This window comes from Pectobacterium carotovorum (assembly GCF_033898505.1).
In the GTDB taxonomy this organism is placed as follows: Bacteria; Pseudomonadota; Gammaproteobacteria; order Enterobacterales; family Enterobacteriaceae; genus Pectobacterium; species Pectobacterium carotovorum_J.
Map to the genome: position 1 here is coordinate 1960093 of NZ_JAXAFK010000001.1, position 115343 is coordinate 2075435.

Annotated in this window: 105 protein-coding genes, 2 tRNA genes, 1 other RNA gene and 1 riboswitch (1 of these 109 running past the window's edge); of the genes, 38 read left to right on the top strand and 70 right to left on the bottom strand. The window is 53.3% G+C overall.

Translation table 11 applies throughout. The features are described from left to right. The 9 genes from R9X49_RS08645 to pgpB all read right to left on the bottom strand — a co-directional run. Positions 1–354 carry the 5' end (the start) of a sugar phosphate isomerase/epimerase family protein gene (locus R9X49_RS08645; RefSeq protein ID WP_319847990.1) on the bottom strand. It extends 645 nt beyond the left edge of the window, so only the first 354 of its 999 coding nucleotides appear in the window; it begins with the start codon at positions 352–354; the stop codon falls past the left edge of the window. Positions 355–455: 101 nt separating this feature from the next. Continuing rightward, positions 456–1955: an FGGY-family carbohydrate kinase gene (locus tag R9X49_RS08650; RefSeq protein WP_319848617.1), complete on the bottom strand. Its 1500-nt coding sequence runs from the start codon at positions 1953–1955 to the stop codon at positions 456–458. 2 nt (positions 1956–1957) lie between these two features. Next, positions 1958–2902: a transketolase family protein gene (locus R9X49_RS08655; protein WP_319847991.1), complete on the bottom strand. Its 945-nt coding sequence runs from the start codon at positions 2900–2902 to the stop codon at positions 1958–1960. Next, positions 2895–3725, bottom strand: a complete 831-nt coding sequence (locus tag R9X49_RS08660; RefSeq protein WP_319847992.1) for a transketolase — start codon at positions 3723–3725, stop codon at positions 2895–2897. Before R9X49_RS08660 ends, R9X49_RS08655 begins: the two co-directional genes overlap by 8 nt. A 196-nt stretch (positions 3726–3921) precedes the next feature. Then, entirely contained in the window at positions 3922–5019 is a 1098-nt protein-coding gene (locus tag R9X49_RS08665) for an ABC transporter permease (RefSeq protein WP_039481026.1), read from the bottom strand. A gap of 1 nt (position 5020) precedes the next feature. Then, complete coding sequence (locus R9X49_RS08670) at positions 5021–6574, bottom strand: sugar ABC transporter ATP-binding protein (protein ID WP_319848618.1); 1554 nt, start codon at positions 6572–6574, stop codon at positions 5021–5023. Next, positions 6574–7206 (bottom strand): DUF2291 domain-containing protein, encoded by a 633-nt coding sequence (locus R9X49_RS08675; RefSeq protein WP_319847993.1) that lies wholly within the window; start codon positions 7204–7206, stop codon positions 6574–6576. The genes R9X49_RS08670 and R9X49_RS08675 overlap by 1 nt, the downstream gene beginning before the upstream one ends. A 44-nt stretch (positions 7207–7250) precedes the next feature. After that, positions 7251–8192 (bottom strand): D-ribose ABC transporter substrate-binding protein, encoded by a 942-nt coding sequence (locus R9X49_RS08680; protein ID WP_319847994.1) that lies wholly within the window; start codon positions 8190–8192, stop codon positions 7251–7253. A gap of 316 nt (positions 8193–8508) precedes the next feature. Then, positions 8509–9285 (bottom strand): phosphatidylglycerophosphatase B, encoded by a 777-nt coding sequence (gene pgpB, locus R9X49_RS08685; RefSeq protein ID WP_319847995.1) that lies wholly within the window; start codon positions 9283–9285, stop codon positions 8509–8511. A 291-nt stretch (positions 9286–9576) separates the two neighbouring features. On the opposite strand from pgpB, the gene ribA reads away from it, so the two are divergent. Beyond that, on the top strand, positions 9577–10170 hold the full coding sequence (gene ribA / locus R9X49_RS08690; protein WP_010276651.1) for a GTP cyclohydrolase II: 594 nt from the start codon (positions 9577–9579) through the stop codon (positions 10168–10170). Positions 10171–10241: 71 nt separating this feature from the next. Here the strand turns inward: ribA and R9X49_RS08695 are convergent, their stop codons facing one another. Beyond that, positions 10242–11873 carry an ABC transporter substrate-binding protein gene (locus R9X49_RS08695; RefSeq protein ID WP_319847996.1) on the bottom strand — a complete coding sequence of 544 codons (1632 nt, stop codon included), beginning with the start codon at positions 11871–11873 and terminating at the stop codon, positions 10242–10244. Positions 11874–12167: 294 nt separating this feature from the next. On the opposite strand from R9X49_RS08695, the gene R9X49_RS08700 reads away from it, so the two are divergent. Both R9X49_RS08700 and R9X49_RS23160 read left to right on the top strand, forming a co-directional pair. Then, entirely contained in the window at positions 12168–12698 is a 531-nt protein-coding gene (locus tag R9X49_RS08700) for a type IV secretion protein Rhs (RefSeq protein ID WP_319847997.1), read from the top strand. A 2-nt stretch (positions 12699–12700) separates the two neighbouring features. Next, positions 12701–13132 carry a putative T6SS immunity periplasmic lipoprotein gene (locus tag R9X49_RS23160; protein WP_413775879.1) on the top strand — a complete coding sequence of 144 codons (432 nt, stop codon included), beginning with the start codon at positions 12701–12703 and terminating at the stop codon, positions 13130–13132. 72 nt (positions 13133–13204) lie between these two features. Here R9X49_RS23160 and acnA read toward each other — a convergent pair whose 3' ends face one another. Further along, a complete protein-coding gene (gene acnA, locus R9X49_RS08705; RefSeq protein WP_319847998.1) occupies positions 13205–15877 on the bottom strand; it encodes an aconitate hydratase AcnA in 2673 nt (890 codons plus the stop codon). 318 nt (positions 15878–16195) lie between these two features. Then, positions 16196–17500 carry a dicarboxylate/amino acid:cation symporter gene (locus R9X49_RS08710; RefSeq protein ID WP_319847999.1) on the bottom strand — a complete coding sequence of 435 codons (1305 nt, stop codon included), beginning with the start codon at positions 17498–17500 and terminating at the stop codon, positions 16196–16198. 852 nt (positions 17501–18352) lie between these two features. On the opposite strand from R9X49_RS08710, the gene gstA reads away from it, so the two are divergent. Beyond that, entirely contained in the window at positions 18353–18961 is a 609-nt protein-coding gene (gstA, locus tag R9X49_RS08715) for a glutathione transferase GstA (RefSeq protein WP_319848000.1), read from the top strand. 46 nt (positions 18962–19007) lie between these two features. Here the strand turns inward: gstA and pdxY are convergent, their stop codons facing one another. The 6 genes from pdxY to anmK form a co-directional block, all read right to left on the bottom strand. Continuing rightward, positions 19008–19868, bottom strand: a complete 861-nt coding sequence (gene pdxY / locus R9X49_RS08720) for a pyridoxal kinase PdxY (protein ID WP_319848001.1) — start codon at positions 19866–19868, stop codon at positions 19008–19010. 84 nt (positions 19869–19952) lie between these two features. Continuing rightward, positions 19953–21230 carry a tyrosine--tRNA ligase gene (gene tyrS / locus R9X49_RS08725; protein ID WP_015840590.1) on the bottom strand — a complete coding sequence of 426 codons (1278 nt, stop codon included), beginning with the start codon at positions 21228–21230 and terminating at the stop codon, positions 19953–19955. Beyond that, positions 21220–21411 (bottom strand): hypothetical protein, encoded by a 192-nt coding sequence (locus R9X49_RS08730; RefSeq protein WP_319848002.1) that lies wholly within the window; start codon positions 21409–21411, stop codon positions 21220–21222. The genes tyrS and R9X49_RS08730 overlap by 11 nt, the downstream gene beginning before the upstream one ends. Positions 21412–21464: 53 nt before the next feature. Further along, positions 21465–22145, bottom strand: a complete 681-nt coding sequence (gene pdxH, locus R9X49_RS08735) for a pyridoxamine 5'-phosphate oxidase (protein WP_319848003.1) — start codon at positions 22143–22145, stop codon at positions 21465–21467. A gap of 106 nt (positions 22146–22251) precedes the next feature. After that, the gene (locus R9X49_RS08740) at positions 22252–22569 is read right to left on the bottom strand and encodes an MliC family protein (protein WP_319848004.1); all 318 of its coding nucleotides are present in this window, start codon (positions 22567–22569) and stop codon (positions 22252–22254) included. A gap of 97 nt (positions 22570–22666) precedes the next feature. Further along, on the bottom strand, positions 22667–23779 hold the full coding sequence (anmK, locus tag R9X49_RS08745) for an anhydro-N-acetylmuramic acid kinase (RefSeq protein ID WP_319848005.1): 1113 nt from the start codon (positions 23777–23779) through the stop codon (positions 22667–22669). Between the two features lie 348 nt (positions 23780–24127). Here anmK and R9X49_RS08750 point away from each other — a divergent pair, with 348 nt between their 5' ends. Then, positions 24128–24595 (top strand): glycine zipper 2TM domain-containing protein, encoded by a 468-nt coding sequence (locus tag R9X49_RS08750; RefSeq protein ID WP_319848006.1) that lies wholly within the window; start codon positions 24128–24130, stop codon positions 24593–24595. 131 nt (positions 24596–24726) lie between these two features. Here the strand turns inward: R9X49_RS08750 and slyA are convergent, their stop codons facing one another. Both slyA and R9X49_RS08760 read right to left on the bottom strand, forming a co-directional pair. Then, on the bottom strand, positions 24727–25164 hold the full coding sequence (gene slyA, locus R9X49_RS08755) for a transcriptional regulator SlyA (RefSeq protein WP_039299223.1): 438 nt from the start codon (positions 25162–25164) through the stop codon (positions 24727–24729). A 227-nt stretch (positions 25165–25391) separates the two neighbouring features. Further along, positions 25392–25631: a DUF1289 domain-containing protein gene (locus R9X49_RS08760; protein ID WP_319848007.1), complete on the bottom strand. Its 240-nt coding sequence runs from the start codon at positions 25629–25631 to the stop codon at positions 25392–25394. A 288-nt stretch (positions 25632–25919) separates the two neighbouring features. On the opposite strand from R9X49_RS08760, the gene gloA reads away from it, so the two are divergent. Both gloA and rnt read left to right on the top strand, forming a co-directional pair. Beyond that, positions 25920–26327 carry a lactoylglutathione lyase gene (gene gloA / locus R9X49_RS08765; RefSeq protein WP_039299220.1) on the top strand — a complete coding sequence of 136 codons (408 nt, stop codon included), beginning with the start codon at positions 25920–25922 and terminating at the stop codon, positions 26325–26327. Between the two features lie 145 nt (positions 26328–26472). Then, positions 26473–27144, top strand: coding sequence for a ribonuclease T (gene rnt / locus R9X49_RS08770; RefSeq protein WP_319848008.1), 672 nt, complete (start codon positions 26473–26475; stop codon positions 27142–27144). 111 nt (positions 27145–27255) lie between these two features. Here the strand turns inward: rnt and R9X49_RS08775 are convergent, their stop codons facing one another. Next, positions 27256–27606, bottom strand: coding sequence for a Grx4 family monothiol glutaredoxin (locus tag R9X49_RS08775; protein ID WP_319848009.1), 351 nt, complete (start codon positions 27604–27606; stop codon positions 27256–27258). Between the two features lie 342 nt (positions 27607–27948). Between R9X49_RS08775 and R9X49_RS08780 the strand changes: the two genes are divergently transcribed. Continuing rightward, complete coding sequence (locus tag R9X49_RS08780; RefSeq protein WP_319848010.1) at positions 27949–28800, top strand: C40 family peptidase; 852 nt, start codon at positions 27949–27951, stop codon at positions 28798–28800. A gap of 97 nt (positions 28801–28897) precedes the next feature. On the opposite strand, the gene R9X49_RS08785 is transcribed toward R9X49_RS08780, so the two are convergent. Next, on the bottom strand, positions 28898–28987 hold the full coding sequence (locus R9X49_RS08785) for a YnhF family membrane protein (RefSeq protein WP_014915740.1): 90 nt from the start codon (positions 28985–28987) through the stop codon (positions 28898–28900). Positions 28988–29390: 403 nt separating this feature from the next. On the opposite strand from R9X49_RS08785, the gene purR reads away from it, so the two are divergent. Both purR and cfa read left to right on the top strand, forming a co-directional pair. Then, entirely contained in the window at positions 29391–30416 is a 1026-nt protein-coding gene (purR, locus tag R9X49_RS08790) for an HTH-type transcriptional repressor PurR (RefSeq protein ID WP_225084921.1), read from the top strand. Between the two features lie 325 nt (positions 30417–30741). Continuing rightward, entirely contained in the window at positions 30742–31893 is a 1152-nt protein-coding gene (gene cfa / locus R9X49_RS08795) for a cyclopropane fatty acyl phospholipid synthase (RefSeq protein ID WP_319848619.1), read from the top strand. A gap of 61 nt (positions 31894–31954) precedes the next feature. On the opposite strand, the gene R9X49_RS08800 is transcribed toward cfa, so the two are convergent. Continuing rightward, positions 31955–32590 carry a riboflavin synthase subunit alpha gene (locus tag R9X49_RS08800; RefSeq protein ID WP_319848011.1) on the bottom strand — a complete coding sequence of 212 codons (636 nt, stop codon included), beginning with the start codon at positions 32588–32590 and terminating at the stop codon, positions 31955–31957. 242 nt (positions 32591–32832) lie between these two features. Between R9X49_RS08800 and R9X49_RS08805 the strand changes: the two genes are divergently transcribed. Beyond that, positions 32833–34206 (top strand): MATE family efflux transporter, encoded by a 1374-nt coding sequence (locus tag R9X49_RS08805; protein ID WP_319848012.1) that lies wholly within the window; start codon positions 32833–32835, stop codon positions 34204–34206. A 160-nt stretch (positions 34207–34366) separates the two neighbouring features. Further along, positions 34367–34443: transfer RNA gene (locus tag R9X49_RS08810), tRNA-Val, on the top strand. A 619-nt stretch (positions 34444–35062) separates the two neighbouring features. On the opposite strand, the gene uca is transcribed toward R9X49_RS08810, so the two are convergent. The 8 genes from uca to R9X49_RS08850 form a co-directional block, all read right to left on the bottom strand. Continuing rightward, positions 35063–38665: an urea carboxylase gene (gene uca / locus R9X49_RS08815; protein ID WP_319848013.1), complete on the bottom strand. Its 3603-nt coding sequence runs from the start codon at positions 38663–38665 to the stop codon at positions 35063–35065. 141 nt (positions 38666–38806) lie between these two features. Further along, positions 38807–38947 carry a hypothetical protein gene (locus R9X49_RS08820; RefSeq protein WP_319848014.1) on the bottom strand — a complete coding sequence of 47 codons (141 nt, stop codon included), beginning with the start codon at positions 38945–38947 and terminating at the stop codon, positions 38807–38809. After that, positions 38938–39573, bottom strand: coding sequence for an urea amidolyase associated protein UAAP2 (locus R9X49_RS08825; protein WP_319848015.1), 636 nt, complete (start codon positions 39571–39573; stop codon positions 38938–38940). Before R9X49_RS08825 ends, R9X49_RS08820 begins: the two co-directional genes overlap by 10 nt. Positions 39574–39584: 11 nt before the next feature. Next, complete coding sequence (locus R9X49_RS08830) at positions 39585–40331, bottom strand: urea amidolyase associated protein UAAP1 (RefSeq protein ID WP_319848621.1); 747 nt, start codon at positions 40329–40331, stop codon at positions 39585–39587. A gap of 13 nt (positions 40332–40344) precedes the next feature. Next, complete coding sequence (locus R9X49_RS08835) at positions 40345–41136, bottom strand: ABC transporter ATP-binding protein (RefSeq protein ID WP_319848016.1); 792 nt, start codon at positions 41134–41136, stop codon at positions 40345–40347. Continuing rightward, complete coding sequence (locus R9X49_RS08840; RefSeq protein ID WP_319848017.1) at positions 41133–41948, bottom strand: ABC transporter permease; 816 nt, start codon at positions 41946–41948, stop codon at positions 41133–41135. The genes R9X49_RS08835 and R9X49_RS08840 overlap by 4 nt, the downstream gene beginning before the upstream one ends. A 22-nt stretch (positions 41949–41970) precedes the next feature. Further along, the gene (locus R9X49_RS08845; protein WP_319848018.1) at positions 41971–43029 is read right to left on the bottom strand and encodes a putative urea ABC transporter substrate-binding protein; all 1059 of its coding nucleotides are present in this window, start codon (positions 43027–43029) and stop codon (positions 41971–41973) included. 59 nt (positions 43030–43088) lie between these two features. Next, positions 43089–43190: riboswitch (guanidine-I (ykkC/yxkD leader) on the bottom strand. 192 nt (positions 43191–43382) lie between these two features. Then, a complete protein-coding gene (locus tag R9X49_RS08850; RefSeq protein ID WP_319848019.1) occupies positions 43383–43796 on the bottom strand; it encodes a MarR family transcriptional regulator in 414 nt (137 codons plus the stop codon). An 81-nt stretch (positions 43797–43877) separates the two neighbouring features. On the opposite strand from R9X49_RS08850, the gene R9X49_RS08855 reads away from it, so the two are divergent. Then, complete coding sequence (locus R9X49_RS08855; protein ID WP_319848020.1) at positions 43878–44153, top strand: DUF3861 domain-containing protein; 276 nt, start codon at positions 43878–43880, stop codon at positions 44151–44153. Between the two features lie 80 nt (positions 44154–44233). Here R9X49_RS08855 and katG read toward each other — a convergent pair whose 3' ends face one another. Next, the gene (katG, locus tag R9X49_RS08860; protein ID WP_319848022.1) at positions 44234–46408 is read right to left on the bottom strand and encodes a catalase/peroxidase HPI; all 2175 of its coding nucleotides are present in this window, start codon (positions 46406–46408) and stop codon (positions 44234–44236) included. 441 nt (positions 46409–46849) lie between these two features. After that, complete coding sequence (locus R9X49_RS08865) at positions 46850–47980, bottom strand: metallophosphoesterase (RefSeq protein ID WP_319848023.1); 1131 nt, start codon at positions 47978–47980, stop codon at positions 46850–46852. Positions 47981–48193: 213 nt separating this feature from the next. On the opposite strand from R9X49_RS08865, the gene R9X49_RS08870 reads away from it, so the two are divergent. Next, complete coding sequence (locus tag R9X49_RS08870; RefSeq protein WP_319848024.1) at positions 48194–48967, top strand: DeoR/GlpR family DNA-binding transcription regulator; 774 nt, start codon at positions 48194–48196, stop codon at positions 48965–48967. A 47-nt stretch (positions 48968–49014) separates the two neighbouring features. Here the strand turns inward: R9X49_RS08870 and R9X49_RS08875 are convergent, their stop codons facing one another. Then, on the bottom strand, positions 49015–49806 hold the full coding sequence (locus R9X49_RS08875) for an HAD-IIB family hydrolase (RefSeq protein WP_319848025.1): 792 nt from the start codon (positions 49804–49806) through the stop codon (positions 49015–49017). A 143-nt stretch (positions 49807–49949) separates the two neighbouring features. On the opposite strand from R9X49_RS08875, the gene R9X49_RS08880 reads away from it, so the two are divergent. Further along, positions 49950–50126, top strand: a complete 177-nt coding sequence (locus tag R9X49_RS08880) for a hypothetical protein (RefSeq protein WP_319848026.1) — start codon at positions 49950–49952, stop codon at positions 50124–50126. A gap of 185 nt (positions 50127–50311) precedes the next feature. Here the strand turns inward: R9X49_RS08880 and R9X49_RS08885 are convergent, their stop codons facing one another. Further along, positions 50312–50626, bottom strand: coding sequence for a multidrug efflux SMR transporter (locus tag R9X49_RS08885; protein WP_319848027.1), 315 nt, complete (start codon positions 50624–50626; stop codon positions 50312–50314). 479 nt (positions 50627–51105) lie between these two features. Here R9X49_RS08885 and R9X49_RS08890 point away from each other — a divergent pair, with 479 nt between their 5' ends. Together R9X49_RS08890 and R9X49_RS08895 are read left to right on the top strand one after the other, a co-directional pair. Next, on the top strand, positions 51106–52401 hold the full coding sequence (locus R9X49_RS08890) for a cation:dicarboxylate symporter family transporter (RefSeq protein WP_319848028.1): 1296 nt from the start codon (positions 51106–51108) through the stop codon (positions 52399–52401). Positions 52402–52646: 245 nt separating this feature from the next. Further along, positions 52647–52723 (top strand) — tRNA-Val (locus R9X49_RS08895). A 208-nt stretch (positions 52724–52931) separates the two neighbouring features. On the opposite strand, the gene R9X49_RS08900 is transcribed toward R9X49_RS08895, so the two are convergent. After that, positions 52932–54152 (bottom strand): anaerobic sulfatase maturase, encoded by a 1221-nt coding sequence (locus R9X49_RS08900; RefSeq protein WP_319848029.1) that lies wholly within the window; start codon positions 54150–54152, stop codon positions 52932–52934. Positions 54153–54341: 189 nt separating this feature from the next. Between R9X49_RS08900 and R9X49_RS08905 the strand changes: the two genes are divergently transcribed. The 6 genes from R9X49_RS08905 to R9X49_RS08930 all read left to right on the top strand — a co-directional run bounded on the left by R9X49_RS08905 (position 54342) and on the right by R9X49_RS08930 (position 60232). Then, a complete protein-coding gene (locus tag R9X49_RS08905) occupies positions 54342–55883 on the top strand; it encodes a PTS transporter subunit EIIC (RefSeq protein WP_319848030.1) in 1542 nt (513 codons plus the stop codon). A gap of 20 nt (positions 55884–55903) precedes the next feature. Beyond that, entirely contained in the window at positions 55904–57664 is a 1761-nt protein-coding gene (locus R9X49_RS08910; RefSeq protein WP_319848031.1) for a sulfatase, read from the top strand. A gap of 11 nt (positions 57665–57675) precedes the next feature. Next, a complete protein-coding gene (locus R9X49_RS08915; protein ID WP_319848032.1) occupies positions 57676–58542 on the top strand; it encodes a hypothetical protein in 867 nt (288 codons plus the stop codon). 107 nt (positions 58543–58649) lie between these two features. After that, positions 58650–59528, top strand: coding sequence for a MurR/RpiR family transcriptional regulator (locus tag R9X49_RS08920; protein ID WP_319848033.1), 879 nt, complete (start codon positions 58650–58652; stop codon positions 59526–59528). Positions 59529–59542: 14 nt separating this feature from the next. Then, positions 59543–59908 carry a YidH family protein gene (locus tag R9X49_RS08925; RefSeq protein WP_319848034.1) on the top strand — a complete coding sequence of 122 codons (366 nt, stop codon included), beginning with the start codon at positions 59543–59545 and terminating at the stop codon, positions 59906–59908. 3 nt (positions 59909–59911) lie between these two features. Then, complete coding sequence (locus R9X49_RS08930; RefSeq protein ID WP_319848035.1) at positions 59912–60232, top strand: DUF202 domain-containing protein; 321 nt, start codon at positions 59912–59914, stop codon at positions 60230–60232. A gap of 105 nt (positions 60233–60337) precedes the next feature. Here the strand turns inward: R9X49_RS08930 and narP are convergent, their stop codons facing one another. Both narP and narQ read right to left on the bottom strand, forming a co-directional pair. Beyond that, entirely contained in the window at positions 60338–60970 is a 633-nt protein-coding gene (gene narP / locus R9X49_RS08935) for a nitrate/nitrite response regulator protein NarP (protein WP_319848037.1), read from the bottom strand. 92 nt (positions 60971–61062) lie between these two features. Continuing rightward, positions 61063–62781 carry a nitrate/nitrite two-component system sensor histidine kinase NarQ gene (gene narQ, locus R9X49_RS08940; RefSeq protein ID WP_319848622.1) on the bottom strand — a complete coding sequence of 573 codons (1719 nt, stop codon included), beginning with the start codon at positions 62779–62781 and terminating at the stop codon, positions 61063–61065. A 352-nt stretch (positions 62782–63133) separates the two neighbouring features. On the opposite strand from narQ, the gene napF reads away from it, so the two are divergent. Genes napF through napC form a run of 7 tightly spaced genes read left to right on the top strand, consistent with a single transcriptional unit; the run spans position 63134 to position 69048 of the window. Further along, positions 63134–63670, top strand: a complete 537-nt coding sequence (napF, locus tag R9X49_RS08945) for a ferredoxin-type protein NapF (RefSeq protein WP_319848038.1) — start codon at positions 63134–63136, stop codon at positions 63668–63670. Next, on the top strand, positions 63667–63972 hold the full coding sequence (gene napD, locus R9X49_RS08950; protein WP_319848039.1) for a chaperone NapD: 306 nt from the start codon (positions 63667–63669) through the stop codon (positions 63970–63972). Before napF ends, napD begins: the two co-directional genes overlap by 4 nt. Beyond that, on the top strand, positions 63969–66455 hold the full coding sequence (gene napA / locus R9X49_RS08955) for a nitrate reductase catalytic subunit NapA (RefSeq protein WP_319848040.1): 2487 nt from the start codon (positions 63969–63971) through the stop codon (positions 66453–66455). Before napD ends, napA begins: the two co-directional genes overlap by 4 nt. 5 nt (positions 66456–66460) lie before the next feature. Then, a complete protein-coding gene (napG, locus tag R9X49_RS08960) occupies positions 66461–67153 on the top strand; it encodes a ferredoxin-type protein NapG (RefSeq protein WP_319848041.1) in 693 nt (230 codons plus the stop codon). After that, positions 67140–68003: a quinol dehydrogenase ferredoxin subunit NapH gene (gene napH / locus R9X49_RS08965; protein WP_319848042.1), complete on the top strand. Its 864-nt coding sequence runs from the start codon at positions 67140–67142 to the stop codon at positions 68001–68003. Before napG ends, napH begins: the two co-directional genes overlap by 14 nt. Continuing rightward, a complete protein-coding gene (gene napB, locus R9X49_RS08970; protein WP_010307737.1) occupies positions 68000–68437 on the top strand; it encodes a nitrate reductase cytochrome c-type subunit in 438 nt (145 codons plus the stop codon). Before napH ends, napB begins: the two co-directional genes overlap by 4 nt. An 8-nt stretch (positions 68438–68445) precedes the next feature. Continuing rightward, a complete protein-coding gene (gene napC, locus R9X49_RS08975) occupies positions 68446–69048 on the top strand; it encodes a cytochrome c-type protein NapC (protein WP_015840628.1) in 603 nt (200 codons plus the stop codon). Positions 69049–69790: 742 nt separating this feature from the next. On the opposite strand, the gene ccmI is transcribed toward napC, so the two are convergent. The 22 genes from ccmI to licT all read right to left on the bottom strand — a co-directional run bounded on the left by ccmI (position 69791) and on the right by licT (position 92817). Continuing rightward, a complete protein-coding gene (gene ccmI / locus R9X49_RS08980) occupies positions 69791–70660 on the bottom strand; it encodes a c-type cytochrome biogenesis protein CcmI (RefSeq protein WP_319848044.1) in 870 nt (289 codons plus the stop codon). Next, positions 70657–71115 (bottom strand): cytochrome c-type biogenesis protein, encoded by a 459-nt coding sequence (locus R9X49_RS08985; RefSeq protein ID WP_319848045.1) that lies wholly within the window; start codon positions 71113–71115, stop codon positions 70657–70659. The genes ccmI and R9X49_RS08985 overlap by 4 nt, the downstream gene beginning before the upstream one ends. Further along, positions 71112–71669, bottom strand: a complete 558-nt coding sequence (locus tag R9X49_RS08990) for a DsbE family thiol:disulfide interchange protein (RefSeq protein WP_040032209.1) — start codon at positions 71667–71669, stop codon at positions 71112–71114. Before R9X49_RS08990 ends, R9X49_RS08985 begins: the two co-directional genes overlap by 4 nt. Further along, entirely contained in the window at positions 71666–73621 is a 1956-nt protein-coding gene (locus R9X49_RS08995) for a heme lyase CcmF/NrfE family subunit (RefSeq protein WP_319848047.1), read from the bottom strand. Before R9X49_RS08995 ends, R9X49_RS08990 begins: the two co-directional genes overlap by 4 nt. Next, on the bottom strand, positions 73618–74100 hold the full coding sequence (gene ccmE / locus R9X49_RS09000) for a cytochrome c maturation protein CcmE (protein ID WP_319848049.1): 483 nt from the start codon (positions 74098–74100) through the stop codon (positions 73618–73620). The genes R9X49_RS08995 and ccmE overlap by 4 nt, the downstream gene beginning before the upstream one ends. After that, a complete protein-coding gene (gene ccmD / locus R9X49_RS09005; protein ID WP_319848050.1) occupies positions 74097–74318 on the bottom strand; it encodes a heme exporter protein CcmD in 222 nt (73 codons plus the stop codon). The genes ccmE and ccmD overlap by 4 nt, the downstream gene beginning before the upstream one ends. After that, on the bottom strand, positions 74315–75055 hold the full coding sequence (locus R9X49_RS09010) for a heme ABC transporter permease (protein WP_319848051.1): 741 nt from the start codon (positions 75053–75055) through the stop codon (positions 74315–74317). Before R9X49_RS09010 ends, ccmD begins: the two co-directional genes overlap by 4 nt. A gap of 66 nt (positions 75056–75121) precedes the next feature. Then, positions 75122–75778: a heme exporter protein CcmB gene (gene ccmB / locus R9X49_RS09015; protein WP_319848053.1), complete on the bottom strand. Its 657-nt coding sequence runs from the start codon at positions 75776–75778 to the stop codon at positions 75122–75124. Further along, positions 75766–76398 carry a cytochrome c biogenesis heme-transporting ATPase CcmA gene (gene ccmA, locus R9X49_RS09020; protein WP_319848054.1) on the bottom strand — a complete coding sequence of 211 codons (633 nt, stop codon included), beginning with the start codon at positions 76396–76398 and terminating at the stop codon, positions 75766–75768. Before ccmA ends, ccmB begins: the two co-directional genes overlap by 13 nt. Positions 76399–76590: 192 nt before the next feature. After that, positions 76591–77451, bottom strand: a complete 861-nt coding sequence (gene nrfG, locus R9X49_RS09025; protein WP_319848056.1) for a heme lyase NrfEFG subunit NrfG — start codon at positions 77449–77451, stop codon at positions 76591–76593. After that, positions 77448–77849, bottom strand: a complete 402-nt coding sequence (nrfF, locus tag R9X49_RS09030; protein ID WP_319848057.1) for a heme lyase NrfEFG subunit NrfF — start codon at positions 77847–77849, stop codon at positions 77448–77450. Before nrfF ends, nrfG begins: the two co-directional genes overlap by 4 nt. Further along, positions 77842–79716, bottom strand: a complete 1875-nt coding sequence (locus R9X49_RS09035) for a heme lyase CcmF/NrfE family subunit (protein WP_319848059.1) — start codon at positions 79714–79716, stop codon at positions 77842–77844. The genes nrfF and R9X49_RS09035 overlap by 8 nt, the downstream gene beginning before the upstream one ends. 21 nt (positions 79717–79737) lie before the next feature. After that, positions 79738–80700, bottom strand: a complete 963-nt coding sequence (gene nrfD, locus R9X49_RS09040) for a cytochrome c nitrite reductase subunit NrfD (RefSeq protein ID WP_319848060.1) — start codon at positions 80698–80700, stop codon at positions 79738–79740. Beyond that, on the bottom strand, positions 80697–81368 hold the full coding sequence (gene nrfC, locus R9X49_RS09045) for a cytochrome c nitrite reductase Fe-S protein (RefSeq protein WP_319848061.1): 672 nt from the start codon (positions 81366–81368) through the stop codon (positions 80697–80699). Before nrfC ends, nrfD begins: the two co-directional genes overlap by 4 nt. Continuing rightward, the gene (gene nrfB, locus R9X49_RS09050) at positions 81365–81934 is read right to left on the bottom strand and encodes a cytochrome c nitrite reductase pentaheme subunit (RefSeq protein WP_319848062.1); all 570 of its coding nucleotides are present in this window, start codon (positions 81932–81934) and stop codon (positions 81365–81367) included. The genes nrfC and nrfB overlap by 4 nt, the downstream gene beginning before the upstream one ends. Positions 81935–81977: 43 nt before the next feature. Further along, positions 81978–83354 carry an ammonia-forming nitrite reductase cytochrome c552 subunit gene (nrfA, locus tag R9X49_RS09055; RefSeq protein ID WP_319848623.1) on the bottom strand — a complete coding sequence of 459 codons (1377 nt, stop codon included), beginning with the start codon at positions 83352–83354 and terminating at the stop codon, positions 81978–81980. Positions 83355–83977: 623 nt separating this feature from the next. Continuing rightward, entirely contained in the window at positions 83978–84985 is a 1008-nt protein-coding gene (locus R9X49_RS09060) for a nucleoside hydrolase (protein ID WP_319848063.1), read from the bottom strand. Between the two features lie 112 nt (positions 84986–85097). Further along, positions 85098–86288 (bottom strand): alpha/beta hydrolase, encoded by a 1191-nt coding sequence (locus R9X49_RS09065; RefSeq protein WP_319848064.1) that lies wholly within the window; start codon positions 86286–86288, stop codon positions 85098–85100. An 86-nt stretch (positions 86289–86374) separates the two neighbouring features. Continuing rightward, positions 86375–88033 carry a carbohydrate porin gene (locus R9X49_RS09070; protein WP_319848065.1) on the bottom strand — a complete coding sequence of 553 codons (1659 nt, stop codon included), beginning with the start codon at positions 88031–88033 and terminating at the stop codon, positions 86375–86377. 276 nt (positions 88034–88309) lie between these two features. After that, positions 88310–89704, bottom strand: a complete 1395-nt coding sequence (locus R9X49_RS09075; RefSeq protein ID WP_319848066.1) for a 6-phospho-beta-glucosidase — start codon at positions 89702–89704, stop codon at positions 88310–88312. A gap of 35 nt (positions 89705–89739) precedes the next feature. Further along, complete coding sequence (gene bglF / locus R9X49_RS09080) at positions 89740–91641, bottom strand: PTS beta-glucoside transporter subunit IIABC (RefSeq protein ID WP_319848067.1); 1902 nt, start codon at positions 91639–91641, stop codon at positions 89740–89742. A gap of 312 nt (positions 91642–91953) precedes the next feature. Then, positions 91954–92817 carry a BglG family transcription antiterminator LicT gene (gene licT / locus R9X49_RS09085; protein ID WP_015840653.1) on the bottom strand — a complete coding sequence of 288 codons (864 nt, stop codon included), beginning with the start codon at positions 92815–92817 and terminating at the stop codon, positions 91954–91956. A 644-nt stretch (positions 92818–93461) separates the two neighbouring features. Between licT and pykF the strand changes: the two genes are divergently transcribed. Both pykF and R9X49_RS09095 read left to right on the top strand, forming a co-directional pair. Beyond that, positions 93462–94874 (top strand): pyruvate kinase PykF, encoded by a 1413-nt coding sequence (pykF, locus tag R9X49_RS09090; protein ID WP_015840654.1) that lies wholly within the window; start codon positions 93462–93464, stop codon positions 94872–94874. Positions 94875–95187: 313 nt separating this feature from the next. Further along, the gene (locus R9X49_RS09095) at positions 95188–95424 is read left to right on the top strand and encodes a major outer membrane lipoprotein (RefSeq protein WP_005970385.1); all 237 of its coding nucleotides are present in this window, start codon (positions 95188–95190) and stop codon (positions 95422–95424) included. A 179-nt stretch (positions 95425–95603) separates the two neighbouring features. On the opposite strand, the gene R9X49_RS09100 is transcribed toward R9X49_RS09095, so the two are convergent. From R9X49_RS09100 to sufA, 7 genes are all read right to left on the bottom strand, one after another. Further along, complete coding sequence (locus R9X49_RS09100) at positions 95604–96626, bottom strand: L,D-transpeptidase family protein (RefSeq protein ID WP_319848069.1); 1023 nt, start codon at positions 96624–96626, stop codon at positions 95604–95606. Positions 96627–97013: 387 nt separating this feature from the next. Beyond that, positions 97014–97430: a cysteine desulfuration protein SufE gene (gene sufE / locus R9X49_RS09105; protein WP_015840657.1), complete on the bottom strand. Its 417-nt coding sequence runs from the start codon at positions 97428–97430 to the stop codon at positions 97014–97016. 32 nt (positions 97431–97462) lie between these two features. Continuing rightward, the gene (gene sufS / locus R9X49_RS09110) at positions 97463–98686 is read right to left on the bottom strand and encodes a cysteine desulfurase SufS (protein ID WP_319848624.1); all 1224 of its coding nucleotides are present in this window, start codon (positions 98684–98686) and stop codon (positions 97463–97465) included. Continuing rightward, complete coding sequence (sufD, locus tag R9X49_RS09115; RefSeq protein WP_319848070.1) at positions 98686–100032, bottom strand: Fe-S cluster assembly protein SufD; 1347 nt, start codon at positions 100030–100032, stop codon at positions 98686–98688. Before sufD ends, sufS begins: the two co-directional genes overlap by 1 nt. Further along, positions 100007–100753, bottom strand: coding sequence for a Fe-S cluster assembly ATPase SufC (gene sufC / locus R9X49_RS09120; protein ID WP_319848071.1), 747 nt, complete (start codon positions 100751–100753; stop codon positions 100007–100009). The genes sufD and sufC overlap by 26 nt, the downstream gene beginning before the upstream one ends. A 97-nt stretch (positions 100754–100850) precedes the next feature. Further along, positions 100851–102350 (bottom strand): Fe-S cluster assembly protein SufB, encoded by a 1500-nt coding sequence (sufB, locus tag R9X49_RS09125; protein WP_319848072.1) that lies wholly within the window; start codon positions 102348–102350, stop codon positions 100851–100853. A 13-nt stretch (positions 102351–102363) separates the two neighbouring features. Next, positions 102364–102735 carry a Fe-S cluster assembly scaffold SufA gene (gene sufA, locus R9X49_RS09130; RefSeq protein ID WP_319848073.1) on the bottom strand — a complete coding sequence of 124 codons (372 nt, stop codon included), beginning with the start codon at positions 102733–102735 and terminating at the stop codon, positions 102364–102366. Positions 102736–103162: 427 nt separating this feature from the next. Here sufA and R9X49_RS09135 point away from each other — a divergent pair, with 427 nt between their 5' ends. Next, positions 103163–103564 carry a hypothetical protein gene (locus R9X49_RS09135; RefSeq protein ID WP_225084974.1) on the top strand — a complete coding sequence of 134 codons (402 nt, stop codon included), beginning with the start codon at positions 103163–103165 and terminating at the stop codon, positions 103562–103564. 115 nt (positions 103565–103679) lie between these two features. Here R9X49_RS09135 and menI read toward each other — a convergent pair whose 3' ends face one another. Both menI and R9X49_RS09145 read right to left on the bottom strand, forming a co-directional pair. Then, positions 103680–104096 (bottom strand): 1,4-dihydroxy-2-naphthoyl-CoA hydrolase, encoded by a 417-nt coding sequence (gene menI, locus R9X49_RS09140; RefSeq protein ID WP_319848074.1) that lies wholly within the window; start codon positions 104094–104096, stop codon positions 103680–103682. Continuing rightward, entirely contained in the window at positions 104096–107149 is a 3054-nt protein-coding gene (locus tag R9X49_RS09145; RefSeq protein WP_319848075.1) for an FAD-binding and (Fe-S)-binding domain-containing protein, read from the bottom strand. Before R9X49_RS09145 ends, menI begins: the two co-directional genes overlap by 1 nt. A gap of 296 nt (positions 107150–107445) precedes the next feature. Here R9X49_RS09145 and ydiK point away from each other — a divergent pair, with 296 nt between their 5' ends. The 3 genes from ydiK (at position 107446) to apbE (ending at position 110094) form a co-directional block, all read left to right on the top strand. After that, positions 107446–108555 (top strand): AI-2E family transporter YdiK, encoded by a 1110-nt coding sequence (gene ydiK, locus R9X49_RS09150; RefSeq protein WP_319848076.1) that lies wholly within the window; start codon positions 107446–107448, stop codon positions 108553–108555. Between the two features lie 289 nt (positions 108556–108844). Further along, positions 108845–108956, top strand: an RNA gene (rprA, locus tag R9X49_RS09155) — antisense sRNA RprA. Positions 108957–109047: 91 nt separating this feature from the next. Next, positions 109048–110094 (top strand): FAD:protein FMN transferase ApbE, encoded by a 1047-nt coding sequence (gene apbE / locus R9X49_RS09160; protein ID WP_319848077.1) that lies wholly within the window; start codon positions 109048–109050, stop codon positions 110092–110094. 431 nt (positions 110095–110525) lie between these two features. On the opposite strand, the gene ppsA is transcribed toward apbE, so the two are convergent. After that, complete coding sequence (ppsA, locus tag R9X49_RS09165) at positions 110526–112904, bottom strand: phosphoenolpyruvate synthase (protein WP_319848079.1); 2379 nt, start codon at positions 112902–112904, stop codon at positions 110526–110528. A 300-nt stretch (positions 112905–113204) separates the two neighbouring features. On the opposite strand from ppsA, the gene R9X49_RS09170 reads away from it, so the two are divergent. Continuing rightward, positions 113205–114026: a pyruvate, water dikinase regulatory protein gene (locus R9X49_RS09170; RefSeq protein ID WP_319848080.1), complete on the top strand. Its 822-nt coding sequence runs from the start codon at positions 113205–113207 to the stop codon at positions 114024–114026. A 261-nt stretch (positions 114027–114287) separates the two neighbouring features. Further along, positions 114288–115334, top strand: a complete 1047-nt coding sequence (locus R9X49_RS09175) for a 3-deoxy-7-phosphoheptulonate synthase (RefSeq protein ID WP_319848081.1) — start codon at positions 114288–114290, stop codon at positions 115332–115334. Positions 115335–115343 lie beyond the last annotated feature (9 nt).

Genomic DNA, 115343 nt, shown 5'->3' on the forward strand with positions numbered 1-115343 from the left:
GAGTTCACGCACAATGCCAGCAGATTCGTGCATTAATTCAAACGCCGCCGCTCGCGCCGCTGGGTCGGGATTAGTAAAGGCACCGCGCGACCACTTTTGCAGGTAAATTTCCGGCGTGATGCCAATCGCCTTCAGCCCTGCATCCTTCAGCGCATCCTTCACTTCGCTGAGCGTCACGCCCGGTGTGAAGGGATAAGGCAAATCGACATAGGAAAGCTCGCCGACGGCTTTCGCCGCTTTGATCTGATCGATCGTACTCAATGCCGGGCCGTAGCCGTCCACCGCGTAACGGTCAATATAGTTCGCAAAATGCCACAAGCCGGCGCCAAATTCAGGGTAGGTATACGTTGCCATAACAGTCACCTCGTTGATTTGTAATAGTGTTGAGCTGCTTATCTTTCGTATCGGATAGGTTCTTACTGCTAACATTTCTTACTGCTAAAAGTGTCTTACGGTTAAAAAGGGTTATGACTCGGCCGCAGACGCGCACGCGCCACCGCCGTTCGCCACTGTTGATAGCTCTCCAAAACGCCGTGATTGGTCGTCGACGGTTCGATGACTTCCACTTCTCTGGGCAGCGCGGCGATCTGTTCGTTGTGCTCCCACCACCCCAGCATTTTTCCGCCCAGATACGCCGCTCCCAGTGCAGACACTTCTGCGTTATGGTTGCGAATCAACGGGCGCTGCAAGAGGTCAGCCTGAAACTGCATCAGCCAGCGATTTTGCGTCGCGCCGCCGTCCACGCGCAATGCGGGTAATGCGGCCTGCGACGCCTGTTCCATCGCGAAAAAGACATCAGCAATCTGATACGCAATGGCTTCCAGCCCTGCACGGGCGATGATGGCAGGCGTGGTGGCATCGCATAAGCCGCACAGCAGACCGCGCGCTTGTACATCCCAATAGGGCGCGCCCAGCCCGGATAAGGCAGGAACAAAAAAGACGCCCTGAGTAGACTCGGCGCTGAGCGCCAGCTCGGTAAGTTGCGTAACAGAAGGGACGCCCAGCATCTGACCAATCCAGGCAAATCCCGAACCGGTGTGGGTAATGTTGCCTTCCAGTGCGTAGCGCAGTTCGCCATCGTGCCAGGCAATCGTGGTGCTAAGCCCCGCAGCGTGCTGATGCGGCGTATTGATGGTAGTCATCAGCGACGAACCGGTGCCGTAGGTCGCCTTGATTTCACCGCTTTGAGTGATGCCCTGCCCATACAGCGCCGCATGAGAATCGCCAATCAGCGCCACAATTGGTACGCCAGCGGCAAGTCCACTGATACCCGTCACGCCAGTGTGACCGTGTAACGCCGAGGACGGCGTAACGGCCGGCAGGCACACGCTGGGAATACCGAACAGCGCCAGCAGATCTTCATCCCAGCAGCCGCGGTGGATATTGAACAATTGCGTTCTCGCCGCGTTGGAATAGTCGGTGGAATATGCCCGTCCACAGCTAAACTGCCAGTTAAGCCAGCAATCCACCGTTCCGATGCACAGCTCCCCCTGCATCGCCCGGGCGACACCGTCCGGCAGTTCCGCCAACATGGCGTGCAGTTTGGCGGCGGGAAAAAGTGGATCGACCTGTAGCCCGGTGCGGGATTCGATCAGACGCGCCTCTGCACTGCACTGCAATGCCTGACAGAATTTCTCGGCGCGGCGATCCTGCCAACTGACCAGCGGCGTCAGCGGCTTTCCGGTTCGCCTGTCCCAAATCAGTACCGACTCACGCTGATTGCTGATCGCCACGCCCACCACCTGAGCCCGGTGTAATGACGACAGGCAGGCTTCTGCCGCCTGACAAACCGCACGCCAAATCGCCATCGCGTCCTGCTCGGCTCTGCCCGGCTGCGGGTGCGTCACCTGCAAAGCGACGGACGCTTTAGCCAGAATGTGCCCCCGCTCATCGACGGCAATCGCCTTGGCGTTCGTCGTCCCTTCATCGATTGCCAAAATAACTGGCGTAAACATCATCAGCCTCCCGGACAAAGACGCAGTGCTGCGTTGACAATGCCCGTCGCGTCCAGCCCGTGATGCGCACGCATCGCGCTCCGATCGGCGGCAATCGCGTATTGACCATCGGGAATCCCCAACCGCACAAGAGGAATTCCGCTGCCCGCTTCCGCCAGCACTTCCGCTACCAGACTGCCTGCACCGCCGTTGACGTTATGTTCTTCTACTGTGATGACTCGAGGAGTTTCACTTAGAATTTCAAGCAATTGCTGAGTATTGCATGGGCGGATAGAGGAAAGATTAACCACCGTAGCGGAAAGCCCTTTTTCTGCTAATAATTCAGCCGCCGTCACAATTTCATGCACGGTCGACCCTAGCCCGACCAGCGCAATATCGCAGCCTTTGCGCAGCACATCGATCTGCCCTGGCACAAAGCGATACTGCTCATCATGCAAGGCAGGCAGCGGTTTACCATCGAGGCGGATATAGACTGGCCCCTGATGTTCAAATGCATAATCGATAATCTGGCGGCACTCTTCCGGACTGGACGGCGCATAGATCTCAATATTGCCAAACCCTCTCAGTACCGCGATGTCGTCAATGCTGTGGTGCGTGCTGGCGAGCGGGCCATAGCTACAGCCGGCATTGAGTCCAAACAACTTAACGTTGCTGTTGTTGTAGCAGACGTCGACTTTGAGCTGCTCATTCGCACGGGAGATCAAGAACGGCGCCGCGTTACAGGTCACTGCAATCTTGCCGCCGATGGACAACCCCACCGCCGTCCCCACCATGCTTTGCTCTGCAATTCCCACGTTGACGATGCGGTCAGGGAAACGCTGTATGAAAGGCGAAATCTTCGCCGTTGAGCTTGAATCCGCCAACACCGGGACGACATCAATCCCCTGTTCGACGGCCTTGATGAACTGCTCGACCATGACGGTTGCCAGATGCTCTGCGTTACTCATCTTTTAATTCCTCCAACGCCAGTGCAATTTCCTCGCCTTTCGGCACCCGGTGGTGCCACTCAGCCCGCCCCTGAATAAACGACACGCCTGCGCCTTTTTCCGTATTTGCAATCACCACATTCGGCTTGCCGTTGCGCGGTAGGTTCTCCAGCGTTTCCACTACCGAGTGCATGTCATTCCCCGCACACTCCGTGACCTGTAAGCCAAAGGCCTGCCACTTCTCCGCCAGCGGATCGGTGTTCATGATGGAACGCGTCGGCCCGGCCAGTTGCAGCTTGTTCTTGTCGTTGATGATGATCAGGTTATCCAGTTGGTAATGCGCCGCCGCTAGCGCCGCTTCCCAATTGCTGCCTTCCGCCAGTTCACCATCGCCCGTCAGAACGAACACCCGACGCGGGCTGTTATCGCGCTTCGCCGCCAGTGCAATGCCGACAGCAACTGGCAACCCGTGCCCGAGCGCACCGGTGTTCAGTTCAATCCCCGGCGTCTTGTGCTTGACTGGATGCCCCGGCAAATGCGAATCAGGGTGCTGATAGGTCGCCAGCCACGATTCTGGGAAATAGCCTGCTTCCGCCAGACAGCAGTAATAGCCGCCGACCGCATGACCTTTTGACTGGATGTAAATATCCCGCTGCGGATCCTGAAGGCGATCCGGCGCACAGTTCAAAATGCGAAAATACAGCGCCGTCAGAATCTCGACCTGTGACAGGTCGGCCCCCGTATGCCCGCCAGCCGGGCTATTGGCATTCAGATGAATAATGCGGCGACGAATGGCGCGGGCTTTGTGCGTCAGCGCCTCCACCGACAAGGAGTACGGATTCATACCTCACCTCACTTGAATTTTTACTCAAAAACGAATATTTATTCATAACGAATCAAAAAAATTGCGTTCAAATCGGGCCTCGGTATACCTACCGATATCATTCCCACCGCGACTCAACGCCCCTTGCTGTTTACCATTAACGGCTATTTTATTTACACTTAACGGCTATTTACGCTTAACAGTATTGCCCCTTCACTTATGTCCCTTCCGCGGCGGCCTTCTGTGACACAATGGCGGCCTTGTGCTGCATACGGTTTTGCATCTGGTCGATAATGACCGCCACAATGATGACGATGCCTTTAATCACCATCTGCCAGAACTCACTTACGCCCATCATCACCAGCCCGTCGGCAAGAATCCCGATGACAAACGCGCCAATCAGCGTGCCCAGAATCGTACCGCGTCCGCCAGCCAGCGACGTTCCGCCGAGCACAACGGCAGCGATCGCATTCATTTCAAAGGCGGTGCCCGTTGCCGGATGGCTGGCGACCAGTTGAGAGGACACCACGATGCCCGCGATAGCCGCACAGAAGCCGGAAATGGTGTAAACCCAGACTTTGACCTGACGCACTTTGACGCCGGAAAGTTCAGCGGCCCGTTCGTTGTCACCAATCGCATAGACATGACGGCCAAACGGCAGGCGACGCGCCACGTAGGCAATCACCACGGCCAGCACCAGCATCAACCAGATAGCCAGCGGTAAGCCCAGGATCGTGGCGGAGCCAATCAGCTCAAAACCCGTGTTGCCCAACTGCGGGTTACCACCCAAGCCGGGGAACGTCTCTCCACCGGAAATCAGCATCGATGCCCCACGCACGATGTACATCGTTCCGAGCGTGCAGATAAAGGGCGCAACGTTATACCGCGTGATGATCCAACCGTTAATGGCACCGATGAGCGCACCTATCAGCAGCACAACGGGGACAATGACCCACACGCTGGGGAAAATCGCGACGCCGAACATCGGTAGCACAATTCCCTGGGTAATCATGTAGCCCGCCACCATGCCACACAGCCCTAACGTGGCACCGATTGACAGGTCAATCCCAGCGGTAATGATGACAAACGTGATCCCCAGTGCCAGAAACGCATTGATGGCAATGTGCTTCACCATAATGATCAGACTGCCCGTGGCCAAAAATCCGGGTACCGTGAAGGCAAAGAACCCGAGAATCAGGAACAGCGCGATAAACGTGCGCAGCCTGAGAATCAACAGCAGGATGCTCTCTCGTGAGCGTACAAACTTACCCGGTGAGAGCGCGCCTGACGCCGCCGGAAGGTGAGTCGTTTTCATGTCAGAACCCTTGTGCACTTGCCGAAACCAATGCCGACTCGCTGGCCGACTGACGCACAATATTCGCCGTCAGCTTGCCATTCGACATCACCAAAATACGGTCCGATACCGCCATAATTTCTTTCAGATCCGAGGTGGAAAACAGCACACCGATGCCCTGTTCAGACAGCCCGACCATCATTTCAAATACGTCGGCTTTGGCACCTACATCGATGCCCCGCGTCGGTTCGTCCAGCAGCAGTACCTTGGGGCTGGTCAGTAACGAGCGGCCAATCACCACTTTTTGCTGGTTGCCGCCGCTGAGCGCCTGAATTTCTACCTCGGGCGAAGAGACTTTGATCGCCAGTTGCCCAATCGTGCTGGCAACCACCTCCTGCTCCTGCTGCTGGAAGATCGCCATGCCGTATTTCAGCCGCCGCCACAGGCTGGCGATGGTGAGATTGGAGGCTACCGACGACAGCGGAAAGATACCGGTTTTCTTGCGATCTTCCGGCACCAGACTCATGCCCATACGAATGCGCTGCGCGGTAGAAAGCCGCGGGTTCACCGGTTTGCTATCGAGATAAATCTTGCCCAGATAATCATTCTGAATACCCAGCAGACACTCGAAGAGTTCCGTGCGACCCGCCCCCATCAGCCCATAAATGCCAACGATTTCCCCTTCACGCACCATCAGCGACACATCATTAACCACCTGATGCCCGGCATCATTGAGGCAGGTAAGGTGTTCCGCTTCCAACACGGGCGAGCCAAACGTTCTGCCCGGATGTAGGAAGCTAGTGACAGGGTCACCGCCGAGCATTTCCCGCACGATCCACGGTACGTCGATGTCGCTGACGGCCGCTTCCGCCTGAAAACACCCGTCGCGCAGGATGGTGATGTAGTCACCAATCGCCATCAGCTCTTCCAGCCGGTGTGAAATATAGATAATGGAAACATTCTGGCGGGTCAGTTCGCGGATCACGCGAAACAGAATCTCTACCTCAGTTTTGCTCAGCGCAGAGGTGGGTTCGTCCAGAATAAGAATGTCGGCCTGATCAGCCAGCGCCTTGGCGATTTCCACCAGTTGCTGCTGGCCGACTTTCAGGCTGGCAACCTCGGTACGTGGTGAAATATCCTGATCGAGACGCGCCATCAGCTCCGCTGCAATCCGCTCCTGCGCCAGATAGTCGATAGGCGCAACGCCCTTTTGCAGCTCCCGCCCCAGGAAGATGTTCTCCGCCACGCTCAGGTTCTCGGATAAGTTAAGTTCCTGATGCACCATGCCGATGCCTTTTGCCGCCGCATCACGCGTATCCGCGATGCGCACCGCTTCGCCATTCAGCAGAATCTGGCCGGACGTCGGCTGCTGCACACCGGCCAGAATCTTCATCAGCGTCGATTTACCCGCGCCGTTTTCCCCGATAATCACGTTAACCTTGCCGCGATAAACGTTGTAATCGACGTTATCCAGCGCCTTGGTACCGGGAAACAGCATGGTAATGCCACGGGTCGCCATGACGATATCGGGTCGGTTCACTGCATTTGATTGCAGAGAAGCGTCTGGTTTTTCCATCATTGCGCCCCTCCGCCGCTCGTTTCGGTCAGGTTTAGCGTCATCGGCACCGCTTCGCTGATGCCCTGTTTCGTTATCACCAGCGCCGCCAGTACGTTGACCGGTTTACCCTGCACACCCGCTTCCAGCGCCGGCAACGATGCGAGGGCTTTGTTATTCAGCGCACGGGCCAGTTGGGCAAACTGCACCTGATTTTTGAAATCCTCAAAGCGGATAAACCCAGCCGCATCGCGGATGGCATTGCCTTTGACGATCGGTCCGAGCTGAAGCGTGACGGCGTCACCTTGCACATCAAGCATCAATTTCCCTTCACGACTTTCCCGGTCAATCCCGCTGACCGTGCCCTGAAGCCGGGCGTAGACGGCTTTACGCGCTGAATCCTCCAGCGTTGCCTGCGTTTTCTTCACGTCATCCCAGGACAAAGCCTGCTGCTGCGCTGTTGGGAGCAGCGTTGGCTGCCATAGCGCTGTCGCGATGTTCTCTGGCGTCATGGTGCTATAGCCCGGCGTGGAGGCTGGATCGACCGGAATGATCGGTTTACCGTTTTCATCCAGATCGACCACCGTACAGGCCGACAGCAGCAAGGCACCGATCCCAACCCAGCAGGCACGGTATCGTTCATCGAACAGCATAACGACTCCTTTATCAGCAGGAGCTGACGCTCCTGTGGCCTTAATTACGGTTTCAACGCAAAGGTGTTGAGTTTGGTCGCGTTAGACTCATCGATCAGAATGCAGTCCATCAGCTGTTTTTCTTCGTGCTGTGCTTTGCCGTTCTTCAGGTAGTAATCCGCCTGTTCGACCGCCATCTGCGCCTGCTGCCAGCCGGGTTGCAGTACCGTAGCCTTGATATTGCCTTTATTGATGATGGAATCGCGCACATAGTCGCTGCCGTCAAAACCCACCACAATCACGTCGTGACGCCCCGCCGCCTTCAGCGCCGCTTCCGCTCCCAACGCCATGGTGTCGTTGCCGGAAATCACGCCGGTAATATCCGGATTTGCCTGCAAGATGGCTTCCATGCGGGTAAAGGCTTCCGTCTGGCTCCAGTTCGCGGTTTGTCTGGCGACGCGCTTCATGTCGCTATATTGATCGATCACATCGTGGTAGCCCTGCGAACGGACGTGCGCATTGGTGTCTGATTCGCGCCCAATCAGCTCGACGTACTTGCCTTTGTGCCCCATCAGCTCGACGAATTTCTCGGCACCGAGCTGCGCGCCCTGATAGTTATTGGAAACGATCTGCGCCACGGCCACGCCGGTTTCATTGATTTCACGATCGATCAGGAAAGCGGGAATACCAACAGCTTTCGCTTTCTTTAACGGGCCAATGGTGGCATCGGCTCCGGCATTATCCAGAATGATGGCCTTCGCCTTGCGGGCAATGGCGGTTTCAATCAGCTGATTTTGTTTGCTGACGTCATCGTCATGCGACGCCACCAGCGTGGTGTACCCCAGTTCGATGGCTTTGGTTCTGGCGCCTTCGGCTTCCGCTTTAAAGAACGGGTTGTCGTGTGAAGGGGTAATAATGGCAATCAACCCGTTATCTGCGGCAAACGCACCGGCAGAAAAGGAAAACATGATGGCCAGCAGGGAGGATTTCAGACGGTAAGGTTTCATTGTTATTCTCCTGTTTGAATATATATTCAATATTGAATTAACATTCAAGTGAAGTTTTACAACCAACCGAAAAATTGTCCAACAGCAAAAACAGGAATAGCGAAGCAGCTCACAAATTGTTTACATTTTGCGCGAGGCGATAGCGGCAAGAACCGGGAAAAAACAGAGGCGAGAGGAATTTTTGCCGTTGCATCAGCAACGGCAACCAGGCGACGAACAAGGAGACGCGACATAAAAAATGCGGATGACTTATGACATCCGCAGGGTACGCGCTACAGGGGAATATCTATGGGATATAGGAACAACAACTCAACGACTACGAGGATTTATTTTCGGCGGCATCCTCCTCCGCCTGTTCTTTAATTTCTTCATACTGGAGCGAGAGCGGACCACACCAGCGCTGCGCCAGCCAACTGGCGACCACCACCAGCAACCAGCTAATTAATGTCGCCACCACCAGGTCCTGCGGCCAATGCATGCCGAGCACCAGACGGCTACCCATAACGCCGCTGGCCCACAGCATCAGGATCACCACCGTTTTATAATGCCGACGCGCCCACAGCAACCCAACACCCAGCAGTGCCCAGGTTGCAGCAAACATGGTATGCCCAGAAGGGAAAGCAAAGCCGGTTTCAAACTGCCAGTGGCTGCGCAGCCATTGCGGAATCTGTGTTTGATCCTGCAACTGCGTTTTCACCAGTTCCGAACGTTCCTTGCGCGGCAGCGAATAGAAATAGCTGTCGTCCACCTGATGATTTTTCTCCAGCCAGACGACATAGGGCCGAGATTCCTGCACCCACTCTTTAATGACCGATTTAATGCCCTGCCCAATCAGTACCGTAATCGCCATAATGACTAACAGACCGAGGGCGGGCTTCAGACGAAAACGCAGGCACCAGAGAAACCAGATGCTCAGCACGATGCTGGTCAGAATGCCCCACGGCGACGTCACCGTTTCTGTAATCCAGAAAAGTACGCGTAACCAGAGCCCGTTATACTCCGGTTGCCACTGCCAACCGCTCATCCAGATAATCATTGGCATAATCAGTAATAGCGCAGCACCAATGGTTGTTCGTTTGGCAATTTCGTACATAATTTCTTCCCATAATTCAGTATGATGCTTTGCAACAAAACTTTCACAATTCTATCAGAAAATCCGACACGAACTGTCAGTATGGCGTAAAATAGCGCTCAGTTCTGTCAACGAACCTGAAACCAGATGACAGTCTGGTGACGTTGTAATTCAATTTTTGTGACGTTCTTAGACAGGCTTTTTTGCTGGTCAAGCGCGATGGGTCGCAGTAGGATTCGCCCCAGCACTCTTGTTTTTTGGAGGCAGTCTTTTGGGCACAGCTTTTTGGATACAGCATTTTTGGAGAAGAGTATGCAGCTAAAACGGGTGGCGGAAGCCAAGTTACCCACCCCGTGGGGCGATTTCCTGATGGTCGGTTTTGAAGAGATTGCCACAGGCCACGATCACCTTGCTCTGGTTTATGGTGATATTTCCGGTTCAGTTCCCGTACTTGCCCGCGTGCATTCCGAGTGTCTGACAGGGGATGCGTTATTTAGCCTGCGCTGTGACTGCGGTTTCCAGCTTGAAGCGGCACTGAGCCACATCGCCGAAGAAGGCCGCGGCGTGCTGTTATACCATCGTCAGGAAGGCCGTAACATTGGGCTGCTCAATAAGATCCGCGCCTATGCGTTGCAGGATTTGGGAGCCGATACGGTGGAAGCCAACCATCAGCTTGGATTCGCCGCCGACGAGCGTGATTTCACACTGTGTGCCGACATGTTCAAGCTGCTGGACGTTGATGAAGTTCGCCTGCTGACTAATAACCCGCAGAAAGTGAAAATACTCAACGAAGCAGGGATCAATATCGTTGAGCGCGTGCCATTAATCGTCGGGCGTAACCCGAAGAATGAGAACTATCTGGCGACCAAAGCCGCCAAAATGGGGCACCTGCTGGATATGAAATAACGATCCCGTTCGCGTCAGGATCGTTTCTTTCAATGCCTACAGCCGGTTTTTAACCGGCTGTTTTATTGGGATCAGTGCTTGAGGATGTACATGTCTTGCGTGTAATAATCACCACGCACATTGGGGGAAAAACCACCGATGTAGGTCTTAACCATCTGCGGCTGGACATAGTAGTAGATGGGTAACAAAGGGATATTGTTATCTAAAATATCCGAAGCTTGTTGATAAATAGCCTCTTTCTCCTGCTTACCCTTCGCCGTCAGCGCCTTTTTCAACAATGCATCATATTCCGTATTACTGAATTTACCGTTGTTGTTGCTGTCGTTGGTTTCCAGCGTATTCAGGAACGTACTGGCTTCATTGTAATCCCCCGTCCAGGACTGTCTGACCACCTCAAAGTTACCGGTACGTACGGTATCTAGCATCGTTTTCCATTCCTGATTTTGCAATGTCACTTCCGACCCAAGATTCTTCTTCCACATTGAACTCGCGGCGATCGCCACACGCAAATGCGATTCAGAGGTGTTGTATAGCAGGTTGAATTTCAGCGGATGTTTTTCATCAAATCCAGCTTCTTTCAACAGTTTTTTCGCTTCCTCGTTGCGCTGCTGCTGCGTCCAGTTTGCCCACTCTGGATCCTTACGCTGGAAGCCCCCTATATTTTTGGGAATCAAACTGTAAGCCGGCGTCTGCCCCATACCTAGCACATTGTTTGCGATGATATTTTTATCCAAACTGAGATCCAGTGCGCGGCGGACGCGGGGATCGTCAAAAGGTGCTTTTTGCGTATTGAAACGATAAAAATAGGTTCCGATCTGTGGCGATACCTTCACCTCTTGCGGATACTCTTTTTTCAGCGACGCAAATTGAACGGGCGACAAAATACCCGTGACATCAATCTCTCCGGATTTGTAACGGTTTAGCTCCGCCGCCTGCGAGCTGATAGGCAGGTACGTTACTTTGTTAATGACAGTATGCGCGTTATCCCAGTAATGGCTATTGCGCTTGCCGACGATACGTTCGTTAACGACCCATTCGCTCAGCGTATAGGGACCGCTGCTGACAAAATTGCCGACCTGCGTCCAGTTTTCCGGATGCTTTTCAATCACCGCTTTCGGTAATGGCACCAGTACATGGTAAGCCGACATTTCCAGGAAATACGACAGTGGGTGTTCCAGTGTCACTTCAACGGTATGACTATCCAGCGCCTTGATACCCAAGGAATCTGGCGTTTTCTTGCCCGCCAGAATATCCGCCGCGTTCTTCACATACATACTGGCAACGTAGGTGCCGTAAGGCGACAGCGTTTTAGGATCGCTAAGGCGTCGCCAACTGTAAACCACATCGTCCGCGGTAATCGGCGAACCATCAGACCATTTGGCATCAGGCCGCAGATGGAACGTCCACACCGTGTTATCTTTATTCTCCCAACGCTCTGCCAGTCGCGGTTCGATAGTGCCGTCATCACCCACACGTACCAGATTATCGAAGAAATCATTGATGATGTGGCCTTCCACATCGCTTTCCACCTTATGCGGATCCAACGATGCAGGTTCTGAACCGTTGCCTCGCACCAGCTCTTGTTTATCCGCCAGCACCGTCCCGGCAGGAACCTGGGCAGCAAAAGCCGACGTCATCGCCCCCGTACACAGTGTGAGAAACAGCAACGAGTGTTTGAAACGTTTTTTGATTAATTCATTCATATAACCTCCTGTTATATCCCCGTCATTCTTCAAGCGGTATTTCCGCGGTTCCGAGGCATGGCTGGGCAATAATTTTTACTTATTACCCATGTAGTTAGCGTCACTACCACCTAACCACAATTCACCTGAGGATTCGAGTCTTTCATGTGGGAAAACGTGCGCTGGTGCGTTAGGGTTACTATAGGCTCTCTAGCCGCAAGGAACGATCGCTACAGGGCTTGGATTAACGCTTCATTTTTAGCCGTTAATAGTCCAAGCTATAAACCGACCTAGCTATAACAAATAGAGATTGTTATGGATAATCAAAAAGAGGGAAGCTTACGCTTGCTTACGTCTGGTGAAATCAGGCTGGCTAAATCCATTTTTGGCGATTCAATCCACTACCACAAAGTTTGGATTCATCACGGCAGTTACCTTCCTTTCGACCTTCAAGATAAAAACACAGCCATGAGCCCAAATGGGGAACTGTACTTTCGTGCATGGTATAGCAACGATTTCTCCCTTACGAATATGTCCAACCAACACCTCTTTATTCATGAAATGAGCCATGTCTGGCAACGTGAGCGAGGTATGAATGTCATATTTAGAGGCTTAGTCAGTTGGGCTGTCAGCTATCGCTACAAGCTTGGTCGTCACGCATTAAGATGCTACCCAATGGAGCAGCAGGCACAGATCATCGCTGATTATTTCGTTTTAAAAACATACGGCTATCAAGCATGGAAAATGTTGAGAGCGCGAGGAGATGTCACCCTTGATGGTGATGTTTCTGAGGACGTAATACGGCAACACTATCAAAAAACCATGCAGTTCTTTCCCTGGAATTAACGATGACATTTACTGCAAAATTGCCTGCGTTTCTGCTTATAGCAACAAGTTTTCTTCTTGTCGGTTGTCCCGGTTCGGGCGATCGACTAGAGCCAGATGAACGTACATCAGTCAGACACGCGGGAAGCGATCTCTGTTTTTTAGTTAGCGATGCTCGGGATTACCAGCCTACTCTTATTGCCATCAGCATAAGAACCGCTCAACCGCAGGAATGGACGCTGTATGAAAATCCCAGCATCGTTGTTACACAAGGCGAACTGTGCATTCCTCCTTCTTTTTACCACTTTTCCGACGACAGGACATACGTTGTCAGATATATCCTACAATCGAAAAAAGACAGTGACTCACGAAGAAGCGTCGTATCCGCGATAACCTTTTCGCACGGCAGCGTCCGAAGCGTACCGCTCAGGAAGGATGAAGCCGCTTATTATTGATGTACTCGTTATACTTCGGGCTGATCCAATCCACCGAGAGCAGGTTTCTGCCCTCGGTGACCAGATATAAAATTACAGCATATTACGGATAACGTAGTGCAGGATGCCGTCGTTCTGGTAGTAGGTCAGTTCGTTACGGGTGTCGATGCGGCAGCGGGTGCTGATGGTCTGCGTGTTACCACTGGCATCCGTGATATTGATCTCAACCGTGGCCCCCGGCGTCAGCTGATTTAATCCCGTAATCGAAATCTGCTCGTCCCCGGTGAGCTTCAGCGTCTTCCGAGTCACACCGTCGGGAAACTCCAGCGGCAGAATCCCCATCCCAATCAGGTTAGAACGGTGAATACGCTCGAACGATTCGGCAATCACCACACGAACCCCCAGCAAACGCGGGCCTTTCGCGGCCCAGTCACGGCTGGAGCCGGAACCGTACTCTTTCCCGGCAAACAGCGCCAGCGGGACATTTTCGTCCTTATAGCGCATCGCCGCGTCATAAATCGTCATCTCATTCTGCGATGGGATATGGCGGGTATAGCCGCCCTCTTTACCCGGCACCATCTCATTACGAATACGGATATTGGCAAACGTCCCGCGCATCATCACTTCGTGGTTACCGCGCCGTGAACCGTAAGAGTTGAACTCCGCCGTTTCGACGCCACGCTCCAGCAAATATTTCCCTGCCGGGCTATCGCGCTTGATGTTGCCTGCTGGTGAGATATGGTCGGTGGTGACCGAATCACCCAGCATCGCCAGAATACGCGCGTTGTGGATATCCTGAACCGGTTCAGGTTCTTTCCCCATTTCCAGAAAGAAAGGCGTCTGGCGAATGTAGGTCGATTCTTCCGGCCATTGGTAGGTAGGATTGTTGTCGACCTCGATGTCTTGCCACTCCTGTGTGCCTTCAAACACCGCAGCATATTGCTTGTGGAACATGCCGGCGCTGACATTCAATACCGCATCCGCCACCGCGTTAGTCGACGGCCAGATATCTTTCAGATAGACGGCTTTCCCATCACGATCTTCCCCCAGCGGTTCTTGCGTCAGATCGACGTTCATATTCCCCGCCAGCGCGTACGCGACGACCAGCGGTGGTGATGCCAGCCAGTTCGTTTTCACCAGCGGATGGATGCGGCCTTCAAAATTACGGTTGCCTGACAGCACCGCACCAACCGTCAGGTCGCCGGCTTTTATCGCGGCTTCAATCGCATCCGGCAGCGGGCCAGAGTTACCGATACAGGTGGTACAACCGTAACCCACCAGATTGAACCCCAGCGCATCAAGGAACGGCGTCAATCCCGCTTTAGCATAGTAATCGGTTACGACCCGCGAGCCGGGTGCCAGCGAGGTTTTCACCCACGGCTTGGTTTTCAGACCGCGCTCCACGGCGTTTTTTGCCAGCAGCCCGGCCGTCATCAGCACGCTCGGGTTGGAGGTATTGGTACAAGAGGTGATCGCAGCAATCACGACAGCTCCCTGCTGTAAACGGTGCGTTTCGCCTTCCAACGTGAATTCTTCATAGTCAGAGCGGTTCTTCACCGTGCTGACATCCAGTTCCCGACTGGCTTTGAAAGCCTCCGGTACGCCCGCTAACGGCACGCGATCCTGCGGACGTTTTGGCCCTGCCAGACTGGTTTCCACCGTCGCCAAATCCAGCGCGAGCTGGCTGGTAAATACCGGTTCGTCCCCGGTATTACGCCACAGCCCTTGCTGCTTACTGTACGCTTCCACCAGCGTAATTTGTTCTTCCGCACGGTTGGTCAACCGCATGTAGTCCAGCGTGATTTGATCGATAGGGAAAAAGCCGCAGGTCGCACCATATTCCGGTGCCATGTTGGCGATGGTCGCGCGATCCGCCAATGGCAGCGAATCCAGTCCATCACCGTAAAATTCCACAAACTTACCGACTACGCCGTGTTTACGCAGCATCTGCGTGACCGTCAGGACCAGATCGGTTGCCGTAATCCCTTCGCGCATCTTGCCGCTTAGCTTGACGCCGACCACGTCAGGGATCAGCATTGAAACAGGCTGTCCCAGCATTGCCGCCTCGGCCTCTATCCCGCCGACGCCCCAGCCGAGCACACCTAAACCGTTAATCATCGTGGTGTGTGAATCAGTTCCCACCAGCGTATCGGGATAGGCAAACTGTTTGTCGCCCTGCTTTTCATGCCAGATGGCCTTAGCCAGATACTCCAGATTCACCTGATGGCAAATCCCGGTTCCCGGCGGCACGACGCTAAAGTGGCTAAACGCATTTTGTCCCCAGCGCAGAAATTCATAGCGTTCACGGTTACGCGCCATTTCCAGCTGTGTGTTATCCGTGAGCGCCTGACGATCGCCGAAGTGGTCAACCGTCACCGAGTGGTCAATAACCAAATCGACTGGTGACAGCGGGTTAACCTTATTCACATCGCCGCCCAGTCGCTTCACTGCCGCTCGCATCGCCGCCAAATCGACCACGGCGGGCACGCCGGTAAAATCCTGCATCAGTACGCGCGCGGGACGATAGGCAATTTCCCGGTCAACGTGGCCTGTATTCAGCCAGTCCACGACCGCCTGAAGATCGTCCTGCTCGACCGTGTCGCCGTCCTGATGGCGCAATAAATTCTCCAGCAGCACTTTGAGCGACTTCGGTAATTTATCGATGTTCCCAAGCGTTTTCGCAGCCTTCGGCAGGCTGTAGTAATGGTAAATCTGCTTCTGTACCGTCAGTGTATCCAGACAAGTGTCGCGAAGGTGTGATGACATGCTTCCTCCCAAATTAACTTGTTTTTCGGGCATATTCGTTATTCTGCATCGGGCGATCAATCAATAACCAGCCTGAGCTTGCGGTCTTATTTAAAGATAACACAAACAAAAAATAACGTTTTTGCAACAAGACGATATGAACGCAGCGATAGCCGCTAGCTATTGAAAAGAGGCAAGTCGGAATAAGCGTCAATGGGAACGTGAAGAGGATAGAAGACAGTGAGAACAGCGACCAGAGGATGGCTAAGACAAAGGCGAAGACAAAAGAGAAAAACGGCCCGAAGGCCGTCTGTCTCAATGTATTAACCCAAAGCGAATTTAGACATTCCCTGCTGCCATCACCGATGTTTCTTCGTCGGCATGCTCATGATCGGGTTCTTCCAGATCGTGGTTTCGCTCCAGCTTGGCCACAACTGCGGTCGCCATGCCGTTACCAATGACATTGGTTGCCGTACGACCCATATCCAGAAATTGATCGATACCAATAATCAGCAAAATGCCCGCTTCGGGTAAGCTGAACATCGGCAGTGTCGCTGCTACCACGACGACTGCAGCACGCGCTACGCCAGCCATACCTTTACTGGTGATCATCAGCGTCAGCAGAATCAGGGTCTGCTCCGTCAAACTTAAGTGGATGTTGTAAGCCTGCGCGATGAACAGAATAGCAAACGCCTGATATATCATGGAACCGACAAGGTTAAAGGAATACCCCAACGGGAGTACGAAGCTGGTGATTTTTTTAGGAACGCCAAATTCACTCAGCGCTTCCATTGTTTTCGGATAGGCCGCTTCGCTACTGGCCGTGGCAAACGCCAGCATACTGGGCTCGCGCAGCAGTTTGATCAGGCCCCAGGTTGCTTTCTTACCGAGGAACAGCGCCCCGGCACCGAACATGAGCCCCCATAGCAGCGCCAGCCCAAGGTAGAACTCGCCGATGACTTTGCCAAAGTCGAGGAGAAGCCCCAGACCTTCGGTCGTAATAGACGACGCCAGCGAGGAAAATACGGCCAAAGGCGCTAATCGCATGACATAGTCCGTCACCCGAAACATCACTTTCGCCAGTTCTTCTACCATCGTCTCCATGGTAACGGCATGCTTGTTTTGGCCTTTAACAAAAGCCAATGCAGAACCGAAGAACATTGAGAACACCAGAATCTGCAATATTTCATTATTCGCCATGGCTTCGACGATGCTGCGTGGAAATATATGGGCAATGAAGCTTTTCAGCGTAAATCCGCCGGTATTCACGCCGGTCTCTACCGCTATTGGCGTGCTTGGAACGGCGAGATTCATGCCAACGCCAGGTTCGAAGATATTTGCCAATAACATGCCAATAAAAAGGGAAACGACTGAAGAACAAATAAACCACACCATGGCCTTCAGCCCTATTCGGCCGACGGAAGAAGAATTCCCCATACTGGCAAGACCAGAGACCAATGTTGCGAATACCAATGGCGCAATAATCATTTTTATCAGGCGAAGAAAAACATCGGTTACTAAATTAAAGTAGGAAACGACTTCTTTGGTTTGCTGCTCAGTTAATACAGAATGACAAACCCCGCCGACAATAATTCCGAGAACAATAGCCAAGGCGATAAAAAACAATAAGCTGTTCTTTTTCATAGTAACCTCATGGTAATGAATAGAATCAGACAATACGCATTATTCGTAAGAATTCGCCGCTCGATGCATCCTCGTCATCGCCCTACGGTTTATCCCATTTTTTTGTCGTAATATTGTCTGTATCTTGATGCAGAATAATAGTTAACCGGGAATGTTATTGCTTTCCCATCAATAATAGAAACCGAGCAGCAACACGGAAGATATAACTGGAAACCTCATGGCTAACTCATTTTATTCCTTCTCCACAAATATCACTCAACATGACTACCCCTCTTTTGTTACATGAGATAAATAAAGGGGTAATCTAATCGATATGGCAATAAACTGCGTCCCTTCATACCCCCTCCTATTTTCATTTTTAAATATCCATGAGGCACTAGCCTTGGGGAAATAACTTAAATTGACGGTATCATGAAAAATACGAAATCTGTCACTAATGAAATTTTTCTTATCAACAGATTTAGTAATGATTAATTAACATCTATAAACTTTGCGTCGAAAAACGCCTCCTAGACCTATCCTTTCTCCGCGATCTTGCCGGCCCAAAAGTCGCCCTCACAATCCGTAATGCTGCGGTTTCTACCTCAGCTAAAAGCAGCATCAGTCACAGGCGATGTGGCTTTATCGATCGCCGCTGTTAAAACCCAGAAGATCGCCCTGGAATGACACATGAAAATTTGACGCTGAACCGTCAAAGTCGCCTAAATTTCATGCGATAGTCATACATAAGGAGTATTTTGCAAGAAGCCTCACACTCTCCCGTTACGTTTTGTTGTAAAAAAACGACATGTAGCTATTCAACAATCATCAGCGCATGTGTTGATGGAAAAATAATAATAGAAAGGGGTTTCCATGAAACTGTTTTATAAAGCTGAAAGCAGTTCTCTATTTACACACATCGTTTTGATCGAATCCAAACTGGAATTCAAGCTGGAGAAGGTCAATCTGCGCACGAAAAAGACAGAACGTGGAACCGACTATACGTTCATCAACCCGAAAGGGATGGTGCCAGCGTTAGAGCTGGATGATGGTTCTGTCCTGACAGAAGGTGTCGCTATCGCCGAGTACATTGCCGATCTGGTTCCACACTGTAACCTTATCGCCCCAACTGGCAGCATGGCGCGCTACCATACTCTTGAATGGCTGAATTACATTTCTGCTGAGCTGCACAAAACGTTTACGCCGCTCTTCCGTCCTGGTACGCCGGAAACGTATAAAGAGCTGCTGATGGAGTATTTGCAGGTCAAATTCCGTTATATCAATCTGGTGTTAAGTGAGCAGAACTATCTGGTGGCTAATCGCTTCAGTATCGCCGATGCGTATCTGTTTACCGTAATGCGCTGGGCACAGTCGCTAAAACTGGATATGTTCCGCTACCCTGCGCTGGCGGCCTACCTCGACCATATTGCCGAACGCCCTTCCGTCGCGACGGCGCTTAAGGTTGAAAGGTTGAAAGGTTGAAAAAATAACACGCAATAACGCCCCGACACGCGGGGCGTTATACGTTTTACGACAGGCGAATCGCTTGGAAATGATGACGCGGATTGGCAATTCCATCCTGAGCGGCCACCAGTTGCAGCTCATATTCATTCATCTCTTTCGTCACCAGCATGACTTCATAGACAGCCGCCGTGGTATGTTCCAGCGCTTTATCCAACGCTACGCCCTTCAGCAAGTTCACCAGCAGCAATCCACTGGTTAAATCGCCCACGCCGACAGGTTGACGTTCAAATTCCACCAGCGGACGGCTGATATGCCAGGCATCCGTCGGCGTGACCAGCAGCATTTCAAAGCTGTCTTCACGCGCGGCCGCGCGGCTAAGGTGTTTGACCAGAACGATTTTCGGCCCTTTTTCACACAGTGCGCGCGCGGTCTCTACGGCTTCCGTCACGTTATGTACGGTACGGCCGCCGAGCAGTTCCAGTTCAGGCAGATTCGGCGCGATAATATCGGCCGCGAGCAGCGACTGCTGGCAGTGAAAGCCAGACACGCCGGGCGCAACAATGCAGCCTTTCTCCGGCGTACCCATCACCGGATCGCAGAAGTACAGCGCATCAGGGTTAGCCGCTTTCACCTGACGAACAATACCCAGAATATGCTCCCCTTGCTCGGCAGAGCCAATATAGCCGCTCAGCACGGCATTACAGGTCTTCAGCTTGTCGATATTCGCAATCCCCTGCACCACTTCGGTCAGGTGGCTGGCAGGCATCACACACCCCGTCCAGTGGCCGTATTGGGTGTGATTCGAGAATTGCACCGTATTCAACGGCCAAACGTTTGCGCCCATCCGACGCATAGGAAACTCTGCCGCGCTGTTACCAGCATGACCAAAAACGACATGGGATTGGATGGAAAGTATATTTTTCATTAGATACAACTCAAATCCTTGCCAGCGCCTGTGCGCCTCAACTTACAAGAAGAAAGGGAGCTAACGCTCCCTTATCGGTAATGCTTATGCTTTCCAGCAGATCAGGCAGTAGTGTTTTTTACCGCGACGCAGCAAAGTGTAGCGATCGAACAGACGATCGGAAGCGCTGAAGGTGTACTCAGGATCGGCCTGTTTTTCGCCGTTAATCGTGACCGCATTCGAGGAGATCATCGTACGAGCCTGCCCGCGTGACGGCACCAGCTCAGCGCTGACCAACGCCTGTTGCAAATCCGCACCGTTTTCCAGTTCGATAATCGGCATACCATCTTGCGCCAGTTGGGCAAAATCGTCCTGCGTCATATCCTGCAATGCGCCAGAGAACAGGCTTTGCGTAATACGACGAGCTGCTTCCAGACCCGCTTCGCCATGCACCATGCGGGTCACTTCTTCCGCCAGCACGTACTGTGCGCGTGGAGCCTTGCCGCTATTTTTATCTTCTTCTTCCAGCGCGTCGATGTCTTCGAGGCTCATGAACGTGAAGAATTTCAGGAAGCGGTACACATCGGCATCCGCTGTGTTGATCCAGAACTGGTAGAATTTGTAAGGGCTGGTCTTGCTGGCATCAAGCCAGATCGCGCCGCCTTCCGTTTTACCGAATTTCGTTCCGTCAGATTTGGTGATCAGCGGCACAGTCAAACCGTAAACCTGTTTCTGGTTCATACGGCGCGTTAAATCGATACCGGAGGTGATATTACCCCACTGGTCAGAACCACCGATTTGCAGCTCGACGTCATGCTGCTTGTTCAGCGAGGCAAAGTCATATCCCTGCAGCAGGTTGTAAGAAAATTCGGTAAACGAAATACCGACGTCATCACGGTTTAAACGCTGTTTGACGGCTTCTTTGTTAATCATCTGATTAACGGAGAAATGTTTGCCGATATCACGCAGGAAATCCAGCACGTTCATACCGCCGAACCAATCGTAGTTATTGGCCGCGATGGCGCTGTTTTTGCCGCAGTCAAAATCCAGGAATGGAGATACCTGACGACGGATCTTCTCTACCCATTCACCCACGGTGTCAGCCGTGTTCAGCTTACGCTCTGTGGCTTTAAAGCTGGGGTCACCGATCAGTCCGGTGGCACCGCCTACCAGTGCCACCGGTTTGTGGCCGGCCAACTGGAAGCGTTTCAGGCAGAGCAGCGGCACCAGATGCCCCAAATGCAAGCTGTCAGCGGTGGGATCAAAGCCGCAATACAGTGCAATTGGCCCTTGCGCCAGCCGCTCTGCTAACGCACCCTCATCCGTCACCTGGGCAATCAAGCCCCGCTCTTGCAATTGTTTAATCAGGTTACTACTCGCCATCGATAACTCCATTTTTATAAAAATAGGCCGTTACGTTCCCGTTGGGTTTACGCACAACGCCGTGAGAGATGCGCAGCATACCTGTCTGCTGTCGCATGATGATTTCGCTGCTGCATGACTTTACGCCATAGGCTATGAACGCCATATCGCCGCGCAATGCCCAGTCAACGCGAAACTTCATAGGATAAAGTGCTGATGATAGGAGCGCCAGCGTTTAACACGGATATTTCGCGATTAAGGCGCTAAACGATCAATCTGCCAGCCTTCTTCCTGCCGCTGATAGAAAAATCGATCGTGCAAGCGGTGCTCACCGCCCTGCCAGAACTCCACAGAATCAATAACGACGCGGAAGCCTCCCCAGAAGCTCGGCAAAGGCACCTCGCCATTCTGGAACTTTTGCTTCAATTCCAAAAATTTGCTCTCTAGCACGCCGCGCGCTGAAATCCGGCTGGACTGCTTAGACACCCACGCGCCAATCTGGCTGTCTTTCGGGCGGCTGTGGAAATATTTCAGCACGTCAAGCGTGGGGAGTTTCTCCACCCGTCCCAGCACGATGACCTGTCGTTCCAGCATGTGCCAAGGGAACAACAGGCTAATACGTGGGTTGTTTTCCAGGTGATGGGCTTTGCGGCTGCCCATATTGGTATAAAACACCATGCCTTTCTCATCATAGTGCTTCAGCAAAACGATACGCTGGTAAGGTTGCCCGTGTTCATCAACGGTCGCGACGGACATCGCGGTAGGATCGGCCAGTTTCGCGTCGCAGGCTTGCTTCAGCCAGCGTTCAAATAAATCCAGCGGGTTAGCGGGAAGATCGCTACGGCGAAGCCCACCACGCGTGTATTCACGGCGGATGTCGGCGATATCGGCGGGTTGAAGAGGAGTACTATCAGAGGGGGAACGTTCCTGAGTCATAATGTCCTGCTGTCACAATGTCGGGCCAGAAGCGGGCGAAAATCCCATTTTGCTCCCGTACCCGAAAAATCGCAATCAGCAGTAACACCGCGACCGTGCGACGTAGTTACATCGGCGCCAACACGCAGTCGTCTACGATAACCCGTTCACCACGTTGGATAAATGCGCGATCGCCTTTGCTCCAGAATGTGTAGGTGTCATTGCTGTATCGGACGCCAGAAGCGGACACCACCTGAGGGAGGGTCAGACGTTCGCCGTCTAGCAGGAAACTCACCTGCGAGGGCGTTTCGCCGCCCTGCTGTAGTGTCACAGTGAGCGGCATGGTGCCACATTGATAATGCAGCGTTTCCACCGTTTGTTTATGACCAAAATAGCTGCATCCGCTCAGCAGAATCAGCGCTGTCCCCGTCAGCAATCGTTTCATTCTTTTCTCCTGTCATTCTTGTCAATGACGGCAACTGACGCTGCCGTACCTTGAAGTTTAACAAGAGGGTAAACCTGAACCTCTCGGCAAAATCTGATTAATCCGCGTTGACCGGATAAATCGCGCCTAACACCGTTTCCTGACTCGCTCCCGTAACAGACGGCAGATTGCCCGACAATCCCGACAGCGTGCGTGAAGCCAGCCAGGCAAATGCTAACGCTTCCATATCATCACCGCTCACGCCACATTCATCCGTCGTGCTGACTTCGATGCCCGGCAGCAGCGCCGAGAGACGAGACATGATGAGCGGATTGCGCGCCCCGCCGCCACAAACCAGTAAACGTTCGCATCCACCAACCAGTAAAACCTGTTCAGCGATGCTCATCGCGGTTAACTCAGCCAGCGTTGCCTGAACATCCTGCGATGCGATCGGCGGCAGGCCGGCCAGCATTCTTTCCAACCAGCCCAAGTTGAAATATTCACGTCCGGTGCTTTTTGGCGCCCGTAACGCAAAATAAGGATCGGTCAACATTCGACGAAGCAATAGCGGGTTAACCTGCCCGCTCATCGCCCACGCGGCGTCTTTATCATACGGTTGTGCGCAGTGCCGCCAGATCCAGGCATCCAGCAACATATTGCCGGGGCCAGTATCGTAACCACGTACGGGCGCACCCGGTACCAACAGCGACAGATTGGCGATTCCCCCAACGTTGAGCACGATACGCCGTTCGACAGGATGTAGCAGCAACGCATGGTGGAACGAGGGCACCAGCGGTGCGCCTTGCCCGCCATAAGCCAAATCCCGGCGGCGAAAATCCCCCACGGTCGTAATGCCCGTCAATGCGGCGACACGATTATTATCACCGATCTGCAACGTGCAGGGCGCCTCACCCGTGGGCTCATGCCAGACCGTCTGCCCGTGGCAGCCAATCGCCGTAATATCCTGAGCCCCCAATTCCGTCTTTTTAAGCAGCGCCAGCACCGCTTCGGCAAATAAGATACCCAGACGCGTATCCAACTGCCCCAGCGCCGACAGCGTCACCGCCTGTCCCTGACACATCCCCAGGATGGCCATTTTGATGTCCTGCGGGATCGGGTGACAGTAGCTGGCCTGCTGAGCAACCGTATGTTCGTCAATCGCGGCTAGCACAACATCCACACCATCCAGGCTGGTGCCGGACATTACGCCAATATATCTGCCTGATCTCATTATGTAGCCTTTGCCCCTCTGGGATAAAAAGAGAACACCGATAACAACCGTTACGTCGAGAATAAAAGTAGCACGTTAACACGCTGAATTATTAAATTTTTTGCGTTTTTGCCACACGGGCTAGGTTTTAACCAAATGAGGGTTTTTGATAATATTTGCTACAAAAAAAGCCACTTCTCGTGCTATTTACTCCTCTGTTTATACGCAATTTAAGCGCACTATTATATTCTGAAAAAAAGAGTAAAAAGAGTGGCATGCTACACTGAGCCAGACCATAATTTATTGGTATAACACTGCGTCGGCCGCGGCTGAGCCAGCCCGACATATTCGCTATTAAGGAGTTTGTATATGATGAAGCGTTTACTTGTGGTTACCCTTGCAGGTATCACGCTGGCTGGTTGTGCTAATACCAGTACACTTTCAGGTGATGTTTACAGTGCATCCGAAGCTAAACAGGTGCAAACCGTGACTTACGGTACGATTGTTTCTACGCGCCCGGTTCAGATTCAGGCGGGGGAAGATTCTAACGTGATCGGCGCACTGGGCGGTGCCGTACTAGGTGGTTTCCTGGGCAACACGGTCGGCGGCGGTACTGGTCGTAGTCTGGCGACAGCAGCCGGTGCAGTAGCGGGTGGGGTCGCGGGTCAAAGCGCAACGAGTGCACTGAACCGCACACAGGGCGTAGAACTGGAAATTCGCCGTGATGACGGCAGTACCATTATGGTGGTACAGAAACAAGGCGATACGAAATTCAGCGCGGGTCAACGTGTTGCTATGGCCAGCAATGGCCGCAGTATCACTGTTTCTCCACGCTGATGCTGTGTGACGATCGCCGCCATCCGCGGCGATCGTCACAACGAATAATCAACTCCCGGAATGAATAACCAATAATCGATACTGGTAATATTGCCGGGATTTAATTCTCCCTCTGCGTAACCCAAATTTAGCTACGCTTGATTCTCATGTAATGCCAATATATTTTTCTCAAGGCGCGCAACCAGCAGCGCTAATTCATCAACCTGCTCCGGCGTAATTCCAAATAATACTTCACTACGTGTATGGCTAATTACGCCATTGACTGCCTGTATGATCGGCTCTGCTGATTCGGTCAGCATAATACGTTTTGCCCGACGATCGTGCGCACAAACGTGGCGAGTGATTAACCCTTTTTCCTCAAGCTGATCCAGTGTTCGGACTAATGAGGGTTGCTCAATACCTATCGCTTTGGCCAGTTGAATCTGCGATTGGCCAGGGGGTAAATGGTATATGTTATGCAGCGTAACCCAGTGCGTCTGGGTCAGTTCAAGTGGTTTTAACCGATGATCGACTAGCGCACGCCATACGCGCACCAGACGGGCTAAATCAGATCCTAATGGCAATTCCATCACCTCTCCTTATTGTTAGCACGCTAAGTTATATCCCTGGATTGCAATCAACTCTGATTTATAAAATAAGAAACGACTTTATTGTTGTAAAAATAGAACCATCGTGAAATGGATTCTATCAAATAAAAGTCTTTTAAAAATGATCTCAGGCTTATTTTATTCAATCGAACGCTCCTGCGTTGCTTAAACAAAATTTCACGTAAATAGATCATCTAAGACAAGATGACTTAAAACAACGATGGCTGACGGGACTCTACTGGCGTATCGGTTTTCTCTAAACGCTGTGACCGTTTCATTCTCTGCCGACACAAACGCAGCACATCCTGTTTCTGCGCATCACTCATTTGGCCCCAACTAAAGCGCTCATTACGACTGCGAAAGCAACCGCGACAATACCCGCCTTCATCCGCCTGACAAATACCACGGCATGGATTAGGGACAACAAAGAGTTCAAGTTGCTCTGGCACAACACCTCCTGCTACAACTCTATTTATTGAAGCCCTGTTCTTTACCGCTGGCAAGCCCAAACGGACAGCCACAATGAAAATAATTAGGTAACCGTTGTAATAACTGACGATTTTTTTACACGCCAGGCGGTCTAAAAATGACCCAACGCGCTATTTACCCCTCCTGTTAGTACGTTTTAACACAAACCTCACCATAGTGTCGCATTTTTAGCATCATCCCAACAGCTTGGACTCGGCAGAGCCACAACGCTATACTTCCCTTTTGTTGCACTTTTTAACGAGGACACTATGCGTTTACTTCACACCATGCTGCGTGTTGGCGATTTACAACGTTCTATCGATTTCTATACTCAGATTCTGGGAATGCGCGTGCTGCGCACCAGCGAGAATACCGAATACAAATACACGCTGGCTTTCGTCGGTTATACCGAAGAGAGCGAAGGTGCAGTTATCGAACTGACCTACAACTGGGGCGTCGACAGCTATGAGCTGGGCAACGCCTATGGTCATATCGCGCTGGGCGTTGACGATGTTGCCGCAACCTGCGAGCGTATCCGCAAAGCAGGTGGCAATGTCACGCGCGAAGCTGGTCCGGTCAAAGGCGGCACAACCGTCATCGCGTTCATTGAAGATCCAGACGGCTATAAAATCGAACTGATCGAAAACGCCCATGCGGGTAACGGCATCGGCCATTAATCTCCTGCATTCTACAGGTGCTGCATCGGCACCTGTCCTCCCCCTTCTTCTGCCACCTCCACCGTTTGAACGGCAACGGTATGCTGCATCTCCAGTCAAAATTTGCAATAATGCGCGCTGCGTTTTGCTAACAACTAAGAGACAAATGGCTGATAAAAGTGATCTGAACGCCCTGAGCGGCCGTTTTCGTGGGTTTTACCCGGTAGTGATTGATGTTGAAACCGCCGGATTTAATGCGAAAACCGATGCCTTGCTGGAAGTTGCGGCAGTAACATTAAAAATGGATCAAGACGGTTGGTTACAGCCAGATGAAACGCTACATTTTCATGTTGAACCATTCGAAGGCGCGATCCTCGAACCCGCCGCGCTGGCGTTTAACGGCATTGATCCCACCAACCCACTACGCGGTGCCGTGAGCGAATATGATGCGCTGCATGAAATTTTCAAAGTCGTGCGTAAAGGGATCAAGGATCAAGGCTGCAACCGCGCCATTATCGTGGCGCATAATGCCACCTTCGATCACAGTTTCATGATGGCGGCAGCGGAGCGCTGTAGCCTAAAACGCAACCCGTTCCACCCTTTCGCAACCTTCGATACCGCGGCACTCAGCGGGCTGGTGTTAGGCCAAACCGTTCTGGCGAAAGCCTGTATTACCGCGGGTATTGCGTTTGACTCCAGCCAGGCACACTCAGCACTGTATGATACCAATCAGACGGCATTGCTGTTCTGTGAGCTGGTTAACCGCTGGAAACGTCTGGGCGGGTGGCCGATTGCGCTGGAAGAAAACTCGCTGGAAGACGCGTCAGCCGAAGACTGAAAAAACGGAAAAGCCAGAGATCAAAAAACGGGTGCCATAAGGCACCCGCTGGAAGGATTTACGCTCGCATCGTAACAACATTTGGCATCGTCATTACGTCAAAAGAAAACATTACTCTTGATCGGTCTGCTGCGCTTTGTATTTGTCAGCCGTTTCTTTGATCAGCGGTTGCAGTTCGCCACGCTGAAACATTTCAACCACGATATCACAACCGCCAATCAGCTCACCGTCAACCCACAGCTGTGGGAATGTCGGCCAGTTCGCGTATTTTGGCAGCTCAGCGCGGATATCCGGGTTCTGTAAAATATCAACATACGCAAAACGCTCGCCACATGCAGACAACGCCTGAACCGTCTGTGCGGAAAAACCGCAGCTTGGCAATTTCGGGGAGCCTTTCATGTACAGCAGAATCGGGTTTTCAGCAATTTGGCGCTGAATTTTTTCAATTGTCGGTGTCGTCATCTTCTTGCTTCCTTAAACCTTATAGGATGGCTAACGTCCAAAACGCTAGCCATGAGCCGCCGTCAGAGATACTACGACAGCGACATTGACTCAGTGATATTGTACCGATGCCACTGGCCACAAAAAAACGCCATTTTTTGTAGGGGTATTTTCCCTGCAAGTTATTCGCCCTTGATGAAATCAACACCAGAAAGCGTTGATAAATCAATCAAAAAAACAACTATTAACGTTTTTTCACTATTCTGTATGAATAAAGCGACCATGCCCACTTTTTTATGCCGCCGTTTTCAGGAATACTGTGCGGATTGAGCGAGTTAAGGATTATGTTCGGTCACTTTTATTATGCGCTTATTTATTACTCTTTTTATATTATTTTTCAGCAATCTATCCCTGAACGTCGTTCAGGCTGCGCCGCATACCCCGCATTCTGCGCCGAAGAAAAGCACCGTTGAAGAAACCAATAAGAAAAGCCGTCAGACAAAGGGTAATGCTAAATCACCGACACCGATCAAAAGCAAAAAACCAGAACCTACCGCAGCTAGCACAAAAACCAAACCCCGCAGCGCGAACAAATCAACAGAAAAAAAACCGTCACGGACGCAAAGCAGCACGCCCGCGCTAGTGAAAAAAAATCTCAAAAAGCTGAAGCCTGAAGAAGATAAGCAAACAACGGCACAGGCCAGAGTCAAAACTGGGCTGAAGAAGACCGCGCTCAAGGGAAAAGCGGATAAAAATCCGGCCCCCACTGAAAAAGGAATGGCGCTGAGCGCAGCGCATAAAAAACGTTATCAACATGCCAAAACGACAGCAATGAATAAGCTGATGAGCCAAATAGGCAAGCCTTACCACTGGGGCGGCTCATCTCCCTTTACCGGATTCGACTGTAGCGGACTGGTCTATTACGCGTATAAAGATGTCGTTAAGATCCAAATTCCACGCACTGCTAACGAAATGTATCACCTGCGTGATGCCGCTCCGATCAAAAAGAGCGAGCTGGAAAGTGGCGATTTGGTCTTCTTCCGCATCAATAATCGTGGCGCAGCCGATCACGTCGGGGTTTATCTGGGAGAAGGGAAATTTATCCAGTCGCCGCGTACAGGTTCAGATATTCGAATCAGCAAGCTGAGTGAAGATTATTGGCAGGAACACTACGTTGGCGCGCGTCGCGTAGTGACACCGCAGACGATTCGTTAAAAAACAGGTTCGGTATCGAAGAAGAACGATTCAGACACGTTTATGTATACAACATCAACGTGTCTGAATACCTCACCGGTGCAGAGGCGCCGTTCGGTTAGTTCAGCACCGCAATAAAACTAAACGCGATGATCACAGCCAACGAGCCAACGGTTGTCAGTAAAGACATCTTCAGATCTGTATCCATAAACTACTCCTTATTAGCGAACAAATTTAGCTGAAAATTTCACCTGAAAGCGTCATCTGAAAAAAGACACCGCCATTCACAGCCGAACCCATTTAGGCAGTTAAAGCTACAAATAATAGGGTTATTACGATTCTTTCATAATTCCAGTGAAAAATCTCGGACGAATGCATCACTAATAGTATAAATTAGCCCTTTCCCTTTCATGATAAATCGGACACAATCCGCTGTTTATGAAAGCGCTGCGTATCGGTCGAAAAACGTCAACCCAGATCCCTTCGGTATAACATTCGGCATTCTCCTTCTGAAATCCTGTTTTTTAGCTTAGAAGAAGAACATTAAACGTAGGCAAACGATTAACAATATACTTACGTCTGTAACAGGTAAGTTCAGGAGTCATTTTTAGATGGCAACGATTAAAGATGTGGCAAAGCGTGCTGGCGTTTCTACCACAACCGTATCGCACGTGATCAATAAAACACGTTTCGTCGCCGAAGAGACTAAGGCAGCCGTCAGGGCGGCAATCAAAGAATTGCACTATTCGCCCAGCGCCGTCGCCCGCAGCCTCAAAGTTAATCACACCAAATCAATCGGTTTGCTGGCCACATCCAGCGAAGCCCCCTATTTCGCCGAGATCATCGAAGCCGTCGAAAACAGCTGCTATGCCAAAGGCTATACGCTGGTACTGTGTAATTCGCATAACGACATTGGTAAACAGCGCGCTTATCTCTCCATGCTGGCGCAAAAACGCGTCGACGGCCTGCTGGTAATGTGCGCCGAATATCCACCTGAGCTGTTGGCTATGCTGGAAGACTATCGCAGCATCCCGATGGTCGTGATGGACTGGGGCCAGATGCACAGCGATTTTACCGATACGATTATCGATAACGCCTTTGAAGGCGGTTATATGGCAGGTCGCTACCTGATCGAACGCGGTCATCGGGATATCGGTGCCATTCCCGGTATTCAAGAACGTAACACCGGCAGCGGGCGCTACCTCGGCTTTTTAAAAGCGCTGAAAGAAGCTGACATCACCGTACGCGAAGAGTGGGTTGTTCAGGGCGATTTCGAGCCGGAATCTGGTTATAAAGCCATGCATCAAATTCTCGCGCAGAAACAGCGGCCAACGGCCGTATTCTGCGGTGGCGATATCATGGCGATGGGCGCTATCTGTGCGGCAGACGAACTGGGTCTGCGCGTGCCGCAGGATATTTCGGTGATCGGTTATGACAACGTGCGCCACGCGCGTTTCTTTACGCCTGCGCTGACCACCATTCATCAGCCGAAAGAGCGTCTGGGGCAGTCCGCCTTTGCGATGCTGCTGGATCGCATTACCAGTAAGCGAGAAGATGCGCACGTGATCGAAGTGCATCCGACCCTGATAGAACGCCGCTCGGTTGCAGACGGCCCTTACCTCGACTATCGCCGCTAGCCGCGAGTTCTGTACAGACGATTTTCTTATTCCTGTCTGCTTCCCCTCTCTGCTTCAGCCCGCTCTCTTGTAGGCTGGCTGAAGCCGTTCTAATTCTATACCCTAAATAATTCGAGTTGCATGAAGGCGGCAAGCGAGGGAATCCCGATGAGCTTACTCAAGTAAGTGATTCGGGTGAGCGAACGTAGCCAACGTACATGCGGCTTGAAGTATGACGGGTATAATACCGTGTTTCATTTTCTCTGGTGACAGCCGATACCTCGGCTGCGATAAGTGTTGTCCTGGTGTGTTTTACGATACTTTTACATAAAGTTAAGGAGACATGATGGGTTTACCTTATACAGAAGAATGGGATGACGATATCGCGCCCTGGTTCCACATCGTGCAAGACATGTTGAATACCGCAGATATCACCATCAACGGCCCCCGCCCTTTTGACATCCGCGTGACTCATCCCGGTTTTTTTAAACGTGCTATGCGCGAGGGATCGCTGGGGCTGGGAGAAAGTTACATGGATGGCTGGTGGGAGTGTGAACGGCTGGATATGTTTTCCCATCGCGTCCTGCGGGCGGGGCTGGAGGCTAAGTTACCCCGTCGCCTGCACGATCTCACGCGGGTCGCCCTCTCCCGCGTCACGAATTTGCAATCCCGCAGGCGTGCTCAGGTTGTCGGTAAAGCCCATTACGATTTAGGTAATGATCTCTTTACCCTGATGCTGGATCCTTATATGCAATATTCCTGCGCCTATTGGAAACAGGCACAAACGCTGGAACAGGCGCAGGAAGATAAACTCGCTATGATCTGCGAAAAGCTCCAGCTCAAATCGGGGATGACGCTGCTGGATATCGGCTGCGGCTGGGGCGGGCTTGCCGAGTTCGCGGCGCGTCACTACGGCGTTTCGGTTTATGGCATCACCATTTCCAAAGAGCAGCAAATGCTGGCACAGCAGCGCTGTCAGAATCTGAACGTCACCATTGAACGACAGGATTACCGCGATCTCGATCGGCAATTTGACCGCGTAGTATCGGTTGGCATGTTTGAACACGTCGGGCCGCGCAACTATGACCGCTATTTTCGCGTCGTACGGCGTAACCTAAAGCCTAACGGACTGTTTCTGCTGCATACCATCGGGGCCAATAAGACCGATCCGCATGTCGATCCCTGGATTCATAAATACATCTTCCCCAACGGCTGCATCCCTTCCATACAGCACATTGCGCAGGCGAGCGAGCCTTACATGGTGATGGAGGACTGGCACAATTTCGGTGCCGATTACGATCGCACATTAATGGCGTGGCATACGCGCTTTCAGCAAAGCTGGCCACTGCTTTCCACACGCTACCCTGCCCGCTTCCGCCGGATGTTCAGCTACTACCTGAACCTCTGCGCTGGTGCCTTCAGAGCAAGAACACTCCAGCTCTGGCAAGTCGTGTTCAGTCTGGATGGGATCGAGGGTGGATTACGCGTTTCACGCTGACAGAAAAGAAAAAACCGGACGAGGTTATTCGTCCGGTTTACAAGAACAGGCAACGAGGAAATTACTCTTCTTTGCCCAGGTCGCTCGCCTGCTTGCTGGCCAACACGCGCTCGACCGTATCCACCACGGCCTGTGTCTGCGGATCGATTTCAATATTGATGCGATGTCCCAGACGTTTCTGTCCCAGCGTAGTACGGTTCAGCGTTTCGGGAATTAAATGCACGCAGAAACGCCCGCGAGTCACTTCCCCTACCGTCAGGCTGATACCATCAATCCCAACAAAGCCTTTATGCAGCACGTATTTCATCAGCGCTTCATCTGCCAGACGGAACCAAATCTGATGGTTATTCTCTGAAACCTGAATCTTCACCACTTCCGCCGTACACATGATGTGACCCGACATGACGTGTCCACCAATCTCGTCACCGAATTTCGCGGCACGCTCAATATTCACAACATCGCCTTCATGAATATCGCCCAGATTCGTTAGTCGCAGCGTTTCTTTCATGAGATCGAAGCTGACACGATCGCCCTCGATGGCGGTTACCGTCAGGCAGCAGCCGTTGTGCGCCACCGAGGCACCGGGCACAAGTCCGGGCAGCAGATCAGGCGGGAGCTGGACAACGTGCGTGCGGAAATTGGATTTTTCTTCAATCGACACCACCGGCGCGGTGCCCTGCACAATACCGGTAAACATACGGTTTGCCTCTTAAAAACAAAGAAATGATTTGGTGCAGTGTGCCCGATATTTCGCGGAAATCCAAACCGGAATACCGCACACTACATTGCTATCGAAACCGTAGCGTAACAAAAAGAATATATTCTCTTCCATGCTGGTTTACTTTCGTTAAGTCGTTACAATGACTCCCTCTTTGTCCCGATCTGTTTTTCATATCTAAATTATTTATTCCGCAGTCAAGTCATTCAAGGAAGGTATCCGTGCAACAGTATCTGACAGAAGCGCGTAAATTATTGGCGCTTGCTGTTCCTGTCATTATTGCGCAAGTGTCTCAAACATCGATGGGGGTCGTTGACACCATCATGGCAGGCGCTTATAGCGCCACCGATATGGCCGCCGTCGCCGTGGGAACCTCTATCTGGCTACCCGCCATTCTTTTTGGCCACGGTCTGCTGCTGGCACTGACGCCCGTTGTCGCACAGCTCAACGGTTCCGGCCGACGCGATCGCATCTCGCATCAGGTGCGACAATCCTTTTTCCTGGCCGCCATTATTTCTGTATTTACGATGCTGGCGCTGTATCAGGGGGAATATGCCATTAACCTGATGAGCGACGATTCGCCGGAGCTGGCGGCGAAGGCCATTGGCTACCTGCATGCGCTGCTGTGGGGCGTACCTGGCTATCTGTTCTATCAGGTTTTGCGCTGCCAGTGCGAAGGGCTGTCCAAAACCTACCCCGGCATGATGATTGGGTTCATCGGGTTATTAATCAATATCCCGATCAACTATATCTTTATCCACGGTAAATTTGGCATGCCCGAACTGGGCGGCGTAGGCTGCGGCGTCGCTACCGCGTCGGTTTACTGGATCATGATGCTATTGATGATGGCCTACACCCGACGCGCCTCCTGGCTACGCGATATCCGCCAGCATCGTCCTACATTCCGCCCGGATTTTTCCGTATTAAAGCGTTTGTTTGGTCTCGGTTTACCTATCGCGCTGGCGCTGCTTTTCGAGGTCACCTTGTTTGCCGTGGTGGCGCTGTTGGTGTTGCCGCTGGGCGTCGTCGATGTGGCCGGTCACCAGATTGCCCTGAACTTCAGCTCGCTGATGTTCGTCCTTCCGCTCTCGGTTGGCGTTGCTACCACCATTCGCGTCGGACATCGTTTAGGAGAAGGTTCGGTTGAGAACGCCCGGATTGCCGCCTACACCGGCATTCTGGCTGGCGTGGCGTTAGCCAGCTGTACGGCCATTTTCACCACGCTGCTGCGCGAGCCTATCGCCCTGCTCTACAATCAGGATCCGCTGGTGGTGGCGATGGCTTCTCAGCTCATGCTGTTGGCTGCCGTTTATCAAATCTCCGATGCCGTTCAGGCCATCGGCAGTGGCGTATTGCGCGGCTATAAAGATACCCGGTCGATTTTCTATATTACGTTCACGGCGTACTGGGTGCTGGGGTTACCGAGCGGCTACCTGCTGGCGTTGACGGATATCATCGTCCCACGCATGGGACCCGCGGGTTTCTGGTGCGGTTTCATCATTGGCCTGACGGCAGCGGCAGTGATGATGGTGACGCGGATTCGTTTTCTTCAGCGCCAGCCTGCCGCACAGATTTTAGCGCGCGCGGCTCGCTAGATAACGTTTTATCCATTTTGAGTCGAAAAAAACAACACAATGGATACAACCCCAGCAATCGCGCTGGCAAGAGCACAAAATTGCATTTTTCCTCTTGCCAGCTTTCCCCTTGCTCGCTACTATTCGCATCGCTGTCAGACAGGCAGCCCGGTATCTCAATGCGTTCATAGCTCAGTTGGTTAGAGCACCACCTTGACATGGTGGGGGTCGTTGGTTCGAGTCCAATTGAACGCACCATTCCTTCTTCGCAGTACCTCAATCACTTCGTTAATCCACTAAAATCTTTGTTAAATCTGCACTCATACTTTTTCAGCAATATCGATCTCATTCCACCTGTATTCGCACGATCTACGTCCATTTGACCTGAGTCAAAAGCAATACAATGAAGCGCCACAGGTTTGGTTAGTCTCTCAGTGGTTATGATAAAATCCTTCCACGAAAATAATATCGGAAGAGTCAATTGCAATGGATTGGTTAAAAGATTACATACCACTGCTCCTCATTGGTGGTGGGATATGGGAAATTTTTCACGTCTATCACGGACTCAAATCTGGCGTGTTAGTCGAGAGAATTAATAGAAAAGACGTGACATTTCATCGTGGCGAATTTTGGTTTAGTTTTTGGATCGGCTTTCATATTATTTTTTCAATAGGAACGTTCGCCGTTAGCCTCTTTCTCATCAGAAAATATTTGCTCTTCCCTGATTGGCTGCAACCATATTTCTCTCACTTTTATTCGCTCTGACAATCATTAGCGCCAACAACCTCTCCAGTGACTCTGCATGGTGTTCAAACTTGCCATAAGTAATTTCACGCCAGAGCGTCACTCTGGCGTAAAAGTATGTGCGCCGCCGTTATTACGCCTGCGACTCGATCACCACTACGCACTGCCCCGCGCGAACGGATGCGCCAGGCTGACAGCGAATATCCCGCACCATGCCGCGCTGCGGCGAGACAATCGGGATTTCCATTTTCATGGATTCGAGAATCATCAACGTTTCCCCCTCGGCTACCGTTTTTCCGATCTCCGTCGTCACCTGCCAGAGATTACCGGCAATCGGGCTCTCTACGCCGAGTTGTCCCGGTAGGATCGGCGCGTCGTCCGCTTCCTCAATCACCACGTCGACGCTATCCGTCACCGATTGACCGGCAATACGCCAGCGCTCGCGTTCCGCCTCAAACGCGGCCCGCTGGCGTACGCGGAATGCCTCGATCTCTTCAGCTTCCCGCGACAGGAAATCCTGATAGGCGTTTAGCGCCAGCTCGCTTTGCTCGATTCGCAGCGGGTAGCGCCCCAGCGGGAAATCCCGACGGATGGATAACAATTCGTCGGCCGACACCGGATAGAAGCGAATTTGGTCAAAGAAGCGCAGCAGCCACGGTTTGCCGCCAAACGCGTCAACGCCGCGATAGCGATCCCACATTTGCAGCGTGCGGCCGACAAACTGATAGCCACCCGGCCCTTCCATACCGTAAACGCACAGGTACGCGCCGCCGATACCCACCGAGTTTTCCGCCGTCCAGGTGCGTGCCGGATTATATTTGGTGGTCACTAACCGATGGCGCGGATCCAGCGGCGTTGCCACCGGTGCGCCGAGGTAAACATCGCCCAGCCCCATCACCAGATAACTGGCGTCAAAGACCGTTCGGTAAACCTCATCGAGATTCTCCAGCTCGTTAATACGACGGATAAATTCAAGATTGCTTGGGCACCAGGGCGCATCGCTGCGTACCGTGGTCATGTATTTTTGGATCGCCAGTTGGCAGGCGGGATCGTCCCAGGACAGCGGCAGATAAACGACCCGTGACGGCACGGTCAGATTCTGCTGGGTGCAAACGTCCTGCCATAGCGTGGACAACACGTCCAGCAGGTGCGACAGCGGAAGCGCCTCGGGGCGATAATGTACCTGCAACGAGCGAATACCCGGCGTCACGTCAATAATGCCATCAAGCGTCAGTTGTTCCAGCACCAGCATCAGCGCATGGACGCGGAAACGCAGCGCGACATCCAGTTCCGCCGCCCCCACTTCCAGCAGTAAATGGGTATCGCCGGACAGCCGAGCAACTAGCTGTTTATCCGCTTCACCGATATCCAACACCACCGGGGAAATCAGTGCGGCAGCCGACCAGTCGACCGCGATCGGGGTAAGCTGTTCCACCTCCGCATGGCGTGCCTGCGCCAGTGCACGCGCCGTAGAGAGGTCGACAGGAATAAAGCGTACGCGATCGCCGGCGTTGAGTTGTCCCAGCGCCCACAGGTCAGCCTCGATTATCGTCACCGGACAGACGAATCCGCCCAAGCTCGGGCCGTCCGGCCCCAGAATAACCGGCATATCACCCGTGAAATCCACCGCGCCGATGGCATACGGGTTATCGTGAATATTCGAAGGGTGCAGCCCCGCCTCGCCACCGCTATCGCGCACCCACTCTGGTTTCGGCCCAATCAGGCGTACGCCCGTGCGGCTGGAGTTAAAATGCACTTCCCATTCGGTGGTGAGAAAGGTGTCCATATAGGCAGGCGTAAAATAGTCCGGTGCCGCATGTGGGCCGTAAATCACACGCAGTTCACGTACCGTAGACAACGTAGTGCGCAACGCGTCCGGCAGGCTGTCACCGATACGTCTATCAGCCAGCGGTGCGAGGTGCAATACATCGCCCGCCCGCAGCGCCCTGCCCGCGTGGCCGCCAAACTGCCCCAGCGTGAAGGTACTTTTACTGCCGAGATAGTCCGGCACATCGAATCCACCGCGCAGGCAAAGATAGCTGCGTACTCCCTGCGCATTCATCGCGCCTAATCGCAGCGTGGCGCCCGCCGGGATCGCAAAGACGCTATCCATCAGAACACGTTTGCCGTCTAATTCGATAGCGATAGCCGCACCGGTGACCGCCGCCACCGCATCAGTATTAAAACGCAACGTCGGCCCGTTCATCGTGATCTCCAGCGCGGCCATGCCCGCCGAATTCCCTACCAGACGGTTGCCTAAACGCAGCGCGCGATCGTCCATCGGCCCCGACGGCGGTACGCCGACCGCCCAGTATCCGAGACGTCCAGGATAATCCTGTACGGTGGTCTGCGTTCCAGCGCTCACCACTTCACAGGTTGTCGCCTGATAGATCAGCGCATCCAGACAGCGCGTCCACGGCTGGCCGCTGGCAAACGGCTCTGCCGCCAGAATCTGACGCAGATAGTCACGGTTGTGTTCCACTCCATAGAGTCGTGTGTCAGCCAGCGCCCTATCCAGTCCGACCATCGCCTGCTCGCGGGTGGGCGCACAGGCAATGATCTTAGCCAGCATCGGGTCGAAAAACGGGGGGATCTCGCACCCGGCCGTCACCCAGGTGTCGATGCGCAGGCTATGCTCCCCTGCGGCGGGAAACGCGACTTCCGTCAGCAACCCCGGCGAAGGTTGGAACTGTTTGCCCGGATCTTCCGCGTACAGGCGCGCCTGTATCGCATGCCCTTGCGGATTCAGTCCAGCGGCCAGCTCACGCAGCGGTGGTAAATCCCCTGCGGCCAGTTCGATCATCCAGCGCACCAGATCCACGCCCCAGACCTGTTCCGTTACGCCGTGCTCGACCTGTAAACGCGTATTCACTTCAAGAAAGTAAAAACGGTCCGTTGCGCTGTCATAAACGAACTCCACCGTTCCGGCGCTGCGGTAATTCACTGCCTGCGCCAGACTGATTGCCGCCGCGCACAGCGCATCGGCGACCCCGTCCGGTAGATTGGGCGCGGGCGTTTCTTCAATCACCTTCTGGTTGCGACGCTGTACCGAGCAGTCCCGAACGCCCAACGCCAGCACGTCTCCCTGACCATCGCCAAAAATCTGCACCTCCAGATGTCGGGCGCGTTCGATATACTTTTCGATGAACACGCCCGCATCGCTGAAATTGTTCTGGCCCAGACGTTTTACCGTTTCAAACGCGTCGGAAAGCTCCGTGGCGCTATAGCAGACACGCATCCCGATCCCACCGCCTCCCGCCGTGCTTTTTAGCATGATCGGATAGCCGATCGCCACCGCCGCACCGAGGGCCGCGTCAATGTTTTCCAGTAGTTCGGTGCCTTCCAATAGCGGCACGTTGTACTGCTTCGCCAGCGCTCGCGCCGTATGCTTTAAGCCGAATACCCGTAGCTGCTGTGGCGTCGGCCCGACAAAGGCGATCTGCGCCGCTTCGCAGGCTTCGGCAAACGCGGCATTCTCGGACAAAAAACCATAGCCGGGATGAATGGCCTGCGCGCCGCTACGCCGAGCCGCAGAGAGAATTTTGTCTACATCCAGATAGGTGTGCGCCGCCGCGCCCTCACCCAGGCTAATGGCTTCATCGGCGTCCTGAATATGCAGGCTACTGATATCGGCATCAGAATAGACCGCGATACCACGGACGTTCATCTCGCGCAGCGAACGCAGAATACGGCACGCAATCGCGCCACGGTTGGCAATCAGAAGTTTGTCGAACATACGCTAGACTCATGCAAGAGCGGGTCGTCCCGCCAAAATGCGATCCGCATGATGGTCGTCCATCGCGGTAACGGTCAGGTGCTGCTGAAAGAGCGGGTAGTGCTGAAACAGATAGTGCTGAAACGGACTATCGCGCTGGAATTACGGGACGCTGTCCGTTCGGGTATTAGCCGACGGCAGATAATACCGATTTGCCCGCGCCTCCAGCGCGCTCACCAGCCATGCTTTCACTCGCTGCCAGCGCGTACGTTTTTCACCACCCCGATCCGATATCAGTTCCATATCAACACCTCCGCTGGCGTTGGGTTCCAGCCGTTGCACGGATTATTCAACTGCGGACAGTTAGAAATCAGCACGATGACGTCCGTTTCGGCGCGCAGCTCCACGTATTTCCCCGGTGCAGAAATGCCGTCCTCAAAGGTCAACCCGCCTTCCGCCGTCACTGGCACGTTCATAAAGAAGTTGATGTTTGCACCAATGTCCTTTTTATTCAGGCGACCATCGTGCAAGCAGGCGCAGAGAAAGTTATCGCGACAGCTATGCATGTAGCGTCGGTCGAGCGCATAGCGCACGGTGTTGCTCTCCTGCGCACAGGCGCCGCCCAGCGTGTCATGGCGACCGCAGGTATCGGCGACAATCGTCAGCAGCGGGTTGCCAAGATTGGAATACAGCACGCTGCCCGTCGTCAGGTAGACGCTATTCTGGCGACGCAGCGTGCGTTGCGGATCGTAGCGTTCACGCGGATCATCGACGCGATAGAACAGCGTATCTACCGCCTGATTGCCCTCCAGATCCAGCAGCCGCAGCGTCTGCCCCTGCTTGACCTCAAACAGATAGGGTTCTCCGGCAGGAATCACATGGCGGAATACCGCCTCCTCGGCCGTTTTATTGCTGGCAATTAACGTCATGTCCGGCCTCCTTACAGGCAAAAGCGTTCGGTATTGTGAAACGCACGTGCATTTTCCTCACGGAAGGCACGGCAATACGCGGCGACATCCTCACCGTCTGCCCGACTCCAGGTGAGTGCAACCGGGCGCGGCGCGTACGTCGGATTAGGGTCCATCGGGTGTTGCAAGGCGGTCAGCACCACCAGCGTATCCATCGGCGCATACAGCTCGATGTAATCCCCCGCCTGAGAATGATTGGCGTGAAAATGAAACTGCCCCTGCGCATCTACCGTGACTTTGCTGAACAGGTTGAGGGTCATCAGCAGATCTTGCAGATTGAGATTCCATTTCCCCATCTCGACCAGCAGGTTATCCATGCCGTTACGGAAAAAGCCGTTGCGCCGTTCCTGATAACGCCCCTGCCCGTATTTCTCCTGCACTTCCTGCGCATTGAGCACGCCGCCAAAGCTGTCGTGCCAGCCGCACGTGTCGGCAATGATTGCTGCCAGCACCCGCCCCATATCGGAATAGAGACAGTGCCCAACCGTCAGCCTGGCGGTATGCTGCCCTTTCAGGGTATCCGGCAGGTTCAGACGTTCGCTGGTCTGGTAGGCGTTGAACAGCAGCAGACCCACATTGCCGCCGCCTTCCACATCTTCGATACGCAGAATCTGTCCACGCTTGAGAATGAAGGAGGTATGTCCTCCGCCCGGCACGATTTCTTCATCAAACGTGGTTCGGCCTGTCGATGTATTTGTCGATGTCTGTATCGCTGTCATCACAGAAAGCTCCTTAAAGAGGGGATATCGCCGCGCTGACCACAGGAGGCACCAGCGTAAGCGCACGCTGTCGCGTGGCGAGACGCTCCTGATTTAGCGGGATGTCATAAGTAATGCGTGCGCCATAGGCTTCCGGTGCATGCGGGTCGACGCGCACTTTGTCGAACACCAGCAAGCGCGTGCCGAGGTGGAAACCTTCTGGCAAATCGTGGGTAACCATAAAGACCGTTAAGCGGGTTTCCCGCCACAGCTCCAGCAGCAGGGTGTGCATATCACCGCGAATACCGGGATCCAGCGCGCCAAACGGTTCATCGAGCAGCAGGATGCGCGGCTGGACAATAAACGCCTGAGCAATCGCAAGCCGTTGCTGCATGCCGCCGGAAAGCTGGTTGGGGTATTTGTGCATGGCATGCCCAAGCCCGACGCGTTCCAGCATCCGCGCTGCACGCGCTCGCGCCGCCTGCTTGCGCGCCCCAAACAGTCTGCCGAACCAGGGGGAATGCGGTATTTCCAGCCCAATCACCACATTTTCCAGCACGGTCAAATGCGGGAAAACCGAATAGCGCTGAAACACCACGCCGCGGCTGGCATCCGGTTCAGCGGGAAGCCGCTTCCCTTCGAGCCGCACTTCGCCACGGCTGGGCGTTTCCTGTCCCAGCAGCAGGCGCAGAAAGGTGGATTTACCGCAGCCGGATGCCCCGACCATCGTGCAAAACGCCCCTTCTTCAACGTTCAGGTTGAGCCGTTCCAGCACGACGTGGTCGCCGTATTCCTGCCAGATGTTATCGATCTCGATAAAACTCATGCTTTGCTTTCCTCTGACCACGGGAACACGCGGCGATGCAGCCAGCGCAGCGCCCTATCCATGAGCCATGCCAGCAGCGTGATCCACACGACGTAAGGCAGAATCACATCCATCGCCAGATAGCGGCGTACCAAAAAGATGCGGTAACCGAGCCCTGCCGTTGCCGAAATCGCTTCGGCAGAAATCAGGAACAGCCACGCCGCGCCCAGCAGCAGCCGCAGTGAAATCAGCAGTCGCGACAGCAGCTGTGGCAGGATGACGCGCAGCACCACGACCCAGCTGTTCGCGCCCAGCGTCTGGGCTTTAATCAGCATTTCCTGCGGTATGCTGCGGGCGCGCTGTTCGAGATCGCGCGCCAGCATCGGCGTAACGCCAATCACGATCAGCATCACTTTCGAGAGTTCATCCAGCCCGAAGACGATAAACAGGATGGGCAAAATCGCCAGCGGCGGAATCATCGACAGCACGGTCATCAGCGGCGAGAGCGAGGCGCGAAACAGCGGAAAAGTCCCAGCCGCAATCCCGAACAGCAGGCTCAACAGGCTGGCGATCCCCAGCCCTAGCGCGAGGCGCACCAGACTGGCCTGCGTATCCAGCCAGAACAGGTAGTCCCCGCTGCGTTTGTCCTCGGTGAATGCCATGCGCTGAATCGCCTCGGCCATTTGCCCAAGACTCGGCAGGAGTTTGTCATTGGGGTTAGCCTCCAGCCGCACTGCCGACCCGATGAGGTACAGCACCAGCAGCACGACAAACGGCAGCAGGACCAGCAACAGCCGTCCGCCCCGGCTGGGATAGCGATTGATCAAGCGCACGATAGTCTCTCCAGTTTGCGGGTCAGAGTTTGTTCTCTGCGGCCAGGCGCACGAAGGTGTCGTCAAAGCGCAGTTTTACATTGGCGCTGTCACCCAGCGTTCCCTGTCCGGGGAACGTCATGCCGATAAAATCCGCGCTCTGTGCGCCAGCGCCGAGCAACCCTTTGTCAAAGGAGAACTCCGCCACGCGCTTCATGGTGTTAGGAAGATCCGGGCTGGTCAGAAACGCCAGATTGTCCTGCGCGGAATAAAACAGGTGGGTGGTTTTTAGCTGCGACTGATAACCAGCTAAATCCGTACCGGAGGCGGCAGCCATTGATTCCAGCGCCGGTTTGTCGCCCGCTTTCATCAGCGCCATCATTTCAAACCAAGCACCGGCCAGCGCTTTGCCCAACGCCGGATTGTCCTGTAGCGTCTGCGTGTTCACGACCATCATGTCGATCAGCTCACCGGGGATCTGGCCGGACTGAAAGACCTCCGTGGTGTCCGGCTGGCTTTTAATTGCAGACAGTTGCGGGTTCCAGGCGACGGCGGCCTGCACGCTGCGGGTGGCGAAGGCGGCGACAATGTCAGCATCCGAGGTGTTGACGACCGTGACATCTCGCTCCCGCAATCCGGCGGTTTCCAGACCGCGCACCAACAGGTAATGCGAGACGGAGAGTTCAGGCAGGTTGACCTTCATCCCGCGCAAATCGCTCAGCGTTTTCCCTTTGCCTTTTAGCACAATGCCATCGTTGCCCGCGGAGAAACTGCCCAGCAACAGCGCCGTGGTATCCACACCGCCCGCGGCCGGAATGGTCAACGCATCCATGTTGGTCATCGTGCAGCCGTCAAACTGTCCGGCGGTATATTGGTTGATCGACTCGACGTAGTCGTTAAGCTGCGTGACCTTAATCTTGATGCCGTACTTGTCGGCCCATTTATCGATAATGCCCTGTGTGCCGATGAACCCCCATGGCATCCATCCGGCATAGATAGTCCAGCATACGTTGAATTGCGTTTTAGGCGCAGCCTGAGAAGGGAAACTCAGCAGCGCTGAGAGACTGAGGACGCAAACGCCCAGTAAACGAGATAGGTTCATGCCAGACCTCCGGTTGAGTAGGAAAAAAGCGGGAACAGCGCGACACCATGGGTGTTGCTGTCTCCCGGGCTTTTGTCCCGCCGTGTAACCTCAACTGGAGGTCGCCAGCTCTCGGACCAGACATCCATATTGCATGGATCGGAACCCTAGCCAGCTATTCAGGTTGTTCAGCGCCCTATGTGGTGCTGTCCCGAATAGAGAAGAGCAAAATGCGTGCCAGCAGCGAAAATGCCGGTACGGCGGTAGTTTATAGGGAGAATGATAGAGAGAAGCATGCCGCGCGCGCCATCTCGGTGCAATAGCACAGCGAGTGCGCTTCACGGCAGTGCAGTGAGGGTTAACGGATGCGAGGCTTAGCGTGCAGAACGGTTCGCCGTTATTTTTTCCAGCAGCGCGCTAAACGTGGCTTGTTCGTCAGGGGACAACGCCTGAAGCATCTGCGCCTCAATCTGCTTTCCCTGATGCAGAAAAACTTGCGTAAATGCGACGCCCTTATCGGACAAACTGAGCCACACGCTGCGGCCATCATCCGGGTTATCGATCTTGCGGACATAATCGCGTTTGACCAGCTCCGCGACCATGCGGGTGATCTGCGCCTTATCCCGCCCCACCATTTTCGCCAGCGACTGAGGCGTAATGCGCCCTTCCGTCGCGATGATCTTGCATAAGCGAATGTGCACCACATCTAAGCTAATGTCGTGCGCCTTCATCTGTTCCTGCATCTGTGCCTTATAGCTTTCCAGTAAGGCAAAAAGCGCTTTCATCATATTTTATTGACTCAGTCAACCAATGATCATATAGTTGATTTTATCAACTATCTATCATGAATTCAATTTACCGAGGCTACGATGGGAAACGTCTATCAGATTACGGTGGAAGAAAAAGCAGGGCCGCAGCGCACGCTGTCGTTTGAATGCTCGATTCACGATGACCTGTTCAAGATACTGGAAAAAGTCGATGGCAAGATGGACATGACGCCGGAACAGACGCAGGCTTTTCTGGTGGGGCTGAAGCTATTTAGTGAGGTGATGATGCAGAATAGAAAGCACCCGTTGTTTAAGGAATTTGCCACCCCGTTCAGGGAATTCATGTTGAACCTGAAGAAACAGCCAACTGCCGGGTAAATTAAAGAGGTATCACGGCGGAAAATAACGCGCCCCACGCCATATCAATATCAGCGTGGGGCTTGTTTGCATCTTACTCTTTACTCTGCCAGATCGAAGCGATCCGCATTCATCACTTTCACCCAGGCGGCAACAAAGTCATTCACAAACTTCTCTTTATTGTCGTCCTGTGCGTACAGCTCGGCGTAAGAACGCAGAATGGAATTGGAACCAAAGACCAGGTCCAGACGCGTCGCCGTCCATTTGACTTCACCCGTTTTACGATCGCGGATTTCATACAGGTCTTTACGGTATGGCTTCCAGGTGTATTTCATGTCGGTCAGGTTGACGAAGAAATCATTCGTCAGCGCCCCTTCACGATGGGTAAATACGCCGTGCTTCGTGCCGCCGTAGTTGGTTCCCAGCACACGCAGCCCACCAACCAGCACCGTCATCTCTTTCGCTGTTAGCCCCATCAGTTGGGTGCGATCGAGCATCAGCTCTTCCGGGCTCACGGCATAATCTTTCTTCAGCCAGTTGCGATAGCCATCGTGGATCGGTTCAAGGACATCGAAAGACTCTGCATCGGTCAGGGCATCGGTGGTATCGCCGCGTCCCGGTGCAAACGGCACGGTGAGATTCACGCCTGCCGCTTTCGCCGCTTTCTCAATCCCTACATTACCCGCCAGCACAATGGTATCGGCCACGCTGGCCCCGGTTGCCGCGGCAATGCTTTCCAGCACGACTAACACGCGCGCCAGACGCTCAGGTTCGTTCCCTACCCAGTCTTTCTGCGGGGCGAGACGGATACGCGCACCGTTGGCACCGCCGCGCATATCGGAGCCACGGAACGTGCGGGCGCTATCCCACGCGGTTGCCACCAGCTCGCTAATGGACAGGCTACTTTCCGCAATGCGTGCTTTGACAACATCGACATCATAGTCGGTACGGCCTGCCGGAACCGGATCCTGCCACAGTAAATCTTCCTGCGGCACATCTGGACCGAGGTAACGCGTCTTCGGCCCCATATCGCGGTGCGTCAGTTTGAACCAGGCGCGGGCAAACACTTCAGAGAAATAAGCCTGATCCTGATAGAAACGCTCGGAAATCTTGCGATATTCCGGGTCAACTTTCAGCGCCATGTCGGCATCGGTCATCATCGGGTTGTAACGGATAGACGGGTCTTCAACATCCACCGGTTTGTCTTCTTCTTTAATGCTGACAGGTTCCCACTGCCACGCGCCCGCCGGGCTCTTTTTCAGTTCCCATTCGTGATTCAGCAGCATATGGAAGAAGCCGTTATCCCACTGCGTCGGATGCGTTGTCCAGGCGCCTTCCAGCCCGCTGGTAACGGTATAGCGCCCTTTTCCCGACCCTGTCGGGTTATGCCAGCCAAGCCCCTGTTCTCCAACATCTGCCCCTTCTGGTGCCGCACCCAGCAGGCTGGCATCGCCATTACCGTGGGTTTTACCTACCGTGTGTCCACCCGCCGTCAGGGCAACAGTTTCTTCATCATTCATCGCCATGCGGGAGAACGTTACGCGCATATCCTGTGCGGTACGCAGCGGATCGGGATTGCCATCAACACCTTCCGGGTTAACGTAAATCAGCCCCATCTGCACAGCAGCCAGCGGGTTTTCCAGCGTAGTACGATCGTCGCTGCCGTAGCGCCCGGTGCTCTTCGCCAGCCACTCTTTTTCGGAACCCCAGTAGATGTCTTTTTCCGGGTGCCAGATATCTTCACGTCCAAAGGCGAAGCCGAATGTTTTCAGCCCCATGGATTCGTACGCGATATTACCCGCCAGAATAATCAGGTCTGCCCAGCTAAGTTTATTGCCGTATTTTTTCTTGATAGGCCACAGTAAACGGCGCGCTTTATCAAGGCTGACGTTATCCGGCCAGGAGTTAAGCGGTGCAAAACGCTGGTTACCGGTTCCGCCGCCGCCGCGACCGTCGGCTGTACGGTAAGTCCCTGCCGAGTGCCAGGCCATACGAATCATCAGCCCGCCATAGTGACCCCAGTCCGCTGGCCACCACTCCTGGCTGTCGGTCATCAGTGCATGCAGGTCTTTCTTGAGGGCATCGACATCGAGGGTTTTGAGGGCGTCGCGGTAGCTGAAAGCGCTGCCTAACGGGTTGGTCTTGGTATCATGCTGATGAAGAATGTCGAGATTGAGGGCATTTGGCCACCAGTCAGTGTTTGATGAGCCAGTAGAAGTATTTCCGCCGTGCATAACCGGACACTTGCCGGCTGGTTTCGTTTTATTCTCGTCCATCATTATCTCCCAGTATGTTGCATTGCCTTAATCGCTGCGCAAGAAGGCAGGGTCGTCCTCCAATAGCCTTGCCATATGGCAATGGAGCCTTCACCTATTCCCTCTTCTTGATGCAAGACAGTGCCAGAGTCTCCCTATAATTTATAATTGTATATGCTAACTTCTGCGATAGTTTAAGCTGATGAAAAGTAGCTCAATCGCACATTTTTCCTATCTGCATCAATAATCTCGCCGCTAGAACAGCTTGCGATAATGCGCCTGTTTATCATAGGCAGTGCTAATCGTTTAAGGATCGAGATACCGAGGGCGACCACGGTGTGAGGCATCCCTGCGGGAGCCTCATCATCGTGTTTCCCTCTAAATCCATACTTAAGTGATCAGTATTGATTTGTAATAGAGGCGTTTTCAGGGAACTTGCGAGTCTTTCACGCCTCCCAAAAACTACAGCGACGGCGAACGGAGTATAAACTGGGTAATTTCGGCGCGTTTCCCTAAGCGGATAGGAAAGCCGTTCCACAGGCCCGCACCATTGCTCACGTACAGATGCATGCCATCCACGTCATAGCTACCGGACACATAACCTTCATTCGCCAGCTGTGTCACCCAGTGCATGCCCAACACCTGTCCGCCGTGCGTATGGCCGGAGAGCTGTAAATTCGCACCGGCACGCGCGTTCTCTTTCGCTCCCGTTGGCCGATGGCTGAGCAGAACGACGGCGCTATCTGGTGAGATTCCATTGAGCGCGGCGCCAGTATCCGGCAGCGGCTGTTGAAAATCAGCGGCGGTACGATCGGTGATACCAGCCAGTACAAACGTGGCATTATCGCGACCGATCGACACATGTTCATTAAGCAACAGGCGTAAACCCAACGCATTCAACCGCTGCACCCATTGCGTATATTCCACGTAATATTCATGGTTGCCCACGATGGCAAACACGCCGTGTGGCGCACTCAGGTTACGCAACGGCTCCATGTCATCGTGACGAGCGTCCACAGTGCCATCGGCAAGATCGCCCGTAATCACCGTCAGATCGGGCTTAAGCGCATTGGTTTTTGCCACCACCGCCTCCATCCAGGGGCGCTGTAACAGACGGCTGGCATGTAAATCGGTTAGCTGCACCAGCCGGAAACCATCCAATTCGGGCGGTAGCTGCTTCAGTTCAACTTCTACCGTGCGAACGTCAGGAACACGCACTGCCTCCCAAACGCCGATAGCCGCTAACCCCATCGCTACGACGGCAATTCCGCCACGCAGCGCCCTATTGTTTAGCAGAACATTCCCAGCCGAGCGGGATAAAAAACGTCCCACAACGCCGAGCAGATCGACAGCCAACAGCAGAAATGCGGATATCAGTAACGCGCCAAACGCCCATCCCAGAAACATCAGGACAAACGCGGGCACTTCCGGCGACGCCATCGTGCCAAAAAAGGTGCGCGTAATCAGATGATGCTGCGAAGCCAGCAGCACTAACACCGCCAGTATGCGCTTTACAGGCACACCAACATGTAAGCGCCAGACCAGACGCCAGATAACATAGAGGGCGATGAGCCCGGTAATGACATGAAACACGGATGTTTTTCTCTCTTTATCGGTGGTATTGGTATAGTAACGCGTAAATTTTACACTATGACTCACACATTGCAGAGCAACACGGTAGAGAGGTTGTGTTGCCAGAAGGGGCGGATTAACATGGCGCGATTCCCTGCGGTATATAGCCCTGACAACAGTGAAGCCTGCCATCTGCGGCTGCTGGTGCATGATTTTGATTAACAAAGGACATTTATGTTCGATTACACCGACTTTCCCGAACAACGGCAATCTAAAATCAGGCAGATTCTCAGCGAGGAAGGCAAAGTCGTCTGCGCCCAGCTCTCACGCGAATTGAACGTATCCGAGCACACCATACGGCGCGACCTGAAGGAGCTGGCGCAATCCGGTGCCTGCAAGCGCGTCTACGGCGGTGCGGTCATCATGCCGCCAGAGGCCATCGATTTTGCCAGTCGAGCGACTATCGATGCGGTCCAGAAAGATCGCATCGCTCAGGCCGTTATCCCGCTGATTAAACCTAACGGCTGCGTCTTCTTTGACACCGGTACCACCAATCTGGCCGTAGCGAAGCAGCTCCCGCCGGGCCTGAAGTTTACCGCCGTGTGCAATTCGCCCATTATCGCGACAGAGCTGATGCAGCATCAGGATGTAGAAGTGATTTTTCTTGGCGGAAGGATCCAGAAAGAGGTCGGCGGCGCGATTGGTATTGATACGCTTCGACAGCTAGAGAAGATGTATTTCGATCAATGCCTGCTGGGAGGCTGTGCCTTTGATGCCAATGAAGGCCTGACGGTTTTTGAATATGACGATGCAGAATTCAAAAAGTGTCTGGTCACCCGCAGCAGCGAAGTGATCGTCGCGCTGACCGCCAATAAGATCGCTGCTCTGGCGCGCTATCGCGTCGCTGGGTGTGATGAGATCGCCGTGCTGGTGACCGATGATGAAATTGCCCCTGCCTGCCAGAGTGAATTAAGCGAAAAAAACCTGGATCTGATTATTGCCAGATAACACGACGGTAGCCCCAGCGGCTGCCGGCTCGCTTCATGTGGTTCAATTCATGAAAGCAGCAGCTTTATCGTTTTGAGTACCCCGTCGTCGTCATTGCTGCGGGCAACAAAATTCGCCGCGGCTTTGGTTTCCTCAAACGCATTGCGCATCGCAAAGCTGTAAGCCCCGCGGCTCATTAGCTCAATATCATTGTAGCCGTCGCCAAACACCATCGTTTCCTCTGGCGTAATCGCCAATTTGTCCTGCAGGATGTCTACGGTGTGCCCTTTGTGTACGCCGACATCTGCAATGTCGATCCAGGCTGCTTCAGAGACCACGATATAGACATGATCGTGGAACGCATCGAGATACTTCGCCGTCTCGTGACAGTTCCCCTCTGGGTCATAAACCGTGATTTTCACAAAGTCATCGGTCACGGTAGCAAAGCTGGAGATCAGCGTCACATTGGTGTACGACTTCCTTATCTTTTCCAGTAAAGCCGGGTCGATCGTTTCCTTGACCATTGCGCCATGTGGGGTACAACCGATGACCACGTGCCGATCGTCTACACTTTCCAGCACGCCAATCAGGCTCAAGGCCAGACGGTTTTTGATGAGCGATTGGTAAACGTACTCTCCCCGATACTTGATGCGCGTCGCGCTGTCTCCCAGAATCCAGATATCTTTCACATCATCGCCAAAAAGCGCTTCGACCCGCTCACACTGCTTACCCGTGCAGACAGCAAACCGCACGCCCTTCTCTTTCATTAACGCATACACGTCGGCAAACAAAGCTCTGTTGTAATCGCCATCATTGTGAAGAAACGTGCCGTCCAGATCGGTAATTACCAACTTGATCATTCCACTCCCCTTGCAGATTGTACGTACACAGATAGCCGCGAGTCAGGCTGCGGGCAGCCTGCCTGAACAAAGAAAATATTGATTTTGTGCGGTGTGTTAGACGATTGACGCGGTGATGCCACGCCAATGCTCGATCTAGCTCGATGAAAGGTAAAACACACCCAAAAGAGCACATGGCGCGCAAGAAAAATCACTTTACGCCAAATACATTGAGATATTACGCAGGAAATAGCATAGCACTTATTGATAACAAGCAACAAGAAGCAAAACCAATCAATAGTGAGCGGAAAAAGAGTGCACACCGTGGCAGAACCGCATGAAAATGGTTCTGCCACACGCCAGATGTTCGCATGAAGCCGACGCGGGATGAACCCCGCATTCAGACGAACCTGACGTTCAGACGCAATGCGTTATTCAAAAACTATACCCCTAAATAAGGTGAGGCTCAGAGATGAGCCGAGTATTGCCAACGCACAAGCAGCTTGAAGTATGACGGGTATATACGTTACGAAGACAGTTTCATCAGAACCAAACCACTGACGATCAACAGCGCTGCGATAATCCTCATCGCACTGGCAGGTTCATTGAGGAATACCAATCCCACCACAAACGCCCCTACCGCGCCAATTCCCGTCCAGATGGTGTAAGCCGTCCCCAAGGGGAGAGATTTCATCGCCATGGATAACAGCGCAAAGCTGACGATCATGGCGACAATCGTGACAACCGATGCGCCTATTTTCGTGAATCCATCAGACAACTTCATGCTGTAAGACCAGACAATTTCAAACAAACCGGCAAGCGCTAATAGAAACCAGGCCATACCCAGTTCTCCTTAAACATCGAATAGGGGTCGTCCCGTGAATCCTTTTCGCGTCAGGGGTCGTCCCCTGTCAGGATGTTCTGCCGCGATACGATAGCGTTGCGCTATCAGGGAGTAAAGTCTTTGCGCTTTCATCACCTCACGGGGATTTTCTTCACGCCAGTACAGGAAGCACCAGAGCTGACAATGCGATTCGCAACACTTAAATATCCAACCGAGATCATGTTATTCACATTTCATTAAACCCCACCGTTGACAACGCTGCGGCTACGCCATATTCATATGTACGGACAAGTTAAAATGTCCGTACATATAAAAATATAACATTGGCTACGACACATGGCTCATGACGCGGGTTGTATCGCTAAAAATCAAAAAAATCTTGTTAGTTCATGTCGTTAGAGACATCAACTGCATGATGGCGAGTTTTGCAGGTTCAGCCTTATCCGTACTGTTTTAACCTACAAGAGATCAACACTATGTCGACAAAAACACCTATCTGGAAAGGTCTGACATTTCAGGTTCTGGCGGCAATGGCGCTGGGCATTGCCCTCGGTTTTGCCGCGCCGGAACTGGCTGCAAAGTTTAAAATACTCGGCGACATCTTTCTGAAACTCATCAAAACCGCCGTTGCACCACTCATCTTTTTTACCGTGGTGCATGGCATCGCCTCCGCTGGAGATATCAAAAAAGTGGGTAAAATCGGCGTGCGTGCGCTGATCTATTTTGAACTGGTTTCGACCTTTGCCCTCGCTCTCGGCCTCGGCTGGGCAAATATCATTGATATCGGTTCTGGCATTCATGCTGATAATGTCAGCAAGACGGCCACTGCCGCCGTTGATTCTGCCATAGCAAAAGGCCACATGCCGACCAGCACCATGGATTTTATCTACGCTATTTTCCCCGATAATTTCATTGGAGCCTTTGCTGGTGGGCAGCTTTTACAAGTGCTGGTGATCTCACTGATTTTCGGTTTCGCTTTGCTCGCACTCCCACACGAAAAACGCAGCGTCATTGAAAATGGCATGAACCGCATTTCGGAATGCTTCTTCGAGTTCATCAATTTAATCATGAAATTAGCACCGATTGGCGCCTTTGGTTCCGTCGCTTATGCCGTGGGAAGTAACGGCAGCAGCGTGCTGCTGTCGCTGTTGAATCTGGTATTGATGTTCTATGCCGCCGTCGCCTTTTTCATCATCGTTATTTTGGGCAGCATCTGTCGATTTGCAGGATTTAGCCTGACTCGCTTTCTTAAATACATCCGCGATGAGATCGTGATTGTGCTGGGAACGGCGTCGTCCGAAAGTGCCTTACCTCGGCTGTTGCAGAAACTGGAGCGCTTTGGCTGTTCACGTCAGAGCGTGGGGTTGATTCTCCCGACAGGTTACGCATTTAACCTCGACGGAACCAGCATTTACATGTCGATGTGTACGCTGTTTATCGCCAATGCCTATGGTGTTGACCTGAGTTGGCAACAGCAAATGGGCATTTTGCTCATCATGCTGGTGACATCAAAAGGCGCCGCAGCCGTCTCTGGCGGCAGCTTCGTGGTCTTCGCGGCAACCGTGGCAACTGTAGGTAATTTACCAATAGAAGGACTGGCGCTGATTTTCGGTGTCTATCGCTTTATGTCGATGGCAATTGCCTTGTGCAACACGGTAGGAAACAGCGTGGCCACTATCGTCGTCGCAAAATGGTGCGGTGAATATTCGCCTCAGCCTGACGATGCACAGGACCGCTCTCTCCTTACCCAGGAAACTCGCCCCGCTCGCTAATCACAAGCCAGCAACGGACAAGAGCGGATAAATGACAGACATCAGCCATGACGACACACGGCGCCATGGCTGAGTAGTGAGTCTCAACGCACGAATTCGGCTAAACATTCAACACTTGAAAGAGGATGGTAAACAAAGCGCTTGCCACCAACGTCGGAGCCGTCCATAATAGCGCCCATTCCAAACGCTGGAATGAAGAAAAGCATTCTAATCAAAACGTTACTGATTAAGATGTTATCTCCTGTACGACCGTAGCTCAGTTGGTTAGAGCACCACCTTGACATGGTGGGGGTCGGTGGTTCGAGTCCACTCGGTCGTACCAATTCATGTTCTGTAAATATTATCCTACGCCCGTAGGTTAATGAACGTGAATTGAATTTCTCCCCCTACTCGTATCCTGTTAATTTCCTCGGCATCAAATTAAACCCAACGCCTTTTTGTCTGTTTTACCTGCTGATTGATTCAGGTTCGCCTGCTACGGCTACCCCCGCTTTCACTACTGCGCAAATAGCCAAACAGCAAATGTTACATCACGGCGCCTGCTCCGCCGCAATAAATGCCGCCACATCCATCACGTTAGCTGGCGGCTGGTGCTGTTGAAGTTGCTGAGCCATATAGCGCATGTAAGGATCGATATGACCAAAAATCGCCTTATAGCCCGCGCAAAGATGATTATGCCAATGTTTATCGACACGATGAATACGGTGTTTCGGGCATCCACCATGGCAGGCAAAGCGATACTCACAGCGTAAGCACATCGGCGATAAGTTGGCTTTCTGCATACCAAACTGGCGTTGTTGTTTGCTATTGACCAGCTTATCCAGACGATCGGTAGCAAGGTTACCCAGCCGGTGTTCCGGATAGACAAAGTGATCGCAGCTGTAAATATCGCCGTTCATCTCAACGACAAGCCCGGTACCACAGGTCGCTTGCATAACACAGAGACTGGGCTTATCCCCTGCCCACGCGGCAAGCGCATTATCAAAGAGCTGCACAAAAACCCGCCCAACATCGTGGCGAACCCAGTAGTCAAAAATCGTGTTCATGAATTGGCCGTAGGCTTCGCCACTCACTGACCACGGCGTCACCTGCGTATTGGACAGCGTTTGAGGGTGAATCAACTCGCCAAATGCATGGTTGACCTCGCGCTGTTCCACCGCGGGGATAAATTGAACGTGCTGCGCCCCCAGATCCTGAGTCAGAAAGCGGTAGATCTCCAGAGGAGCCTGCGCCGTTTCATTGTTCACTACCGTTAGCAGATTAAACTCAACCCGATACTGTTTCAGTAGCGTGACGGCCTCAATGACCCGATCAAAAACCGATTTTCCACTGTGCGTGACACGATAGCGATCGTGCAGCCATTTTGGCCCATCTATCGATACCCCAACCAGAAACTGATTCTCTGCCAGAAACGCAGACCACGCTTCGTCAAGCAACACGCCGTTTGTTTGCATGCTGTTACGGATGGTTTTTCCATTCGCGTATTGCCGCTGGTAGGACAACGCGCGCCGATAAAAATCCAGCCCGGCCATCGTGGGTTCTCCCCCCTGCCAGGTAAATTCGACCTCATCAGCGGGGTTCGACTCAATATACTGCCGCACGTACTGCCGCAGAATATTGTCATCCATATGGCGGCTCGATTTCGCTGGTTTAAGCGTCCCCTGTTCTTTCTCAAGATAGAAGCAATAGTCACAAGCAAGATTACACTGATAGCTGGTGGGCTTCGCCATCAGGTGAAAAGGTCGCTTCATCTTACCTCCTATCAAATCGTGTCTGTGCGGATGACTGTCAGCCCCCTGCATGGGAAAAGTGACCATGATCACCCTCTGGATATCTGATATTGACAGTATTAAAAAATAATGGAAATAATAATTTCACCAAACAACAAAATAAATGAAATTTTTATTTCTTAAGCAATTCACAACACCAGGGGTTCTCTCATGAACAGTCTTTTCTCCGGCGCACAAAAGTTGGGTAAATCGTTTATGTTACCCATTGCCGTCTTACCCGCAGCGGGTCTCCTGCTGGGTATTGGCGGCGTGTTCTCCAACCCAATCACTATCGAAACCTACGCCTTCCTGAATAACAGCGTCTTGCAGGCCATTTTCATCCTCATGAAACTGTGCGGTAGCGCCGTGTTTGATAACCTACCGCTGCTGTTTGCCGTTGGTATTGCGGTCGGGATGACCAGCACCGATCGGGGGACCGCCGGACTGGCAGCCGTTCTCTCCTTTCTGGTAATGAACAAAGCGATTAACGCCATGCTGGTGATCACGCACACGCTGGCAACCGATAATCTCGCGGCACATGGGCAAGCCGTCATCCTCGGCATCACGACACTGCAAACTGGCGTCCTTGGCGGCATTCTCAGCGGGTTGCTGACCGCCTGGTTGCATGGGCGCTACAACAAAATCGCGCTGCCAGAGCTATTGGCATTCTTTAGCGGTTCCCGATTTGTGCCCATCGTGGCGTCATTCGCGGCCTTATTCCTTGGCGTGTTACTATTCTACGTTTGGCCTCCCATTCAGAGCGGCATCTCTCATTTAGGGGGGCTGGTAGAAAAAACGGGATACATCGGTACCTTCTTCTACGGCATGATCCTCAAATGCCTTATCCCATTCGGGCTGCACCATATCTTCTATTTGCCATTCTGGCTGACCAGCATCGGCGGCGAGCAGATGGTGAATGGCACGCTGGTTCAGGGCACGCAAAAAATATTTTTCGCACAGTTGGCCGATCCCAGCGTCACACAGTATTACATTGGTGTGTCCCGTTTTATGGCTGGCCGCTTCGCTGATTTCATGTTCGGTCTACCCGGCGCGGCGCTGGCTATCTACCATTGCGCCAAACCAGAAAATCGTGGAAAAGTCGCCGGATTACTGCTGTCCGCCGCTCTCACCGCTTTCGTTACCGGTATTACAGAACCGCTCGAATTTGCCTTCATGTTTTGCGCCCCGCTGCTGTATCTGGTGCATATCGTCTTGACCGGCGTCGCCTTTATGTTGGCGCATGTCCTTGAAATCACAGTAGGACAAACGTTCTCAGGCGGGCTGATCGACTTCCTGTTATTCGGTGTCTTGCAAGGTAATGCCAAAACCAATTGGGTGTTAATGCTCCCGCTGGGCGCGGTGATGTTTACCCTTTACTACTGTTCGTTCCGCTTCCTGATCCAGTTACGCCAATTGAAAACGCCCGGTCGTGAAGACGAAACGGCCGACAGCGGCACATCACCGGCGCTGACGGGGACAGAGCGTGCGCAAGGTATCGTTACCGCCCTGGGAGGAAAAGAAAACATTGTTGATGTGGATTGTTGCGCCACTCGCCTCCGTATTACCGTTAAAGACCCAGCCATCGTGAACCCAGAGGACTTTAAAGCGCTTGGCAGCCGAGGAGCATTTGTTCGCGGACAAGGCGTCCAGATCGTCTACGGCCCTCATGTCACATTGATTAAAAACGAAGTTGAAGAGTTGGTTTCCCTCTAGCGGTTGGCAAGGACAAGAAAATGAAAGCTGTAATGTTGATGTTCGATACACTGACCCGTAATCACCTCTCGCCGTATGGCGGGGGGGCCATTACGCCCAATTTTGCCCGTTTGGCAAAAGAGTCGGTTCAATTCGATAACTTTTATGTTGGCAGCATGCCCTGTATGCCAGCCCGGCGTGAACTGCATACCGGCCGGTATAACTTCCTGCACCGCAGTTGGGGGCCGCTGGAGCCCTTTGATTTCTCCATGCCGCAAGCACTGGATAAGCGCGGCATCCACACCCATATGGTGACCGATCACAAACACTACTGGCGTGATGGTGGGGCGACCTACCACACCCGCTACTCCACCTTCGAATTCATTCGTGGTCAGGAAGGCGACTGCTGGCAGGGCAAAGTCGCCAAGCCTGCTATCCACTATCAGGGAATGGAGGATGAAAATACCCGGCAGCGGAGAACCAAGCGCATCACGCAAGATTTCATCAATCGCGCCGCGATGCCGACCCAAAAAGAACACTACACCGAGCGAACCATCCGTGCGGGGTTAGATTTCATCAATAGCAATAAGGATGACGATAACTGGTTCTTGCAAATTGAGTGTTTTGATCCGCATGAACCTTTCTTTGTTCCTGAAAAATACCTTGCCATGTACGGCTGCAAAGCTGAGGACTTCAACGGCTGGACACCATACTACTGCGCGACGGAAAGCCCTGAGCACGCGGAAAAAGTGAAGAAGTTTTATCAGGCATTGATCACCATGTGTGACGATTACCTCGGCCAGGTGATGGACAATCTCAAAGAGAATGGACTGTGGGATGACACCCTATTCATTGTCTGCACCGACCATGGTTTCTTGCTTGGCGAGCATCACTGGTGGGGCAAGAACATCATGCCGGTGTATAACGAAATCGCCAACACCCCGTTCTTTATCCGCGATCCTCGCAGCGGCATTCAGGGCGTCCGGCGTCAGGCATTAGCCCAAACTATTGATATTCCTGCGACGCTCCTTGATTACTTCAATGTGCCGATACCGCCAACCATGCACGGTAAATCATTGCGCCCGGCGATTGAAAACGATACGCCGATCCGCGATACCGCGCTGTACGGATACTTTGGCGGGCACGTCAATATCACCGATGGACAGTACGTCTACATGCGCAGCCCACGGCATAGCGATAAGACCGATCTGTTTGAATACACCTTGATGCCAACCCGTATCGACAGTGCATTTGCGCTCAGTGATTTTCAGCATATGACCTTGCACCCTGGGTTTGATTTCACTCAGGGCGCACAGGTCATGAAAATCCCTGCGACCTTCGGCTACCTTAACGCCTATCGCTATGGCGACAAGCTGTTCAATATTGTTGACGATCCCGGACAAAAGCACACATTGCAGGATCCGCCGCGTGCCATGGCCTACGCCCAGCAAATCGCCGCACTCTTCAAGGACAATGATGCGCCGCCAGAGCTTTACTCGCGCTTCAGCCTCGACACGCTGAGCGCCGAGCAGGAACAGAAAGATCTGGCACGCTATCAGCACTATCCCGAATTGGCGGGTACAGGTGTCGACTGTGAACATCGCGGTGTTTATGAAGCCCTGCGCCTGCTGATTAATGCCGGGAAAGCGGCGGATATCTCACTCACCGCTTTGCTGCAAGCGGTCCACCAGACGCCAATACTACAAGAGCAGGATATCTTCCTCATGATTGAGGCGGTGTTCCCTGAAGAGAAAAAGCCTGAGCTGGTCTATCAGGCCCGTTTATTACTGCGCATTGATTAACCGGGAAACTGATGGATACGCTGACACTGAGTAATGCGCTTCTTGCGCTGAAAGTCCATCCTAAAGGCGCAGAAATGCAGAGCTTACAGGATGCGAATCGGGAGTGGCTCTGGCAGCCCGGCGATACCGGCTGGCAGAGCACCGCTCCCCTTCTGTTTCCTGTTGTCGGACAACTTGTTCATCGCGGGATGTATCATAACGGCCAGCACTGGCCGTTACCCGCGCACGGTTTTTTACGGCATCAAGATTTTACGGTGGTAGCACACCATCAAGCACATCTACATCTGCGCTGTCGTCAAACGCCAGAAACCCGCGCCATGTGGCCTTTCGACTGGCAGTTGGATGTGAATTACCGGCTGGAGGGCAATCGCGTTCTGGTTCACTATCAGTTGTGCAATACCGACAACCAACCGTTCTGGTTTTCGCTGGGTTCACACCCCGGATTTTCGCTCCCTATAGGTCACGAATCAGGCTGGCAAGTACGCTTCTCGTCTACGCGCTGCAAAGGCCCCTGGCCCACCTATCAGAGAACGCTCGTCGTTAGCCACGAGGCGTCGGCTCCTGTTGCGGGCAGCCTGGTATTAACCCCCGAGACCTTCGCGCAGGGGGCGATTTATTTCAGCCAGGCGGAACACCAGACTATCGAAGTCATTTCTCCCGCAGGGGTCAGCACACTCCAATTTCACACCGGTTTACATCCCTGGCTTGCGCTCTGGTCGGAGCCGGGATCGGATTTACTGTGTATCGAGCCCCTTTTTGGCACAACCGATGCACCCGATGCGACAGGGGAATGGCAGCATAAACGTGGGATCATGTTGCTTGAGTCTGGAAACCGCTTTGAATGCGGTTTTGATTTCGCCATACGGGCAGGCGAATGACGGATAAGGAAGAGCAAGGTAAGATGCGGGGATTATTTGCAATCCGTTCGACAAGCGTGGTTCGGACGCAGCAACTATTGCGCACGATAGCGACGCAGGAATCCCCCATGAGTATCAATAAAGAAAAAGTACGGACTTACATTGCCAACGTCTTACATGGGCTTAGCGATACGAACCAGATTATCGCAAATTATGTGCTGCAAAATCCCAGTATGGTTGCTCAACTCCCCGTCAAGAAACTCGCGGCGGAGATTGGCGTCAGCGAGGCAACCATCGTCCGATTTTGTAAACATATTGGCTATGCGGGTCTGCTGGAACTGAAAAGCGCGTTAAACCGCGAGCTGTTTGATGAGAGCGATCTGTCACTCCCCACCACGCCTGATATTTTGATGAATGATACGCGTCACGATGTCGCCCAGAAAATCGCAATGACGATAGACAAAACGGTAAAGGAAACCATCGATTTGATCGATATGCAGATGGTAAACCAGATCGTCAGTTTATTTCTCTCTGCCCGTCGCATCATGTTTATCGGCTTCGGGGCATCCGGCCTGTCGGCGCAGGAAGCGCGTGACAAAATGAATCGTCTTGGCATCGATTCCGATTCGTTTACCGATCGTTTTTCCATGACGTTGAAACTCGCGAATTTGAAGTCTGACGATCTGGTCGTCGCGTTCTCACACTCAGGCGAAACACCGGAAGTAGTGAACGCCTTTAAACTCGCAGAAAAAGCCAAAGCCCTCAGACTCGCCATCACCCACAGTACACATTCGCCGCTGACGAGCTTAGCGGACTATGTCCTGTTAACCTGCGGCGAAAGCGAGCGCTATCAAGGGGATTCGATCGGCACGCGCGTCTCCCAACTGTTTATGGTTGAATTCCTGTGCATGGAGATCGCAAAACATAACTTTAAAGAGTTAGCCAGCCAGAGTATTTCAATCAAAGAGCTGTTGATCAAAGAACGCATTAAACAACATTCAACCTGAAAATAGACGACGACATGACCGTACTCAAGCAGGACAAAACGCCATGGTGGAATCAGGGGAAAACCCCGGACTACCGTTTTTCATTAGCGAATGAACGTACCTTTCTGGCATGGATCCGCACCGCGCTGGCGTTTCTCGCCGGCGCGGTGGGCATCGACCAATTTACCGTTCATGTCGATCCACTCATGCGCCAGGGGCTGGCTCTGTTGCTGGTCGTCTGCGCCGCGCTGCTCGGCGGTCTGGCCTATCGCCGCTGGGTCAGCAATGAAAAGGCCATGCGTCAGGAAAGTGACATGCCGTACACGCCGATGCTACTGACCGTGACGCTGTTTATTACCCTCATTGCGATGGCGCTTTCCGCCATGATCCTGTTCGGGTAACCCATGGAAACGACACGCGATCCGGGATTACAACCGCAGCGAACGGGCATGGCCTGGTCACGCACGCTGTTTGTGATGCTGATCAACAGCCTGCTATGTTTTCGCTTAAGCATGGTGAACGACAGCCGTGCGGTTTTTGCCTGCGCCATCCTGCTCTTGTGCGTTTCTGCCCTGATGTCAGTGCTGGCGGTTCTGCGCTATCGTTTTAACGCCCGTTGCCATTCCGTATTGTCACGCGCCAGCCACGGGATGATCGTCCTTACATCATCATCCATTGTGCTCACCGCGCTGGTACTGCTGCTGCACTTCAGCGGCGTGTGCTAACGTTACCGCCATGCCCGCTCAATATAGCGGGTAAACTGTTCCCGGGTCGCGTCACGCTGAGCACGAGCTGAGTAGGTATTGATAATTTTGGGGTATTTCGCGGCCTTACTGGCCGCGCGTTTCCAGATACAGCACCGTGGCGGCGACGCGGGAACGTACGTTGAGTTTGCGCAGCATGTTGCGGATATGCACTTTTACCGTCTCTTCTGAGATATACAGCACACCTGCGATTTGCTTGTTGGATAGCCCAGAGGCCACTTCTTGCAGCACGTCCAGTTCGCGTTCCGTCAATACGGTAAAGGGCGACGGCGTCTCCTGTATGGCGATACGGTGACGCAGCACGTCACGCACCTGTTCGCTGAAGGCATCACCGTTACGAATAGCATCCAGTAAGTGTTCCGGCGCACTGTCTTTTAACAAGTAGCCATCGGCACCCGCGTCCATCAGCGCATAAATATCGCTGGGTGCATCGGAGACCGTCAGCACAATCACACGGGCACAGATCCCATCGCGCCGCAGCGCGTGAAGCGTATCCAGCCCGCTCAATCCTTTCATGTTGAGATCGAGCAAGATGATATCGGGAGAATCCCGATTCGCGAGGCTCAGTGCCTCCATGCCGTTGCTGGCTTCCCCTATCACGTCAAAGATGGCATCGGTTGCCAATAACTGACGGATTCCCCGGCGCATAAGCGGATGATCGTCGACGATCAAAACACGATAAGATGGTTTTTCTGACATGCCCAGCCCCAATGTAATATGGATCTTATTATTTTATTTATGATCTATGATTTATCCCCGTCATACTTCAAGCGGTCTGCTTCCCACTCGACTTACTCCGGATAGAGATTATTCGTGTTATCGCGTTCACGCGCTGCCGTTGGCGTCGAGAAACAGACGCTAACCTGCGTTCCCCCTTCAGGGTGGAGGCCGATAGACAGCGTTCCTCCTAACCGTTCAGCGCGCTCCTGCATAATATTTAAACCGTAATGTCCTGCGGGCTCCTCCTGATCGATAATACCGCAGCCGTCATCACGAATATCCACACAATGACGGCCATCAGGCTGCATACGGCAGTGGACGGTAATCGCCGCCGCTTGCGCGTGTTTAATGGCGTTCAACACCGCTTCACGGATGATTTGCAGCAAGTGAACCTGCTGTGAGGCATCCAGCGCCTGTGTAGGGATCCGGCAGTCAATCGTGATGGTCGCCGGGGTCTGCGCACGCAGTGGCTCGATCATTTCCTGCATCGCCGCTGGCAAATCGGCCTGTTGCAGCGTCAGCCGGAACGTGCTCAGCAGTTCCCGCAGTTGGCGATACGCATCGCTGAGCGCCTGTTCAAAATCGGTAATGATCTGCCGGGCCTGCGCATTTTCTTCCGCTACCGTGCGCTTTAATAACGTCATCTGGATATTCAGATAAGAAAGCACCTGAGCCAGTGAGTCATGCAGTTCACGCGCAATGGTGGCGCGTTCTTCCATCAGTAACAGCTGCTGGTAGTGCTTCTGCGCCTGATTAAAATAGAGGCCGCGACCCAGCATATTGGCGACGCTTTCCATCAGCTGAGCAGACGGCTGCTGCGTTGATGCCTGCCAGCGCAGTTGCCCAAACTCGACCTCTTGCAAACGAATGGGCAAGGCCTGCCACGCAACCTGATCGTCCGGCTGGCCTTCACATAACCGCCAGTTTTCCCCGACCCGCATTTCCAGACAGCCGACCGTTTCATAACGGCGAACTATTTGCAGAATCTGCTGAAAGCAATGCCTGTCGATCGTGCTGACATTCATCGCCTGAGAGCAGTTGTACAGCACCTTCAGCATGCGGTTCACTTCCTGCAAGCGCAGCGTTTTCTGCCGAACTTTGTCTTCCAGAGAACGATAAAGCTTTTGCAGTTCGTCCGTCATGCTACTGAAGGTTTGCGCCAGCAAGCCCAGTTCGTTAGGCAGATTGACGTCCAGCCGCGAATGGGTAAAACGCCCCTTTTCGATGGAGGTACAGGCCGCCATCAGCTTATTCAACGGCACGACCACCTGACGACGAATGCGGCGCAGCGTAAAGAAGATCAGTATATAGATAGTGATCGAACCAATTATTGATGTCACAACGACTATCATCATCTTGCGTTCGGAATAGTGCTGCAACGCCAGCACAAAGAGATCGATCTGCGTGACATAGACGACAATATTGTCCTGATACCACACCCGATCCCCCGCGTTCAGGCGCTCATCCATCGTTTTCCAGCTCTGCAACAGCGCAGCATAACGATCGCGCACATCGCGCGGCACATACCAGCGATCTAGCAGGTGAAACACCGGAGAATCCAGCGTTTGCGCGTAGAGGCGGCGATGCGGTTCTAATTCCGCGCGATCGCCCTGTAGGTCATACCCCATGCGATAGCTTTGCATACGCATGGAACCAGCCACGTTGATCGCTTCCGCATCACGTAAACCGCTGGCCAGCGTCAGTAACGCAATGCCCGTCGTCAGAAATGAAAGCAGCGCGATATAAAAAAACGCGCGCGCCAGGCTGGTAGAAACAGGACGTTTGACCATCACAACGAATAATCCTCTTTGGCATCATACAGACGCTAATACCCTAAATAATTCGAGTTGCAGGAAGGCGGCAAGCGAAGGAATCCCGATGAGCTTACTCAGGTAAGTGATTCGGGTGAGTGAACGCAGCCAACGCACATGCAGCTTGAAATATGACGGGTATTTACTATCACGATCCCCACAGGCGCAGGCAAGTCGATAAGGCCCGAATCCCACATAAGCTTGATCCGGCACCACCATTTACCTCTAAAGGGTGATTATCGCATACAGCCTAAGAGGAATAGTGTAACCCCTACAAAAACAGCGTGTTTTTTATTGGATATTTCATTGAGTGCCAGAGCGACAAACTGCCATGACTAACCTCTCCCGGCGTTCCCTACTGACAGGTGGCCTACAGCGGGCAGACAATGCGTTGCGCCCGCCGTGGGTCTGTGCAGAAAGCCAGTTCCTGAGCCAGTGCACGCGCTGCAACGCCTGCGTTGATGCCTGCGGATCGGGGATTATCCAACGCGGTTCGGGCGGTTTTCCCACCCTCGACTTTCAGCGCGGCGAATGCACGTTCTGCTATGACTGCGCGCGTGCCTGTCCACAAGCACTGTTCGCAGAGAGCCACACCCCGCCGTGGGAATACCACCTGACGATTCAGGACGCCTGTTTATCGCTACATCAGGTGGAATGCCGCAGCTGTCAAGATGCGTGTGAAACCGGGGCGATACGGTTTCGTCCCATCCTCGGACGCGTTGCCGCACCGTCAATCGACAACGATGCCTGTACCACCTGTGGCGCATGCATTTCCGGGTGCCCTGTCGGCGCCCTGTCGATGAAAAAGATCACCGCGGGATATCACACCGCGCCAACGCGTCTCCCGATGCAACAGGAAAACCGATGAGCACAGTCTGGCATGTTTGCAGTGTAGTGGTTCACGTCAATACGGCGCAGTTGGCGGCCGTTACCGAAGCGTTAGCGACGCAGCCCAACGTCGAGGTGGGTGCCAGCGATAGCGATACCGGAAAAATGGCCGTGGTGCTGGAGTCAGATTCAGAAGACACGCTGTTAAAACAAATAGCGTCAATACGCGAGCTTACAGGCGTACTGGCGGTTTCTCTGGTTTATCACCAGCTTGATGAACCGTCTTTTGCTTTCGATGAACAACCTCTTGATCAACAAGCTCAGGGTGAGGAAATACCATGAAACTCAGTCGACGACACTTTATGAAGGCGAACGCTGTCGCAGCGGCAGCCGCGGTCGCAGGCATCACCATACCTACCGCGGTGCGCGCCGTGACCGAACAGTCAGAGGCTATCCACTGGGATAAAGCGCCTTGCCGCTTCTGTGGCGTAGGGTGCGGCGTGCTGGTCGGGACGCAAAACGGCCGCATCGTCGCCAGTCAGGGCGATCCCGAAGCGCCGGTTAACCGCGGATTAAACTGCATCAAGGGCTATTTCCTGCCAAAAATCATGTACGGGCAGGATCGCTTAACCCAGCCTTTGCTGCGGATGCGCGACGGCAAATTCGATAAAGAAGGCGAATTTACCCCGATCTCCTGGGATCAAGCGTTTGACATCATGGCGGAGAAATTCAAAGCCGCCCTGAAAGAGAAAGGTCCGAATGCGATAGGCATGTTTGGCTCCGGGCAATCAACCATTTGGGAAGGCTATGCGGCCGCCAAACTGTTCAAAGCCGGTTTCCGCTCCAACAATATTGACCCCAACGCGCGCCACTGTATGGCATCGGCGGTCGTTGGCTTTATGCGTACCTTCGGTATGGATGAACCGATGGGCTGCTACGACGATATCGAGCAGACCGATGCGTTTGTGCTGTGGGGCTCCAACATGGCGGAGATGCACCCGATTCTCTGGTCGCGCATCACCGACCGCCGCCTGTCGAACAGCAATGTTACGGTCGCCGTGCTGTCCACCTATCAGCACCGCAGTTTTGAGCTGGCGGATAACGGTATGGTGTTTACACCGCAAACCGATCTGGCCATTCTCAACTACATCGCTAACTACATTATTCAAAACAATGCGGTGAACGAGGCCTTCTTTACCCGCCACGTGAACCTGCGCCGAGGCGTGACCGATATCGGCTACGGGCTACGCCCAACGCACCCGCTGGAGAAAGCGGCGAAAAACCCCGGTTCCGATGCGTCTGAACCCATGAGTTTTGAAGAGTACAAAGCCTTTGTCGCCGACTATACGCTGGAAAAAACGGTCGCGATCAGCGGCGTTCCCGCCGACCAGTTAGAAGCGCTGGCAAAACTCTACGCCGATCCGAAAAAGAAAGTGATCTCCTACTGGACGATGGGCTTTAACCAGCACACGCGCGGCGTCTGGGCGAACAATCTGGTTTATAACATCCACCTGCTGACGGGCAAGATTTCCCAGCCGGGCTGCGGACCGTTCTCATTAACCGGCCAACCTTCTGCCTGCGGCACCGCGCGTGAAGTCGGCACCTTCGCCCACCGCCTGCCTGCGGACATGGTGGTAACCAACGAGAAACACCGCGCGATTGCGGAAAAACTGTGGCAGCTACCGACAGGTACCATTCCTGAAAAGATCGGTCTGCACGCCGTCGCACAAGATCGGGCGTTGAAAGACGGCACGCTGAATGCCTACTGGGTGATGTGTAATAACAACATGCAGGCCGGCCCGAACATCAATCAGGAACGTATGCCGGGCTGGCGCGATCCGCGCAACTTTATCGTCGTATCCGACCCCTACCCGACCGTCAGCGCGCTGGCTGCCGATCTGATTTTACCGACTGCAATGTGGGTGGAAAAAGAAGGCGCCTACGGCAACGCCGAGCGTCGGACGCAATTCTGGCGTCAGCAGGTTAAAGCGCCGGGCGAATCAAAATCGGATCTGTGGCAGGTCGTGAGCTTTGCCAAACGCTTCGCCATCGAGGAAGTCTGGCCGGAAGAACTTCTGGTGCAGAAGCCAGCCTATCGCGGCAAAACCCTCTACGACGTGCTGTTTGCTAACGATGTCACCACGCGCTTTCCGCTCAGCGAATTAGCGGAGAATCAGCTAAACGACGAATCCCGCGACTTCGGTTTTTACCTGCAGAAAGGCCTGTTTGAAGAATACGCCGCGTTTGGCCGTGGACACGGTCACGATTTGGCGCCGTTCGATGACTACCACAAGGCTCGTGGGCTACGCTGGCCGGTGGTTAACGGTAAGGAAACTCAGTGGCGCTATAGCGAAGGTCACGATCCTTACGTGAAAGCGGGAGAAGCCTACCGTTTTTACGGTAAACCGGATGGCAAAGCGGTGATTTTCGCGCTGCCGTACGAACCTGCCGCAGAAGCGCCGGACGACGAGTACGATCTCTGGCTCTCCACCGGCCGCGTGCTGGAACACTGGCACACCGGCAGCATGACGCGCCGCGTACCGGAACTGCATCGCGCCTTCCCCGAGGCCGTGCTATTTATCCACCCGCAGGATGCGAAAGCGCGCGATCTGCGTCGCGGTGAAAAAGTCCGCATTATTTCGCGCCGTGGTGAAGTCGTCTCCGTGGTTGAGACGCGCGGCCGTAATAAGCCACCGCGTGGGCTGGTGTATATGCCGTTCTTCGACGCCGCGCAGATGACCAACGTCCTGACGCTGGATGCCACCGATCCGCTGTCGAAAGAAACGGACTTTAAGAAATGCGCCGTCAAGTTGGCTAAGGTGTAGCGCACATGGCACGCCCGGAGAATTCATCACCCGCTCGCCGTCGCTTTCTGCGTGACGCCGTCCGCGCCGTTGCGGGTTTATCCGCCGCGGTGACGGTCCTCGGCATTCAGCAACGGCGCGCTCAGGCTGACGTACTCCGGCTGCGGCCGCCGGGCGCACTGTCTGAAACGGCGTTTTCCGGTGCCTGTATACGCTGTGGTCAATGTATTCAGGCCTGCCCGTACGACACGCTGAAGCTGGCGACGCTGGTCTCCGGCCCCGCCGCCGGTAGCCCTTACTTTGTCGCGCGCGATATCCCGTGCGAGATGTGTGAGGACATTCCCTGCGTGGTCGCCTGCCCCAGCGGTGCCTTACAACCTCTGGACGCTATCGATGACGCCCGAATGGGATTAGCCGTGCTGCTCGATCAGGAGAACTGCCTGAACTATCAGGGGTTACGCTGTGATGTGTGCTATCGCGTCTGTCCTCTCATTGATAGCGCCATCACTCTGGAGCCTGAGCGCAATACCCGAACCGGAAAACACGCCCGTTTTCTGCCTACGGTGCATAGCGATGTCTGTACCGGCTGCGGCAAATGTGAAAAAGCCTGCGTACTGGAACAGCCGGCGATCAAGGTCTTGCCGCGCGCGCTGGCAAAAGGCGAACTCGGACACCACTACCGTTTCAGTTGGCTGGAGGCACGCGATGGCAAATCGTAAGCAGGACGCCGGACGAGAAGCCCGGGCAAAAAAAGGCTGGTGGCGCAGCCACCGCTGGCTGGTATTGCGTCGTCTGACCCAATCTCTGGTGCTGCTCATGTTCCTCAGCGGCCCTCTGTTAGGGTTCTGGATCCTGCACGGTAACTACAGCGCCAGTCGCTTGTTCGACACCGTGCCGTTCAGCGATCCGCTGATGGTGCTGCAAAGTCTGGCCAGCGGTCATCTGCCCGCCACGCTCGCGCTGGTCGGTGCGCTGATTATTGCGCTGAGCTATGCGCTGGCAGGCAAACGCCTGTTCTGTAGCTGGGTCTGCCCGGTTAATCCGCTCACCGATTTAGCCGCCTGGCTACGTCGTCGCTTTGGCATCACCGCCTCGGCGACGATCCCCCGCAATCTGCGCTATCTGCTGCTGATCCTTATTCTGGCAGGGAGTGCGCTGACGGGCGGGCTGCTGTGGGAATGGGTCAATCCCGTCTCACTGGCAGGCCGTGGGCTGATTTTCGGGTTTGGCGCGGGTATCTGGCTGCTGCTGGCGCTGTTTCTGTTTGATTTGTTGGTCGTGGAACACGGCTGGTGCGGACACCTGTGCCCGACTGGCGCGCTGTACGGCGCGCTTGGCAGTAAAGGCGCGCTGGCTGTGGATGCCGCCGAGCGTGAACGCTGTACCCGCTGTATGGACTGCTTCCATGTCTGTCCGGAGCCACAGGTGCTGCGCGCGCCCTTACTCGATAAACACAGTCCGGTACAGGTCACTGACCGAGACTGCATAACATGCGGACGTTGTATTGATGTCTGCGCTGAAGACGTTTTTAAAATAACCCTTAGATGGAAATCGGGAGCAAAGTCATGAAAAGCCTGAGAATGGGATGGTTTCGCTGGATCACCGCCCTGGCGATAATGGGCAGTGCGATAGCGACTGCACAGGTCGATTTAAGCCAATCGCCGGAAGTCGCTGCGACGCAGCCGGGCAATAGCCGGATGCCAAAGCAGCAGGAACGTATGGCGCTCAACTATGTCAACCAGCCACCGATGATCCCGCATAGCGTGGATGGCTATCAGGTCACCCCGACCTTTAACCGCTGCCTACAGTGTCACGGCGTAGAGAGCTACCGTTCCACCAGCGCCCCCCGCGTCAGCCCAACCCATTTTGTCGACAGAGACGGCAAAGTGCTGAGCAATGTCGCCCCTGCGCGCCATTTCTGTCTGCAATGCCACGTGCCGCAAGCGGACAGCTCGCCAATTACCGGCAACACCTTCGCACCTTCTAAAGGCTTTGGACAGTGAGGTTTTCTATGAAACAACCAGGAAAAGTAGGACGGTTGTTGCGCCAGCTGTGGCAATGGTGGCGCCGCCCGAGCCGGTTGGCGCTGGGAACATTGCTCATTATCGGCTTCGCGGGTGGTATTTTCTTTCTGGCAACGTCCCAGAAAGGCATGGAGATGAGCAACAGCGAGGCGTTCTGCATCAGCTGTCATGAAATGCGCAATACCGTCTATCAGGAATATATGGAAACCGCGCACTACAGCAACCGCAGCGGCGTGCGCGCCACCTGCCCGGATTGCCACGTTCCGCATGAGTTTGTGCCAAAAATGGTGCGTAAGATTCAGGCCAGTAAAGAGCTGTACGGCAAAATCATGGGCACGATTGATACGCCACAAAAATTTGAAGCACACCGGCTGACGATGGCGCAGAACGAATGGCGGCGCATGAAAAACAACAATTCTCAGGAATGCCGCAACTGCCACAACTTTGACTATATGGACTTCTCAGGGCAAAAAACCGTCGCGGCGGAAAAACACAGCGAAGCGATAAAACTCGGTCAAACCTGTATCGATTGCCACAAAGGTATCGCCCACAAACTGCCGGACATGCACGGCGTCAAAAGCGGGTTATAACCCGCCCCCCTTCGTCACACTCGGGACGGCGTATGCCGTCCTATCGTTTCTGACAAAGGCCGTCGAGCGGGAGTAACGGATAGATCGTAAAGACGCTGTGAATACATCCATGTACGCTCGGCTTGCGCAGATATGAATCTCATCCCTGAGATTCACCCTTTCAGGGCCGTCGCTAGCGACGTTCAAAAACGTTCCTGACGTTTTTGTCCATAGCGCAAACGCTTTACTCTTCTATTCCGTTACTCCCGTTTTCATTCTGCAAATAGAACGGTATAAGGACGGCACCCCCTTCAACATGAAGGCCGTCCACAGCAATCCTCCGTGCAGGCGGAGTAATCCCTTCACAAATAAAGATGTGCTACGTTCAGTCTTTTGATTTTATGGGGTTGGCTCGCGTAAAAAAATCGCGCAGAGGTGTACATGACCGCCGGATGAGCGGCATGGACGCCGCGAAAGCCTGCGCCGCGTCGGGAGCGCGTCGCAGGCGGTCCGAACAGCGGGCATGAACACCGAAGGCACCGCGAAGCGGCGCGATTTACCGCGAAAAGCCAGGGGTCACGGGGCGACGGCAACTGAGCCGCCCCGTGTCGGGCGCGTGCAACGCGAGTTGCAGAGAATGCCCCTTCTTAATGCGCACGAAACCTTCGTCGTAACAATAGAAACAGCAAGCACTGTAACAACAGAAACAACAAAAGGGCGATAGATATCGCCCTTTTACTATTTAGATGAAGATAAAAATAACTTACTTGCCGGTGGTTGCCTGAACCGACAGTGACGCTTTCGCCTGCCCGACGCTGCGCTCGATAACCGCACGCCGCGTGTCGTTTTGCGGGAGCAGTTTCAGCATCGTTTGCCAGGCATCAATCGCATCCTGATAGCGCTGGGCTTCATAGGCATTGAAAGCCAGCAGGCTCAGCACGCGCACATTGGTCGAGCCGGAATTCATCAGTTCACGCAGCATGTCTCCACCGCGCTGGCTATCACGCAGGTCGGTGGATCGCGACAGCAGATCGGCATAATCCAGCGCCAGATCCGTATTTTTCGGATCGAGCTGGAACGCCCTGCTAAACGCCTGCACGGACATGTCGTAGTTATTCAGCAAGCCCGCAATGCGCCCCAACATCCACCAGTCTTGTGGATTGTCTGGCTGCGTTTCTAGCTGACTACGCAATCCCAGACCGAGACGTGCGACCTCTTCGATGGTCAGCGGTTCGGCATCAGGATCCAACGCTCGCTTCATCAGGTCCGGCGTTAACGCCACAACCTGCTGTAGCTCCTGTACCCGATTAATCGCGGAGGTTTTCCAAAACACGCCGAGGCTGACAATGACCAGCAACAGCACGCCCGGCAGCAAAACCCAGCGGTTTAGCGGGCGCTGTTGTGCCTTCGCGCCGCCGGGAATATCCTGCAATAGCGTATGCTGGAGCTCCTCAACCAGTTGAGTTCGTTCCTGCTCATTGGCAACATCCGCAGTAAGCTCACGCAGACGGTCGCGATACAGCGCCTGATTGATCGCATCACGATCGTATTCGCCCCGTGACGACCACGGCGCAAGCAGCAGCGCTGAAAGCGCAATCAGCGATAGCACAATGGTTGCAGTCAGTAGTATCATTCCGGTTTCTCCTCACGTCCCAACAGCGTCTGCAAGCGCTTTCTATCCTGTTCACTCATCGGCTCTTTGGTGCTTCTGATGCGGTGTGCACGCCGAATAATCATCCACGCTCCCGCAGCCAGAAACAGCGCAGGCAGCAGCCATAGCAGGAGGGTAAACGGCGTTATCGGCGGTTCATACGTCACAAAGTAACCGTAACGATCCACCATATAATCGACAACCTGCTCTTTCGTTTGCCCTTGCTGCATCAGCTCATACACTTTCTGTCGCATATCCGAAGCAATCATCGAATTGGAATCGGCAATGCTGTTGTTCTGGCATTTCGGGCAGCGCAGCTGCATGGTTAATTCACGAAACTGTTGCTCCTGCGTATCGTTGTCAAAACGCAATACCTCAGAGGATGCCAGCACACTGAACGACAGCAGCAATGCGCCAAGGAAACTCAGCACTCTCATGCACCGCCCTCCTTGCTGTATTTCTCCCACAGCGGTTGCAGCGTTTCTTGCCACACCTGCATATTGAGATCGCCCGCGTGGCGATAGCGAATGATGCCTTTCCCGTCGATCAGGAAGGTTTCCGGCGCGCCATACACGCCCAGATCCAGCCCCAGCATGCCGTCACCATCAAACAGGCTCATCGCATAGGGGTTGCCTAGCGTCTTCAGCCACTCCACCGCTTTGGGGCGTTCATCTTTATAATTCATGCCTACGACGCGAATCCCCTGCGCCGCCAGCGTGTTGAGAAACTGGTGCTCCGCGCGGCACGTCGGGCACCACGTCGCCCAGACGTTCAGCAGCAGCGGTTTGCCATCGCTCAGTTCAGACTGGTTATAAACCTTTCCCGGTTGATCCAGCGATTCAAGACGAAATTCGGGAATCGGTTTACCAATCAGGGCCGACTCCAGCCGCATCGGGTCATCGCCGTCGCTGTTACGCACCAGTTGCCACAGCAAGGCAACGGCCAGCAGTAAAAACAGCACGAGCGGGATTAACAAGATTTTGCGGCTCATGATGATGCCTCCCTAACAGCACGACGTAGGCGATAGCGAGGATCGAACATGCACAGGATGCCGCCTAACGCCATCAGCCCCCCGCCGTACCAAATCCAGCGGACAAAGGGTTTGTAATACAGCCGCACCGCCCAGCTCCCGTCATCCAGCTTTTCACCCAAGGCGGCGTAAAGATCGCGCGTCACACCCGCATCAATGGCGGCTTCCGTCATGATCGCGCCGCTGGTGTTGTAGAAGCGTTTTTCCGCTTTCAGCGTCGCTTCCGGTTTGCCGTTATGCGTGACCTCAATCGTCCCTTTCGCGCTTTGCCAGTTAGGCCCCACAACATCACGCACGCCTTGAAACGTAAAACGGTAATCGTGGATCGCGATGCTGTCGCCAGCCCGCATCCGTACATCCCGCTCAACGCTATAATTCTGGCTGAAGGCGATCCCTACTACCGTCACCGCCAGCCCAATATGACCGCACACCATGCCCCACTGGCTCAGTGAGAGCGTGGTCAAACCGCGCAGAAAACCATGACGACGGGTGGAACTGGTATGTAGCTCGTACACCGTTAAGAAGAACACCCACAGCGCCATCGACAGGCCGACCACCGTCATAGCAACAAGGGAATCCTGAAATAGCCACGGCAGCAGCAGCGATAGCGCGGCGGTCACGACCAGCGCAATCAGCAGCAGCTTACGCAGCTTTTGCGGTTCGTCGCGCCGCCAGCGAACCAGCGGCCCCACGCCCAACAGCAAGGCAAACGGCGCCATTAACAGGGTGAACATGGTGTTGAAGAACGGTGCACCAATCGAGATGCTGCCCAAGCCCAGCTGTTTATGCACCAGCGGCAGCAGCGTTCCCAGCAGCACCACAAGCGTAGCCGCCATCAGGATCAGGTTATTGCCGAGCAGGAACGTTTCACGCGACCAGAGCGAATTCGTGACCCGCGCCCGTACCCGGTTGCCTTTGATGGCAAACAGCAGCAACGAACCGCCGATAACAATGACCAGAAACGCGAGGATAAACATGCCGCGCGCCGGATCGGAGGCAAACGCGTGCACCGATACCAATACGCCGGAACGCACCAGAAACGTCCCCAGCAGGCAGAGCGAGAACGCGCCGATGGCCAGCAGTACCGTCCAGGCCTTGAAGCTGCCGCGCTTTTCGGTGACCGACAGCGAGTGCAGCAGCGCCGTGCCCACCAGCCACGGCATCAATGACGCATTCTCTACCGGATCCCAGAACCACCAGCCGCCCCAGCCAAGCTCGTAATACGCCCAGCCCGAACCGAGCACGATACCCAGCGTCAGAAACGACCAGGCCGCCTGCGTCCACGGTCGGGACCAGCGAGCCCACGCGCTGTCCAACCGTTCAGCCAGCAGCGAGGCGACCGCAAACGCAAACGCCACGGAGAACCCGACATAGCCCATATAAAGCAATGGAGGGTGGAAGATTAACCCGACATCCTGCAACAGCGGATTGAGATCGCGCCCGTCAATCGGGTAGTCCGGCAGCGTGCGCGTAAAGGGATTCGACGTCAGGATGATAAACAGCAAGAAGCCAACATTAATCATCCCCATGACGGCCAGCACGCGTGCAACCGCATCCAGCGACATCCCGCGGCTGAATATCGCCACCGCGAAGGTCCAGCCGCTCATCAGCAGCACCCAGAGCAGCAGCGACCCTTCATGTGCACCCCACGCTGCCGCCACGCGATACCATACCGGCAGCGCGCGGTTCGAGTTGTTGGCTACATAGAGAACGGTGAAATCATTAACCACCAGCGCATGCACCAACACGAGGAAAGACGCTAAAATGCATGCAAACAGCGCCCAGGCAAGCGGACGCGCCAGCGCCATCAGACGTGCGTCCTGACGCGCCGCGCCCCACAGCGGATACACGCTGAGCAACAGCGCAACGCCCAGCGCCAGACAGAGCAGATAATTGCCCACTTCAGGCATCATAACTGTTTACCCTCTGTGGCCGCCGCCGGTGCATGGCCGTGCTGTCCTTCCATCGCCGCCTTGATTTCCGGTGGCGTGTAGTTTTCATCATGTCGGGCAAGCACTTCTTTCGCCATGATGTGATCGTCGGTGTCCAGAATGCCCTGTGCCACAACGCCTTGTCCCTCGCGGAACAGGTCCGGCAGCATCCCGTTATAGGTCACATCCACGGAACCCTGCGCATCATAAACAGTGAAGCGGACTTCCAGACTTTGGCTGTCGCGGCGCACGCTGCCCGGCATCACCATGCCGCCGACGCGCAAGCGCTGCCCGATCGCCGGTTTTTCCTGCGTTTCGTTCTTGCCATAAAGGATTTCGCTGGGCGTATAAAAGAGGTCGATATTTGAACTCAACGCATAGAGCGTCAGCGCAATCGTCAACACCGCGCCGCAAATGACGGCCAGAATGGCATAGAGGCGAGTTTTACGCGGGGCACTCATTGCGCCACCTCCATCGTTTCCGACTGACGGGCCGTACTCTTGCGCTGCTCGCGCGCCTGCTGGCGGCGGATATCATTCAGCAATGCGCGACGATTCAAGAGGGTATGACCGACCAACGCGCTCAGCGGTAACAGCGTGAGCACCACGGCCAGCCAGACGTAAAAGGCATAGCCGCCCATCGCAAAGAAATCCTGCCAGCTTGTGAAAGCGATGTTCATCGTGCGACTCCTCCTTTATTGACCAACGCGGCAACCCAGGGCGCACGACGCTGCTGCACCAGTATCAGATTACGCAAGCGCATGAGTGACAACGTCACAAAAAGACTCATAAATCCTAGCATCATGATGCGCAGCGGAAGACGCATGGCGGGATCGATCGTTTTTTGCATTTTTGTCGATCCCTGATGCAGGGTATTCCACCACTCGACCGAGAAATGGATGATGGGTAAATTCACTACGCCAACCAGCACCAGAATCGCCGCCGCGCGACCGGCAAGACGGCGATCGTCAAACGCGTTGTAGAGCGCGATGATGCCCACGTATAGAAACAGTAGAACGAGTTCCGACGTCAGGCGTGCATCCCACACCCACCAGGTTCCCCACATCGGTTTGCCCCAGGTAGACCCAGTAGTCAGCGCAATAAAGGTAAATACCGCGCCGACCGGTGCCATCGCCGCCACGGCAAGCTCTGCCGTTTTTGACTGCCGAACCATCCCGACAAGCGCAAACATCGCCATTACGGCATAGACGCCCATCGACCACACGGCCGCTGGCACGTGCAGGTACATGATGCGATACCCTTGCCCTTGCTGATAATCCGCGGGGGCAAATCCAAATCCCAGCAGGCAACCGCCGATCAACAGCGCCGCGCTAAGCAGGGCAAACCAGGGGATAAGCCTGCCGCAAAGGCCATAAAGGCGATCCGGCTGCGTAAGCTGATAGTTTTTTTTCAACATAACGTGTGCTCACTCTGCTAAAACTCATCCCAACGGGACGATGAACGCGATCCTGAGATCGAAAAATTATTGTATGCTCACCCGCAACGCCGCCGCCGTGGCAAACGGGCTCAGGGTGGCGCTGCCTGCCAGAAAGGCGCCGAGGATCGCCAGATACCCGCCCACCGGCAGTTGCATCATGGCGGCCTCGACTGCCGCCGTCGCAAAAATCAACAGCGGTATGGTTAGCGGCAAGACCAGCAGGCTTAACAGCACGCCGCTGCGGCGCAGCCCGACCGTTAATCCCGCACCAATCGCGCCCAGAAAACTGAGCGTGGGCGTACAGAGCAACAGCGTTAGCGCCATCACCCACCAGCCGTAGCTGTCCAGCCCAAACAGAAGCGCGGCCAGCGGGGAAAGCAGTAACAGCGGCAGCCCGCTGACCATCCAATGCACCACGACTTTCGCCAGCACCACTAGCGGCAGCGGCAACGGCAGCAGCGTCAGCTGTTCCAGCGACCCGTCCTGATAGTCGTCGCGGAAAAGCCGATCCATCGCCAGCAGAGACGCGAGCAGTGCCGCTACCCACACCACGCCCGGTGCCACACGCACCAATAGCTGCGGCTCCGGTCCAATGGCCAGAGGGAACAAAATAATGACGATCAGGAAGAACCACAGCGGGTTGAGGATTTCCGCGTTATTGCGCAACGCAACGCGCAGCTCTCGGGCAATCAGACGCCGCATGATGGTGCTCCCTCACTCGGCGTAAGCGGGATACAGCGAATATCCTGAGCGAACGGTCGCAGCGGCTGGTGGGTGGTTAAAATGATGATGCCGCCGCGCGCAATATGGTGTTCCATACGCTGTGTCAGCATTTCGACGCCCGTCACATCGAGCGCGGTAAGCGGTTCATCCAGAATCCACAGCGGGACGTCGGTAAGCCACAAACGCGCCAGCGCGACGCGTCGCTGTTGCCCTGCCGAAAGACGCGCCACGGGTACGTCTTCATACCCTGCCAGCCCGACAGCGGCCAGCGCCTGCCAGTGCGCATCCTGATGCAGGTGCGGATAGAAAAAACGCAGGTTCTCTTCACCGGTCAAGACGCTCTTGATACCCGGCTGATGGCCTAACCACAGAAGCTGCTGGTTAAACTGCTCGCGCATGCGGTTAATGCGTTGCCCTTGCCAGCAGATTTCCCCCGATTCTGGCGTCGCCAGGCCGCTTAAAATGCGCAACAGCGACGTTTTGCCCACGCCGTTGGCGCCAGCAATCTGCACCATTTCTCCCGGACTCGCCGTAAACGACAACGCGCTGAACAGCACATGCTCATCGCGTATGCAAACCACATCGCGCGCTTCTAACATCAGGGGACAGCTCCTTACTTCATAAGTGGTTATAGAATAACATGGCGCCCTTACTCCCCCTCTCGGAGGCCGTAACCCTAAAGAGTTAATCTTTTTTATTGAGATCAATAAAATCGGTGATTCCGGTTATTCCTGTCATCATGGCGGTGCCAAAAGCCGCGCTTACCCCTTTTATTCAAGAGTTATCACGCACTATTTCTGGCTGTTCTTCAGCAGCGTTGCCGTGTTGATCGCCTCGATCAATTGAACGCGATTAACCCGCGGGCTATAGGTATCCAGCAAGCGCTGCCAAATCGTAATCGCGCGCGCATAGTCCGCTTTCAGGAACGCGTCAGACGCCAGCAGCATCAGCGCCGTCGCTTCATTGGCATCCAGTGCCAGCGCTTTATCGACCATCTCTTGCATCGGGGGCGTGACGGCCTGACCCGCCTGGTAATACAGCACCGTCGCCAGCGCCGAATACAGTTCCGCGCTGTCGCCCTTCAGCGCAATCGCCTGCCGATAAGCGCGCAGCGCGTTGTCATACGCGTTCCGATAAAGATAATATTCACCTAACTCAGCCCAGAGGACGCTGTTGCCCGGCGTTTTACGAATGTTGTCCTGCAAAGTGGCGAGCTGTTTTTCCTGCTGCTGTGCGTCGCTAAAATCGTGTAGCGGATCGGCCAGCCGCTGACGTTCCGCCTGAACGAGCTCGGCACGCGGGCTGAGCATGTAGAACGTCGCACTGCCCAATAGGATAGCGACAATCGCAACCACAACGGCGATGACGGGCATCGGGCGCGGTGCAGAAGAAGAGGATGACGTTAGCGGTAGGTCGTGAGACAGTTCGCGCCCCAGCATTCTGGCTTCATGTTCAGAAAGGTGCTTCCCTGCCTGTTCACACTGAAACTGCCAGATGCGCTCCGCTAAACGCTGTAGCTTGCCATCCCCCTCCGACTGGCGCTGGGGCAGTAGCGGCCATAACAGCCCGGCAGCCAGAACGACAATCGCAACGGCGACGAACACCATACTTAATACGTTCAGGTCCAACAGGTTCACGCTTAACAGGCTCATGGGCGCGCCCCTCGGTTCTGCTGCCGTATCACCCGCCACGCGATAACCGCAATCGCTAACAGCAAAAACAGCGGCGTTAGCCAGAGGATGCCGGTTTGCATTTTCATCGGCGGGTTGTACTGAACAAAATCGCCATAGCGCTGATTCATAAACGCGATAATTTCTGACTTGTCCTTGCCCTGCTCCACCATGGAAAAAACTTCATGGCGCATGCTGACCGCTACGGGCGAATTCGATTCCAACAGGCTCTGGTTCTGACATTGCGGACAGCGCAATTCGCCGGCAATCGCCATTGCAGCCTGACGCTGTACCTGACTGGAAAACACCCAGGTATCCACCACCTGAGCCTGCACAGAACACGCCAGTAGCATGAAAAGGAGCGCAATGTATTTAGTCATAGGCCCTTCTCCCTCTGAACCACCCCAGCAGTGCACCTGCGACCATCAGCAGGCCGCCGCCCCACACCCAGCGGACGCCGGTTTGCACATAGAAACGCATGGCGTAGCGGTTTTCGCCGGTTTTCTCTCCCATCACGGCATACCATTCTCTAATCGGCCCCCAGGCAATACCCGGTTCAATCATCTGCTGCTTGCGTGCGTTGTAATAACGACGTTCCGGCATGACGCGGGCGATCGGCGAATCACCACGATAAATCGCGATCACGGCCTGCTCTGCGGTGTAATTCTGCGCCGCCACTAAATCCAGCTGTAAAAAGCGAAATTGGTAGTCGCCCAGCGTAACCTGTTCTCCCTGCCCCACATTGGCGCTGATTTCCTGCTTGCTGCCCGCAGAGAACGCAATCCCCAAGGCAAACAGCGCCACGCCCGTATGCGCCAGCAGTGCAGGAAGCTGCTGACGTACCGCCGACAGCGGCTGCAACCACTGCGCGGCCATGACCCAGCCGATCAAACCCGCAGCCAACGCGACGGCATATCCATGCGACCATAAGGCCAGTGCGGTGACGACACCGACCGCCAGCGTTACGACTACGCGCCGGACAGGCCACCGTGCGCTGCGTTTCCAATAGCCACCTGCCGCTACCCCGATGAGCAACAGCATCAACCCGCCGAAGGGCAAGAGCACACGGTTAAAATAGGGCGCGCCCACGGAGATTTTCCCCCAGCCCGCCAGCCCGTAGATCATCGGGTAAAGCGTGCCAAGCAGCACCACCAGCGCGACGGCGCTGAATAACAGCAGCACCAGCAGTATCGCGATTTCCCGCGACCAACCGGAGAAACGGGCAGCGGAGCGGACAAGCTGAGCACGCCAGCCGTAAACCGCCAGAGCCGCCATACTTAAGCAGGCAAACAGAATAAATAGAGGCACCGCGCGGTCATGTTCGAGCGCGAAGGCATGGACGGAGACCAGTATCCCGGAGCGCACGATCAGCGTGCCCAGCAGACATAAAATGAACGTCAGCAGCGCCAATATCAGCGACCAATGGCGGAAGATGCCGCGCATGCGGGTGACAGACAAACTGTGCAGTAACGCGCTGGCCGTTAGCCACGGGAGCAGCGAGGCGTTTTCGACCGGATCCCAGAACCACCATCCTCCCCAGCCCAGTTCGTTATAGGCCCACCACGATCCCAAGATGATGCCCAGTGTTAGCAGGCTCCATGCGGGCAGCGTCCAGCGCCAGCAAATCCAGGCGGCCGGCGCAGTAAACTCACCGTGAATCAGGGCCGCTAACGCCAGTGCCGCACTCACGGTTAACCCGCCATAGCCCAGATAGAGCAACGGCGGATGGAGGATGAGGCCAATGTGTTGCAGCATGGGGTTGAGATCCCTCCCCGCCACCGCAGGCGGGAAGAGACGCACAAAGGGATCGGAGAAAAAGACAATGAACACCAGCAGCGCGGTCGCGATCACGGCCAGCACCGCCAGCGTCAGCGGGAACAAATCGCTCGTCGCCTTACGATAGCGGCAGGCGAACGCGGCGCTCCAACCAGTTAAACATAACAGCCACAGCAGCAGCGATCCTTCATGTCCGCCCCAGACCGCCGCCATTTTTAGCCCCAGCGGTAAATCACGATGGCTATGCTGGGCGACGTAGTTAACGGAGAAATCATCCTGTACCACGCTCAGCGTCAGCGCGATAAACGCGAACAGCACGAGGCCAAACAGTACCAACGTCCAGCACCGCGCCAGTCGGTACGTGCCCGACCAGCGCAGGGAGTAGCCTGAAAATGTCAGCAACACCGTCGCCACACCGACGCAAACCGCCAGCGACAGCGCGACATACCCAAATTCTGGCAATAACAACATCAACAGGCCTCTTGCTGGGAATTAGACAACGGTTAACTGCCCCGCATAGAGGATAAAGAAGCGCAGTAGCAAGACGCCCACCAGACTCATACCGCAGACCGCCAGCACGCCATAAGGTGAATGCTGTCGGTTAGCCCATGACTTGAGCAGCAAGGGAAGGATTAATCCAATCCCTACCACGCCCAGCCAGAACCACACGGCCCAGAACCCACCACCCACGGCGGCGACCAGCGCCCGCTGCTTCCCATCGTCCCCTAAAGCAAGGCCGATAAAGAACGCAAACAGTAAGAAGATTTCTAGCCACACGACCGGCGTTTCGACACGGTGTACAAAGTGCGCTTCTTCACTATGCGGATTGCGACGATAGCGGCAGGCCATGGCGATCAGCGCTACTGCGGCACCGGAGGACACTCCCGAAAACAGGAATAGCGCCGGTAAGATCGGGTTATTCAGCAGCGGATAGGTCTTAAGCGCGGAGAGTAAAAAACCGGTATAAGCCCCTAACATCACCGCCAGCAGTAACATCACGATATCCAGCGATTTCTGCATTGGAGCCAGCCAACCGAGCACCTTGGGAAGCATGACCAGCTTCGGCAACCAGCGCTGTTGCAGCACGATAACCTGCTCGCTAAAAATGTTGGCTAACCAGACCGCCAGCGCCGCCATGTATACCTGAAACAGCATGACCCCAACCGACATCACCGAGGTAAAGCTGTAATGGAACATGAGCTTCCAGAACGTCCAGGGGCGCGTCAGGTGGAAGATCAGAATCAGCAATCCAAAAATGATGGTGCACGGCGCGAGAATCAGCGTGGTGCGCATTAGCGTACTGTCTGCGGTTGCCTGTTCGGGGTGGTAGCGCCGCAGTAAGGCCGACAGCGTCACCAGCCCCGCAGAAATGCCCACCAGGAACAGGTAAATCGCAATCGGCCAGTCCCAGACTAACGAATCAAAATGGAATGCGCTTGAAGACACGGGCGTCATTGATGAACCTCCCCGTATTTAAACGGTACGCGATAGACCTTAGGACGAGTGCCGAGCGCGATTTTATAGCGATACGTCGGCTGTTGACGAAGCAGGCGGGAAATCTCGCTGTCAGGATCGTCAAGGTTGCCGAACGTCAGCGCGTTCGTCGGACAAGACAACACACAGGCGGGCAGTTTTCCGGCTTTCAGGTTGGTCTTGCGGCAAAAATCGCACTTATCCGCCGTTTTCGTCTTCGGATGAATAAAGCGCACTTGATAAGGACAGGCAGCAATACAGTATTGGCACCCGACGCACAGATCGGGATTCACATCCACAATGCCGTTTGCCGCATCGCGATAGGACGCTCCGGTAGGACACACGTCAACACAGGGTGCATGATCGCAGTGCTGACAGGAGTGACGGAAAAACCGGTATTTTACGTCCGGGAAGGTCCCGATCGGTTCGCTGCGAACGATCGTCAGGCGCGATACGCCTTCCGGCACCTGATTAACTTCCCGGCAGGCATCCATACACGCCGTACAGCCGATACAGAGCGATTCATCGTGGATCATGCCGTAGCGGACGCCGTTGATATTCAGCGTCTGTGCGACGACCTGCCCCGCCGTACTGGTGAGGGCAATCAGCCCCCCCATACGGGCAATAAATTGACGACGAGAGCAACTCATGGCTGCCTCTTATTACCCAGATGAACTGAGGCTGGGTTGAAATCGGGGTTATTGCGCTGATCGCTATGGCAGTCTACGCACAGTTTGATGCGGCTCTTGTCGTTCAGCGTCTGCATACTATCCTGCGTAGGATGCAGTTGGTGACAGCTGGCACACGCTACTTTCGTCACATGCACATCGTGTGGCCAGAACGCTTTCTGCAACTGTTCCGGCGCATGGCATGACATACAGACGCTGTTTTGCTCTTCCACCTTGTACATCGGGAAGTTAAAGCGCATGACATCTTTAACGCCTTCGCGGTGCAGCAGCGACGGTTTGCCGTGGCAGTTAGTGCAGGTCAACTGCTGCTGATTATGCGGATTGATGGCGGTGGCATGTTTGCCCTTCATGCCATCCTCTTCCGGTTTATGGCACTGTAGACAAGCCTCATCGGGATTGCGCTGGGGCATAACCTCCCACCGATCTCCTTTTTCCGCCTGAGGTGCGGGCTGCGTCAGCCCTGGCAATGCCCAAAGCATGCCTGATACCAGCACCCCGGCAGTCAATAACGAACGTAATACGCTCATATCCACTCCACTCTATGTTCGCCCGCGTCCACAGGCGATGGGGTTATTGGCTCAGTCGTCCAGCTTTACGCGCTTGCTCGTCCCACTGCGGCACCACCGTATTCAGGAAATCCTGTTTTTCGGCTTTGATTTGCTGCATGTTGAGCCCAATCGCCTGCTGCGCTTTTTCTTTCGTTGAGATATCTGGCAGTTTGACTTCGCCTGTCACGCCTTTTTGTGCCAACAGGCGCACCAGTTTGGTTCTCGCCTCGGCGGATTTACTCAGCGAGGTGCCAAGCATCCGTAAACCTTCGTCCGGCGCATGCATGTGAATACCGTGAGAGGCAACCGCCAGATCCCAGCGCCATTGCGCATGGCGGATATCCATCAGAATCGGCTGCATTTCCGCTTCGGTTGCGCCAGCATCCCAGGCCGCTTTGGCTTCGAAATGCGCGTGAACCAGCTGTTCTTCCGCTTTCAGTTTTAAGTCCTGAATAGCCGTTTTGCGTTCAGCAACCACCTTCTGCATCGCTGCTTTATCCTGCGTGTGGCAATTGGTGCAGGTTTCGCCGTAATTGTCGAAAGGGTTACCGATCTTGTGATCGGTATACAGCTTGCCGTCCGCGTTTTTCACTTTCGGCATATGGCAGTCGATACAGGTCACGTTGTTTTTGCCGTGGATACCAATGCTCCAGGTTTCATATTCTGGATGTTGAGCTTTCAGCATCGGTGCGCGGGAAAGGGTATTGGTCCAGTCGGAGAAGGAAATGGCGTCATAGTATTTTTCCATGTCTTCGACTTTCGTGCCGTTATCCCATGGAAATTTCACCGCCTTGTCTTTACCGGAAAAATAATATTCAACGTGGCATTGTCCACAGACCATAGACTGCTGCCCGAACCGGCTGGCTTGATCAAACGGTTTGCCAATCGATTCCATTGCGCGCTCAGCGTAAGGACGGGACAGCGTCAGCGCCGGTTTGCCCTGAGCGAAATCCGGGGACGCAGTATCATGGCAGTCCGCACAGCCGAGATCGTTAGTAATCTCCGGCCCGCCTCGCGCCCACTTGCCTTTGAAGTAACCGTCCTCACCTTCTTGTTGAATCAAGCGGGCGACATCCGGACTTTTACAACTCCAGCACGCCATCGGCAGAGGGCCATCTTCTGCCGTCTTTGGTGCGCCGGTACGCAGCGTTTCACGTACGTCCGTGATGGCATAGGCATGGCCGCGCGGCTTGTTATAGTCTCTGGAGAAGGGATAACCCGCCCAGAGAACCACCATCATAGGGTCTTCTGCCAGCGCATCGTGACGTTCTGACTGCTCGCTGGTTGCTTTCCACGAGTTGAATTGATCGGGGTGTTGAGCAGTGAAGACTGAATTTCTTGCTTCTATTGGAGCGGGAGGGGGTGACGCCGGAGCATCAGCGGAATAGGCTGGCATCATAAGAAAAAAACTGGCTACCATGCCCCACAGATAGGAGATTGACGTGCTTATCCTGACCATGCGTTTGTGTCCAATTTAAGCCGCCTACTGGCGGTCATTTTAGTTATCCATTTGACAGAAACCACAACAACTGTCGTGACATTACTCGCCCTATGAATAACAAAAAGATGCATTCAAAATATTGTTTTTGATCAAAGGTAAAGAAAAGTAATGAATCGTATCGAAAGTTATATGAGGCGTATCTCAATCACAAAGCGGTAGGCATAGCCGGAATAAAGCAGGGATTAAAAAATTAGGAGCTTAAGCGTTAAGTGCTTAAAAATTGCGAACTTAAGTATCAAGGTATGTGGCGCAAGCGCCGGGATACGATGCCATATCGGAATCTCACCCCAGTATATTTTCTGATAGAGCGTAGCATTTTGCTCAGTAGATCACATTCAGTCGCTTAATAAGCGGGGCTTAAGTGGCAAACATCATTCCATAACGTGCCCTTCGCTCTAAGGACGAGCGTTTAAGGCTTGAGATTCCATGCAAGACACGGCATAGGGCATCCGCGGGAACGTCATCGCCGTGGAGCCCCTGAAGCAACGCTTAAGTAAGCGGTATTAACCCTTCAGTCTGTCTTACTTTTCCTGACCATAGGCCAACGCCAGCTTGGCGTAGAAATCTTCCAGCGTAAAACGGGCATCAACGGCGTTATACACCCGAATCTGGCGCAAGTTCTTCTGAGGCGCATAGGTCAGATCGTCATTTAACTGTGGGGCATTAACCAACGTGTAATGATATTCGTGGTCATCCAACAACAGAGAAACGGCGGGGTTATCGCCTAAGACCCAGACTTCACTTTTCGGCCAGGGAACATCCTTAATGGTTTCAGAAATCGCACGATTAAACTCGATCAGCTGTTGCCACAGATACTCCCCAACTTTCCCCTGCGGCTTCACGCGCACGGCAAGCTCAGACAGCGAGACGCGCACGGACATATAGACATTATGTGGAACCTGCCACAAAGGCACCTGAGACTTGAATACGTTGTTCGCCGCAACCGGATCGTTGAACATATTGTATTCCCAGCCACCTTTCGGATAAGGCATGCCGCCAATCCATACTACCGTCATTTTGCTGGCGATCTTCGGTTCAGCCTGCAATGCGGCGGCGATATCCGTAATCGGCCCCATGACTAACACAAACAGCGGATGTGAATCGTCTTTTAACGCTTCCTTGATCAGCATTTGCGCCCCTTCACTCAACACAGGCGCGCCACCGTCGGCTTTCAGCGCTTGCGTCGCACCGCGATAAACGGGAATGTCCGTTTTTCCCATTACGTTCATCAGCCGCTGGAGCTCGTGGTAGCTTTCCATCATGCTGTTTTCGCCATCGCGTTTCATTAACGGCGCAGTGCGGGAATAATGGGCGGCAATCAGCCCTTTCACCTGCATCGTCGGCGTCAACACCGCATGGGCAACGGCAAAATCATCATCAGCCTCGTTTTTCGCATCGGCGCTGATGATGACGCGGATCTGTTTATGATCGGCCACGTCAAAAGGTGAGGTTTGCGCCTGCACGGTGAACGCACTGAGGAAAGGCAATGCCACGATCAACATGGCGAAACGGGAAAAATATCTGCGCATAGAGGTGATTATCCTTAACGGTGCTTGGCCGTCGTTGATATGGCAGCCCAGCGACGCAGGCTACCATCAGAGAACGCGGGCATACGACAACGCTGCCCGCAGCACGAAGACGCTATTTAAAAAGCTTCTGAACAAATTCGCTGTAGGCCGGTCGCCAGACGTCCATTTCATGGCCGAGATTCGGATAATGGCGGTAGTCAAACCGGATATTCTTCTGCTCCAGTGTCGTTTTCAGACCCGCAATATCCTTACCGGTGATGTTGTCGGTTCCGCCAATCACCACCGTAAAGTTATTCAGTTGCTGATTAATCTGCTCAGGCCGCTCAAGCTGCGCGGCAACGGCCGTGTTTGGCACCGTTTCAGTGGTAACGCCGCTGAACGTTGCCAGCCAGCCGAAGTGATCCAGGTGGCTCATGCCGGATACCAGCGCCTGATAGCCGCCCTGAGACAGCCCGGCCAGCGCCCTGCCGTTTGCATCCTGACGGACGTTAAAGCGTTTGCCGATCTCGGGGATGATGTCATGAATAAGTTCCCTGTCCGCCGCCAGCGCATTGCGCGGATAGAACACCTTACGGCGCTCCTGCGGTGGATATTCTTCAGGGATGATGCCGGGAACGTCCGTTTCCGTATCCGGAATAACAACCAGCATCGGCTCAATCTTTTTCTCTGCCAGCAGGTTATCCATCATCTGCGGTATCCGCCCCTGTACTACGGCCGATGCCCCCGTGTCACCAAAGCCATGATAGAAATAGAGTACCGGCAATGGTTTTGACGATTCGCTATAGCCCGGTGGCGTCCAGACATACACCTGACGCTCTGATTTCAACGCGTTGGAGTGATAGGTCAGCGTTCTCAGCTCGCCGTGTGGCACCTGACGCACGTCCAGAATGCTCCCCGGCACCAGAATCAGGCTGGTATTCACCTGACGCTGTGGCTTGGTAAACGCCGTGCCGGTATCGATGGTGCGAAAACCGTCCACGCTAAAGAAATATTCATACAGGTTCGGTGCCAACGCAGGCGTCTTGAACGACCACACGCCAGAGTCATCTTTCGTCATCACATGGGACACGATGCTATCGGGCGTCGAACCGGTAAAAACACTGACCTGCTTCGCCGTTGGCGCAAACAGGCGGAAGGTAATGCTGCTGTCCGCATTCACCGCCGTAACATACTGGCTCACAGGGACTGTGGCCGCGGGCATAACAGGAAAATCGGCAGGTAGCGCAGAAGCGTTGACAGAAACACCCGCCAATACACCCAGAGTCAATAATGATAAAGATATTTTCTTCATGTTCATTCGCATAATCCCATCCCGAATATCACGTAATCGAGTCTGTTTTCGCTAAATGTAGCGGCACCGCCGAAGCGATGCCGATGTGGTGACAGGTATTACCACCAGACTTCCGCTTGAACACCCACGGAGAATTGATCGCTCTTACTGTCGTTAAAGGTGGCCTTGCTGATATCGTTATCTTCAATTTTCAGGTAAGTACCATAAAAACGAATTTCCGGCCGTGACGTCAGGATACTGGTATTAACTTTGATGGCGTGATACAGCGTCGTTTTATACCCAGACTCATGGTAATTCACGCCGTTTGTTTTATTGGTCTGATTAAAGTACGCCAATTCCACCCCCGTCTGATTGAACTTATCCCAAATATAAGCAGGGCGAAGTACGGCACGAATACTATCAAAATCGGTATTTGCACCCGTGTCATAGCTGTATATATCATTACCTTGTGAATAAACCAACGCATTCGCCATAATAATATCATCACGCAAATACATTTCTCCTTGCGAGATCACACGGAATGCATTTCCTGAATGATTGCCGTAATAATCACCATTTCGGCTATACGTGGGGTTCGCATCAGATATATTGGCGAAACCGCTAGCGATAGCATTGCTGGCCCCCTGTACAGTAAATTCATTAAACCCGCCGTTATATAACCCCTGACGTAAAATGACGCCAGCGGTCCAGGCATCTTTCAGCTTATAAGACAAACCATCACTTTCGTCATTTTTCTGTATATTGTCTTTATTGGCTTGCGCATATTTTCCAATCAGAGACAATGTTGCATTATCCCATAGCGGAATACCTTTATAGCGAATATCGACCGCATTGGTATTGACCTGATGTTTATCCTGAGGCGAGCTGCTATTACGCGGGTTATATAATGCATGACGGGCGTTAACATCTTCACGATTCAACGAGATATCCAACTGCCCCACGCCCAGTTGCCAGTTTTCGATACCTACACCGCCTGCTGCTTCAGAACGGTGGCTTTTCCAGTCCAGCATCTGGATTTCATAGACGGGTAAAGTGTTTTTACCAACCCAAAAATCAGCTTCTGGCGCAAACGGTAAAAACCCTTTCGTTGTGACGTACATTTGAGAGAACTGCAGTTTATTTTCGTTAGTCGCGTCTTCACCAAACCAGGCGCTGTTGTACTGCATCCCTACATTACCGTCCAATTGGACCACGGCATCGACGCGCTTGTTGCCCTCTTCAAACACTTTCTGATTCAGAGAGAGATCAAACCAGCCGCTGTGCTCGTTGCCAAAACGTCCCAGCGAGCCGATCGCATAAGATTTTGGTGAACCATGATCGGCAGTTGCCCATCCCGAACGGAAATAGCCCGTGTAGCTAAAACCGAGATCATTTTTGACGTATTTACTAATTTCAGCCAGCGTCAGTGGTTTTGGCTGCGTATTTGCAGTCGCGACAACATCGACCGTGTTTGTCGCAGATTGCGCAACAGGTGCAGCGACAGCCTGGTTAGCCGGAGAGCTGTCAACAGATGCAACAGCCAGCATTTTATCCTTCACCGTTGAATTTGCGGCTACGCGTGTTTTATTTTCCGCGATCGCCTTATATTCACGCAGCTCTTTTTTCGTTGACTGCAATTCGGCTTTATTTGCCGCCAGTTCTTTCTCCAATAGTTCCAGTCTTTCTTCTACGGTCAATTTTGCGGCCATAGCACCATTAGACAAAAATATGGAAGACATCAGTAATACCATCATCTTTACAGGGAATTTTTTACGCATGATTATTATCCGAGTAGGGTACATTTTAACATTGGAAACAGCGGTTTTAAGTTGAGACAACCCCCTCGCGACGCTAGCCGCAAGTCCGCCTATTTATAAAAATTTTTGTAAAACCCACATGATCGTTTATATGATTTAATGGCTAGTCCATTCCCTCCCGTTTCATCTTATTCCCCTGCCATCTTTCCCATGGATAGTAAAAAAATAGAGTTCGCATTCATTCCAGATTTTATTTCTCTGAGAATGAATGCGTAAATGACTCACCGATGCGATGGTTTATTTCAACGTTTCACCATTAGAGGAAATGACCTCTTTATACCAGTAGAAACTTTTCTTACGCCGACGTTCTAATGTGCCGTTCCCTTCATCATCACGATCGACATAAATAAAGCCGTAGCGTTTCGACATTTCGGCTTTTGATGCACTCACCAGATCGATAGGCCCCCAGCAGGTATAACCCATCACCTCAACGCCATCTTCCAGCGCTTCACCCACTTGATACAGGTGATCGTTCAGGTATTTGATGCGATAGTCATCGTTAATGCTGCCATCGCTTTCAAGTTTGTCTTTGGCACCCAAACCGTTTTCCACAATGAACAGCGGTTTTTGATAACGGTCATACAGATAGTTCAGCAAATAGCGCAGCCCTTCCGGGTCGATCTGCCAGCCCCACTCGGAGCTTTCCAGATGCGGGTTCGGCACCATGTTCAAAATATTGCCGCGGGCTTTCAGGTTCGCTTCTTCATCCGTGGTTACACAGCCCGTCATGTAATAGCTGAAAGAAATGAAATCGATAGTTTCTTTCAGCGACTGGCGATCGTCTTCGGTTACCGTCAGCGTAATACCGTGCTGTGCAAAGAAACGCTTCATGTACGCCGGGTAGTATCCTCGGGCTTGGACATCGCCGAAGAACAGCCAATCGCGGTTCTGCTGCATCGTTTCCATGACATCCGCAGGCTTGCAGGTTAATGGATAGAACATGGAACCCAACATCATATTGCCGATTTTGGCATCAGGGATGATGTCATGGCACGCCTTCACCGCTTTAGCACTAGCCACAAGCTGGTGATGAATCGCCTGATAAATATCCTGCTTACTACTCTCGGTAGGTAAACCAATTCCTGTAAATGGTGCATGTAATGCGCAGTTAATTTCGTTGAACGTCAGCCAGTGTTTCACTTTGTCTTTATAGCGCTGGAATACCGTGCGGGCATAGCGCTCGAAGAACGTAATCGTTTCACGGCTTCCCCAGCCGCCGTAATTCTTCACCAGACCATAAGGCATTTCATAGTGGGACAGCGTCACCAGCGGCTGAATGCCATACTTTGCCATTTCATCCAACAGACGATCGTAAAATGCCAGTCCTGCCTCATTCGGCTGGGTTTCATCGCCCTGCGGGAAAATGCGCGTCCAGGCAATCGAGATTCTCAGGCATTTGAAGCCCATTTCAGCAAAGAGCGCGATATCTTCAGGATAACGGTGATAAAAATCGATCGCGGTGTCTTTGATTCCGCTATCGCTCGGCGTACGCGTGACGATCTCGCCAAAAATACCCTGTGGCTGTAAGTCGGACGTCGATAACCCTTTGCCGTCCGTTAAATACGCGCCTTCAACCTGATTGGCTGCAATCGCGCCGCCCCACAAGAATGCTTTCGGAAACTGATGGCTCATCTTTTCTCCTCCCAATTGGGTCGTAAATTTCAATGTCAGCGGATTAACGTCAGTAAAGCGCCCTGTTCCTGCACGGTGTTGCCGGCAGTAGGCAGAACATCAACGTAGTCTTCGCTATTGGTGATAATGACGGGCGTTGTCGTGTCATAGCCGGCTTTCTCAATCGCCTGATAATCAAACTCCACCAGAAGATCGCCCTGCTTCACGACATCGCCGGTCTTAATGTGTGCAGTGAAATACTGACCATCCAATTTCACCGTATCGATACCGACGTGAATGAGCACCTCGGCTCCCTCTTCCGATTCGAGCCCAATGGCATGGTTAGTCTTGAACAGCGAGGCGACCGTGCCATTCACCGGTGAAACCACGCGCCCGGCCTGCGGCTTAATCGCAATGCCTTTTCCCATCAACCCACTGGCGAACGTTTCATCACCAACCTGTTCAAGCGGCAGCGCCGTGCCCTCGATGGGACTGCTTATCTCTTGCTTACGCGTCGCATCACTCTGGCGTGGTGTCGCTTGCGGTGCAGCCACAGGAGCATTAGCGTCTGTCGTTTTTTCTTGCGCCGGAATCCCAAACGCCCAGGTTGCTACCGCCGCGAAGGTAAAGGCAATCGCTGTACCAATAATCGCGGCCCAGACCGTATTATCGACGCCTATCGGTGGAATAACCTGAGTAAAGGTGAAGATGCTCGGGAAGCCGAAGGAATAGATAGTGGTATGGAAATATCCCAGAATGGCCGCACCCATTGCGCCACCAACACAGCCAAAAATGAAGGGACGTTTCAGCGGTAGCGTGACGCCATACACCGCCGGTTCCGTAATACCAAAGATCGCAGCCGAGAAAGCCGAACCGGAAATTCCTTTCAGCTTCATATCACGAGTACGCAGCAGCACGCCCAGTACCGCTCCCGCCTGCCCTAATACCGCAGGAACCAGTAGCGGCATCATAGTGTCATGACCTAATACGCTGAGGTTATTGATCATCAGCGGCGTTAGCCCCCAATGCAGACCAAAGATCACGAACACCTGCCACAGCGCCCCCATCAACGCGCCCGCAATCATGGAGTTCAGCCCATAAATCAGCTGGTAGCCGCTAGCCAGCATATGTCCAAGCCAGGTTGCCGCAGGACCAATCAGCAGGAACGTGACAGGAACCGTAATGCAAAGGCACAGCAGCGGCGTGAAGAAATTGCGGATATTGATATGCAAGATGGCATTCAGCGGTTTTTCCAGACGTGAAGCAAGCCAGGCCGAGAAAATAATCGGAATAACGGAAGAAGCATAATTGATGAAGGTAATCGGAATGCCGAGGAAATACAGTTGTTGATAACCCGCATTCTGCATGGCACCAAATTCAGCGATCATGGATGGATGCACCAGCGTGGCACCAATTACCATGGTAACAAATGGATTGCCACCAAATTTCTTCCCTGCGGTATAGCCTAATACTACCGGGAAGAAAAAGAATAACGCATCGCTTGCCGCAAACAGCACTTTATAGGTTCCGCTGGTTTCAACCATCCAACCACACGCCAGACTAAGCGCGAGGAAACCTTTTAAAATACCCGATGCCGCCATCACCCCAATTAACGGCGTAAATATTCCAGAAATAATATCAATGAAGCGGGAGAAGATATTTACTTTTTTCTCATCGCCCTCTTCATGATCCTCGGAATCAGTCCTATCGGTCAATCCAGAAATATCCAGTAAGCTGCGATAGACGTCGCTGACATGATTGCCTACGACGACCTGAAACTGTCCGCCGCTTTCAACCACCATAATCACGCCTGAGTTATCTTTCAGCGCCGCGGCATCCGCTTTTTTGTTGTCTTTTAATTTAAAACGTAATCGGGTTGCGCAGTGCATGACGCTAATGATGTTGCCGCGCCCGCCGACACCATCGAGTATCTCACTTGCTAATGCTTTGTATTCCATCGTCTATCCTTAATACTAAACAGACTTAAATATCAATGATTTAAGATTGCCAGTTCTGTTTGAGACAAAAAAAAACCTAAATCGCTTTTCCCAATAAACATTGAGAAAACGATTTAGGTTTTGCCTGCCCGCCGAGACCAGCCTGACAGTAACAATCCTGCTTGTTTGTCAGCGTGATTACTGCGCCGACAATAAAACCAACTTCATCTGATAATTTGCTTTCCACATACTTTATGCTTTCACTTTCACCGTGTGCAAGTACATTTATCTTATCACACGGCTATTTTGTGACGAAAAGCAAATTAGCAGAAATTATTCCCCATCACCTGGTTCTATTTTATCCTGACCTTCTGTCCGAACACGTTCAATATGAATCGTTAAGAACATCAGCTCTTCTTTCGTTAACGTGTAGTGATATTTTTGAATAATATGCGCTTGTATTTTTTCCGCACAGCGATAAGAAAGTTGATACCGTTCTTTCACAACATCATGTAATGATTCATCATCACTAAATACTGTGCTTTTTCCTATTAGCCTCTGCGCGAAAAACTTCAAATGCGTCACAAAACGGTGATAGCTTAACGCTTGTTCGTTATAATCCAGATTCAGCTGATATTTTACAATATTCAGTATTTCCTGCATGATTTTGGTAATTTGCAGTACTTCCGGCATTTCGCTATCGAGCTGTGCGTTCACCAAGTGCAGAGCAATAAACCCGGCTTCATCTTCCGGTAAGCGCACGGCCAAACGCTGCTCAATAATATCCAGCGCTTCCAGACCAACAGCGAACTCTTTTGGATACAGGCGCTTTATTTCCCATAACAGTACATTGCGGATATCCACCCCTTGTTTATGGCGTTCTATCGCAAAATGGCAGTGATCCGTTAAAGAGATATAGACGCTGTTTTGCAATTTCCCCGGCAAACGGTCTTTTGCCAGCAAAATGATCTTGTCAGCTGTCGTGATGACATCCATCGGAATCTCTGACAGCAGCTCCTGTAGGCGTGACGTCAGCTCCCCGGATTTCATCACAAACACACGTTCAATCAGCGTTTCGTCCAGCAGATCGCCAGAGTGCTTTTTGAAGCCCAGCCCGCGTCCCATCACAACCGACTCATTATTGTTTTCGTCGATTACGGTAACGACATTATTGTTGAGTATTTTGGCAATCTTCATTTTTCAAACCCTGGAAACAAAAAAACCAGACACCCGTAGCAAGAACGAGCATCTGGTTTTGCCTGCTTACGCAGTAACAATCCGCAATGGCAGGTAAACTACCATCTGCCTTTATCTTCTCAAGAAGCATGGCACAAAAACGTGATACGGATCGACAGAAAAGCGTGCTGCTTACACGTATTTTCTTTATTTATCGTCAGCCGTTACAAGAATCGACCACTTGCCCCCGTTCGCCGTAGTACCGCATTCATACAGCGAATGTCTTAGGCAGTTGCGCAACAAAGTTGGGTAAAAACACCAAATCGCTCAGTTTTTTGCGTAAACGCGACAAAATATTCAATTTCATACCTTTTACCACCTTGTTTCTCGTCGCTTAATAACTATAATACGGAACGTCGTTTCAATTGAATGGTTTCAGCTAAACAACGTGCCACTATCAATAACATTATTATCAACGGCATCGCCAACGCGAATCCCGCTAATCTTATGCGACGAGCGGCTGCGCACTTCATCACCCATTCACTACGACCATCTATACTTACCTCTTCTATACTGTTTCCTCATACATTCTTTCCAGCGGCTTGTCTCGCATCGCCACTGGTTCACTCGTTTTTTTATCCATCACAACTTGTAGAAACTATCGTATGAAAAAGACAAAAATTGTTTGTACCATCGGGCCGAAAACAGAGTCAGAAGAAATGCTTGGCAACCTGCTGTCTGCTGGCATGAATGTTATGCGCCTGAACTTCTCTCACGGGGATTACGCAGAACACGGTCAACGCATCAAGAACCTGCGTGCCGTTACGGAAAAAACCGGCAAGAAAGCCGCTATCCTGCTTGACACCAAAGGCCCAGAAATCCGCACCATGAAGCTGGAAAACGGCGCTGACGTAACACTGACCGCTGGTCAGACGTTCACGTTCACCACCGATCAGAGCATCGTGGGCAACAAAGATCGCGTCGCCGTCACGTACGCGGGCTTTACTGAAGACCTCAGCGTCGGTAACACCGTTCTGGTTGATGACGGTCTGATCGGCATGCAGGTTACCGCAATCAACGGTAACGACGTTGTCTGTAAAGTGCTGAACAATGGCGATCTGGGCGAGAATAAAGGCGTCAACCTGCCTGGCGTTTCTATCCAACTGCCTGCACTGGCTGAAAAAGACAAACGCGACCTGATTTTCGGTTGCGAACAAGGTGTCGATTTCGTTGCAGCTTCCTTTATCCGTAAACGTTCCGACGTTGAAGAGATTCGCGCTCACCTGAAAGCACACGGTGGCGAGCACATCCAGATCATCTCCAAGATCGAAAACCAGGAAGGTCTGAACAATTTCGACGAAATCCTGGAAGCGTCTGACGGCATTATGGTCGCTCGTGGCGATCTGGGCGTTGAAATCCCGGTTGAAGAAGTGATCTTCGCGCAGAAAATGATGATCGAAAAATGTAATCTGGCACGCAAAGTGGTTATCACCGCGACGCAAATGCTGGATTCCATGATCAAAAACCCACGTCCTACCCGCGCTGAAGCCGGCGACGTCGCTAACGCCATCATCGACGGTACCGATGCCGTTATGCTGTCTGGTGAAAGTGCGAAAGGTAAATACCCGCTGGAATCCGTTACCATCATGGCAACGATCTGTCAGCGTACGGATTCTGTGATGAAAAGCCGTCTGGATACCATCAAGACGCCTGGCGTACTGCGTATCACCGAAGCCGTCTGCCGCGGTGCGGTAGAAACGGCAGAGAAACTGGATGCACCGCTGATTGTCGTTGCGACCAGCGGCGGTAAGTCTGCCAAATCCATCCGTAAATACTTCCCGAATGCCCGCATTCTGGCGCTGACAACTAACGAAGTCACCGCGCGTCAGCTGCTGCTGAGCAAAGGCATTGATACGCTGCTGGTGAAAGAAATCGCGTCTACCGATGATTTCTACCGCATCGGTAAAGAAGCGGCGCTGAACAGCGGTTATGCGCAGGCTGGCGACGTTGTAGTAATGGTCTCTGGCGCACTGGTTTCCAGCGGCACCACCAACACCTCTTCTGTACACCGTCTCTGATCCTAACAATCAGATCGGTAAAAAGCGCCTTAATGGCGCTTTTTTTATATTCTGAAACGACTTCCTACAGTGCGATAACCTAATTAATGCGTTTGCGTAACACGCCATTTAATAGCCTAAAGCCTCGGAGTTATCCGATAAAAATAGCACTGTTTTCCTTACTTTTTTAATGAATATGTAAAACTCGCTGTTTCTTTGAGCGAACGATCAAAATTAAGCATGTTCTCATCAAAAATTTATTCTCATTAGAAAAAAGTTTGTGTAATACTTGTAACGCTACATGGAGATTAACTCAATCTAGAGGGTATTAATAATGAATCGTACTAAACTGGTACTGGGCGCGGTAATCCTGGGTTCTACTCTGCTTGCTGGTTGTTCAAGCAACGCTAAAATTGATCAGCTGTCTTCTGACGTTCAGACTCTGAACGCTAAAGTTGACCAACTGAGCAACGACGTGAACGCAATCCGCTCTGACGTACAAGCTGCTAAAGACGACGCAGCTCGTGCTAACCAGCGTCTGGACAACCAAGTTCGTACTTACAAAAAGTAATCGAACTGGTTAAGTAGTGAAAATGGCGCACAATGTGCGCCATTTTTTTGCCTGCGTTTTACGCTTTCAGCTTTCTCTTTCAATCCCTTTTGTCGCCTGTTCAAGCCTATTCATCCCTCCACTCGATCCCTGAGCCAGCACAGATGCGCCTGAACGCATCTGGCCGAGTTATTTGATTATTACCGAGCGGTGGTACTGATAGCGGTGATCGGCGCAGCCTGATGCGTTCCAGGCGCTTCTGGGGCTGATTCTACCGGTGGCTGGTATGTATTGATATCTTGCCCTACGCTCACCACGATTGGCATACCTGAGCGACGCACAATCGCATCAGCAACCGCTTTACTGTCCGTCTCCGCATCTTTGACAAACTTCTGCGTCTTCGCCGTCAGCGGAATCGGCATGGTTTGCGGATCGTCCTTATCGGTCTTGGATAAAGGCTGATGCACTTCAACGTAGCGTTTGCCGTCCGGTTCAACGGAGGTTTTAATCGCATCGTTAACAATCTGCACTCGCGTACCGACTGGCACGTTGTCGAACAACGCCTTAATGTCATCCGGGCGCAGACGAATACAGCCAGAGCTCACGCGCATGCCGATGCCAAAGTCCGCGTTTGTACCGTGCAGCAGATACACGCCGCCGTGCGCGGACAGACGCAACGCATGTAGCCCCATCGGGTTATCCGGGCCGGCCGGAACAACAGCTGGCAGTTTAATACCCTGCTCTTCAAGATAATGCTTACGGATGTTCGCCGTTGGCGTCCAGGTCGGGTTCTCACGTTTCTCGCTCACGCTGGTCGTCATCAGTGGCGTATTGCGCCCCAGTTGACCGATACCGATCGGGTAAACGATGACGGTATTCTTCCCTTTCGGGTAGTAGTAGAGACGCAGCTCTGCCAGATTGACCACAATGCCTTCACGCGGGGTATCCGGCAGCAGCATTTGCGTGGGGATCGTGAGCGTGGAACCCGCTTTCGGCAGGTAAGGATCCACACCAGGGTTCGCTTCCATCATGCCCAATAAACCAATCTTGAAATCCGCAGCGATAGCTTCCAGCGGACGACCATCATTGGGGACCGTATAAGCGATATTCTCACCGATAAGGCGACTATTTGGTGGCGGTAGCGGGTATTCCGTCGCTTTGGCGACGGTGCTGGTCAGGTATGCCGCGAAGGCCATACCGAGTAAAGTTAACGCGCGTTTCATATTAGGTTCCCTACAATCAATAACATCTGGTTATGTACCCAGAATGCAGTATCCGGCTATATCTCTTGATCTGGTATCAATCCGGCTATTACTGCCTCTCTCCACCGAACGTGGGTATATATTAGCATTGTTGTAACAAAAGAATATTTTATTTAAAAATCAAAGCATTGATATTCAATTCTTTACAAAGCAGAGTCAGCATAAAATTTAATGGGAAATAAATATACGGGACGAATTCTGAAATATCAGCGAGTTAATAAATATACCGGAAAACAATAACGTACCGTTGGTAAAAATCAGTAAATGAAAAAACAAAAAAGCGCTGGACGTTTTTTCCGTCACAGCGCTTTTTTTATACTTCAGGAAAGCAGAAAACAGGGAAGACAATTAAAGCAGTGCGGCGGCGTGCGCACGAATCGCGCGCAGCATTGCCTCAAGCCCCTGAGAGCGGGATGGCGTCAGGTGTTGATTCAACGCCAGCGATTCAAAGAAAGGCCGCACATCCAGCTCAACTATCTCCTGCGCTGTCAGACCCTGATACAGGCTGAAAACCACCGCAATCAGCCCCTTCACGATAGCGGCATCGCTGTCGCCGTGCAGAACGATAACGCCCTGCTCATCAGGCTGCGCCACAATCCAAACCTGGCTCTGGCACCCCGAAATCAAGTTATCCGGATTACGCCATTCATCGGGCAACGGATCAAGACGCTCCCCTAGCTCGATGATATAAAGATATTTCTCTTCCCAGTCATTACAACGCGCAAAGTTGCGCGCCAGTTTCTGCGGTTCTGGCAGACTCGCCATGGTTTCCTCCCCGAACAGTATGCGCGTGGCGCTTAACTGCCCAGCAATCGATGGATACGTTGCAATCCGGCAACCAGCCGGTCAATTTCTTCGCGTGTAGTATAAACGGCCAGCGAGGCGCGGCACATACTGGGAACACCATAGTGTTCCATCAGCGGCATCGCGCAATGGTGGCCGGTGCGAATCGCAATACCGTACCGATCGAGGAAACTTCCGACATCATAGGCGTGGTGCTGCCCAAGATTAAACGCAATAACGCCGTGACGCTCAGCAGGGCCGTACAACGTCAGATCCGGCACCTGCGTTAGCGCTTCCAGCGCATACTGCATCAGTGAAGATTCATAACGTTGAATTTCTTCCCGTCCCAGCGCCGTCACATAGTCCAACGCGGCACCTAAGCCCATGATACCGCCCGTATTCGGCGAACCGGCTTCAAAGCGCCACGGTGAATCGGCATAGGTGGTGCCTGTACGCAGGCTAACCTGACGAATCATCGCCCCGCCGCCTTCCCACGGCGGCATAGCCTGAAGCAGGTCACGTTTGCCGTACAGCACGCCAATACCCGAAGGGCCGTAGATCTTATGTCCTGAAAAGACAAAGAAATCGCAGTCCAGATCCTGCACATCGACAGGCTGATGCATAATCGACTGCGCGCCATCAACCAGCACAACCGCGCCAACCTCTTTTGCCTGCGCAATCATGTCCTTAACCGGATTCAACGCGCCGAGTACGTTAGAGATGTGCGTCACCGCCAGCAGGCGAGTACGTTCATCCAGCAATCCGGGAAGCTGCGCGACATCCAGCGAACCATCTTCGGCCAGCGGCAATACACGAACCTCAACGCCACGCGCTTCCGCCAGCATCTGCCAGGGAACAATATTCGCGTGGTGTTCCATCTCGGTGATGATCAGATTGTCGCCCGGCTGGATAAAGGTGCGGCCATAGCTGTTAGCCACCAGATTGATGGCCTCCGTCGTCCCGCGAACAAAGACAATCTCGTCTACCGAAGCGGCATTGATAAAGGCTGCCACCTTTTCGCGCACGGCTTCCATCGCACTGGTCGCCTGCGCGCTCAGCGTGTGAATGCCGCGATGAACCGCGGCATATTCATGGCTATAGAATTCGGCTTCGCGATCGATAACCGACTGCGGTTTTTGCGCACTCGCGGCGCTATCAAGATAGGCTAACGGCTGGCCGTTAACCTCACTTGCCAGCAACGGGAAATCGGCGCGAACCCGTTCGATAGGATAACTCATCATACCGCCTTGCCGGCATTCGCCAGCGCGTTGGGCAAACGCTGCGCGATACGTTGCAGAACCACATCTCGCAGAGATTCGTTTTCAATCGCTTCTGTGACTTCCGCCGCAAAGGCGAAGATGATCATCTGCTGCGCATCTTGCTCCGTAATACCGCGCGAACGCAGATAGAACAGCTGCTCTTCGTCCATACGGCCAATGGTGGCACCGTGGCTGCATTTCACGTCATCCGCGTAGATTTCCAACTGCGGCTTGGTATCTACCTCAGCCAGTCTGCCCAGCAGCAGGTTATTGTTGGTCATCTGTCCGTCAGTTTTCAGCGCGTGAGGCGCAACTTTGATCATGCCGTTAAACACCGCTCTGGCGCGATCGTTGACGATGACTTTATGCAGCTGACGACTTTCGCCATAACCCTGATTGTGCTCCAGATACGTGCGCGTATCGCACACTTCGCTGCCGACCGGCAGAATCAGGCTGTTCATGGACAGATTGGTGCCTTCGCCGTTCAACTGAGCGCTGGTGTTGTGACGCGTCAGCCCCGCCCCCAGCAGGAAGCTGTGGCTGCGAACCCGTGCATCACGCGCCAGCACTAAATCGTTGTGCGCAAAGTGGTAGCTCGCCGCCGCCTCAAACGCCAGCTTATAGTGGCTAACCTGGCTATTTTCCGCCGCATTCACCGTCAGGCGTGCGCCAGTAAAGTGGGCATGCTCATCCAGACTGACGTAGTGCTCAATAATTTCCGCACTCGCGCCGCGTTCAACGTTCAGATGATGACGGTGGTGAACCGTGTTTAATGCCGTCGCCTGGCTGCTGCTGATGTGCAACAGGTAAAGCGGTTTCTCCGCCTGCTGTCCGGCAGCCAGACGAATCAGCGTGCTCGTACTAGCCAGACTTTCGGTCAGATGCAGGAACACCTCGGACTGGATGGCCGCAGGCAGTACGCCCTGCGCTCGCGACGCCTGCACATCAACCTGATAAGGGCCCCATGCACTGTCGCTGAGTTCAGCATTGAATACCCCATCGACAAACACCAGACGCCAGCTATCCACCGCTAAGGCCAGAGCCTCCACCGCTGCACGATCGATCGACTGGGCCTGCGGCGCGACAAATTCGTTGCTCAGCAAACTATCCAGCGGCGTGTATTTCCAGTGTTCGTGCTTACGGTGCGGTAAGCCAAGACGTACTACGTCCTGCCAATGCTGGTTCGCCTCTTCAGAACGGCGTGACGCATCGCGCTCAAACAGGCCATGCCACTGCTGCAACGCCTTCTCTTGTTTCTGTGCGATGCTGGTTTTACCCGCCGCGTTCTCGCTCGTCACATTATTGCCCGTCGGTAAGCCAGCCATAGCCTTGCTCCTCCAACTGTTTCACCAGCGAGAAATCACCGGATTTCACAATACGTCCCTGATACAGAACGTGGACGTGATCCGGTTTGATGTAATCAAGAATACGCTGGTAGTGCGTTACGATGATGAACGAACGTTTGCCGTCACGCAGGGAGTTCACGCCGTTAGAGACGATTTTCAGAGCATCGATGTCCAACCCGGAGTCGGTTTCATCCAGAATGCACAGATCCGGCTCCAACGCCGCCATTTGCAGAATGTCGTTACGCTTCTTCTCACCGCCGGAGAAGCCCACGTTGACCGAACGGGTCAACAGATCTTCCGGCATATTCAACAGCTTGATCTTTTCTTCGATAAAGTCGGCGAAGTCAAAGCGATCCAGCGCTTCCTGCTCGCGGTATTTACGCACCGCGTTAACGGAGGTTTGCAGGAAGAACTGGTTGCTGACGCCAGGGATCTCGACAGGATACTGGAACGCCATGAAGACGCCTTCGCCCGCGCGATCTTCTGGGGACAGTTCCAGCAGATCTTTCCCTTTGAAGCTCACCGAACCGTCGGTCACTTCGTATTCTTCACGTCCAGCCAGCGTCGCGGAGAGCGTACTTTTACCTGAGCCATTCGGGCCCATAATCGCGTGAACTTCACCTGGCTTAATGGTGAGATTAAGCCCTTTGATGATCTCTTTGCCTTCTACGCTGACTTTTAAATTTTCGATGCTTAACATGCTTATTCCTTCCAACGCCCAATGCGACGAGCGCTTAATGAATTCCGGGACCGATGATTCTCATTATTCGTCTGTGAAAATCCCGGTAACCGCCGAATTAACCCACGCTGTGTTCCAGGCTAATCGCCAGTAACTTTTGTGCTTCTACCGCAAATTCCAGCGGCAATTCAGAGAAGACGTCCTTACAGAATCCGTTCACGATCATCGAGATGGCGTCATCTTCGCTGATACCGCGTTGCAGACAGTAGAACAGCTGGTCTTCACCAATTTTCGAGGTCGTCGCTTCGTGTTCCAACTGCGCAGTATTATTGCGCACTTCCACGTAGGGGAAGGTATGCGCGCCACACTCGCTGCCGATCAGCATGGAGTCACACTGGGTGAAGTTACGGGCGTTGGCCGCACTCGGCATAATCTTCACCAGACCACGGTAAGTGTTCTCACTGCGTCCGGCGGAAATCCCTTTGGAGATGATGGTCGAACGAGTATTTTTACCGATGTGAATCATCTTGGTGCCGGTGTCAGCCTGCTGACGACCATTGGTCAGGGCAACAGAGAAGAATTCGCCAACGGAGTAGTCGCCACGCAGAATGACGCTCGGGTATTTCCAGGTGATCGCTGAACCGGTTTCCGACTGCGTCCATGACATTTTTGAATGCTCGCCTGCACACAACGCGCGCTTGGTCACGAAGTTCAGAATCCCGCCTTCTGCGTCATCTTTACCGGAGAACCAGTTCTGCACCGTGGAGTATTTCACTTCGGCATTCTTGTTGATGATGACTTCCACCACTGCGGCGTGCAGCTGGTAGGTATCACGAACGGGCGCAGAGCAACCTTCGATATAGCTGACATAGCTGTCATCATCGGCGATCAGGATCGTACGCTCGAACTGGCCGGTTTTAGCCGCGTTGATGCGGAAATACGTCGACAGTTCCATCGGGCAGCGCACACCTTTCGGGATGTACACAAACGTGCCGTCAGAAGCGACCGCCGAGTTCAGCGCCGCAAAGAAGTTATCGTTAGCCGGTACGACCGTACCGAGATACTGACGCACCAGATCGGGATGTTCCTGAATCGCCTCGCTGAATGAACAGAAGATAATGCCTTTTTCAGCCAGCTCATGCCGATACGTGGTCGCAACAGAGACGGAGTCGAAAATCGCATCAACCGCCACTTTCTTGCCTTCACGGACAGGAACACCCAGCTGATTAAACGCGTTCTCTACTTCGCTGGTCAGGTAATTATTCACGTCCGTAATCCCGGATTGCTGCTTGGCGCCGGGCTCAGAGCCGCAGCTGTCGTCGCAGTTACCGCAGGAAGGCGCGGAATAATAGCTATAGTCCTGATAGTCGAGTTTCTCGTAATGGGCTTTCAGCCAATGCGGCTCTTCCATCTCCAGCCACGCTTTGTAGGCGTTGAGACGGAATTCCAGCATCCACTCAGGTTCATTACGCTTCGCCGAAATCGCCCGTACGACATCTTCATTGATGCCGTGCGCCAGCTCATCGGTTTCCAATTGCGTAAAGAAACCTTCTTTATAGCGTCCATCACCCATCCAGATCTGGACATCATCAGGTACATCTACCGTGCTACGTGCCATAATTTTTCATCACTTAAATGCCAAAGCTTTCGCCACATCCACAAGCATGCTGCGCTCTGGGATTATTAAACTTGAATATCTGATTCAGTCCTTCACGGACGAAATCAAGTTCTGTGCCGTCAATGAAAGGCATCGCTTTCAATGGGACATACAGTTTTGCGCCGTCACGTTCGAATACCAGATCGTCAGTTTCGAACTCCTGTACCAGATCCAGCACATAGCCAAATCCCGCACAGCCTGATTGTTTAACGCTGAGCCGCAGTCCTTGCACGGCCTCATCCTGCTTCACCAGATTCTTAATCTGCTTCACGGCGCTCTCTGTCAGCGTCAATCCTTGCCAGACATTTTCATCCAGTGAAAACGTCCCTACATTTTCCGCTTGCATATGGAATACCTCATTACGTGTGGTACCAGTTTTAGGCTGGTTTCCCCTAATGTTAGTGATAATGAAACTAGCTTCAACCTCTTGTTTCGCAGGGCTATTCGTAACATTTCAGTTTTTAGCAAGCCAATAGCACCATTTTACACGTCTCGGGCGCGCCAAACAACGTAGTAAGAAACCAGATAACCAATTGATAACAAATGAATTAATAGCATCACCCCTGTCCCTTGCGGTCAGGTAAAAATTATCATCTCGTTATCATTATTATAACATTTATCGGTGATACCTATTTATAAAACAGGGAAGGTATATGAAAATTTATGTGACTTCCGATCGTACTTTTTGGCGTTAAAGCACATTTTGCCCATTGATCACCGCCTTTTTTATAAATATGATAATGATTATCATTTCATATTCAGGATCGTTCACCATGCTTTCCGTGACTGCCTGGCTGCACCACCAGATTGACGAATATAAATTCCAGATTCGCGATGCCACCGTTGATTTTTACATGGCGGAAGCGCGCCTGAATCGCCCTGGAAGCAATATTGACCATTTACGCCGCTATCATAACGCCTGCATGGATATGGTTGAACTCTGTCTGAGAAATGGCGATGACGACAGCTATCTGCATGCGCTGGTCAAGCTGCACAATCGGTTGATTAAAGAGATTAATAATGAAGGGCGTTGCCACCTGTTTCGCGTGCAAAGCTACTACTTTGCCCGTAACACGCTGAAGTCGATTTGCCATCAGCTAAGCATGCAAGGCTCATGGGATAAAGCCACCGCGTTTCAGACCGACTTCGTTAAGCGCGTGCCTTTCCTGCCTTGAAAAACAATATTTTTCTAGAGGCCATGTTTTCCTAGAGACAATATTTTCCTAGAGGCAATGTCTTCCAAAAACAACGGAACCAGACCGACCGGCAATCTGGTTCCGTGCGACATATTTACGGCGTAATGACCGACGTCGTCAGACGTGAAATGCAGCACAGGCGATTCTGATTATCAAAAATCTCAATCTGCCACACCTGGCTACGGCGGCCAACGTGAAGCGCACGACACACGCCACGCACTTCACCTTCACGCACGGCTCGCAGATGATTGGCATTGATTTCAAGACCCACCACCTGCTGCTCGTCCTCAGAGCACAGATAGCCCGCGACGGAACCCAACGATTCCGCCAGCACGACGGACGCGCCGCCGTGCAATAAGCCGAACGGCTGGCGCGTGCGAGAATCCACTGGCATCACGGCTTCCAGAAAATCCTCCGCGATATGGGTATAGCGGATACCGACATGACCCACCATGCACGTTTGGTTCGGTTCGTTAAGTTGCTCAAGCGTAACCTGTCGTTTCCATAGCATCAGATAATCTCCAGCAGGGCCTGTAGCGGATGGCGTAGTGCACTGCCTTCCATACGTTTCACCTGACTGCGGCATGAATAGCCGGTGGTCAGGCAGCGTTTCTGCGGTAACTTCTGTAACACCTGTTGCCAGGATAGCGCATAAATACCCTGCGAGTTGGCGAGGTTCTTGGTTTCATGACCGTAGGTTCCCGCCATACCGCAGCACCCGACGCTGACATTCTCCAGTTTGGCACCAAAGCGCGAGAAGATATCAGCCCATTGTTTCGTGCTGATCGGCAGCGCCGTGGTTTCCGTACAGTGACCCAACAAATACCAGGATTCGCCAGTGGCAGGCTGCGGCGTACTGTCGGCCAGTGCCGTCACCAGCCATTCATGCACCAGTTGCACCTGGAAATCACCGCGTTTCTCACCCAGGATTTCACGGTATTCATCGCGATAGCACAGTACCAACGCCGGATCGACGCCCACCATCGGCATCCCCAGTTTCGCGACGCGGTTCAGGAAATCTGCCGTCTTCGACGCCGTTTTGGCAAAACGCTGCAAGAAGCCTTTAATGTGCTGCGCCTTCCCGTTCGGTGAGAACGGTAAGAGCACCGGTTTCAGCTTCAGTTTTTCGATCAGATGGACGAAATCTGCCACCACCTGCGCATCGTAATAGCTGGTAAACGGATCCTGCACGATGAGCACGTACTGCTGGCGCGCCGCTTCCGGCAACTGTTCCAACTGTTCCAGCGTGGTGTTGACGCCACTATGTCCGGCAAACTGCTGGCGCAGCGACGGTGATGACAGCAGCGGTAAATCAACCATACCGATCTGGCTGCGGCTCAGGTTATTCAGCAGCGGCATTTTCAGGAAGAAGTTAAACGTCTTCGGGCTGCGCGCCATCAGCGGCGCATAGCTTTCGACACCGGCGACCAGATAGTCACGCACCGGACGCAGATAGCGCGTGTGATAAAGCTGCAGGAAGCGGGAGCGGAAACCGGGCACGTCGATTTTGATCGGGCACTGCGTTGAACAGGCTTTACACGCCAGACAGCCAGACATCGCGTCTTTGACTTCGTGGGAGAAATCGTAATCCCCCTGCTTCGCCTGCCAGGTATTGCGGGTTTTCTGGATAAACGCACGCAGGCTCAGCTTCTGCTGCGGCAATGCCTTCTCCAGCGCTACCGGATCGATGCCTTGCTCCGCCAGCAGGCGTAACCATTCACGCACCAGCGTCGCACGGCCTTTCGGCGAATGAATACGGTTGCCGCTGATTTTCATCGACGGGCACATTGGGCTACGGGCATCAAAGTTAAAGCACAGCCCGTTACCGTTACATTCCATCGCGCCACGGAACGCCGTACGCACCGTCAGCGGGATCGTGCGGTCGAACGTGCCGCGCTTGACCGCATCGACTTTCATCATCGGTGCATCCACGTCCAGCGGCGCACAAATCTTCCCGGGATTAAGTCGATTATCCGGATCGAACGCCGCTTTGATACGGCGCAGTTCGGCATACAGCTCCGGCCCAAAAAATTCAGGGCTGTACTCGGCGCGGAAGCCTTTGCCGTGTTCCCCCCACAGCAGGCCGCCATATTTGGCCGTCAGCGCGACAATCTGGTCGGAAAGCTGTTTCATCAGCATTTCCTGTTGTGGGTCGCACATATCCAGCGCTGGGCGGACGTGCAGTACCCCAGCGTCCACGTGACCGAACATACCGTACGTCAGGTTATGACTGTCCAGCAGCGCGCGGAATTCTTCGATGTAATCGGCCAGATGCTGTGGCGGCACACAGGTATCTTCCGCGAACGGAATCGGCTTCGCCTGCCCTTTGCTGTTGCCCAGCAGGCCTACGGCTTTTTTCCGCATGGCATAAATACGTTCGATGCCGGCCAGATCGTTACAGGTTTGATAGCCAATCACCCCGCCCTCTCCGCTCGCCAGCAGCGTATCCAGCCCCTGACAGAGCGCGTCAACCTGCCCGTTAATCAGCATTTCATCATCACCTGCGAACTCAACGATATTCAGGCCCAGCATTTCCTGATTAGGCACATCAGTAATCAGTTCGCTAACGGAATGCCAGACAATATCCTCGCGGGCAAGGTTTAATACCTTGGAGTCCACGGTTTCAACCGACAGCGCCTTGGCTTCTACCATGAACGGCGCATTGCGCAGCGCTGAGTTAAAGGAGTCATACTTGATATTCACCAGACGGCGAACCTTTGGCAACGGCGTGATATCGAGCTTCGCTTCGGTGATAAACGCCAGCGTGCCTTCAGCGCCGGTCAGAATTCGCGTCAGGTCGAAGGTCTGGAGATCGTCGCTGAACACATGACGCAGGTCGTAACCCGTCAGAAAACGATTCAGCTTGGGGAATTTGTCGATGATTAACGCGCGCTGTTCGCGACAGCGGTGCAGCACCGTATGGTAAATGCGACCGATAGAGGAATCTTCTAACGCCAGCTTCTCTGCCAGCGCGACCGGCATCGCATGTGTATCCAGCATCTCGCCGCCCAGCAATATCGCACGCAGCCCCAGCACATGGTCTGAGGTTTTGCCGTACACCAGCGAGCCTTGTCCCGATGCATCGGTGTTGATCATGCCGCCCAGCGTCGCCCGGTTACTGGTCGACAGCTCGGGTGCAAAGAAATAGCCATAAGGCTTCAGGTATTGGTTAAGCTGATCTTTAATGACGCCAGCCTCGACGCGCACCCACCCCTGTTCAGGATTAATTTCCAGAATGCGGTTCATATAACGCGACATATCGACCACGATGCCGCGATTCAGCGCCTGCCCGTTCGTTCCCGTACCGCCGCCGCGCGGGGTAAAGGTCAGCCCTGAAAAACGTGCTTCACCCGCCAGCCGGGATAAAATAGCGACATCAGCGGTTGAGCGAGGGAAAACCACTGCATCCGGCAAAAGTTGATAGATGCTGTTATCCGTTGCCATCGTCAGACGATCGGCATAGTTGGTCGCCGTATCGCCTGTGAATCCATTTTTCTTCAATGCTTCCAGAAAATTAAGCACCGGCTGAACCAGCCCGGGAGATTGCGTGATCTGTGGGATCATTATTTTTTGACCCTGTCCGTACATGATGTGTTTGCCAATATGTCGTGATATGCCTGTGAAGAGCCCGATATAGCCGCCCTTTCATCGGGGACATCACGTTTTATCACATTTCGCAATCGTGTGCGCTCCCGGATCGGCAAAAACATACAGCGTGTTGGTGAACTGCTGTTTCACCAACAAAATGTTCAACAGGCTGTCAAAACACCCGGAAATATCTCATGATGACAGGTGACCATAGGCTGTCACCCAAGCTACCTCGCCTTCAGCCCTTTCTTTTGCTATTGAGGAATGATTCATTGAGCAAATATTCCCAGCCACCACGACTTGATCTGGCCAGAATCCTGTTCAGTCTGGTGTTTATTACCATCATGATAATTGCCTGTTTTTGGGTGGTTCAGCCTTTTATTCTGGGGTTCGCCTGGGCGTGTATGGTGGTGATTGCCACCTGGCCAGTGCTGATTAAGTTTCAGGCGCTATTGTGGGGGCGACGTTCTCTGGCCGTGATCGTCATGACGCTACTGCTTATTCTGCTATTTATTGTCCCAATTGCCGTTCTTGTTAGTAGCGTAGTGGATAACAGCTCGGCGTTAATGAGTTGGGGAGCCCGGCAGGAAAACTTTTCACCACCGACACTGGAGTGGCTGACGTCTATTCCTTTCGTCGGTGAAAAATTGTTCAACAGTTGGCAGACGTTGCTGCAAAGCGGCGGTAGCGGCCTGTTCGCCAAAGTGCAACCCTATTTTGGTAAAACGGCGACCTGGTTAGTGGCACAAGCGGCCAATATCGGGCGCTTTCTGATGCATTGTTCCCTGATGCTGCTCTTCAGTGCCCTGCTGTATTACAAAGGAGAAGCCGTGGCGAAAGCCGTGCGACATTTCGCTATCCGGCTGGGGCAAGAGCGCGGCGATGCCGCTGTCATTCTGGCAGCCCAGTCGATTCGAGCTGTCGCACTAGGCGTGGTGGTTACCGCTATCGTGCAGTCGGTGTTGGGCGGAATTGGGCTGGGGCTGTCCGGTATTCCCCATACAACACTACTGACTGTGCTGATGTTTCTGTCTTGTCTGGCGCAATTGGGGCCACTTCCGGTACTGATTCCTGCCATTATCTGGCTATATTGGACGGGTGATGCCACCTGGGGCACAGTTTTGCTGGTCTGGAGCTGCGTCGTTGGCACTATCGATAACGTGATCCGCCCAGTATTGATCAGGATGGGAGCCGATCTTCCTATGCTGCTGATTCTTTCCGGCGTAATTGGCGGATTACTGGCCTTTGGTATGATTGGCCTGTTCATTGGCCCGGTCGTCCTTGCCGTTTCTTATCGTCTGCTGTTTGCCTGGATGCGTGAAATCCCCGAACCGCAGAGCATCCTCTCCGTTAATACGTCTAGCAAACCCAATAAAGAATAAGGGCAGTAGCACTGTTTCGTCTTTCCGTGGGCGGTGCGCCGCCCACGCATTGCCCACTCTCAGCATTATTCCTCGATGTGGACGTATTCCCACATTTTTTCAATAGGTAAAAATAGCTAATGATTAACCCTCTATTCCTAGGGATTAGTCCTAAAAATTTTGATATCATTTCTCTAATGCATCAATATTATTGACAATATAAAAACTCTGAGAGACCAACTCTTAAAAGATAATTAACTATTAGGATGATTCTTAATGACTGAATAGAGCATAATCCATAGGATAAATACCGGAGCTAGTATTAACCTACTGTTTGTCAATGAGGTTTCCTCCTCGTCAGAGTTAGTAACGAATTGCTGTGTGTAGTCTTTGCCCATCCCCTGAGATGGGCCTTTTTTTTCCTTTCATTTCTCTTCCATTCAATTACGCTTCTTCCCTTTTTTGTTACTCTCCTGTCTGCCTACTCTCAGTTCAGTTTTTCAGGAGTTTTTCATGACGCCTCTCGCCGCGAAGAGATTACTACTCTGTGGCTTATTCAGCCTTCTGACCGCCTGCGATAATCCAGCGCCGACGACACAGCGCCCCTTGTTGACCATTGAAGGTAAAACGATGGGGACGTTTTACAGCGTAAAAATTAGCGGCGACGTCACCGAAGACAAAACGCAGTTGCAACGAGAAATCGATGCTCTGCTGGAGCAGGCCAATAATGACATTTCCACCTACCGTGACGATTCAGTGCTGTCGCGTTTTAATCAGTATCGAGGAACAGAGCCACAGCCTATCAGCAACGGCATGGCGGATATCATCCTGGCCGCACTGCGTATCGGTAAAGCCACGCACGGTGCGATGGATATCACCGTTGGCCCGTTGGTTAACCTCTGGGGGTTCGGTCCGCAGAAGCAGCCGACGCGTATTCCCAGCCAGCAGCAGATCGATTTAGCACGCCAAAACGTTGGGTTGCGTCACCTGAAACTGATCGGCGACGAAAAAGGAGAATGGATTCAGAAAGATCTCCCTGATTTGTATGTCGATCTCTCCACGCTGGGTGAAGGGTATGGCGCAGACGTTCTCGCGCAGTTAATGACGCGCAAAGGGATCACCAATTATCTGGTTTCCGTCGGCGGCGCGATTTCCAGCCGTGGCGTGAACGCCGAAGGGACGCCGTGGCGTGTAGCGATTCAGAAGCCAACCGATCAGGAAAACGCGGCACAGGCAGCGGTGAATTTGCAGGGTTATGCGATCAGCACCTCCGGCAGCTACCGAAATTATTTTGAGCAGGACAACAAGCGCTATTCTCACGTTATCGATCCCGAGACGGGCAGACCGATTACTCATCAGCTGGTTTCCGCAACCGTGATTGCACCGACCGCGCTGGAAGCGGATGGCTGGGATACCGGTTTGATGGTATTGGGCACGGAGAAAGCGCTAAAGCTGGCGGAACAGCAGGGGCTGGCGGTTTATCTGATTACCAAAACGGATAAGGGCTTTAGCGCGGTAATGACGCCGCAGTTTAAATCCTTCCTGATTACAGCACCGTAATTTTCAGCACGGCTTGCGATCGGTGGCGGCCAAGCGGTGGTAATGGATAGATCGTAAAGACGCTGTGAATACGTCCCTGGAAATTGAGGGTTACCCCACAAATCCGGGAAATAAATTTCTGTAACCACAGTGAAAATTTCGTGCGCACTAACTTCAGTCAATTTTTGCAACTGTCGCAGCACGCGCCCGACATGGGGTGGTTCAATCGCCACCGCCCCATGACCCCAGGCTTTTCGCGAAATCGTGTCGCTACGCGATACCTTCGGCGTTCGTGACCGCAACTCGGGCCGCCATTGACGCGCTCCCTGCGCGGCACTGGCTTTCGCGGCGTCCTTGCCGCTCACCCGGCAGTCACTCCCACCTCAGCACGATTATTACGCGACTAAAAACTTTAAAAACAATACATTGATATCTAAAAATTCATCGCAGCACTACTTATGCTCAGCCAGATTCAGCCAGGTTTGCACCACGGTGTCTGGGTTGAGCGACAGGCTATCGATGCCCTGTTCCATCAGCCAGAGGGCGAAATCTTCGTGATCTGACGGCCCCTGACCGCAAATACCAACGTATTTACCCTGTTTCTTGGCAGCTTTAATCGCCATCGACAGCAGCGCCTTCACCGCATCATTACGTTCATCAAACAGCGACGATACCACGCCGGAATCACGATCCAGACCCAGCGCCAGCTGCGTCATGTCGTTTGAACCGATAGAGAAACCATCGAAGTGTTGCAGGAATTCATCGGCCAACAGCGCGTTGGACGGAATTTCGCACATCATGATGATTTTCAGGCCGTCTTCGCCACGACGCAAGCCTTGACTCGCCAGCTCGGCAATCACCGCTTCTGCTTGCGCCACGGTACGAACAAACGGGATCATGATTTCCACGTTCTTCAGACCCATCACGTTACGCACGCGCTTAACCGCTTCACACTCCAGCGCAAAGCAGGCCTTGAAGTCCGGCGACACGTAACGACCCGCACCGCGGAAGCCCAGCATCGGGTTCTCTTCTTCCGGCTCATAGCGCTCGCCGCCGACCAGATTGGCGTACTCGTTGGATTTAAAATCGGACAGGCGGACGATGACGCGCTTCGGCGCAAATGCCGCTGCCAGCGTCGCGATCCCTTCCACCAGACGACCGACATAGAATTCAACCGGATCGTCGTAGCCCTGCATCAGCGTTTTGATCTCACGTTGCAGTTCCGGGGTTTGCTGGTCGAACTCCAGCAACGCACGCGGGTGCACGCCAATCATGCGGTTGATGATAAATTCCAGACGCGCCAGGCCGACGCCATCGTTTGGCAGGCAGGCAAAATCAAACGCGCGGTCAGGGTTACCCACGTTCATCATGATTTTCAGCGGCAGCGTAGGCATTTCATCAATCTGTGAGCTCTTCACGGAGAAGTCCAGCAGATCCTGATACACATAGCCCGTGTCGCCTTCCGCACAGGAAACGGTCACTTTCTGCCCCTTGCGCAAACGCTCGGTCGCATCGCCGCAGCCCACAACGGCCGGAATGCCCAGCTCACGTGCGATAATCGCCGCGTGACAGGTACGTCCACCGCGATTGGTGACAATCGCCGCCGCTTTCTTCATGATCGGTTCCCAGTCCGGGTCGGTCATGTCGGTCACCAGCACATCACCTGCGTTGATCAAGTGCATCTCGCTGATGTCCTGAATCACTTTCACTTCGCCCGCACCGATGCGGTGGCCGATCGCACGGCCTTCCACCAGCACCGTTCCGCTGGCAGGCAGGTGATAACGCTCCATGACCTGGCCGTTGGAACGAACCGTCTCCGGGCGTGCCTGCACGATATAGAGTTTGCCGGTGTGGCCATCTTTCGCCCACTCGATGTCCATCGGACGGCCGTAGTGTTTTTCAATCAGCAGTGCCTGACGCGCCAGCGCCTGCACTTCGTCATCCGTCAGGCTGAAACGCGTCGTTTGTTCTGCCGGCACATCTTCAATCCGCACCTGCTTGCCATGTTCCTGACTCGCGGCATACACCATGCGGATTTTCTTCGATCCCATGTTACGGCGCACAATCGCAGGTTTGTTGTTCTGCAAGGTCGGCTTGTGAACATAGAATTCGTCCGGGTTCACCGCACCCTGCACCACCATTTCACCCAAACCGTAAGCCGACGTGATGAACACCACCTGATCAAAACCGGATTCGGTATCAATGGTAAACATGACGCCCGCAGAAGCCAGATCGGAGCGCACCATACGTTGTACGCCCGCTGACAGCGCCACGCCGCGGTGGTCATAGCCCTGATGCACGCGGTAGGAGATCGCGCGGTCGTTAAACAGCGACGCAAACACGTGCTTCACCGCGACCATGACGGCATCAATGCCCTGCACATTCAGGAAAGTTTCCTGTTGCCCAGCAAAGGACGCATCCGGCATATCTTCCGCCGTGGCAGAAGAACGCACGGCAAACGAGGCATCTTTCTCGCCATCGGCCAGTTGCTGATAGGCGTCGCTGATGGCCTTCTCCAGCTCCGGCTGGAATGGCGTATCAATAATCCACTGGCGGATCTGCGTACCGGCGCTGGCCAGTTGATTCAGATCGTCAATGTCGGTGCGATCGAGCAGCTCATAAATGCGCTGGTTAATCCCGCTTTGATTAAGAAAATCATTAAACGCCTGCGCCGTTGTCGCAAAGCCGTTGGGAACGGCTACGCCCAATCCTGAAAGGTTGGTGATCATTTCACCCAGAGAGGCGTTTTTGCCTCCCACCCTTTCAACGTCGTGCATACCGAGCTGGTTATACCAAAGGACATTACGCAAATCAGGGCCGTTATTGGACATCGAAAATAATCCTTTCTGCATACAATTAGGGTATGAAAGAGTTCGGTTGAGAATCGCCTCAACGCAATCAGGTTAGCATAGCGTTTTGATGAACATGGACAGGTGAATCGATCAACCTATGAAAAAAAACTGATTTCACGGCGAATGATTGCTTAACACGGTAAAAATCCAATATCGTAGAAGATTAGCATTCTTTATCATAAAGATAATGAAATGGTGTTTTAATAAAAGTATTCGTAAAACACAATTTTTGACGAGGTTAACGTGTTCGAGCTGTCGGAAATATCACAAGGGGGTTATGTGGAAAGAAGCGTGTTTTATGTCTCGGACGGTACGGCCATTACGGCAGAGGTACTGGGTCATGCGGTGCTGTCCCAGTTCCCCGTGAACACGGTTAGCTATACCTTACCTTTCGTTGAAAGTGAAGCGCGCGCCAAAGCCGTGTGTCAACAAATCAATACGTTATATCAGCAAACCGGTGTGCGCCCGCTGGTGTTTTATTCCATCGTCACCCCGACCGTGCGTAACATTATTACCAGCAGCGAAGGGTTTTGCCAGGACATCGTACAAGCGCTGGTTGCGCCCTTGCAGGAAGAACTGAACACGCCGCCCACGCCAGTGGCTAACCGCACTCATGGCTTGACCGCCAATAATCTGAGCAAATACGACGCCCGTATCGCGGCTATCGATTATACGCTGGCGCACGATGATGGCATCTCGCTGCGCAACCTCGATCAGGCGCAGGTCATTCTGCTGGGTGTGTCACGCTGTGGCAAGACGCCGACCAGTCTTTATCTGGCAATGCAGTTCGGCATTCGCGCTGCTAACTATCCTTTTATTGCTGATGATATGGACAACCTGCGCCTGCCCGATGCGTTGAAGCCCTTCCAGCACAAGCTATTCGGGCTCACCATTGATGCCGAACGACTGGCGGCCATTCGGGAAGAGCGCCGGGGCAATAGTCGCTATGCTTCGCTGCGCCAGTGCCGCATGGAGCTCAACGAAGTTGAGGCGCTATTTCGCAAACACCAGATTAAATATCTCAATACTACCAATTATTCCGTTGAGGAAATTTCCGCCAAAATCATCGACATTCTCGGCATGAGTCGAAGAATGTACTAGTACATGATAGATTTTTTATTCTGATGCGGTTGTAATGTGCGCCATTTCGTTTATTGTGTGCTCCATCACTTCCCGGCATTTCGCCGCTGCGAAGCAACCTTTTAGTCGGAAACATAGCCTGAAAACCGTGTCTGAAAACATTGTCGTGGTTCGAAAATATTGCCGTGATTCGAAAACAGTGTCGTGGTCTGAAAGACCCATCATGTCCACGCTTTTTCAGTAAAGACCGGTTTTCGGCTTGACCGCATTCAGAGACAAAACATGCTACAAACAGATGAAATGCGGAGCGCGCGCATCGAGAGTCTGGTTACGCCCCAAACGTTACTCGCCAGACTCCCGATTACCCCAGCCGTTGCCGAAAATGTCACCTCGTCACGTAAGAAAATTGAAGCCATTCTAACCGGTCAGGATCCTCGCCTGCTCGTCGTGATTGGCCCCTGCTCGATCCATGACACCGATAGCGCATTAGATTATGCACGCCGTCTGGCTGCGCTACGCACGCAGTATCAGGACCGGCTGGAAATCGTCATGCGCACCTATTTTGAAAAACCGCGCACGGTCGTAGGCTGGAAAGGACTCATTTCCGATCCGGCACTCAATGGAACCTTCCAGGTAAACGAAGGGCTGGAGATTGCGCGCCGCCTGCTGCTGGATGTCAACCAGCTTGGATTGCCGACCGCGACGGAATTCCTCGATATGGTCACCGGCCAATATATTGCCGACCTGATTAGCTGGGGCGCGATTGGTGCAAGAACCACCGAAAGCCAGATTCACCGGGAAATGGCCTCGGCGCTATCCTGCCCCGTCGGCTTCAAGAACGGTACAGACGGCAACACGCGTATCGCCGTCGATGCCATTCGCGCCGCCCGTGCCCAGCATATGTTCCTTTCGCCGGATAAGCAGGGCTTCATGTCGGTCTACAAAACACAGGGCAACCCGTTTGGCCACATTATTATGCGCGGCGGGAAAACGCCGAACTACCATGCAGAAGATATCGCCGCCGCCTGCGCTCACCTGCGTGAATTCTCGCTGCCCGAGCATCTGGTGATCGATTTTAGTCATGCTAACTGCCAGAAACAGCATCGTCGCCAGCTCGACGTGGCCGATGACATCTGCCAGCAAATTCGCGCCGGTTCACGCGCTATCGCGGGCATCATGGCGGAAAGTTTCTTAATTGAAGGCAACCAGCCAGCGCTCAATCCTCTGGCATTGACGTACGGGCAATCCATTACCGATCCTTGTTTGAGCTGGCAGGACACTGAAACGCTGCTGGCACGTCTGGCGGACGCCGTCGACAGCCGTTTCTAATCCGATACA

Bases quoted from the DNA above. Each gene is read 5' to 3' on its own strand.
- R9X49_RS08650 (WP_319848617.1), bottom strand. From the start codon at position 1,955: ATGTTTACGCCAGTTATTTTGGCAATCGATGAAGGGACGACGAACGCC.
- R9X49_RS08655 (WP_319847991.1), bottom strand. From the start codon at position 2,902: ATGAGTAACGCAGAGCATCTGGCAACCGTCATGGTCGAGCAGTTCATC.
- R9X49_RS08660 (WP_319847992.1), bottom strand. From the start codon at position 3,725: ATGAATCCGTACTCCTTGTCGGTGGAGGCGCTGACGCACAAAGCCCGC.
- R9X49_RS08665 (WP_039481026.1), bottom strand. From the start codon at position 5,019: ATGAAAACGACTCACCTTCCGGCGGCGTCAGGCGCGCTCTCACCGGGT.
- R9X49_RS08670 (WP_319848618.1), bottom strand. From the start codon at position 6,574: ATGGAAAAACCAGACGCTTCTCTGCAATCAAATGCAGTGAACCGACCC.
- R9X49_RS08675 (WP_319847993.1), bottom strand. From the start codon at position 7,206: ATGCTGTTCGATGAACGATACCGTGCCTGCTGGGTTGGGATCGGTGCC.
- R9X49_RS08680 (WP_319847994.1), bottom strand. From the start codon at position 8,192: ATGAAACCTTACCGTCTGAAATCCTCCCTGCTGGCCATCATGTTTTCC.
- pgpB (WP_319847995.1), bottom strand. From the start codon at position 9,285: ATGTACGAAATTGCCAAACGAACAACCATTGGTGCTGCGCTATTACTG.
- ribA (WP_010276651.1), top strand. From the start codon at position 9,577: ATGCAGCTAAAACGGGTGGCGGAAGCCAAGTTACCCACCCCGTGGGGC.
- R9X49_RS08695 (WP_319847996.1), bottom strand. From the start codon at position 11,873: ATGAATGAATTAATCAAAAAACGTTTCAAACACTCGTTGCTGTTTCTC.
- R9X49_RS08700 (WP_319847997.1), top strand. From the start codon at position 12,168: ATGGATAATCAAAAAGAGGGAAGCTTACGCTTGCTTACGTCTGGTGAA.
- R9X49_RS23160 (WP_413775879.1), top strand. From the start codon at position 12,701: ATGACATTTACTGCAAAATTGCCTGCGTTTCTGCTTATAGCAACAAGT.
- acnA (WP_319847998.1), bottom strand. From the start codon at position 15,877: ATGTCATCACACCTTCGCGACACTTGTCTGGATACACTGACGGTACAG.
- R9X49_RS08710 (WP_319847999.1), bottom strand. From the start codon at position 17,500: ATGAAAAAGAACAGCTTATTGTTTTTTATCGCCTTGGCTATTGTTCTC.
- gstA (WP_319848000.1), top strand. From the start codon at position 18,353: ATGAAACTGTTTTATAAAGCTGAAAGCAGTTCTCTATTTACACACATC.
- pdxY (WP_319848001.1), bottom strand. From the start codon at position 19,868: ATGAAAAATATACTTTCCATCCAATCCCATGTCGTTTTTGGTCATGCT.
- tyrS (WP_015840590.1), bottom strand. From the start codon at position 21,230: ATGGCGAGTAGTAACCTGATTAAACAATTGCAAGAGCGGGGCTTGATT.
- R9X49_RS08730 (WP_319848002.1), bottom strand. From the start codon at position 21,411: ATGAAGTTTCGCGTTGACTGGGCATTGCGCGGCGATATGGCGTTCATA.
- pdxH (WP_319848003.1), bottom strand. From the start codon at position 22,145: ATGACTCAGGAACGTTCCCCCTCTGATAGTACTCCTCTTCAACCCGCC.
- R9X49_RS08740 (WP_319848004.1), bottom strand. From the start codon at position 22,569: ATGAAACGATTGCTGACGGGGACAGCGCTGATTCTGCTGAGCGGATGC.
- anmK (WP_319848005.1), bottom strand. From the start codon at position 23,779: ATGAGATCAGGCAGATATATTGGCGTAATGTCCGGCACCAGCCTGGAT.
- R9X49_RS08750 (WP_319848006.1), top strand. From the start codon at position 24,128: ATGATGAAGCGTTTACTTGTGGTTACCCTTGCAGGTATCACGCTGGCT.
- slyA (WP_039299223.1), bottom strand. From the start codon at position 25,164: ATGGAATTGCCATTAGGATCTGATTTAGCCCGTCTGGTGCGCGTATGG.
- gloA (WP_039299220.1), top strand. From the start codon at position 25,920: ATGCGTTTACTTCACACCATGCTGCGTGTTGGCGATTTACAACGTTCT.
- rnt (WP_319848008.1), top strand. From the start codon at position 26,473: ATGGCTGATAAAAGTGATCTGAACGCCCTGAGCGGCCGTTTTCGTGGG.
- R9X49_RS08775 (WP_319848009.1), bottom strand. From the start codon at position 27,606: ATGACGACACCGACAATTGAAAAAATTCAGCGCCAAATTGCTGAAAAC.
- R9X49_RS08780 (WP_319848010.1), top strand. From the start codon at position 27,949: ATGCGCTTATTTATTACTCTTTTTATATTATTTTTCAGCAATCTATCC.
- R9X49_RS08785 (WP_014915740.1), bottom strand. From the start codon at position 28,987: ATGGATACAGATCTGAAGATGTCTTTACTGACAACCGTTGGCTCGTTG.
- purR (WP_225084921.1), top strand. From the start codon at position 29,391: ATGGCAACGATTAAAGATGTGGCAAAGCGTGCTGGCGTTTCTACCACA.
- cfa (WP_319848619.1), top strand. From the start codon at position 30,742: ATGGGTTTACCTTATACAGAAGAATGGGATGACGATATCGCGCCCTGG.
- R9X49_RS08800 (WP_319848011.1), bottom strand. From the start codon at position 32,590: ATGTTTACCGGTATTGTGCAGGGCACCGCGCCGGTGGTGTCGATTGAA.
- uca (WP_319848013.1), bottom strand. From the start codon at position 38,665: ATGTTCGACAAACTTCTGATTGCCAACCGTGGCGCGATTGCGTGCCGT.
- R9X49_RS08820 (WP_319848014.1), bottom strand. From the start codon at position 38,947: ATGGAACTGATATCGGATCGGGGTGGTGAAAAACGTACGCGCTGGCAG.
- R9X49_RS08825 (WP_319848015.1), bottom strand. From the start codon at position 39,573: ATGACGTTAATTGCCAGCAATAAAACGGCCGAGGAGGCGGTATTCCGC.
- R9X49_RS08830 (WP_319848621.1), bottom strand. From the start codon at position 40,331: ATGACAGCGATACAGACATCGACAAATACATCGACAGGCCGAACCACG.
- R9X49_RS08835 (WP_319848016.1), bottom strand. From the start codon at position 41,136: ATGAGTTTTATCGAGATCGATAACATCTGGCAGGAATACGGCGACCAC.
- R9X49_RS08845 (WP_319848018.1), bottom strand. From the start codon at position 43,029: ATGAACCTATCTCGTTTACTGGGCGTTTGCGTCCTCAGTCTCTCAGCG.
- R9X49_RS08850 (WP_319848019.1), bottom strand. From the start codon at position 43,796: ATGATGAAAGCGCTTTTTGCCTTACTGGAAAGCTATAAGGCACAGATG.
- R9X49_RS08855 (WP_319848020.1), top strand. From the start codon at position 43,878: ATGGGAAACGTCTATCAGATTACGGTGGAAGAAAAAGCAGGGCCGCAG.
- katG (WP_319848022.1), bottom strand. From the start codon at position 46,408: ATGGACGAGAATAAAACGAAACCAGCCGGCAAGTGTCCGGTTATGCAC.
- R9X49_RS08870 (WP_319848024.1), top strand. From the start codon at position 48,194: ATGTTCGATTACACCGACTTTCCCGAACAACGGCAATCTAAAATCAGG.
- R9X49_RS08875 (WP_319848025.1), bottom strand. From the start codon at position 49,806: ATGATCAAGTTGGTAATTACCGATCTGGACGGCACGTTTCTTCACAAT.
- R9X49_RS08880 (WP_319848026.1), top strand. From the start codon at position 49,950: ATGAAAGGTAAAACACACCCAAAAGAGCACATGGCGCGCAAGAAAAAT.
- R9X49_RS08885 (WP_319848027.1), bottom strand. From the start codon at position 50,626: ATGGCCTGGTTTCTATTAGCGCTTGCCGGTTTGTTTGAAATTGTCTGG.
- R9X49_RS08890 (WP_319848028.1), top strand. From the start codon at position 51,106: ATGTCGACAAAAACACCTATCTGGAAAGGTCTGACATTTCAGGTTCTG.
- R9X49_RS08900 (WP_319848029.1), bottom strand. From the start codon at position 54,152: ATGAAGCGACCTTTTCACCTGATGGCGAAGCCCACCAGCTATCAGTGT.
- R9X49_RS08905 (WP_319848030.1), top strand. From the start codon at position 54,342: ATGAACAGTCTTTTCTCCGGCGCACAAAAGTTGGGTAAATCGTTTATG.
- R9X49_RS08910 (WP_319848031.1), top strand. From the start codon at position 55,904: ATGAAAGCTGTAATGTTGATGTTCGATACACTGACCCGTAATCACCTC.
- R9X49_RS08915 (WP_319848032.1), top strand. From the start codon at position 57,676: ATGGATACGCTGACACTGAGTAATGCGCTTCTTGCGCTGAAAGTCCAT.
- R9X49_RS08920 (WP_319848033.1), top strand. From the start codon at position 58,650: ATGAGTATCAATAAAGAAAAAGTACGGACTTACATTGCCAACGTCTTA.
- R9X49_RS08925 (WP_319848034.1), top strand. From the start codon at position 59,543: ATGACCGTACTCAAGCAGGACAAAACGCCATGGTGGAATCAGGGGAAA.
- R9X49_RS08930 (WP_319848035.1), top strand. From the start codon at position 59,912: ATGGAAACGACACGCGATCCGGGATTACAACCGCAGCGAACGGGCATG.
- narP (WP_319848037.1), bottom strand. From the start codon at position 60,970: ATGTCAGAAAAACCATCTTATCGTGTTTTGATCGTCGACGATCATCCG.
- narQ (WP_319848622.1), bottom strand. From the start codon at position 62,781: ATGGTCAAACGTCCTGTTTCTACCAGCCTGGCGCGCGCGTTTTTTTAT.
- napF (WP_319848038.1), top strand. From the start codon at position 63,134: ATGACTAACCTCTCCCGGCGTTCCCTACTGACAGGTGGCCTACAGCGG.
- napD (WP_319848039.1), top strand. From the start codon at position 63,667: ATGAGCACAGTCTGGCATGTTTGCAGTGTAGTGGTTCACGTCAATACG.
- napA (WP_319848040.1), top strand. From the start codon at position 63,969: ATGAAACTCAGTCGACGACACTTTATGAAGGCGAACGCTGTCGCAGCG.
- napG (WP_319848041.1), top strand. From the start codon at position 66,461: ATGGCACGCCCGGAGAATTCATCACCCGCTCGCCGTCGCTTTCTGCGT.
- napH (WP_319848042.1), top strand. From the start codon at position 67,140: ATGGCAAATCGTAAGCAGGACGCCGGACGAGAAGCCCGGGCAAAAAAA.
- napB (WP_010307737.1), top strand. From the start codon at position 68,000: ATGAAAAGCCTGAGAATGGGATGGTTTCGCTGGATCACCGCCCTGGCG.
- napC (WP_015840628.1), top strand. From the start codon at position 68,446: ATGAAACAACCAGGAAAAGTAGGACGGTTGTTGCGCCAGCTGTGGCAA.
- ccmI (WP_319848044.1), bottom strand. From the start codon at position 70,660: ATGATACTACTGACTGCAACCATTGTGCTATCGCTGATTGCGCTTTCA.
- R9X49_RS08985 (WP_319848045.1), bottom strand. From the start codon at position 71,115: ATGAGAGTGCTGAGTTTCCTTGGCGCATTGCTGCTGTCGTTCAGTGTG.
- R9X49_RS08990 (WP_040032209.1), bottom strand. From the start codon at position 71,669: ATGAGCCGCAAAATCTTGTTAATCCCGCTCGTGCTGTTTTTACTGCTG.
- R9X49_RS08995 (WP_319848047.1), bottom strand. From the start codon at position 73,621: ATGATGCCTGAAGTGGGCAATTATCTGCTCTGTCTGGCGCTGGGCGTT.
- ccmE (WP_319848049.1), bottom strand. From the start codon at position 74,100: ATGAGTGCCCCGCGTAAAACTCGCCTCTATGCCATTCTGGCCGTCATT.
- ccmD (WP_319848050.1), bottom strand. From the start codon at position 74,318: ATGAACATCGCTTTCACAAGCTGGCAGGATTTCTTTGCGATGGGCGGC.
- R9X49_RS09010 (WP_319848051.1), bottom strand. From the start codon at position 75,055: ATGTTGAAAAAAAACTATCAGCTTACGCAGCCGGATCGCCTTTATGGC.
- ccmB (WP_319848053.1), bottom strand. From the start codon at position 75,778: ATGCGGCGTCTGATTGCCCGAGAGCTGCGCGTTGCGTTGCGCAATAAC.
- ccmA (WP_319848054.1), bottom strand. From the start codon at position 76,398: ATGTTAGAAGCGCGCGATGTGGTTTGCATACGCGATGAGCATGTGCTG.
- nrfG (WP_319848056.1), bottom strand. From the start codon at position 77,451: ATGAGCCTGTTAAGCGTGAACCTGTTGGACCTGAACGTATTAAGTATG.
- nrfF (WP_319848057.1), bottom strand. From the start codon at position 77,849: ATGACTAAATACATTGCGCTCCTTTTCATGCTACTGGCGTGTTCTGTG.
- R9X49_RS09035 (WP_319848059.1), bottom strand. From the start codon at position 79,716: ATGTTGTTATTGCCAGAATTTGGGTATGTCGCGCTGTCGCTGGCGGTT.
- nrfD (WP_319848060.1), bottom strand. From the start codon at position 80,700: ATGACGCCCGTGTCTTCAAGCGCATTCCATTTTGATTCGTTAGTCTGG.
- nrfC (WP_319848061.1), bottom strand. From the start codon at position 81,368: ATGAGTTGCTCTCGTCGTCAATTTATTGCCCGTATGGGGGGGCTGATT.
- nrfB (WP_319848062.1), bottom strand. From the start codon at position 81,934: ATGAGCGTATTACGTTCGTTATTGACTGCCGGGGTGCTGGTATCAGGC.
- nrfA (WP_319848623.1), bottom strand. From the start codon at position 83,354: ATGATGCCAGCCTATTCCGCTGATGCTCCGGCGTCACCCCCTCCCGCT.
- R9X49_RS09060 (WP_319848063.1), bottom strand. From the start codon at position 84,985: ATGCGCAGATATTTTTCCCGTTTCGCCATGTTGATCGTGGCATTGCCT.
- R9X49_RS09065 (WP_319848064.1), bottom strand. From the start codon at position 86,288: ATGCGAATGAACATGAAGAAAATATCTTTATCATTATTGACTCTGGGT.
- R9X49_RS09070 (WP_319848065.1), bottom strand. From the start codon at position 88,033: ATGCGTAAAAAATTCCCTGTAAAGATGATGGTATTACTGATGTCTTCC.
- R9X49_RS09075 (WP_319848066.1), bottom strand. From the start codon at position 89,704: ATGAGCCATCAGTTTCCGAAAGCATTCTTGTGGGGCGGCGCGATTGCA.
- bglF (WP_319848067.1), bottom strand. From the start codon at position 91,641: ATGGAATACAAAGCATTAGCAAGTGAGATACTCGATGGTGTCGGCGGG.
- licT (WP_015840653.1), bottom strand. From the start codon at position 92,817: ATGAAGATTGCCAAAATACTCAACAATAATGTCGTTACCGTAATCGAC.
- pykF (WP_015840654.1), top strand. From the start codon at position 93,462: ATGAAAAAGACAAAAATTGTTTGTACCATCGGGCCGAAAACAGAGTCA.
- R9X49_RS09095 (WP_005970385.1), top strand. From the start codon at position 95,188: ATGAATCGTACTAAACTGGTACTGGGCGCGGTAATCCTGGGTTCTACT.
- R9X49_RS09100 (WP_319848069.1), bottom strand. From the start codon at position 96,626: ATGAAACGCGCGTTAACTTTACTCGGTATGGCCTTCGCGGCATACCTG.
- sufE (WP_015840657.1), bottom strand. From the start codon at position 97,430: ATGGCGAGTCTGCCAGAACCGCAGAAACTGGCGCGCAACTTTGCGCGT.
- sufS (WP_319848624.1), bottom strand. From the start codon at position 98,686: ATGAGTTATCCTATCGAACGGGTTCGCGCCGATTTCCCGTTGCTGGCA.
- sufD (WP_319848070.1), bottom strand. From the start codon at position 100,032: ATGGCTGGCTTACCGACGGGCAATAATGTGACGAGCGAGAACGCGGCG.
- sufC (WP_319848071.1), bottom strand. From the start codon at position 100,753: ATGTTAAGCATCGAAAATTTAAAAGTCAGCGTAGAAGGCAAAGAGATC.
- sufB (WP_319848072.1), bottom strand. From the start codon at position 102,350: ATGGCACGTAGCACGGTAGATGTACCTGATGATGTCCAGATCTGGATG.
- sufA (WP_319848073.1), bottom strand. From the start codon at position 102,735: ATGCAAGCGGAAAATGTAGGGACGTTTTCACTGGATGAAAATGTCTGG.
- R9X49_RS09135 (WP_225084974.1), top strand. From the start codon at position 103,163: ATGCTTTCCGTGACTGCCTGGCTGCACCACCAGATTGACGAATATAAA.
- menI (WP_319848074.1), bottom strand. From the start codon at position 104,096: ATGCTATGGAAACGACAGGTTACGCTTGAGCAACTTAACGAACCGAAC.
- R9X49_RS09145 (WP_319848075.1), bottom strand. From the start codon at position 107,149: ATGATCCCACAGATCACGCAATCTCCCGGGCTGGTTCAGCCGGTGCTT.
- apbE (WP_319848077.1), top strand. From the start codon at position 109,048: ATGACGCCTCTCGCCGCGAAGAGATTACTACTCTGTGGCTTATTCAGC.
- ppsA (WP_319848079.1), bottom strand. From the start codon at position 112,904: ATGTCCAATAACGGCCCTGATTTGCGTAATGTCCTTTGGTATAACCAG.
- R9X49_RS09175 (WP_319848081.1), top strand. From the start codon at position 114,288: ATGCTACAAACAGATGAAATGCGGAGCGCGCGCATCGAGAGTCTGGTT.